Origin of the sequence: Natrinema pellirubrum DSM 15624 (genome assembly GCF_000230735.2) — an archaeon.
Lineage (GTDB): Archaea > Halobacteriota > Halobacteria > Halobacteriales > Natrialbaceae > Natrinema > Natrinema pellirubrum.
In genome coordinates this window covers 2,355,297-2,467,206 of sequence record NC_019962.1, presented here as the reverse complement: position 1 = coordinate 2,467,206, position 111,910 = coordinate 2,355,297, and the positions used below count along the sequence as shown (strand labels likewise).

107 protein-coding genes, 1 tRNA gene and 1 pseudogene (1 of these 109 running past the window's edge) are annotated in these 111,910 nt (G+C 66.0%); 43 read left to right on the top strand and 66 right to left on the bottom strand.

All coding sequences use genetic code 11. From position 1 onward, the window contains the following. Positions 1 to 617, bottom strand: partial view of a ribonuclease H-like domain-containing protein gene (locus tag NATPE_RS11885; RefSeq protein ID WP_006181716.1) — the 5' portion only. Its footprint begins 136 nt before the window's first position; the window shows 617 of its 753 coding nt (coding positions 1-617); it begins with the start codon at positions 615 to 617; its stop codon lies beyond the left edge, outside the window. Positions 618 to 906: 289 nt separating this feature from the next. Here NATPE_RS11885 and NATPE_RS11880 point away from each other — a divergent pair, with 289 nt between their 5' ends. Next, positions 907 to 1,671 carry a DUF7547 family protein gene (locus tag NATPE_RS11880; protein WP_006181715.1) on the top strand — a complete coding sequence of 255 codons (765 nt, stop codon included), beginning with the start codon at positions 907 to 909 and terminating at the stop codon, positions 1,669 to 1,671. A 296-nt stretch (positions 1,672 to 1,967) separates the two neighbouring features. Here the strand turns inward: NATPE_RS11880 and NATPE_RS11875 are convergent, their stop codons facing one another. Both NATPE_RS11875 and NATPE_RS11870 read right to left on the bottom strand, forming a co-directional pair. Further along, positions 1,968 to 2,327, bottom strand: coding sequence for a hypothetical protein (locus NATPE_RS11875; protein ID WP_006181714.1), 360 nt, complete (start codon positions 2,325 to 2,327; stop codon positions 1,968 to 1,970). Further along, positions 2,324 to 3,484 carry a thiolase family protein gene (locus NATPE_RS11870; protein WP_006181713.1) on the bottom strand — a complete coding sequence of 387 codons (1,161 nt, stop codon included), beginning with the start codon at positions 3,482 to 3,484 and terminating at the stop codon, positions 2,324 to 2,326. The genes NATPE_RS11875 and NATPE_RS11870 overlap by 4 nt, the downstream gene beginning before the upstream one ends. 203 nt (positions 3,485 to 3,687) lie before the next feature. Here NATPE_RS11870 and NATPE_RS11865 point away from each other — a divergent pair, with 203 nt between their 5' ends. Further along, a complete protein-coding gene (locus NATPE_RS11865; protein ID WP_006181712.1) occupies positions 3,688 to 5,115 on the top strand; it encodes an MEDS domain-containing protein in 1,428 nt (475 codons plus the stop codon). On the opposite strand, the gene hflX is transcribed toward NATPE_RS11865, so the two are convergent. Continuing rightward, on the bottom strand, positions 5,112 to 6,413 hold the full coding sequence (gene hflX / locus NATPE_RS11860; protein ID WP_015299077.1) for a GTPase HflX: 1,302 nt from the start codon (positions 6,411 to 6,413) through the stop codon (positions 5,112 to 5,114). The genes NATPE_RS11865 and hflX overlap by 4 nt on opposite strands. 366 nt (positions 6,414 to 6,779) lie before the next feature. Here hflX and NATPE_RS11855 point away from each other — a divergent pair, with 366 nt between their 5' ends. Continuing rightward, the gene (locus NATPE_RS11855; RefSeq protein WP_049804906.1) at positions 6,780 to 7,082 is read left to right on the top strand and encodes an FUN14 domain-containing protein; all 303 of its coding nucleotides are present in this window, start codon (positions 6,780 to 6,782) and stop codon (positions 7,080 to 7,082) included. A gap of 34 nt (positions 7,083 to 7,116) precedes the next feature. On the opposite strand, the gene NATPE_RS11850 is transcribed toward NATPE_RS11855, so the two are convergent. From NATPE_RS11850 to tbsP, 6 genes are all read right to left on the bottom strand, one after another. Next, positions 7,117 to 7,842: a ribosome assembly factor SBDS gene (locus NATPE_RS11850; RefSeq protein WP_006181709.1), complete on the bottom strand. Its 726-nt coding sequence runs from the start codon at positions 7,840 to 7,842 to the stop codon at positions 7,117 to 7,119. 172 nt (positions 7,843 to 8,014) lie between these two features. Beyond that, the gene (gene psmA / locus NATPE_RS11845) at positions 8,015 to 8,779 is read right to left on the bottom strand and encodes an archaeal proteasome endopeptidase complex subunit alpha (protein WP_006181708.1); all 765 of its coding nucleotides are present in this window, start codon (positions 8,777 to 8,779) and stop codon (positions 8,015 to 8,017) included. Positions 8,780 to 8,783: 4 nt separating this feature from the next. Then, on the bottom strand, positions 8,784 to 9,269 hold the full coding sequence (locus NATPE_RS11840) for an Rpp14/Pop5 family protein (RefSeq protein ID WP_006181707.1): 486 nt from the start codon (positions 9,267 to 9,269) through the stop codon (positions 8,784 to 8,786). Beyond that, positions 9,266 to 9,904 carry a class I SAM-dependent methyltransferase gene (locus NATPE_RS11835; protein ID WP_006181706.1) on the bottom strand — a complete coding sequence of 213 codons (639 nt, stop codon included), beginning with the start codon at positions 9,902 to 9,904 and terminating at the stop codon, positions 9,266 to 9,268. Before NATPE_RS11835 ends, NATPE_RS11840 begins: the two co-directional genes overlap by 4 nt. Further along, complete coding sequence (locus tag NATPE_RS11830; protein ID WP_006181705.1) at positions 9,888 to 10,592, bottom strand: RNase P subunit p30 family protein; 705 nt, start codon at positions 10,590 to 10,592, stop codon at positions 9,888 to 9,890. The genes NATPE_RS11835 and NATPE_RS11830 overlap by 17 nt, the downstream gene beginning before the upstream one ends. Positions 10,593 to 11,035: 443 nt before the next feature. Then, positions 11,036 to 11,854, bottom strand: a complete 819-nt coding sequence (gene tbsP, locus NATPE_RS11825) for a transcriptional regulator TbsP (protein WP_006181704.1) — start codon at positions 11,852 to 11,854, stop codon at positions 11,036 to 11,038. Positions 11,855 to 12,125: 271 nt separating this feature from the next. On the opposite strand from tbsP, the gene NATPE_RS22710 reads away from it, so the two are divergent. Beyond that, positions 12,126 to 12,269, top strand: a complete 144-nt coding sequence (locus NATPE_RS22710) for a hypothetical protein (protein ID WP_172637291.1) — start codon at positions 12,126 to 12,128, stop codon at positions 12,267 to 12,269. A gap of 84 nt (positions 12,270 to 12,353) precedes the next feature. Here NATPE_RS22710 and NATPE_RS11820 read toward each other — a convergent pair whose 3' ends face one another. Further along, positions 12,354 to 14,492, bottom strand: a complete 2,139-nt coding sequence (locus NATPE_RS11820; protein ID WP_006181702.1) for a hypothetical protein — start codon at positions 14,490 to 14,492, stop codon at positions 12,354 to 12,356. Positions 14,493 to 14,655: 163 nt separating this feature from the next. Between NATPE_RS11820 and glyA the strand changes: the two genes are divergently transcribed. The 3 genes from glyA to NATPE_RS11805 all read left to right on the top strand — a co-directional run bounded on the left by glyA (position 14,656) and on the right by NATPE_RS11805 (position 17,903). After that, positions 14,656 to 15,903 carry a serine hydroxymethyltransferase gene (glyA, locus tag NATPE_RS11815; protein WP_006181701.1) on the top strand — a complete coding sequence of 416 codons (1,248 nt, stop codon included), beginning with the start codon at positions 14,656 to 14,658 and terminating at the stop codon, positions 15,901 to 15,903. Between the two features lie 198 nt (positions 15,904 to 16,101). Then, on the top strand, positions 16,102 to 16,914 hold the full coding sequence (locus NATPE_RS11810; protein WP_006181700.1) for an alpha/beta fold hydrolase: 813 nt from the start codon (positions 16,102 to 16,104) through the stop codon (positions 16,912 to 16,914). Positions 16,915 to 17,009: 95 nt separating this feature from the next. Then, positions 17,010 to 17,903: a bifunctional methylenetetrahydrofolate dehydrogenase/methenyltetrahydrofolate cyclohydrolase gene (locus NATPE_RS11805; protein WP_006181699.1), complete on the top strand. Its 894-nt coding sequence runs from the start codon at positions 17,010 to 17,012 to the stop codon at positions 17,901 to 17,903. Positions 17,904 to 17,970: 67 nt separating this feature from the next. On the opposite strand, the gene NATPE_RS11800 is transcribed toward NATPE_RS11805, so the two are convergent. From NATPE_RS11800 to NATPE_RS11790, 3 genes are all read right to left on the bottom strand, one after another. Beyond that, a complete protein-coding gene (locus NATPE_RS11800) occupies positions 17,971 to 18,336 on the bottom strand; it encodes a PqqD family protein (RefSeq protein WP_006648876.1) in 366 nt (121 codons plus the stop codon). Between the two features lie 34 nt (positions 18,337 to 18,370). Next, a complete protein-coding gene (locus NATPE_RS11795; RefSeq protein WP_015299076.1) occupies positions 18,371 to 20,353 on the bottom strand; it encodes an OPT family oligopeptide transporter in 1,983 nt (660 codons plus the stop codon). Positions 20,354 to 20,701: 348 nt separating this feature from the next. Further along, on the bottom strand, positions 20,702 to 21,412 hold the full coding sequence (locus NATPE_RS11790; protein WP_006181696.1) for a DUF7117 family protein: 711 nt from the start codon (positions 21,410 to 21,412) through the stop codon (positions 20,702 to 20,704). 249 nt (positions 21,413 to 21,661) lie between these two features. Here NATPE_RS11790 and NATPE_RS11785 point away from each other — a divergent pair, with 249 nt between their 5' ends. The 6 genes from NATPE_RS11785 to NATPE_RS11765 all read left to right on the top strand — a co-directional run bounded on the left by NATPE_RS11785 (position 21,662) and on the right by NATPE_RS11765 (position 25,677). Then, the gene (locus tag NATPE_RS11785; RefSeq protein WP_006181695.1) at positions 21,662 to 22,324 is read left to right on the top strand and encodes a hypothetical protein; all 663 of its coding nucleotides are present in this window, start codon (positions 21,662 to 21,664) and stop codon (positions 22,322 to 22,324) included. A gap of 88 nt (positions 22,325 to 22,412) precedes the next feature. Beyond that, the gene (locus NATPE_RS22705; RefSeq protein WP_006181694.1) at positions 22,413 to 22,559 is read left to right on the top strand and encodes a hypothetical protein; all 147 of its coding nucleotides are present in this window, start codon (positions 22,413 to 22,415) and stop codon (positions 22,557 to 22,559) included. A gap of 474 nt (positions 22,560 to 23,033) precedes the next feature. Further along, positions 23,034 to 23,309 (top strand): PadR family transcriptional regulator, encoded by a 276-nt coding sequence (locus tag NATPE_RS11780; RefSeq protein ID WP_006181693.1) that lies wholly within the window; start codon positions 23,034 to 23,036, stop codon positions 23,307 to 23,309. A 119-nt stretch (positions 23,310 to 23,428) separates the two neighbouring features. Further along, positions 23,429 to 24,727, top strand: a complete 1,299-nt coding sequence (locus NATPE_RS11775; protein WP_006181692.1) for an MgtC/SapB family protein — start codon at positions 23,429 to 23,431, stop codon at positions 24,725 to 24,727. A 273-nt stretch (positions 24,728 to 25,000) separates the two neighbouring features. Continuing rightward, a complete protein-coding gene (locus NATPE_RS11770) occupies positions 25,001 to 25,249 on the top strand; it encodes an AbrB/MazE/SpoVT family DNA-binding domain-containing protein (RefSeq protein ID WP_006181691.1) in 249 nt (82 codons plus the stop codon). Then, positions 25,249 to 25,677: a type II toxin-antitoxin system VapC family toxin gene (locus NATPE_RS11765; RefSeq protein ID WP_006181690.1), complete on the top strand. Its 429-nt coding sequence runs from the start codon at positions 25,249 to 25,251 to the stop codon at positions 25,675 to 25,677. The genes NATPE_RS11770 and NATPE_RS11765 overlap by 1 nt, the downstream gene beginning before the upstream one ends. A gap of 28 nt (positions 25,678 to 25,705) precedes the next feature. On the opposite strand, the gene purD is transcribed toward NATPE_RS11765, so the two are convergent. Beyond that, a complete protein-coding gene (purD, locus tag NATPE_RS11760) occupies positions 25,706 to 27,055 on the bottom strand; it encodes a phosphoribosylamine--glycine ligase (RefSeq protein WP_006181689.1) in 1,350 nt (449 codons plus the stop codon). A 139-nt stretch (positions 27,056 to 27,194) separates the two neighbouring features. Here purD and NATPE_RS11755 point away from each other — a divergent pair, with 139 nt between their 5' ends. The 7 genes from NATPE_RS11755 to NATPE_RS11725 all read left to right on the top strand — a co-directional run bounded on the left by NATPE_RS11755 (position 27,195) and on the right by NATPE_RS11725 (position 37,439). After that, positions 27,195 to 28,022 (top strand): hypothetical protein, encoded by an 828-nt coding sequence (locus NATPE_RS11755; protein ID WP_015299075.1) that lies wholly within the window; start codon positions 27,195 to 27,197, stop codon positions 28,020 to 28,022. 181 nt (positions 28,023 to 28,203) lie between these two features. Continuing rightward, entirely contained in the window at positions 28,204 to 29,220 is a 1,017-nt protein-coding gene (gene thyA, locus NATPE_RS11750; RefSeq protein ID WP_006181687.1) for a thymidylate synthase, read from the top strand. After that, on the top strand, positions 29,217 to 29,771 hold the full coding sequence (locus tag NATPE_RS11745; RefSeq protein WP_015299074.1) for a dihydrofolate reductase: 555 nt from the start codon (positions 29,217 to 29,219) through the stop codon (positions 29,769 to 29,771). Before thyA ends, NATPE_RS11745 begins: the two co-directional genes overlap by 4 nt. Before the next feature lie 655 nt (positions 29,772 to 30,426). Further along, positions 30,427 to 31,002, top strand: a complete 576-nt coding sequence (locus NATPE_RS11740) for a twin-arginine translocation signal domain-containing protein (RefSeq protein WP_244880094.1) — start codon at positions 30,427 to 30,429, stop codon at positions 31,000 to 31,002. 447 nt (positions 31,003 to 31,449) lie between these two features. After that, positions 31,450 to 34,212: an aconitate hydratase AcnA gene (gene acnA / locus NATPE_RS11735; protein ID WP_006181685.1), complete on the top strand. Its 2,763-nt coding sequence runs from the start codon at positions 31,450 to 31,452 to the stop codon at positions 34,210 to 34,212. Positions 34,213 to 34,399: 187 nt separating this feature from the next. After that, positions 34,400 to 35,026: a CHRD domain-containing protein gene (locus NATPE_RS11730; protein ID WP_006181684.1), complete on the top strand. Its 627-nt coding sequence runs from the start codon at positions 34,400 to 34,402 to the stop codon at positions 35,024 to 35,026. Positions 35,027 to 35,243: 217 nt separating this feature from the next. Next, a complete protein-coding gene (locus tag NATPE_RS11725) occupies positions 35,244 to 37,439 on the top strand; it encodes a thioredoxin domain-containing protein (RefSeq protein ID WP_006181683.1) in 2,196 nt (731 codons plus the stop codon). A 27-nt stretch (positions 37,440 to 37,466) separates the two neighbouring features. Here the strand turns inward: NATPE_RS11725 and NATPE_RS11720 are convergent, their stop codons facing one another. From NATPE_RS11720 to NATPE_RS11710, 3 genes are all read right to left on the bottom strand, one after another. Further along, complete coding sequence (locus NATPE_RS11720) at positions 37,467 to 38,801, bottom strand: metallophosphoesterase (RefSeq protein ID WP_006181682.1); 1,335 nt, start codon at positions 38,799 to 38,801, stop codon at positions 37,467 to 37,469. Between the two features lie 130 nt (positions 38,802 to 38,931). Further along, positions 38,932 to 39,306, bottom strand: coding sequence for a TlpA family protein disulfide reductase (locus NATPE_RS11715; protein WP_006181681.1), 375 nt, complete (start codon positions 39,304 to 39,306; stop codon positions 38,932 to 38,934). A 417-nt stretch (positions 39,307 to 39,723) separates the two neighbouring features. Further along, complete coding sequence (locus NATPE_RS11710; protein ID WP_006181680.1) at positions 39,724 to 41,244, bottom strand: aldehyde dehydrogenase family protein; 1,521 nt, start codon at positions 41,242 to 41,244, stop codon at positions 39,724 to 39,726. Between the two features lie 567 nt (positions 41,245 to 41,811). Here NATPE_RS11710 and NATPE_RS11705 point away from each other — a divergent pair. The 6 genes from NATPE_RS11705 to NATPE_RS11680 all read left to right on the top strand — a co-directional run bounded on the left by NATPE_RS11705 (position 41,812) and on the right by NATPE_RS11680 (position 48,464). After that, positions 41,812 to 42,954, top strand: a complete 1,143-nt coding sequence (locus tag NATPE_RS11705; RefSeq protein ID WP_241432757.1) for a Na+/H+ antiporter NhaC family protein — start codon at positions 41,812 to 41,814, stop codon at positions 42,952 to 42,954. Between the two features lie 20 nt (positions 42,955 to 42,974). Continuing rightward, positions 42,975 to 44,141, top strand: coding sequence for an ISH3-like element ISH27-2 family transposase (locus NATPE_RS11700; protein WP_012289254.1), 1,167 nt, complete (start codon positions 42,975 to 42,977; stop codon positions 44,139 to 44,141). Between the two features lie 180 nt (positions 44,142 to 44,321). Then, on the top strand, positions 44,322 to 44,930 hold the full coding sequence (locus NATPE_RS11695; protein ID WP_006181678.1) for a Na+/H+ antiporter NhaC-like protein: 609 nt from the start codon (positions 44,322 to 44,324) through the stop codon (positions 44,928 to 44,930). Positions 44,931 to 45,075: 145 nt separating this feature from the next. Further along, positions 45,076 to 46,461, top strand: a complete 1,386-nt coding sequence (locus NATPE_RS11690) for an aspartate aminotransferase family protein (RefSeq protein ID WP_006181677.1) — start codon at positions 45,076 to 45,078, stop codon at positions 46,459 to 46,461. Positions 46,462 to 46,545: 84 nt separating this feature from the next. Then, positions 46,546 to 47,526: a PLP-dependent cysteine synthase family protein gene (locus NATPE_RS11685; RefSeq protein ID WP_006181676.1), complete on the top strand. Its 981-nt coding sequence runs from the start codon at positions 46,546 to 46,548 to the stop codon at positions 47,524 to 47,526. Between the two features lie 131 nt (positions 47,527 to 47,657). After that, positions 47,658 to 48,464: a hypothetical protein gene (locus NATPE_RS11680; protein WP_015299073.1), complete on the top strand. Its 807-nt coding sequence runs from the start codon at positions 47,658 to 47,660 to the stop codon at positions 48,462 to 48,464. A gap of 24 nt (positions 48,465 to 48,488) precedes the next feature. Here the strand turns inward: NATPE_RS11680 and NATPE_RS11675 are convergent, their stop codons facing one another. The 6 genes from NATPE_RS11675 to cyaB all read right to left on the bottom strand — a co-directional run bounded on the left by NATPE_RS11675 (position 48,489) and on the right by cyaB (position 54,706). Then, entirely contained in the window at positions 48,489 to 49,079 is a 591-nt protein-coding gene (locus tag NATPE_RS11675) for a DUF5804 family protein (RefSeq protein WP_006181674.1), read from the bottom strand. Between the two features lie 172 nt (positions 49,080 to 49,251). Beyond that, positions 49,252 to 50,430 carry a tRNA sulfurtransferase gene (locus NATPE_RS11670; RefSeq protein WP_006181673.1) on the bottom strand — a complete coding sequence of 393 codons (1,179 nt, stop codon included), beginning with the start codon at positions 50,428 to 50,430 and terminating at the stop codon, positions 49,252 to 49,254. 83 nt (positions 50,431 to 50,513) lie between these two features. Then, on the bottom strand, positions 50,514 to 51,767 hold the full coding sequence (locus NATPE_RS11665) for an MFS transporter (RefSeq protein ID WP_015299072.1): 1,254 nt from the start codon (positions 51,765 to 51,767) through the stop codon (positions 50,514 to 50,516). Positions 51,768 to 51,889: 122 nt separating this feature from the next. Beyond that, positions 51,890 to 52,759: a hypothetical protein gene (locus NATPE_RS11660; RefSeq protein WP_006181671.1), complete on the bottom strand. Its 870-nt coding sequence runs from the start codon at positions 52,757 to 52,759 to the stop codon at positions 51,890 to 51,892. Between the two features lie 96 nt (positions 52,760 to 52,855). Beyond that, positions 52,856 to 54,061: a methionine adenosyltransferase gene (locus NATPE_RS11655; protein WP_006181670.1), complete on the bottom strand. Its 1,206-nt coding sequence runs from the start codon at positions 54,059 to 54,061 to the stop codon at positions 52,856 to 52,858. A gap of 102 nt (positions 54,062 to 54,163) precedes the next feature. Continuing rightward, positions 54,164 to 54,706, bottom strand: a complete 543-nt coding sequence (cyaB, locus tag NATPE_RS11650) for a class IV adenylate cyclase (protein WP_006181669.1) — start codon at positions 54,704 to 54,706, stop codon at positions 54,164 to 54,166. Positions 54,707 to 54,794: 88 nt separating this feature from the next. Between cyaB and NATPE_RS11645 the strand changes: the two genes are divergently transcribed. Then, on the top strand, positions 54,795 to 55,739 hold the full coding sequence (locus tag NATPE_RS11645) for an FKBP-type peptidyl-prolyl cis-trans isomerase (protein WP_006181668.1): 945 nt from the start codon (positions 54,795 to 54,797) through the stop codon (positions 55,737 to 55,739). 175 nt (positions 55,740 to 55,914) lie between these two features. Here the strand turns inward: NATPE_RS11645 and NATPE_RS11640 are convergent, their stop codons facing one another. After that, positions 55,915 to 56,541, bottom strand: coding sequence for an RAD55 family ATPase (locus NATPE_RS11640; RefSeq protein ID WP_006181667.1), 627 nt, complete (start codon positions 56,539 to 56,541; stop codon positions 55,915 to 55,917). 153 nt (positions 56,542 to 56,694) lie between these two features. Here NATPE_RS11640 and pyrB point away from each other — a divergent pair, with 153 nt between their 5' ends. The 4 genes from pyrB to NATPE_RS11620 all read left to right on the top strand — a co-directional run bounded on the left by pyrB (position 56,695) and on the right by NATPE_RS11620 (position 60,776). After that, positions 56,695 to 57,639 (top strand): aspartate carbamoyltransferase, encoded by a 945-nt coding sequence (pyrB, locus tag NATPE_RS11635; protein WP_006181666.1) that lies wholly within the window; start codon positions 56,695 to 56,697, stop codon positions 57,637 to 57,639. Further along, positions 57,632 to 58,120 (top strand): aspartate carbamoyltransferase regulatory subunit, encoded by a 489-nt coding sequence (gene pyrI, locus NATPE_RS11630; RefSeq protein ID WP_006181665.1) that lies wholly within the window; start codon positions 57,632 to 57,634, stop codon positions 58,118 to 58,120. The genes pyrB and pyrI overlap by 8 nt, the downstream gene beginning before the upstream one ends. 245 nt (positions 58,121 to 58,365) lie before the next feature. Beyond that, positions 58,366 to 59,208, top strand: coding sequence for a hypothetical protein (locus NATPE_RS11625; RefSeq protein WP_006181663.1), 843 nt, complete (start codon positions 58,366 to 58,368; stop codon positions 59,206 to 59,208). 356 nt (positions 59,209 to 59,564) lie between these two features. Continuing rightward, positions 59,565 to 60,776: a hypothetical protein gene (locus NATPE_RS11620; RefSeq protein WP_241432755.1), complete on the top strand. Its 1,212-nt coding sequence runs from the start codon at positions 59,565 to 59,567 to the stop codon at positions 60,774 to 60,776. 179 nt (positions 60,777 to 60,955) lie between these two features. Here NATPE_RS11620 and NATPE_RS11615 read toward each other — a convergent pair whose 3' ends face one another. The 19 genes and pseudogenes from NATPE_RS11615 to NATPE_RS21455 all read right to left on the bottom strand — a co-directional run bounded on the left by NATPE_RS11615 (position 60,956) and on the right by NATPE_RS21455 (position 82,821). After that, on the bottom strand, positions 60,956 to 61,516 hold the full coding sequence (locus tag NATPE_RS11615; RefSeq protein ID WP_006181661.1) for a hypothetical protein: 561 nt from the start codon (positions 61,514 to 61,516) through the stop codon (positions 60,956 to 60,958). Between the two features lie 103 nt (positions 61,517 to 61,619). After that, positions 61,620 to 62,381 carry an enoyl-CoA hydratase/isomerase family protein gene (locus NATPE_RS11610; RefSeq protein ID WP_006181660.1) on the bottom strand — a complete coding sequence of 254 codons (762 nt, stop codon included), beginning with the start codon at positions 62,379 to 62,381 and terminating at the stop codon, positions 61,620 to 61,622. A 181-nt stretch (positions 62,382 to 62,562) separates the two neighbouring features. After that, positions 62,563 to 63,231 carry a helix-turn-helix domain-containing protein gene (locus NATPE_RS11605; RefSeq protein ID WP_006181659.1) on the bottom strand — a complete coding sequence of 223 codons (669 nt, stop codon included), beginning with the start codon at positions 63,229 to 63,231 and terminating at the stop codon, positions 62,563 to 62,565. Positions 63,232 to 63,365: 134 nt separating this feature from the next. Beyond that, positions 63,366 to 64,268 (bottom strand): ABC transporter permease, encoded by a 903-nt coding sequence (locus tag NATPE_RS11600; protein ID WP_172637296.1) that lies wholly within the window; start codon positions 64,266 to 64,268, stop codon positions 63,366 to 63,368. A 26-nt stretch (positions 64,269 to 64,294) separates the two neighbouring features. Further along, positions 64,295 to 65,245, bottom strand: coding sequence for an extracellular solute-binding protein (locus tag NATPE_RS11595; RefSeq protein ID WP_006181657.1), 951 nt, complete (start codon positions 65,243 to 65,245; stop codon positions 64,295 to 64,297). A gap of 162 nt (positions 65,246 to 65,407) precedes the next feature. Beyond that, on the bottom strand, positions 65,408 to 65,959 hold the full coding sequence (gene mobB, locus NATPE_RS11590; RefSeq protein ID WP_006181656.1) for a molybdopterin-guanine dinucleotide biosynthesis protein B: 552 nt from the start codon (positions 65,957 to 65,959) through the stop codon (positions 65,408 to 65,410). A 66-nt stretch (positions 65,960 to 66,025) separates the two neighbouring features. Next, a complete protein-coding gene (locus NATPE_RS11585; protein ID WP_006181655.1) occupies positions 66,026 to 67,300 on the bottom strand; it encodes a P-loop NTPase in 1,275 nt (424 codons plus the stop codon). Between the two features lies 1 nt (position 67,301). Further along, complete coding sequence (locus tag NATPE_RS11580) at positions 67,302 to 67,946, bottom strand: hypothetical protein (RefSeq protein ID WP_006181654.1); 645 nt, start codon at positions 67,944 to 67,946, stop codon at positions 67,302 to 67,304. After that, entirely contained in the window at positions 67,943 to 68,827 is an 885-nt protein-coding gene (locus NATPE_RS11575) for a HEAT repeat domain-containing protein (protein ID WP_006181653.1), read from the bottom strand. The genes NATPE_RS11580 and NATPE_RS11575 overlap by 4 nt, the downstream gene beginning before the upstream one ends. Next, positions 68,824 to 69,855: an ethylbenzene dehydrogenase-related protein gene (locus NATPE_RS11570; protein WP_006181652.1), complete on the bottom strand. Its 1,032-nt coding sequence runs from the start codon at positions 69,853 to 69,855 to the stop codon at positions 68,824 to 68,826. Before NATPE_RS11570 ends, NATPE_RS11575 begins: the two co-directional genes overlap by 4 nt. Continuing rightward, entirely contained in the window at positions 69,852 to 70,553 is a 702-nt protein-coding gene (locus NATPE_RS11565) for a TorD/DmsD family molecular chaperone (protein ID WP_006181651.1), read from the bottom strand. The genes NATPE_RS11570 and NATPE_RS11565 overlap by 4 nt, the downstream gene beginning before the upstream one ends. Before the next feature lie 4 nt (positions 70,554 to 70,557). Continuing rightward, positions 70,558 to 71,739 carry a 4Fe-4S dicluster domain-containing protein gene (locus NATPE_RS11560; RefSeq protein ID WP_006181650.1) on the bottom strand — a complete coding sequence of 394 codons (1,182 nt, stop codon included), beginning with the start codon at positions 71,737 to 71,739 and terminating at the stop codon, positions 70,558 to 70,560. Continuing rightward, positions 71,739 to 74,899: pseudogene (locus tag NATPE_RS23290) on the bottom strand (molybdopterin-containing oxidoreductase family protein). Before NATPE_RS23290 ends, NATPE_RS11560 begins: the two are co-directional and overlap by 1 nt. A gap of 228 nt (positions 74,900 to 75,127) precedes the next feature. Then, positions 75,128 to 76,429, bottom strand: a complete 1,302-nt coding sequence (gene hemA, locus NATPE_RS11550) for a glutamyl-tRNA reductase (protein ID WP_006181647.1) — start codon at positions 76,427 to 76,429, stop codon at positions 75,128 to 75,130. A 4-nt stretch (positions 76,430 to 76,433) separates the two neighbouring features. Continuing rightward, entirely contained in the window at positions 76,434 to 77,654 is a 1,221-nt protein-coding gene (locus tag NATPE_RS11545) for a radical SAM/SPASM domain-containing protein (protein WP_006181646.1), read from the bottom strand. After that, positions 77,651 to 78,790, bottom strand: a complete 1,140-nt coding sequence (locus tag NATPE_RS11540; RefSeq protein WP_006181645.1) for a YncE family protein — start codon at positions 78,788 to 78,790, stop codon at positions 77,651 to 77,653. Before NATPE_RS11540 ends, NATPE_RS11545 begins: the two co-directional genes overlap by 4 nt. Then, positions 78,787 to 79,929, bottom strand: a complete 1,143-nt coding sequence (locus NATPE_RS11535) for a hypothetical protein (RefSeq protein ID WP_006181644.1) — start codon at positions 79,927 to 79,929, stop codon at positions 78,787 to 78,789. The genes NATPE_RS11540 and NATPE_RS11535 overlap by 4 nt, the downstream gene beginning before the upstream one ends. Positions 79,930 to 79,955: 26 nt before the next feature. Continuing rightward, the gene (locus NATPE_RS11530) at positions 79,956 to 81,770 is read right to left on the bottom strand and encodes a cytochrome D1 domain-containing protein (RefSeq protein WP_006181643.1); all 1,815 of its coding nucleotides are present in this window, start codon (positions 81,768 to 81,770) and stop codon (positions 79,956 to 79,958) included. A 50-nt stretch (positions 81,771 to 81,820) separates the two neighbouring features. After that, positions 81,821 to 82,821 (bottom strand): IS630 family transposase gene (locus NATPE_RS21455; RefSeq protein WP_086009782.1). Its coding sequence is split into 2 segments (ribosomal slippage): positions 81,821 to 82,332 and positions 82,332 to 82,821, totalling 1,002 coding nucleotides; the frame shifts between segments, so codons are not numbered across the junction. Positions 82,822 to 83,078: 257 nt separating this feature from the next. Between NATPE_RS21455 and NATPE_RS11515 the strand changes: the two genes are divergently transcribed. Then, entirely contained in the window at positions 83,079 to 83,504 is a 426-nt protein-coding gene (locus NATPE_RS11515) for a hypothetical protein (RefSeq protein ID WP_172637290.1), read from the top strand. A 12-nt stretch (positions 83,505 to 83,516) separates the two neighbouring features. Here NATPE_RS11515 and NATPE_RS11510 read toward each other — a convergent pair whose 3' ends face one another. Then, the gene (locus NATPE_RS11510; protein WP_006181641.1) at positions 83,517 to 84,182 is read right to left on the bottom strand and encodes an MBL fold metallo-hydrolase; all 666 of its coding nucleotides are present in this window, start codon (positions 84,180 to 84,182) and stop codon (positions 83,517 to 83,519) included. Between the two features lie 102 nt (positions 84,183 to 84,284). Between NATPE_RS11510 and NATPE_RS11505 the strand changes: the two genes are divergently transcribed. Then, positions 84,285 to 84,773 (top strand): DUF411 domain-containing protein, encoded by a 489-nt coding sequence (locus NATPE_RS11505; protein WP_015299070.1) that lies wholly within the window; start codon positions 84,285 to 84,287, stop codon positions 84,771 to 84,773. Between the two features lie 172 nt (positions 84,774 to 84,945). On the opposite strand, the gene NATPE_RS11500 is transcribed toward NATPE_RS11505, so the two are convergent. Next, positions 84,946 to 85,019: transfer RNA gene (locus NATPE_RS11500), tRNA-Lys, on the bottom strand. Between the two features lie 158 nt (positions 85,020 to 85,177). On the opposite strand from NATPE_RS11500, the gene NATPE_RS11495 reads away from it, so the two are divergent. Continuing rightward, positions 85,178 to 86,632, top strand: a complete 1,455-nt coding sequence (locus tag NATPE_RS11495; protein ID WP_015299069.1) for a DHH family phosphoesterase — start codon at positions 85,178 to 85,180, stop codon at positions 86,630 to 86,632. A gap of 21 nt (positions 86,633 to 86,653) precedes the next feature. On the opposite strand, the gene NATPE_RS11490 is transcribed toward NATPE_RS11495, so the two are convergent. From NATPE_RS11490 to NATPE_RS11470, 5 genes are all read right to left on the bottom strand, one after another. Further along, positions 86,654 to 86,947, bottom strand: a complete 294-nt coding sequence (locus tag NATPE_RS11490; protein WP_006181638.1) for a PRC-barrel domain-containing protein — start codon at positions 86,945 to 86,947, stop codon at positions 86,654 to 86,656. Positions 86,948 to 87,036: 89 nt separating this feature from the next. Beyond that, positions 87,037 to 87,807 (bottom strand): enoyl-CoA hydratase/isomerase family protein, encoded by a 771-nt coding sequence (locus tag NATPE_RS11485; RefSeq protein ID WP_006181637.1) that lies wholly within the window; start codon positions 87,805 to 87,807, stop codon positions 87,037 to 87,039. An 86-nt stretch (positions 87,808 to 87,893) separates the two neighbouring features. Further along, positions 87,894 to 89,039 (bottom strand): phosphotransacetylase family protein, encoded by a 1,146-nt coding sequence (locus NATPE_RS11480; protein WP_006181636.1) that lies wholly within the window; start codon positions 89,037 to 89,039, stop codon positions 87,894 to 87,896. Further along, positions 89,036 to 91,147 (bottom strand): acetate--CoA ligase family protein, encoded by a 2,112-nt coding sequence (locus NATPE_RS11475; protein ID WP_006181635.1) that lies wholly within the window; start codon positions 91,145 to 91,147, stop codon positions 89,036 to 89,038. Before NATPE_RS11475 ends, NATPE_RS11480 begins: the two co-directional genes overlap by 4 nt. A 92-nt stretch (positions 91,148 to 91,239) precedes the next feature. After that, on the bottom strand, positions 91,240 to 91,632 hold the full coding sequence (locus tag NATPE_RS11470; RefSeq protein WP_015299068.1) for a hypothetical protein: 393 nt from the start codon (positions 91,630 to 91,632) through the stop codon (positions 91,240 to 91,242). A gap of 188 nt (positions 91,633 to 91,820) precedes the next feature. Here NATPE_RS11470 and NATPE_RS11465 point away from each other — a divergent pair, with 188 nt between their 5' ends. Beyond that, positions 91,821 to 92,267: a hypothetical protein gene (locus NATPE_RS11465; RefSeq protein ID WP_015299067.1), complete on the top strand. Its 447-nt coding sequence runs from the start codon at positions 91,821 to 91,823 to the stop codon at positions 92,265 to 92,267. Between the two features lie 5 nt (positions 92,268 to 92,272). Here NATPE_RS11465 and NATPE_RS11460 read toward each other — a convergent pair whose 3' ends face one another. The 6 genes from NATPE_RS11460 to NATPE_RS11435 all read right to left on the bottom strand — a co-directional run bounded on the left by NATPE_RS11460 (position 92,273) and on the right by NATPE_RS11435 (position 98,293). Continuing rightward, positions 92,273 to 93,292: a metal ABC transporter permease gene (locus NATPE_RS11460; protein ID WP_006181632.1), complete on the bottom strand. Its 1,020-nt coding sequence runs from the start codon at positions 93,290 to 93,292 to the stop codon at positions 92,273 to 92,275. Between the two features lie 2 nt (positions 93,293 to 93,294). Beyond that, complete coding sequence (locus tag NATPE_RS11455) at positions 93,295 to 94,032, bottom strand: metal ABC transporter ATP-binding protein (RefSeq protein WP_006181631.1); 738 nt, start codon at positions 94,030 to 94,032, stop codon at positions 93,295 to 93,297. Further along, the gene (locus NATPE_RS11450) at positions 94,029 to 95,057 is read right to left on the bottom strand and encodes a metal ABC transporter substrate-binding protein (protein ID WP_006181630.1); all 1,029 of its coding nucleotides are present in this window, start codon (positions 95,055 to 95,057) and stop codon (positions 94,029 to 94,031) included. Before NATPE_RS11450 ends, NATPE_RS11455 begins: the two co-directional genes overlap by 4 nt. Positions 95,058 to 95,310: 253 nt before the next feature. Then, on the bottom strand, positions 95,311 to 95,733 hold the full coding sequence (locus tag NATPE_RS11445; RefSeq protein ID WP_006181629.1) for a hypothetical protein: 423 nt from the start codon (positions 95,731 to 95,733) through the stop codon (positions 95,311 to 95,313). A 373-nt stretch (positions 95,734 to 96,106) separates the two neighbouring features. Next, positions 96,107 to 97,273, bottom strand: coding sequence for a YhjD/YihY/BrkB family envelope integrity protein (locus NATPE_RS11440; RefSeq protein ID WP_006181628.1), 1,167 nt, complete (start codon positions 97,271 to 97,273; stop codon positions 96,107 to 96,109). A gap of 60 nt (positions 97,274 to 97,333) precedes the next feature. After that, entirely contained in the window at positions 97,334 to 98,293 is a 960-nt protein-coding gene (locus NATPE_RS11435; RefSeq protein WP_006181627.1) for a carbohydrate kinase family protein, read from the bottom strand. 121 nt (positions 98,294 to 98,414) lie between these two features. Here NATPE_RS11435 and NATPE_RS11430 point away from each other — a divergent pair, with 121 nt between their 5' ends. Continuing rightward, positions 98,415 to 99,545: a hypothetical protein gene (locus tag NATPE_RS11430; protein ID WP_006181626.1), complete on the top strand. Its 1,131-nt coding sequence runs from the start codon at positions 98,415 to 98,417 to the stop codon at positions 99,543 to 99,545. Between the two features lie 58 nt (positions 99,546 to 99,603). Here NATPE_RS11430 and NATPE_RS11425 read toward each other — a convergent pair whose 3' ends face one another. After that, positions 99,604 to 101,073: an aldehyde dehydrogenase family protein gene (locus tag NATPE_RS11425; RefSeq protein ID WP_015299066.1), complete on the bottom strand. Its 1,470-nt coding sequence runs from the start codon at positions 101,071 to 101,073 to the stop codon at positions 99,604 to 99,606. Positions 101,074 to 101,277: 204 nt separating this feature from the next. Between NATPE_RS11425 and dpsA the strand changes: the two genes are divergently transcribed. Further along, entirely contained in the window at positions 101,278 to 101,823 is a 546-nt protein-coding gene (gene dpsA / locus NATPE_RS11420; RefSeq protein WP_006181623.1) for a DNA starvation/stationary phase protection protein DpsA, read from the top strand. A 130-nt stretch (positions 101,824 to 101,953) separates the two neighbouring features. Here the strand turns inward: dpsA and NATPE_RS22700 are convergent, their stop codons facing one another. Then, on the bottom strand, positions 101,954 to 102,121 hold the full coding sequence (locus NATPE_RS22700) for a hypothetical protein (RefSeq protein WP_006181622.1): 168 nt from the start codon (positions 102,119 to 102,121) through the stop codon (positions 101,954 to 101,956). 197 nt (positions 102,122 to 102,318) lie between these two features. On the opposite strand from NATPE_RS22700, the gene NATPE_RS11415 reads away from it, so the two are divergent. The 3 genes from NATPE_RS11415 (at position 102,319) to NATPE_RS11405 (ending at position 103,814) form a co-directional block, all read left to right on the top strand. Continuing rightward, a complete protein-coding gene (locus tag NATPE_RS11415; RefSeq protein ID WP_006181621.1) occupies positions 102,319 to 102,642 on the top strand; it encodes a hypothetical protein in 324 nt (107 codons plus the stop codon). Between the two features lie 59 nt (positions 102,643 to 102,701). After that, positions 102,702 to 103,217: a macro domain-containing protein gene (locus NATPE_RS11410; protein ID WP_006181620.1), complete on the top strand. Its 516-nt coding sequence runs from the start codon at positions 102,702 to 102,704 to the stop codon at positions 103,215 to 103,217. A gap of 174 nt (positions 103,218 to 103,391) precedes the next feature. Continuing rightward, entirely contained in the window at positions 103,392 to 103,814 is a 423-nt protein-coding gene (locus NATPE_RS11405; protein ID WP_006181619.1) for a universal stress protein, read from the top strand. Positions 103,815 to 103,916: 102 nt separating this feature from the next. Here NATPE_RS11405 and purM read toward each other — a convergent pair whose 3' ends face one another. The 3 genes from purM to NATPE_RS11390 form a co-directional block, all read right to left on the bottom strand. After that, positions 103,917 to 104,909 carry a phosphoribosylformylglycinamidine cyclo-ligase gene (gene purM / locus NATPE_RS11400; protein WP_006181618.1) on the bottom strand — a complete coding sequence of 331 codons (993 nt, stop codon included), beginning with the start codon at positions 104,907 to 104,909 and terminating at the stop codon, positions 103,917 to 103,919. A 62-nt stretch (positions 104,910 to 104,971) separates the two neighbouring features. Beyond that, positions 104,972 to 105,601: a zinc metalloprotease gene (locus NATPE_RS11395; RefSeq protein ID WP_006181617.1), complete on the bottom strand. Its 630-nt coding sequence runs from the start codon at positions 105,599 to 105,601 to the stop codon at positions 104,972 to 104,974. Further along, positions 105,598 to 107,367 (bottom strand): TraB/GumN family protein, encoded by a 1,770-nt coding sequence (locus tag NATPE_RS11390; protein WP_006181616.1) that lies wholly within the window; start codon positions 107,365 to 107,367, stop codon positions 105,598 to 105,600. The genes NATPE_RS11395 and NATPE_RS11390 overlap by 4 nt, the downstream gene beginning before the upstream one ends. A gap of 157 nt (positions 107,368 to 107,524) precedes the next feature. Here NATPE_RS11390 and NATPE_RS11385 point away from each other — a divergent pair, with 157 nt between their 5' ends. Next, positions 107,525 to 107,974, top strand: coding sequence for an acyl-CoA thioesterase (locus NATPE_RS11385; protein ID WP_006181615.1), 450 nt, complete (start codon positions 107,525 to 107,527; stop codon positions 107,972 to 107,974). A 134-nt stretch (positions 107,975 to 108,108) separates the two neighbouring features. On the opposite strand, the gene NATPE_RS11380 is transcribed toward NATPE_RS11385, so the two are convergent. From NATPE_RS11380 to NATPE_RS11365, 4 genes are all read right to left on the bottom strand, one after another. Beyond that, entirely contained in the window at positions 108,109 to 108,336 is a 228-nt protein-coding gene (locus NATPE_RS11380; protein WP_015299065.1) for a hypothetical protein, read from the bottom strand. Between the two features lie 126 nt (positions 108,337 to 108,462). After that, the gene (locus NATPE_RS11375; RefSeq protein WP_006181613.1) at positions 108,463 to 109,248 is read right to left on the bottom strand and encodes an HAD-IIA family hydrolase; all 786 of its coding nucleotides are present in this window, start codon (positions 109,246 to 109,248) and stop codon (positions 108,463 to 108,465) included. 126 nt (positions 109,249 to 109,374) lie between these two features. Then, on the bottom strand, positions 109,375 to 109,779 hold the full coding sequence (locus tag NATPE_RS11370) for an SHOCT domain-containing protein (RefSeq protein ID WP_006181612.1): 405 nt from the start codon (positions 109,777 to 109,779) through the stop codon (positions 109,375 to 109,377). A 93-nt stretch (positions 109,780 to 109,872) separates the two neighbouring features. Then, on the bottom strand, positions 109,873 to 110,811 hold the full coding sequence (locus tag NATPE_RS11365) for a hypothetical protein (protein ID WP_006181611.1): 939 nt from the start codon (positions 110,809 to 110,811) through the stop codon (positions 109,873 to 109,875). 131 nt (positions 110,812 to 110,942) lie between these two features. Here NATPE_RS11365 and NATPE_RS11360 point away from each other — a divergent pair, with 131 nt between their 5' ends. Together NATPE_RS11360 and NATPE_RS11355 are read left to right on the top strand one after the other, a co-directional pair. Continuing rightward, positions 110,943 to 111,371 carry a hypothetical protein gene (locus tag NATPE_RS11360; protein WP_006181610.1) on the top strand — a complete coding sequence of 143 codons (429 nt, stop codon included), beginning with the start codon at positions 110,943 to 110,945 and terminating at the stop codon, positions 111,369 to 111,371. 48 nt (positions 111,372 to 111,419) lie between these two features. Then, entirely contained in the window at positions 111,420 to 111,887 is a 468-nt protein-coding gene (locus tag NATPE_RS11355; protein ID WP_006181609.1) for a hypothetical protein, read from the top strand. Positions 111,888 to 111,910 lie beyond the last annotated feature (23 nt).

Below are 111,910 nucleotides of genomic sequence, written 5' to 3'. Positions count from 1 at the left end.
TCGTACTCGTGCCAGAGACGGACGGCATCGCGGCCGCTCAGCTCCGGCATGTCCCGGTCGATACCGATCTCGCGTTCGATCGCCTTCAGCCCGCCGTCCAACCCCAGCTTCTTGCAGGGGTACATGAGATCGACGTGGGGGACATCGACCGAGACGTCGAAACACGTCTCGAGGAAGGGAACGTCGAACCGCTGGCCGTTGAACGTAACCAGCAGGGCCGAGTCGTCGAGTTCTCGCTCGAGGCGGGCGGCCGTGAGATCGCGGTCCTTGACGAAGGTCTTCGTCTCGCCGCCCCGGTGGAGGCTGACCGTCGTCACGTCCTCGCAGGACGCGTCGAGGCCGGTCGTCTCGATGTCCAGAAAGCAGGTCTCGTCGCTGACGTTCTCGTAACAGCGCCAGCGGCTCGCGGCCGGCAGCGCTTCGGCGAACGGCGAGACGTCGCCCCGCTCGAGGTGGGCCCGGCCCTCCTCGATGAACGTCTCGATCCGTGCCGCGAGCGTCGAGCCGACGACGCTGCCGTCGAACTCGTCCCAGTGGGTCACACCGTTCTCCCAGAGCCGGCGCTCGGTGGTCTCTCCGACGCCGTGAACGGGAATGAAGCTGTTCTCGATTCGCACACCGGGTAGAGGGGGCAGGGTAGCTAAAAACGCTTGGATCGTCGATGGCGTCGTCGCGCCATCACACCGGTGGTCGTTCTCGTCCCGTCGCGGTTCGCGTTAGCTGCTGTTGGCTAAAGAGACAGTCCGTTCGACGACGCTCCCCATCGAGCGCGCCCGCGCCCCCGTCGATGCGTCCGAGCCGAAACCGACGCGAGCAGCACGCGGTGGCGTTCCGGTGCCAACAAGCGGGTTCACTCGAGCGGTGGGCGACCGCCCGACTTTTCGTGTTGGCGGCCGTAGGTATCGTATGGCCGACCATGAGGACGAACTCGTCGATGCCGTTCGCGAACTGACGCGGACGATCGACGCGCTCCGAGCGGAACTGGGTGAATCGGGTCCGCGCCGGCCGCGGCTTCGGCCGCCGACGCCGCGGGAGCTGTTGCGCGTGACCGACGAGGTCGCGCTCCCCGCGGCGCTGACCGTCCTCGAGACCAGCGTCCGCGCGCTCGAGGCGTTCCAGCGCGGGCTGCAGGTCGTCCGCACTGAGCGGGCGGTCCGGGATCGGACCGAGACGGCCGCCGACTCGACCGGCGAGCAGGCGGAGCGGCTCCGACAGACGACGCTGTCCAGTCTCGATACCGTTCTCTCGGAACTCCAGCGGGCCGCCTCGTCGGGGCAGTTGCCCGCTGACGACGAGGCTCGTGACCTCCTCGCGGAGGCACGCGAACTCCGCGACGACGTGGACAGCCGACTCCGGGCGGCCGCGGAATCGGGAGCGAAAGCGGCCGATCGGGACCGGTCGGATGGCATGGACGGCGTCACGATCGACATCGAGGACGGGCCGGTTCGCGACGATGGATCGAGCGAGGCCGACGCCGACCCGGACCCCGCCGTCGACGTCGACGCCGAACTCGAGACGCTGCGGGACCAGTACGGCGAGGGCGACTCGAGCGACGGTGATTCGGACGCATCGGACGGGGCTGACGGCTCCTCGAGCGACGGCGGGGACGACGGTTCGAGCGGGGGCGAAAACGCCGACGGAACGGCCGACGGCTCGAGCGACGAGAACTGAACAGGGAACTGCGGGAGATGAACAGGGAACTGCGGGGGAACGAGAGTAAGGCCTTCTGCGATCGTGGCAACAGGGAGTTGCCACACCCTCCCCAACCGACTCACTCACGCTGTTCGTTCGTCCGAAGGAAGACGCTTCGCGTCTTCCAGGCCTTCGTTCACTCCGTTCACGAAGACCTCGCGCAATGTCGTCGACGCCCTCACTTCGTTCGGGCAGTCGACAGCGCGCGCCACTGCATTCCGGATGCTCGAGATAGCATCCGCGTTCCGAAGAACGAGATCGCGCTACTGGCGGCGTTAGACCGGGTCGAACCGGTAGCCGTCCCAGTCCTGGCTCTCGGGCTCGCGGATCCCTGCGCCGGGTTCGCGGAGTTCGCCGACGTGGACCGGCCGGACCTCGTCGCCGGTCTCGAGGTCGTCGGTCGTCGCCTGACCGATCGCTCGGACCGTCTCGCCATCTACCTCGAACTCGACGATCGCGAGCGTGTTGGGTTCGCGGACGCCCGGCGGCGTCGCGGTACTGGTCGTCCAGGTCACGACCTCGGCGGTGTACTCGCTGAGGTCGATCGTTTCGACCGGCTCCGAGCCGCCCGGTCCGCGCGGGTGGCCGGGGTAGGTGATCGAGCCGTCGTCGTAGCGGGTCGCGTCCATCGTCATTGTGCTGCCTCCATGATCGTGGTGATGACGCAGTTGCCGAAGCCGCCGACGTTACAGCACAGCCCCACGTCCGCGTCGACCTGTCGGGGGCCGGCCTCGCCGACGACCTGTTCGTAGATTTCGACGCCCTGTGCCACGCCGCTGGCTCCGAGCGGATGGCCCTTCGATTTGAGCCCGCCGGAGGTGTTGATCGGGAGATCTCCGGTGGCGCGCTCGGTGTCCCCCGCTTCCACGCGTTTCCAGGCCTCGCCCTGCTCGGCGAAGCCGAGTCCCTCCATCTGGAGGAACTCGAGGATGGTGAACATGTCGTGGAGTTCAGCCACGTCGATGTCCTCCGGTCCGCGACCGCTCATCTCGTAGGCACCCTTGCCGCTCTCGACGACCCCGCCCATGACGGTGGGGTCCTCGCGTTCGTGGACGACGTGAGTGTCCGTCGCGCCGTCGATTCCCGTGATGAGGGCGTAGTTGTCGGTGTACTCCTTGGCGACGGATTCGGGACAGAGCATCAGTGCCGCCGAGCCGTCCGTGATCGGACAGAAATCGTACAGCCGCAGCGGGTCGGCGACGATCGGCGACTCCAGCGCCGTCTCCTCGTCAATCTCTTTCTGAAACTGGGCGTTCGGGTTGTCAACGCCGTTCTTGTGGTTCTTGACGGCGACCTTCGCGAGGCTCTCGCGGGGCGCGTCGAACCGCTCTAAGTAGTGTCGCGCCGTCAGCCCCGCGAAGGATGGCAGCGTGACACCGTGTTTGTACTCCGCGGGATGGGTCAGCGACGCGATAACGTCGGTGGCCTCCCCCGTCGTCTTGTGGGTCATCTTCTCGCCGCCGACGAGCAGGGTCATGTCGCTGGCCCCGCTGGCGACCGACTGCCAGGCCGCGTAGATCCCCGCGCCGCCGCTCGAGCTGGTCTGATCCACTCGTTGCGTGTACGCCGGCATCGCGTCGAGGTCGTGGGCCAAGGCGTTGGGCACGCCGGTCTGGCCTTCGAACTCGCCGCTTGCCATGTTCGAGACGTACAGGTGTTCGACGTCGTCGGCGTCGACACCCGCGTCCTCGAGACACTCGATTCCGGCCTCTGCGAGGAGGTCCTGGATCCACTTTCCCTCGCGTTGCCCGAACTGGGTCATCGAGGCGCCGATGATTGCAACCGGTTCCATATCCTACTGGACTCGAGTCAATGATTTATAAGTGAGGGTCGTCTCTGTCTGACAGTCACTCGCACACCGCGTCCCCCGACGGGAGCCGCGTTCGGTCGCGATACGATGATCGCGTTCGGCCGATTGTCGGCCGAGAACGGACGCTACACAGCCGGTTCCGGCCGAAGAGCCTTTATCCCGTGGGTTCTAGTCTCCGTGATAATATGTGTCCCGTGAATCGATCGGACGACTCCGAACCCCTGCGGCGAGACGACGACGGCGGGAGCGGCGCCGGGATTCGCGCGGAGTTCGCCCGACGGGACCTCGATCGCCACCTCGCGCTCTTTTACGACTCGCGGACGGCCCAACTCGAGATCGCGGCCGCGTTTCTCGCCGACGCGCTCCACAGGGACCGGAAGTGTCTCTATCTGACGGAGGCGACCGGCCCGGCACAGATTCGGGCCGCGCTCGAGGCGACCGATGTCGACGTTTCGGCGCGGCTCGATGCGGGCGACCTCGAGATCCGCGACGCGACGACGGTCTATCTCGATAGCGGCTTCGATCCGGACCGGATGATCGAGACGCTCGAGGCGTCGTGTGACGCCAGTCTCGAGGATGGCTACGAGGGGTTCAGCGTCGCCGGCGAGAACACGTGGTGTTTCCACACCGACGAGACGTTCGACCACGTCCTCGAGTTCGAGGCCGACTTCGACGCGGCGTGTCCTGACATGCCGGTCACCGCGCTCTGTCAGTACGACTTGGACCAGTTCGGCGAGCGATCGATCGCCAAGGCGCTGTGGACCCACAAGCAGGTCGTCTATCGGTACACGATCTGTGAGAACCCCTACTATGTGCCGCCCGCCGAGTACCGTCGCTCCTCCGACCCCCGCCTCAACGCCCGACTCATGCTGGAACAACTCTACGACCTCGCACGGAGCAGGCGGCGGATCGAACGTCGCGAACAGCGACTCGCGGTCGTCAACCGCGTCCTCAGACACAACATCCGGAACGACCTCAATGCGATCCTCGGGAACCTCTCGCTGGTCGCCGACACCGACTCCCTCGACGCCGAGAGTCGCGATCGCCTCGAGATCGCTCGACAGTACGCCCACGACATCGTCGAGACCGCCGAGAAGGCCCGGACCGTCCAGCAGACGGTCGCCGACCGCTCGATCGAGTCGCTGTCTCTCCGCTCGGTCGTCGACGACGCCGTTCGCCGGGTCGAATCGAGCTATCCCGCGGCGACAATCGAACGAACCGGCGACGACGCCCGGACGATACTCGCCGACACCGCCCTCGAGGAAGCGCTCGTCGAACTACTCACGAACGGAATCATCCACCAGTCCGGCGAGGAGCCGACGGTAACGCTGGCCGCCTCGACGCGACCAACCGAGGTCGTCCTGACCGTCGAGAATCCCGGCGAACCGATCCCGGAGAGCGACCAGCGGGCGCTCCGACAGGGCGTCGAGACGCCGCTGGAACACGGCAGCGGACTCGGGCTCTGGCTCGTCAAGTGGATCGTCGACCGGTCCGGCGGCCGGCTCCTGTTTCCAGAGAGCGGCGGCTCGACGTGTCGGATCGCGATCGAACTTCGGACCGCGTCCGGGACGGGGACCAGACCCCCCGATGGCGACGACCGGTCGGCCGATTAGGCGGACTCGGCCGCGGTCGTCCGCAACTCGCTCGCGCGCGAACGCGCCTGCGAGATCACCGCGGGACGGGCCTCGAAGGAGACGACGACGTCCTCGTCGCCGTAGGTGACGTCGTCGACGCGGGCGTTGTCGTGGAGCCACGAGACGACACTCATCGTGTCGTCGGTCATCGGCAACAGCAATCGCTCGGCCTCCCAGTCGGGCAGCTCACGCTCGATGCGCTCGAGCAGGCCGTCGACGTTCAGCCCCTCCTTGGCGCTGACGGTGACCGGGTTCGGCGCGAGCGAGGACAGTGCCTCGCGCTTCTCGGCGAGTTCCGCGTCGTCGACCTGGTCGATCTTGTTCAACACGGTCACGATCGGGGCCTCGTTGCGCTCGTAGAGGGTGTCGTGGGAGGTGACGAGCTTCTCGTGGATCTCGTCGATCGGTTCGCTGACGTCGACGACGAGCAAGACGAGATCCGCCCGGTAGACCGAATCGAGCGTCGACTTGAACGACTCGACCAGCCAGTGGGGCAGGTCGCTGATGAAGCCGACGGTGTCGGTCACCAGCACGTCACGCCGATCGATGTCGGCGCGTCGGGTGGTCGTCCCCAGCGTCGTGAACAGCTTGTCCTGTGACTCGGCGGTCGGATCCAGATCCCGGTGGAGGTCCTCGTTTTCCTCGACCTCGAGGTCGGTCGCGAGTTGCCGCAGCAGGGTCGACTTGCCGGCGTTGGTGTAGCCCGCGAGCGCGACCAGATCGAATCCCGAATCGCGCCGGCGTTCCCGACGCTGCTGTTCGGTCTGTTCGATCCGCTCTAACTCGTCTTTGATCCGGCTGATCTGGGCCTTGATGTCCTGCTCGCGGCTCTCGTCGTACTCGCCAAGCCCCATGAACCCGGGGTGTTCCTCGCGCTTGGCGAGGCTGGTCTTGGCTTCGGCCCGGGGGAGTTCGTACCGCAGTTCGGCCAGTTCGACCTGGAGTTGTGCTTTCCGAGTCTGGGCGCGTTGCCCGAAGATCTCGAGGATCAGGGTAAAGCGGTCGATGACCTCGACCCCCTCCGGCAGGAGCTGCCCGAGGTTGTACGTCTGGTAGGGGCCCAGCCGGTTGTCGAAGATTACCGTCGTCGCGTCGGTCTCTTCGACCAGCGCCGCGAGTTCCTCGGCTTTCCCCTCGCCGATCTGGAGCGCCGGATCGGCCCGGCGAGACTGGGTGACCTCACCGACGACGGTATACCCCGCCGCGCGGGCCAGGTCTCGGATTTCGCTCGTATCGGGCGTTCCCGAGTCGACGCGTTTGGCGATGATCGTGTTCATGCGGGTAGCTGTGTGGTCCCCGGGCGCGGCCGTGATCGGTCGCGATCGCTCGAGCAGCGCGGCTTGTCGGCCCCGACGGTCGCCGTCGAGAAACGACTGACTCGAGAGCGGTGTGGACACCGCCGCGTGGTCCCGGCAACGCTAACGATGCCGGCCGAACACCTCCGTTGCGTGGCGCGGGCGGACGTGACACATACTCGCCCGTACGCGACCGATCGTCTTGAATCCCGTGCCCGGGGCCGTCCCGAGATCGCCCGCTCGGCGGACCCAGTCCCGCCACGAACCGGCCTGGCCCGGCCCGAAAGCCGGTTCCGACGCCCTCGCTGATCGAAACAGTCATGCGAGCCGACTCGAATGGACGCCCACATGCTAGATCTCGATCCGACGACGCTGGGCCTCGAGTTCGGGGCCAGCGCGCTCGTCGGGGGCCTCATCGGCTACGCCGCCAAGAAGATCGCAAAGCTGCTCGCGATCATCGTCGGCGTCGAACTGATGGCCTTTCGCTTTCTCGAGTCCGAAGGGATCGTCACCGTCGACTACAACCGCCTCACCGCCGGATTGCTCTCGTCCGGCGACCGCACGGGGAGTTGGCTCGAGTCGGCCGTCTCGACGCTGTCGATCGGCGTCGGCTTCACCAGCGGCTTTCTGATCGGCTACAAGCGAGGGTAGTGCCACGGCGGGAACCCGACCGTCTCTCGCCCGCTCAGCGGGTCTTCAGATCGCCCTTGTCCTTGACGATCTCCGTTTCGGCCTCGCCGCTGGTGTGTTCGTTGACCAAGTCGTAGAACTCGTTTTGCATGCCGGCCGGGAACGTCAGGACCCCGATCCACGAGCCGTCGGACTGCCACTCCTCACGTTCTAAGTCGCCGAACTGGCGGATCTTGGCCTGTGCGCTGCCGGCGTAGTCGGCCGGGACGTTGACGGCGACGGTGACCTCCTCGAACCGGATCGGGATCACCGGCCGCAGGGCGTCCAGGGCGTCGTCGACCTGTTGTTCGACCGGTTCCATCGGATCGACGGTGACGCCGGCCTCTTCGAGGGCGTTCTCGATCCGTTCGGGCGGATGGGGCGCGTTGTCCATCTGCGGGTTGACCGCGTTGCGCGTGATGGTATCGATCAACTGCCGGCGTTTCTGTTCTTGCATCTCGCGGCGCTGATCGGCCGTGATCTGGATCTCCCCCTCCTTGATGACCTCGGGGATGATCTCGAGGGGCTCCGTGGTGTCGAAGACCTTCTCGAGGTCGGCCTCCGCGGGTCGGTCGCCGCGGGAGGCGTCCTCGAAGACGTCCTCGGCGGCGATCACGTCCTCGAGTTCGCCGTCGAACTCGTCGCGTTTGATCTCCAGTGCCGCGTCCGGGTCGACTAACACTTCGAAGCGCGCCCCGTGGGACTCGAGTCGCGCCGTCACTGCCTCGTCGAGCGAAATCATATCACACGGTTCCGCCGCCAGTGAAAAGAGTGTTTCCCGATAGGCGCCCCGAATCCGGCCACGATTCGGCGCGGCACCGATCCGTTCGGCAGTGCCCGCGCTCTGTCGCGTCGCTCGTGAGAGGCCGATCGGCACGCGGAAAACGCGTCGAAAACGGACCGCGGCGGGTCGGTTACTCGTCGTCCTCGGCCGGTTCGTCCTCGCCGGTATCGAGGAGGTCGTTCTCCTCGAGGTGGTCGGCGATCCGGTCCTGATCGAACTGCTCGAAGGTCTCGGTCTCGACGTCGACGGTCGCCAGCCCGACCTCGCTGGGCAGCAGGGAGCCGTCGTTGACCGACGCGAGCGCGTCCAGGGCGAGCTGGATACCGCCATCGAGATCGGCGTCCTCGTCGTAGTTCTCCTCGAGGTAGGACTGGAGGTCGCCCCGATCGGCACCGACGGCCAGGGCCTTCCATTCGTAGGGGGTCCCCGAGGGGTCGGTCTCGAACAGGCGCGGCTCGCCGTTCTGGATGCCGCCGACGATCAGCGCGACGCCGAACGGGCGAGCGCCACCGACCTGGGTGTACTGCTGGATGTGGTCGGTAACTTCCTTGGTCAGCGTCTCGACGCCGATCGGCTGGCCGTACCGAAGCTGGTTGACCTGCGTCTGGCGGCGCGCGAAGTCGATCAGCTGGCGAGCGTCGGCGACGTGGCCCGCGCTGGCGATGCCGATGTGGTCGTCGGCCTTGTGGATCTTCTCGACGCTCGAGTCCTCGAGCAGCGGGGAGGGGACTCGTTTGTCGACCGCCAGGACGACGCCGTCGTTCGTTCGAACGCCGATGCTTGCCGTGCCTCGCTTGACCGCCTCGCGAGCGTACTCGACTTGGTAGAGTCGGCCGTCGGGCGAGAAGATCGTGATGCCGCGGTCGTACGCCTGCTGTTGGGCTTGTCCCTGCATAGTATCACGCTAAATCGTAGTCGAGGTCTGTCGCGCCCACGAACGCCTCATCGAGTCGAACGTCCCCCACGCTGTCCCGGCGGACGGCGACTCGCTCTTCGTTCCCGAACACGACGTTTCTCTCCTCCGAATCTTGCCCGCGTCGCCGTAAATAGTTTTCTTCAGCGGCACGGATCGTGCCACTGATACCGCGGACGGCGACGCCGACGGGCGCGCCGTCCACCTCGTCGAGACAGGCCAGCGCGGCCCGAGCGGGGTCGGTCTCGCCCCGGCGGACCTTGACGATCGCCTCCCCCCGTCCGTCGGCGAATGCGTAGCGGACGACCGAGAGGTCGGCGTCGGCACTGCCCGGATCGCCCAGCAGGTTCTGGCCCGCGTACCATAGCTCGCGCTGGAACGACCGGCGGCCGATCCGTTCGTCGGGCCAGGTCTCGAGTTCGACCGCGAGGTACCGCCACCGCGGCCGGAGGTGTTTCGGCAGGTGTTTCATGGCTCCTCGGTCGCCGCGTCGACGCCCGCCGTCGGGCTCCGCTCGGCGACCAGGACGCCGACCTGATCGTGGACGCGCTCGACCGCAGTCAGCGAGAAGCCGGCGTCGGTGAAGGCATCGGCGAGGACGCCGACCGTCGCGGGGTCGTCGACCTCGGGCGAGTAGAAGGGCTCGTCGGGGTCGGGTTCGCCGAAGAACATCACGTCCCCGAGGACGAACCGCCGGGGCTCTAAGTCGGCGATAACCGCGATCGCCTCCCGCTTCTCCTCGTCCGAGAGGTGATGCAGGGCGAAGTTCGAGGTGACGATATCGACCGGGCCGTCGTAGTCGGGCTCTCGAAAGGTTCCGTGGCCGAAGGAGACGTTCTCGAGTCCGGCGTCGGCGGCCTTCTCGCGGGCCTCCTCGAGCATTCCGTCGCTGATGTCGCGGCCGACCACGCGATCGGCGTCGGGGGCGACCGCGAGCGCGATCGCACCGGTGCCGGTCGCGAGATCAAGGACGACCTCGTCGGCCGCGGGCGCGGCATGTTCGACGACGAGGTTCGCACAGGCGTGGTACTCCTCCGATTTCGAGTCGTCGTACTCGCCGGCCTTCTCGTCGAACCGGGCGGCGTGTTCCTCAAGCGTCCTCTTCATACCTGCCCCGTTCGACCCCCGGCTCAATGAACGACTCGGAGTGGACGTGGCGGTTTCGCTCGGCCAGCCGACCCCACTCGGCGAGGCCGTCTTCGACGAACTCGCTCGAGAAGCCGAGTTGCTCGCCCAGGGCTTGCAGTTCGCGAGGGGCTCGTAGCTCCAAGTGCGAGGTCGGCTCGGCGCTGACGACGTAAGGCGCGTCGTAGTGGGCGACGATCTCCCGGAGCTTTCGCAGTGACTGGAGGATCCGAACGCGGTGGCCGCCGCTCTCCCGGAGGGCTCCCGAGAGATCGAACTCGAGACGGACGCCGTTCTCGACGGCGGCTTTGACCAGTACGTGGTTGATATCGCCGTCGCCGCGCATCGGATGTGAGAGGACGTCGACTTTCGGCTGTTCGACGGCGAAGCGATTCAGTCGGTTCGTCCCGCCGTGAACGGCGACGATCGTTTCCGACGAACGATAATTCCCGACCGCGCCGCTTGCGCCCTGCGGGTCGTCGGCTTTGATCTCGACGCCCTCGACGACGTCGATCCCGTACTCCTCGCGGATCTCTTCGGGGTCGTAGTCGGCTCGAGCGTCGCTGTGATTGCGCACGACCACGCCCTCGTAGCCGTAGTCGGCCGCCCGTTTGGCGACCCGGGCGACCGTACTCTCTCCGTCGGGGTGGGCGCGGACGGCCTCGTACATACCCGACTCGTCGCACGGCGGCGACTTGGGGTTTGCGTCATGAAACCGACCGGAGAATCGAATGCAGTGGCCGGGAGCGCGCCCGAACGAACGTGAGGGCGCGGGACTCGGGGAAGGGCAGGCTGCTACCCGATACCGACCGCGAGCGAGTGAAACGAGCGAGCGGGCCGACGACTGATGTGAGCGAGGACTGGAAGGACGAGCGAACGGAAGGAGGAGTGCTTTTAATCGAATTTTTGCCGAGGGCGCGGCTTCGCCGCGCCCGTGGTTCGAAAGGCGCTCCGCGCCTTTCGTCATCAAGCGAAACCTTCGGTTTCGCGGACCTCGCGAATTCTGGCGAGACGTACGTCTCGCTGACCTCGCGGGAGCGAAGCTCCCGCTTAGCTCCGATTCGCTCAGTCACGAGAGAGCTTCGCTCTCTCGAACGACAGCGCAAAACTTCGCTAGTTGAGTATGGACTGTGCGACCGTCGCAAGCTGGCCGTTGTCGGCCTCGCTGAGCCGTTCGTCGCCGATCTTCAGACGGAGTCGCGGTCGGCCGACGTCGATCGGGACCTTCTCGGTGTCGATCAGGCCCATGTCCTCGAGCTTGGTCTTCGTCCGGGAGAAGGTCGCCTTGGAGGCGATCCCGACGTCCTCGCCCCACTTGCTGATGTCGTACAGCAGCGCTTCGTTCTTGGCCGCCACGAGCAGGGAGATGGTGACCTCGTCGAGGCCATCGCCGTCGCCGCGGGCGGTCTCGAGCGAGTCCAAGATCGCGGTGAAGTCGGCCTCGGCCTCGGGGCTGATCTCGTCGGCGAGGGTCTCGCGAACGTCCGTGATCGGCGGCGTCCGGAGGTTGAAGTCGCTGGCGTCGGCCCAGCGGTCGGCGTAGGTGTCGTAGGTGTCGTCAACGAAACTTTCGTCGTCGGTGACGAGCCCGCCGACGCGGTCGCCGGCGTGGACGATGGCGACGACCCGATCCTCGCTGACGAGCAGGGAGTTTTCGGGCGTCTCCTCGAGCGTCCGCAGGACGAGTGCCCCCTCGCTGATGAGGTCCGCGGCGTTCGAGGCGACGATGAAGTCGTCCATGACGTCTTTCAGTGTGCGTTCGTCGGCCAGCATGTGTACCGACGGCAGGTCGTCGTCGAAAGCGGTCGCGACGGAGACGAACTCCTCGATGGCGTCCCGCGAGGGGTTGACCATGTAGACGTCCCCGGTCACATCCCCGAGGACGGATTCGAGGATATCGTCAATCTGGTGGTTAAGTAAATTCGAGGTCATGCCTATACAGAAGTAATCGATAGCTCGGTACTTAATTTTGGTGGCCGTTTGCACAGCAGAACAGTTGGCTGCGCGCCTGAACCGGTAATTTTTGTCCCATATCCCGTTAGTTCGCCGACGAAATACGGATGGTCGTTGTCGACTTCCGGGTGGAACTGGGGGCAGGGGCAGCGGTGGTTGCGATGCCGACCCGATGGGCGCCGCGTCTTATTATGGGGAAGGTATCTATCGGCAATAATTATATACACGTCTCGATGTATTACAGTATCGTATGGCAGTTCCACGCAATCGACTGTGGCGGGTCGTTCACGAGCTGGCCGAACGGGTTCGAACCACGGCGGGAACCGTTCGTGGCCGATCGCCGCCGGCGATGGCCCTCGAAGCAAAGCGCGTGAGTACGTACGGCGGACCCTGATACGGGTTGCTGTCCGGATGTCCCGGTGGGACCGCAGGGCGGGTCGCGGTCCCACCGGCAGTGACGGACAGGAGACCGTCTGGGTCAGCGATCGAAGCGGGGCCACAGTTCCGTCGACCAGTAGATGTCCCCGTCGTAGATCACCGACGCCTCCGTTTCTTTGAGCATCGTCACCAGTTCCGACGCCGTGAGCGTGAAACTCGACTCGTTCCCACAGAGGTAGGCGTAGTCGTTGGTTTCGGTGTGAGGGAAGTAGTAAGAGCCGGTCGCCCGAGTCGAGTAACAGTCGACGGTCAGCAGGTACTCCTTCTCGCTTGCGTCCTCGAGTTCCTCGAGGGTCGCGGTCGTCGGGAGCCGCTGTTCGCCCTGGACCAGCGAGTGGGTACCGTCGCCGACGACGGCGTAGTCCTTGCCCATCATGATGCGTCGCCGAGCCAGTCTCATCGCGCGCTCGATGCTGAACCCGTGGACCAGGAGTTTGGCGAACGTCGAGCCGACCTTGACGGCGTGATCGTTGAGGACCTTGGTGAACGTAACCGCGCCGGCGACGCTGCCTTTCTCGATCAGCGACCGGCCCTCGTAGTAGGAGCCACAGGCGTTGAGAAAGAACGTCTGGGCGTTACAGCGATCGAGGCTCGAGGCCGAAAGCGTCCCGTCGGGACAGCACAGGCCGCCGGTCTCGCAGTGACCGATGTAGTGGACGAAGTCGTGGTCGTCCTCGAAGACACGGGCGAGTTCGGCCGTCCCGAGCGACTCCGCGACGGTGACGTCCATCGACAACTCCTCGGAACGCCGGCGGTAGATCGCCGCGACGTCGTCGTGTTCGCCGGCCATCTCCGGGTCGTTGAGGACGACACAGATCGAGGTCGCGTCGCTGGCCCGCTCGAGGAACTCGAGGCGGTTGTGGTAGGCCTCGGAGGCGGACTTGAAGACGTCGATCGGGACGCCGTCGGCGAGCCAGCCGTGCGTGCGACCGCTCCGGAGGTCGGGTTTGACGATATCGACCGATGCCACTTGCCCGCCGCTGGCCCTGCCGTCGGCCGTCGAGACCGGGCGTGCCGACACGGGATCGTCGCCCCGATAGAAGTCCTCGAGCGAGCGCTCGACGAGTTCCTGGCCCTCGAGTTCGGAGGTCCGGGGCGTATAGACCATGCTCAGCCGGTCGAGCAGGAACGGCAGGGTCTCGACGCTATCGTATTCGGGTGCGACATACGTCGAGAGATGCCAGTCGGGGAGGCGATGCTTGATCGCCGCGTAGGGCACGTCGAGATACGCGGCGAGACGCTCCCGCGGATCAGCGTCGTACAGGCGCTCGGCGTCGAGTTCGAGGGCCTCGAGCAGGCTACGTTCCGCGAGGGCCGTCCCGTAGGGACCGACGTTGCGAACGAGGCAATCGAGGAAGAAGGTCTTCCGGAGCAGCCGCTCGACGTCGCGCTCGAGGTCGGGCATCGCGGCGAGTTCGACGTCGATCCCCCGATCGGGAATGCGGAGCCGCGGTCGGTCGAGGGCCACGCCGGTGTGGGTCCCGCGGACTTCGTCGGTCGTCCGAACGGTCGCCTGCAGGTAGTACGCCAGCGGTGCAGTGACATACAGCGACTCATAGTCGGGTGGGACGACTAGCTCGATCCCGTGATCGGGGGTTGCGACCCGGAGACAGTCGGGAATCCTGAGCTCGGTCCCGCGTTCGATCAGCGAGGGATGACCGCGGAGCGTGGGATAGCTTCGGTCCGGGCCGTCGGTCTTGTGCGAGCCGGCCATGTGGGTGATGGCCTCCGCGATCGCCGACGGAGAATCGGGGACGGTGATCGTCCCGGCGGGGAACTCGTGCCGGCACCGGACCCCGAGGATGACCCGGGTCCGCTCGGGGAAGGAGACGACGATCTCTTCGTAATCGTCGGTCTTCGCGATCGTCGCGGCTCCCGAGAACCGCAGGTAGGACTTGATCTCCGTATCGATATCGACGATGTACTCGTCGGGGGATAACGGGAGGGGCTCGCCGCTGGGGTCGAGTTCGTGGCCGTCCTCGACGCCAACCGAGAACGCGTAGACGACCGCGTGCGGGAACCGGAGTTCGTCAGTCGTCACGACGATGGTGTCGTCGACCGGGCGCGGGATGTCTTTCCCGGAGCCGTCGACGACGAGTTCGTCACCGGTGACCGTCAGCTCGGCGTTGTCCGCGTCGGTGACGTGGAGGGTGTCGCCGTCTACCGCCCACTCAATCATTCGGTTGGCTGAATGTCACTCCGACAAGTTAGTTGTATCGGGGCGTGATATCGTCACAAACCCGGCCGGTCGAAGGGCAGGGGCCGGTCGCCGGCAGCCGGTATTGCGGCGCGTATTACCGAGGAAAGGTACACTTATGCGGCCGCCAGTCCCCACTTCGAACATGGACCACGACAAGGTACGGGACGTCGATCCCGCCGTCGCCGACGCGCTCGAGGGCGAGGTCGATCGCCAGCGCGAGACGCTCCAGATGATCGCCAGCGAGAACCACGCCAGCGAGGCCGTCATCGACGCGCAGGGCAGCGCCCTGACCAACAAGTACGCCGAGGGCTACCCCGGCGAGCGCTACTACGGCGGCTGTGAGTACGCCGACGAGGTCGAGGAACTCGCAATCGAGCGTGCGACGGAACTGTTCGGTGCTGACCACGTCAACGTACAGCCCCACGCGGGCACGCAGGCCAATCAGGCGGTGTACTTCGCGATGCTCGAGCCCGGCGACAAGATCCTGTCGCTGGATCTCAACCACGGCGGTCACCTCAGCCACGGTCACCCGGCGAATTTCACGGGCCAGCTCTACGAGGTCGAACAGTACGAGGTCGACGCGGAGACGGGCTATATCGACTACGACGCCCTCGCGGACCACGCCGCCGAGTTCGACCCGGACATCATCGTCTCGGGCTACTCCGCGTACCCGCGCGAGATCGACTTCGAACGCATCCAGGCGGCCGCCGACGACGTCGGCGCCTATCACCTCGCGGACATCGCCCACATCACCGGGCTCGTCGCCGCGGGCGTCCACCCCTCGCCGGTCGGCATCGCCGACTTCGTCACCGGCTCGACCCACAAGACCATCCGCGCCGGTCGCGGCGGCATCGTCATGTGCGACGAGGAGTACGCCGACGACATCGACGCGGCCGTCTTCCCCGGCGGTCAGGGCGGCCCGCTGATGCACAACGTCGCCGGCAAAGCCGTCGGCTTCAAGGAGGCGCTCCAGCCCGAATTCACCGAGTACGCCGAGCAGACGGTCGCGAACGCGAAGGCGCTCGGTGAGAGCCTCTCCGAGAACGGCTTCTCGCTGGTCTCGGAGGGGACCGACAACCACCTCGTCCTCGTCGACCTGCGCGAGAGCCATCCCGACACCTCCGGCGGCGACGCCGAGGAGGCCTTAGAGGAGGCCGGCATCGTCCTCAACGGGAACACCGTCCCTGGCGAGACGCGCTCGCCGTTTAACCCCAGTGGGATCCGCGCCGGCACGCCGGCGCTGACCACGCGTGGCTTCGACGAGGACGACTGCCGGAAAGTCGGTGATCTGATCGCCCGCGTCATCGACGCTCCCGAAGACGAAGCCGTCATCGAGGACGTCCGCGCCGAGGTTGCGGCCCTCTGTGACGCCAACCCGCTCTACGAGTAGTCGCCGACAGTCTCACCTCAGCCGATCCGACTGCGATCCCCACCCTCCCGTTTTTCGGCGCGTTCGTCCTGCAGGCTCGCGGCTGTCGAAATCCGCGACCGCGTTGTATTCGACCTCACGTCGCCGCGTGCCGTCCGTTTCGAGCAGGATCGCGTCGGACCGAATACCTTTTGTCACTTACTAATGTGGGTTGGTAGCATGAGTGACGAAACGGCGACGGCGATGTACCGAACCAGAACCGACGCGGTGACCACCGACGTCGGCGAGGGTCGGCCGGTCGTCTTCGCGCACGGGACGTTGATGGACCGGACGATGTTCGCGCCCCAGCTCGAGGCGCTGCGAGACGAGTACCGGGCGGTCGCCTACGACCTCCGGGCCCGGACCGACCGGTACGCGCCGGGATACGACCTCTGGGACTTGGCCGACGACTGCGACGCACTGCTCGACGGGATCGGCGAGGACAGCGCCGTCATCGCCGGCATGTCGATGGGCGGGTTCATGGGACTGCGCTTTGCCCTCGAGTATCCCGAGCGGGTCGACGGGCTGATCCTGATCGATTCGATGGCGATACCCCATCCCGAGGACGAGCGGGCGGAGTACGAAGCCCTCGTCGACCCCTACGAGGACACCCTCGAACCGATGCCCCGAGAGATCGCGGAGGGCTCGACCGCCGAACTGTTCGGCGAGACGACCCACGAGGAAAACCCCGCCCTCGTCGAGACGTGGGTGGACCGCTGGGCCACCTATCCCGGCCGAGCAGTCCACTACGAACTCAACTCGTGGCTCGGCCGCGAGGACGTGACGGATCGGCTCTCGGCAATCGACGTGCCGGTCCTGATCGTCCACGGCGAGGAAGACCCCTCGATCGCACCCGCACAGGCCGAGCCGATGCTCGAGGAACTGCCCGACGCCGAGATGGAACTGATCCCGGAGGCTGGCCACACCTCGAACCTCGAGGGACCCGACGAGACGAACGAGGCGATTCGGACGTTCCTCGACGAGCGGTTCTGAGGAGTATTCACGGACGTGTATATTCGGGGAGTTTCTAGACTCGTTCTGGGCACGGATCCGGGGATTAATGAGCCTCGCGGCCGCCCACTCGAGTAATGACCGAGATCATCGACGGCAACGCCGTGGCGAGCGAGATCCGAGACGAGTTGACCGAGTCGATCGAGCGACTCGCCGATGCGGGCGCGCGGCCGGGGCTGGCGACCGTTCTCATGGGCGACGACCCCGCGAGCCAGACCTACGTGAACATGAAACAGCGCGACTGCGAGGAGGTCGGAATCGAGAGCCACCACGTCGACGTCGACGGCGACGCCCCGCCCGAGGAGCTGTTCGACACCATCGCCGACCTCAACGAGAACGACGACGTCCACGGCTACATCGTCCAAGCCCCCGTCCCGGACCACGTCGACTACCGCAACGTGATCCGCCGGGTCGATCCCGCGAAGGACGTCGACGGCTTCCACCCCGAGAACGTCGGCCGACTGGTCGCCGGCGACGCCCGGTTCCGTCCTTGTACCCCCCACGGCGTGCAGAAATTACTCGAGTCGGCCGGGGTCGACACCGAGGGCAAGGACGTGACGATCGTCGGCCGCTCGGACATCGTCGGCAAACCACTGGCGAACCTGCTGATCCAGAAGGCCGAGGACGGCAACGCGACGGTGACGGTCTGTCACTCCCGCACGGACGACCTCGCCGAAAAGACCCGTAGCGCGGATATCGTCGTCGCGGCCGCCGGCGTCCCCGAACTCGTCGACGGGTCGATGCTCTCCGAGGACACGGTCGTCATCGACGTCGGCGTCAACCGGGTCGACGCTGACAACGACAAGGGATACGAACTCGTCGGCGATGTCGAGTTCGAGAGCGCCAAGGCAAAAGCCAGCGCGATTACCCCTGTCCCCGGCGGCGTCGGGCCGATGACCCGCGCCATGCTGCTGTACAACACTGTCAAAGCCGCCGGCCTGCAGGAAGACGTCGACGTCGACCTTCCCTGAACGCGGTCCGGGTCGACTCGCTGACAATCTTTTCTCCCGGTCGACGATCCCGTCGAGCCGGCGTGACTCACTCCCCGGGCGCTCCGCTCGCTTCGAACCGGACGAGGCCTCGTTCCTCGAGTTGCATGAGGAAGTGCGCGAGCGTCTCGTCGACGGGAGCGACACGGTCGGCGTCGTGGGACGCCGCGACTCGTTCGGCGATCTCCGCAACGGTGTGGTCGCCGTCGCAGTGTCGCCACACGGTCGTCCCGACGGGATCTAGCTCGAGTTCCCGCTCCCGATCGGTCCCGAGGAGATCGAACAGGAACCGATCGAGCCGGTTGTGTGGCCGCTTCGTCCAGTGGATCGTGACCCGTGGCTCGCCATCGACGGTCGTTACCTCCCAGTCGTCGGCGTCGCGTCTCGGAACCGCGGTCGGGCCGTGTTCGGTCATGTGGCGGCGTTCTCGGTCGTCGTGTCGGGCTCGATCACTGGTCGGTCGCCTCGGTGTCGGGTGCGTTCCAGAGGACGCTCGCGGTGAAGAGCCCGACGAGCGCGACGAGCGCGACGACGCCGAGGATCGACTGCGTCCCGGCCTCGAGGCCGAGCGGGAACGGTGCGCCGTCGGCGTTTCCGGTCCCGGTGATATAGAGCGCGCCGATGACGATCCCCATGATCGCCTCGCCGGTGATCAGCCCGGCCGCGACGATCCGACCTCTCGAGGTCGCGTGGTCGGCGAGCGTGCCGTCCTCGTCGTCGCGACGGGCGACGTAGCGGTCGATCCCGGCACGGAGCAGGCCGCCGAGGAAGATCGGCGTCGCGAGCGTGATCGGGAGGTAGATCCCGACGGCGAAGGGCAGGACGGGGACGTCCATCAGGATCAGGACGATCGCGAAGACGGCACCGATGAGGATCATCCCCCACTGGGCGGTGCCCGTGAGGACGCCCTCGGAGATCAGCGCCATCATCCCGGCCTGGGGCGCGGGAATGGTCTCGCTCCCGATCCCGTAGGCCTGATCGAAGAAAGACAGGACCCACCCGGCGAACAGCGCCGAGACGGCGATACCGATCACCTGTGCGAGCTGTTGGTTCCGGGGCGTCGCCCCGAGGAGGTAGCCGGTCTTGAGGTCCTGTGATGTGTCGCCCGCGACCGCCGCGGCGATGGCCACGACCGACGCGGTCACCAGCACGACGACGGGGTCGGTGACGCCGGTCGAGCGCAGTGCCAGCGCGGCGATCAGGATCGTCGCGACGGCCATCCCCGAGACGGGGTTCGAGGAACTCCCGACGACTCCGACGAGATAGGCCGAGACGGCGACGAAGAGGAACGCGGCGATCACCGCGATGAACCCGCCCAGCAGGCCGACCTGGACCTGTGGGACCGCGACCAGTGCGAGCGCGATCAGGATCGCGCCGCCCACGACGATCTTCATCGGCAGGTCCCGCTGGGTTCGTTTGCGGTCCGCGGTCGCATCCGAGCCGGAGTCACGGACCTCCGCCGCGGCGGTGCCAAGCGCGTCGGCGATCGTCCCCCGCATCGAGACGACCGCGTAGAACCCGCCGACGATCATCGCCCCCGCGCCGACGTAGCGGATGTACTCGTCCCAGACCTCGTTCGCCTGCACCATCAGTGCCGCGTCGGCGGCCGACTCCGGGACGAACCCACCCGTGATCAAAAGCGGGATCAGCATCATCCAGGCGATCAGTCCGCCACCGAAGACGTAGCCGGCGATCCGGGGTCCGATGATGTAGCCGACACCGATCAGGGCGGGCGTGAAGTCCCCGCCGATGGCGAACCCGTCGGTTTCGCCCGCGGAGAACGCCGTCTGGATCGTCGTCCGGAAGGCGGCCATCCCGTTGGCCAGCCACATGTAGACGAAGCCCACGAGGAACCCGACGGAGATGAGCTTCACGCCCTCGTCGCCGCGCGAGCCGGCCTCGAGGACGTCGGCACACGCGGTCCCCTCCGGATAGGGGAGTTCCTCGTGTTTGTCGACGATGAGATACCGACGCATCGGGATCATAAAGAGGACCCCGAGCAAGCCGCCGAGTATCGCCACGACCGCGGTGTTGACGATGTTGATCGGCTGATCGAGGAACGTGACACCGGCGATCGTGAAGATGACGCCGGCCGCCAGCGCCTCGCCCGCGGAGGTCATCGTCTGGACGATGTTGTTCTCGAGGATCGTCCCGCCGACGCCGATCCGGCGGAGCCCGTAGAACACGCCCATACTGATGACTGCCGCCGGGATGGAGGCGCTGATCGTCATCCCCGAGCGCATCCCGAGGTACATGTTCGCGGTCAACATCACCACGTTGAGCGCGAGCCCGATCAGGACTGCCTTGATCGTGAGTTCAGCGACACTCCGTCCGGCGGGGACGTACGGCGACGGTCCGTCGCCCGTCGTCTGCTCGCTGCCGATACGACTGCCGTTCGACTCCGTCTGCTCCTCTGGTGATCCGTGTGACATAGTCGATTGCAGCGAACGGCCGCGACCGTTCGTTCCGTGTCGCTCGAGCGTCGTCTCGGGCGACGAAAGTCGGCTCGTCCAGCGGGGAGGTCGACAGACCGAGCGCGTTCCGAGCCGATCTCGGAGGGTCGGTTCCTGACCGGCCGCCGGTTCGAACCGGCGGCCGACACCGGGAGAGCGAGTTCGGGTGGGGCCGTCGCTGCGTTCGTCTGGCAATAATTGGGGGGTCCTATAAGAATGAAAAGATTCGGACCGACGGTTGTTGCCGGCCGCCATTCGCTTCGGTCTCCGACGCGGTCGGCGGCGGTGCCCGAATGCGGTCGGCGACCCGATCGGTTTCGGCCCGCGTCACTCGAGGGCGTCCAGTCGCTCCTGGGCCTGTGAGAAGGCGAACTCGTCGCCGCGGAGCCCGTTTGCCAGGTCGCGCGTCGCTTCGACGAGGCGTTCGGCGGTTCGGGGCTCGACGTCGCCATCGAGCATCCGGATCCGCTTGACGTGTTCGCCAAGCGTCTCAAGGGCCTGCCGTTCGCTGGCGGTCAGGTCGCGGTCCTCGGCCCAAGTGCGAACGTCGCGTCGGTACTCCCGGACGGCGTCGGCGTAGGCGAGCCCGCGGGCCGCCCGCAGCGTCGGCGGGACGTCTTCGACGGGCGGCCGCTCGCCCTGATCGGCGTCCCGGAGCAGGGCAAGGAAGTACAGTTCCTCGCGGTCCTCGAGGCGGATCTCTCGGCCGACGATGTCGGCGACGTGGAGTAACTCGGCCGCGGCGAGGTAGGTGTCATCGAGGTCCCGGAGGGTACCGGCGTTGACGAACCCGCGGCGACGGACGTACTCGCGACAGCGTTCGCCGGCCCGCTCCGCGAGGTCGTCAGTGTCGGCCTCGTCGATGGCGTTTCGAACCGGCGTCAGGTCGAACGACACGCGCAAGTCGGTGTGTTCGGTCCGCTCGTCGACGCCGACGCTCCGGAGGCTCCCGCAGGCCGGACAGCCGACGCTGCCCGTCTCGTAGTACGACCAGCGGGTCCCACACTCCTTGCACTCGCGCTCGCCCCGGATCTTCATACGCCGTGGTAGGGTCGGGACCGCAAAAGGCCCACCGGACCCGACTCGTGCGGTCCCGCTCGAGCCACCGCCGTCGGTTCGGTGCTGTCGGGCGGGCGGTGTGGCTGCCCCGCGTTCGTTTCGCCCCAACGGATCGTTGCGTTCCGAAATCGATGACAGTCATCGATCCTCGGGTGTCGTTCAATAGGTCATTAACGGATAGCACGTGCAGGCCACACTCAGACCAACGGGACCGTCCAACGAACGAATATGTCCCATCGGCGACTGACCCGACGAACGTTCGTAACCGCAAGCGGAACGGCAGCCATCCTCACGCTGGCCGGCTGTGCAAACAGCGGCCCCGGCGGCGACGACAACGAATCCGACGGCGAGACGAACGATACCGACGACGAGACGGGCACTGACGACGACGAAACCTATACCCTGACGGTCTTGGTCGAGGGCGACGACGGCCCGGTCGAAGGCGCGACTGTCACCCTCGAGCAGGCCGGTATGGGCGATATGGACGACGAGGCCAGTGGAACGGAGAACGGGTCGGACAACGAGACGGACGATGCGATGGGCAACGAGTCGGACAACGAAACCGACGCCGGTGGCATGGAAAACGAGTCCGATAACGAGACCGAGGACGGCGGAACGGGCAACGAGACGGCCACGGACGGCGAAGGCACGGTGTTTCCGATGGAGGACGAGACCGACGGTGACGGCGAGGTCGAGTTCGAGGACCTCGAGGACGGCGAGTACACCGTCTCCGCCGAGAACGAGGGCGACGAAACCGAGGACGACGTCGAGATCGACGGCGACGGCGCGGACGTCACGCTCGCGTTCGGCGACGCCGACACCGAAGACGACGGAACCGGAAACGAGACCGAAAGTAGCGACGAGAACGCCACCGAAAGCGACGACGCCTAAGCGAACCGCACCCTCCGGTCGAGCGATCGACGCCAGTGTGAGTCGAGTACGTGCCGGCTTTTTCCCCTTTCGGTCGATAGAGACTGGTATGCGAGACGAAGAAGAAATCCGCGAGCAGTACGAGTTCCTCACAGAACACCTCGAGAGCGACGAAATGCGCCACGACGGCGTCGAGGAGATGTTCACTTACTACAAGCGCGCGATCGGCTGGGTCCTCGAGGAAGAACACATCTGATCGCGGCCGGGCGTGGCTTCTCGGTCGACGCCGCCGAGCCGTGTCGTTACATTTAAGTAGACACAACGGAATCTTCCACGTGACGCTTCGCTTGGAGGGCCGAAGCGTCAGCGGGGACCAATTCAGGGCGGCAAGCGATCGCGTGACATTTTTCCGTCACGCGATCTGCTTTCCTGTTTCGAGACGATTGTTCTAGTCCTGACGCTTCGATTCGGCCACTACTGACCAGTCTCTCGTCTGTCGAAAAACGACTGCTCGGGCACCGCTCTCGCCAATATAATTGTACGGAAACATAATAGCTGTACTGTAAACATGAACCACTCATTATGTGTGGTCTGCCGGACGATGCGTCACCGGAGTTATGGATCCCTTTCGCTCGAAACGACTCCGTTCACTGGTAATACGACTCTTTCGCTCGAAACAACCCGATAGCCTTATTAAAATTCGACAGTAAATGCGATTGGTACTTCCCCAATGTACGACCTGACAGGATTTCAGCGTGACCTGCTCTACGTCATCGCTGGCGAGGAGGAGCCACACGGACTAGCCATCAAAGAGGAACTCGAGCAGTACTACGAAAAGGAGATCCATCACGGCCGCCTGTACCCGAACCTCGATACCCTCGTCGACAAGGGACTCGTCGAGAAGGGCCGGCGCGACCGCCGAACGAACTTCTATACGCTCACACGGCGCGGCCGCCGGGAACTCGAGGCACGCCGTGACTGGGAGTCCCAGTACGTCGACCTGTAGCGCGCTCTCGATCCGGTTCGGCGTCGCACCATCCAGTCGGTCACCGCGCATCGAACCGCCACCGAGCCGCCGTCGACGCCGGCGGGCCGCTTATATGCAACCACGGTGAACGGTCGGGAGTGAACGAGGTCCCGTTGCAACTCGCCAACGCACCCCTCGAGGAGACCGTCGTCCGGCTCGCGCTGGCCGGCGCGCTGGGGATGTTCCTCGGGCTCGAGCGGGAGTGGTCACAGAAGGCCGCCGGCATCCGGACGTTTTCCCTGATCAGTCTGCTCGGGGCAGTCTTTACCGTGCTGGTCCGCGAGGGCGACATCGGCGATGGCCTGCTCCTGCTGGGCGGATTGCTGGTGATCGTCCAGGGGGTCTTGCTGGCCGTCCAGGGCCTCATGGAAGGCGAGCCGGCCGAGACCGGCCTCTCGCTGACGACCTCGGTATCGATGCTCGTCGCCTACGGCGTCGGCGTGTTAGTCGCGGCCGGCTTCATCCTCGAGGGGGTCACTGTCGCGGTCCTCTCGTCGCTGTTGCTGGTGTTAAAGCGGGAACTCCACGAGTTCGCGTGGGGACTTTCCCGCGAGGAGATGCGCTCGACGACCGAGTTCGCCATCCTCGCGTTCGTCATCTATCCGCTCCTCCCGGCGACCTACGAGCCCGAAGTCGCCGGCATCACCATCCCGCTCGAGCCACAGGTCATCTGGCTAATGGTCGTCGCCGTCGCGGGGATCGGCATCGCCAACTACGCGATCGTCTCGACCTACGGCGGTCGCGGGATCGCGATCACGGGCTTTTTCGGCGGGCTGGCCTCCTCGACGGCCGTCGTCGGGACGATGCTCGATCACGTCGACCAACGCCCCGAGGCGGCCTCCTACGCCGTCGCCGCGATCCTACTCGCCAACGCCGCGATGGCCGCCCGCAACCTCGCGATCGCGGTCGGCTTTACCGCCGGCGGCGAGGCCGGGATCCTCCTCGAGGCGATCGTTCCGCTCGGGGCCGTCATCGTCCTCGCGTTCGCCGTCGCGGCCGCGACCGCCGACTGGAGCGAGTCCGGACCGATGGAACTCGAGAGCCCCTTCTCGCTGAAAAACGCTCTCGGGTTCGGTGCGGTCTTTCTCGTCGTCCTCGTCTTCGGATCGCTGGCCGAGACGTGGTTCGGGACGCTTGGCTTCTACGCGACGGCCGTCGCCAGCGGCTTCGTCTCGAGCGCCGGCGCAACCACTTCGGCGGTCGTCCTCTACCGGGGCGGCCAGCTCGGGCCCGCCGAGGCGACGATCGCCATCCTGCTCGCGACCGTCTCGAGCATCGTCGTCAAGGCCCTGTTGGCCGCGACGTCGACGAACGACGGCTTTCGCAACCGGGTCGCGGCCTACAGCACCGTCTTGCTCGTCGGCGGTGCGCTCGCGTCCGTACTGCTCGTCGTCTGAACTGAGACCGAGCATCGGCGGATCGACGTGAAACGGTCCTCGAACGGCGTTCCGACGCGGGCTGTTGAGCTGGGCTACGAGACGCTGCGACTGCTGCCGCCGCTGGACGTGACGAGCGGGAGATCGAGCTGGGGATGGCGCTGTTGCTCGAGGCGATCGATGAGGCCGCGTCCTGAAGCCCGGGACGGAATCGGTCACGTTTCTGGAAGCCGCACTCGATCACCTGAAAATTAGGAGGCAAATTATTTCCTAACTGACCGCGTAGAGTCGGGTATGTCACACCGGGTCGAGGACGAAACGACGATAAACGACAGCTATTCCGTCACGGTTCCGGCAGCGGTCCGACGCGAACTCGATATCGAAGCCGGGGACAAAATCCGCTGGCGCGTCACCGAAGACGGAACCCTCTCCGTCGAAGTTGTAACGCAACGGTACGGTGCGTTTTCCGAACTCGACCCCGTTGATATCGGTGAGGAAACCGATGCGGTCGACGATCACGACCTCATCCCCGGAGACTCCTAATGGCCCGAGTCGTCGTCGATGCGAACGTTCTCATCGCCGCTCGGTTATCGCGGGATCAAAACCACGACCGTGCGGTTGCCATCTCGAGAGCGGTCGATCACGGAACCCTCCCGACTGCATACGTGTTGAGCGACGTCCTCGAGGAAGTCATCAACTACCTCCAACGAAAGGGGTCACATGACGTTGCTGTACGGACACTCGACGCGATCATCGAAAGCAGTGGGTTCGAAATCGTCCATACGCCGAAACGCGATATCGATGCCGGACGATCGCTGTTCCGAAAGTACGAATCGCTCTCGCTGACGGATGCAGTCATCGCGGCGTCGATGGGCCGCCGCGAACTCGAGTTCCTCTACTCGTTCGACGACGGGTTCGATGCGGTCGACGGGATCACTCGTATCACGACGGCAACGAATCCGTTCGAGTAGTCTCTCTCCGTCCAGACAGGGACGATCGCTACTCGCCGCGAAGCTCGTCCATGTGATCGATTCGCTTCTGGACGAGGTCCGCCTTCCCGATGTCGTGGCGGATCCGCAGTCCCTCCTCGCCAGCGACGGCGAGCGCGTCCTCGACGATCTCCTCGGCCGCGGCGATCGAGTCGGCGGCCCCGACGACGGCGAACGACCGCGAGGTGGTCGTGTAGATGCCGTCGTCGCGTTCGTCCACGCTCGCGTAGTAGAGCAAGGCGTCGCCCGCGCTCTCTCGCGGCTCATCGCCGCTCGAGTTTTCCGTGGCGTGGACCGACCGCGCCACGCTCTCCTCATCGACCTGTACTTTCGCGCCGGCCTCAGGATCGGTCGGATAGCCGTCCGGCACGGCGTACTTACAGACCGTCGCCTGCTCGGCAAAGTCGAGCGCAGGCGGGGCCTCGCCGTCCCGCGCTGCGGTGAGGACCTCGAGGAAGTCCGTCTCGAGGACGGGCAGGGTGTTCATCGCCTCGGGGTCGCCAAAGCGGGCGTTGAACTCGACGACGCGGGGGCCGGTCTCGGTCAGCATGAACTGGCCGTAGAGGATGCCGCGGTAGTCCTCGAGGGCGTCGACGGTGGCCGCGATGATCTCGACGGCGTCGGTGTAGTCCTCGGGGGTCATGAACGGCAGCTCCGGCGTCGCGTCGGCGTAGCTGCCCATCCCACCGGTGTTTGGCCCTTCGTCGCCCTCGTAGGCGCGTTTGTGGTCCTGCACCGCGGGCGCGGTCCGGAACTCGCCGTTGGCGACGAACGCCTGGATCGTGAACTCCTCGCCGATCAGCCGCTCCTCTAAGACGATCCGATCGTAGTCGGACTCGCGGATGTACTCCTTGCCCTCCTCGGCGGAGACCTGATCGCCGATGACTTTGACGCCCTTGCCGCCGGTCAGCCCGGCGGGTTTGATCGCCAGGTCGCCGTCGTACTCGTCGATGTAGTCACACGCCGCGTCCATGTCGTCGAAGGTCTCGAAGTCGGGACAGCCCGGAATGTCGTTTTCCGCCATGAACCGCCGCTGGAAGGCCTTGTCCGTCTCGATCCGGGCGTCGGCCTCCTTCGGTCCGAACGGGTAGACCCCCGCTGCCTCGAGCGCGTCCGCGACGCCGGCCTCGAGGGGTGCTTCCGGACCGATAACGGCGATGGTCGCATCGATCTCCTCGGCGTAGTCGACGACGGCCTCGGGATCGGTTGTCTCGAGCGTCTCGAACCCGGCCGCGATCCGGGCGATGCCGGGGTTCTTGTTGCCGGCACAGGCGTAGAGGTCGGCCTCGCTGTCCTCGAGCGCGCGGGCGATGGCGTGTTCGCGGCCGCCGCCCCCGATCAGCAGCACGTTCTCTCGCATGGTCGATAGCGGAACGCACGAACCTGTAAGCCTTGCTCTTTCTTCGAGCCGAAAGTATACACGATCATGGCTACGCGACCGATCGCGTCCCGCTCGAATCGATAGAAAATATATGCCGCTTGGTTGTGATATTCCGTTCATGAACCGCCGCCCGTTCCTGCAGACCCTCGCCACTAGTGGTGTCCTCCTCTCAGCCGGCTGTACCGAGTCGCTTCCGCTCACCCGGTCGGGGTTGGAGACCGACGACGTGTTCGAAGAGTACTGGTACGAAGAGACGGATCTCCTCGTCCAGTTCCGCGATGACGTCGACGTAGAGCGGGCGATCCTCGTCGATTCCACGACCGACGAGGAATTCGATCGCGTTGAGGGACCGGTCGGAACCGTTCGCTTCCCCGTGATCTTCCCGAATCGGCTCGAGACGGTCTCCTCCAGTTATCCGGGACTTCGCGTCCGAGCCGAGACGCCGGACGGGACGGCGCACCTCTCCGTCTGGGAAGTGATCCACGGCGTGATGAGAGCCGTCGAACCGCTCCCGGACGGTCGCGCCAGGTTCACGCTCGAGAACCAGGGCGATGCGCCGCTTCTCGCGCGCTTCGTCGCGATCTACGGCGACGTTCCGAACCCGACGGTCGATCCACAGGCCGACTCGTTCGACCCGTCGACGTTCGATCCGGGGCCGGGCGTCATCGGTATCGAGGAGAATCGGCCGCTCTCACCGTCGAGAACCGATCTCGTCGTCCCGCCGGGCGAGACTAAACCGTTCGAAACGACCTACGCGCCGTTCGCGTTCCCCGACGGTGTCGACGCGGCCGACTGTGCCGGGGACGAGCGAACCGGCAAAATCGCCGTCGTTCCCGGTTCCGGCGGCAGCATGGCCTACGACTTCACGTACCGCCTCGAAGGCGAGCCAGCCACCCTCGAGGGACGAGCGGCGGCCTGTCCCGACTCCGTCGTCGACTCGAACTGACGCACACGCGGCTTCAGGTCCTGAAGCTGCGGAGTTTACCTTACGGCATCCGAAACGGTACGACACCACCGTCCGGGCCGACGGGATGACGAAATCGACGAGACCGTCATCGATCCTGTTCCCGGCCTGATGGTTTCCGGATGGTGGTTATTATAGTCGTCCGGTCGCTACGGTACGGGCAATGCAACAGTATCTCGAGTTGGTCGACACGGTCCTCTCGGAGGGCACTCACAAGCCCAACCGGACCGGCGTCGACACGATCTCGTCGTTCAGCGAACACTACGAGGTCGACCTGCAGGAAGGGTATCCCCTGCTCACGACCAAGGAGATGGACGGCTACCGCTGGAACTCGATGCTGCATGAAGTCTGCTGGTATCTCTCCGGCGAGGAACACATCCGCGACCTCCGCGAGGAGACCAAGATCTGGGACGCCTGGGCCGACGACGAAGGCCGTCTCGATACCGCCTACGGCCGCTTCTGGCGGCGGTTTCCCGTGCCCGAGGACGACGCCCGTCTCGAGGGCGAATCCTGGCCCGACGCGGCCCACCAGTGGGTCACCGAGGAGGCGGACGGTCGTCGGACCTTCGATCAGCTCCAGTACGTGATCGACACGCTCTCGGACTCGCCGAACTCCCGGCGGCTGGTGGTCAACGCCTGGCATCCCGCCAACGCAGCCGTCTCGACGCTGCCGCCCTGTCACTATAGCTTCGTCTTCAACGTGCAGGGCGACCGGCTGAACTGCCATCTCACGCAGCGCTCCGGCGACACCGCGCTCGGCATCCCCTTCAACATCGCGGCCTACGCGCTCCTGACGAAAGTGATCGCCCAGCAGACCGGCTTCGAACCCGGCACCTTCGCCCACACCGTCGTCGACACCCACGTCTACTGCGGCCGCGGCGACCGGGGCGACTGGTACGCCGATAACCTCGAGCCCCTCCAGTCGCGGCTGGCCGACGTCGACGAGCGGGCGGACTACCTCGAGATCAAGGAGTGGCTCGAGTCCGAAGCCCCTGCCGAGGCCGAGGGTGACGAACGCCTCGATCACGTGCCGGGCCTGCTCGAGCAGCTATCGCGCGAACCGCTCGAGCGCCCGACGCTCGCAGTCGCCGACGTCTCGATCGACGAACTGGGCTACGAGGACGTCGAGCTTCGGGAGTACGAGTCCCACGACGGCATCGAGTTCTCGGTGGCCGAATGAGCGAGGACCGCGACGTGACCGAGGCGGCGGCCGCCCTCGAGCCCGCCCGCGAACTCGTCGGCATCGTCGCCGTCGCCGAGAACGGCGTTATCGGCAGGGACGGCGATATGCCGTGGCACGTTCCCGCGGACCTGCAGCACTTCAAGGAGACCACGATGGGCCACCCGGTCATCATGGGTCGGGTGACCTACGAGGGGATCCTCGAGACGCTCGGCGAACCGCTGCCCGGCCGGACGACGGTCGTCCTGACGAGCCGGGACCTCGAGACGCCCGAGGGAGCCGTGGTCGCCCACGATCTCGAGTCGGCCCTCGAGCGGGCGGAGACGGCCGCGCGCGAGCGCCACGACGACGCAGACCGGATCTTCGTCGCGGGCGGCGCGACCGTCTACGAACAGTTCCTGCCCGCGCTCGACCGGCTGATCGTGACCGAGATCCACGACGACCCCGAGGGCGACACCTCCTTTCCGGAGTGGGACCGGTCCGAGTGGGACGTCGTCTCCCGCGACGATCGGGACGGGTTCGCCTTCCTCGAGTACGTCCGTCGGGACTGAGACGGCCGAAACCGGTTCGAAGCGTCGTTTTTCCCCCGACTCGGACGCGTAATACGTCGTTTGAGTCGGGGTCGGCGGGTGAGAGCGATCGCGGCGGTAGCGGCTGGGACCGGCGTGTGAACGCGATGGCCCGTCTCGTTTCCGCGTTCGGTGGCCGCGCTGGACTGCAGCCAGTACGATCGGCCGTCGATACCGACAGCTGTTGTGTTAGTTCGTTCCTATGACAGGTACGGCTCGTGAGGATTCTTGTGCGGTGCGCTCTCGAGTGACCGTTCAAGACAAGCATCTGTTTCCCCGGATGACTCGTCCCGAGTTGTCCCCCGCATCGGGATCACGGCGAGTGACGACGCTCCGGCACCGAATCGCCGGCGGTCGATAGAAGCGGGCTGCGTTCGACGCGCCCAGTTTCGCCGTCCGATCGGTCGGTTTTAACGAATGCGAACAGCGCGTGGGACACTCAGTGCCGCCCGAAAAACGATCATTGTTGATAGGTCGGCCCACGTCGGCTGAGAGCGACGATATCACGCTCTCGAAGGGCTCTCGAGGACATTTACCCGTCGAAACCCCTCGTAGACGGTGAAACGATAGCCCCGACTTATGCGAAAATTCGGCCAAGGACTGTCTACCCCGAACAAGGGAACCCAACGTGAGAGACATGACAGAAGAAACTGACAGTGGATTATTCGGCGATTCGCGGCGATCGTTCATGAAAAAGAGTGCGCTCACGGCGGGCGCAGTAGCGCTCGGGACTGCGGGCGCGGGGACTGCGACCGCTCAAGACGACGGCGGGAGCGGAAGCGTGGTCGTGTTCGGCGATGACTACGAACCCGGCGTCGACTTCACCGTCGCGTCGGCGCTGAACGACGGCACGAAAGACGAACTGTTCCAGGAGATCGGTGCCGAAGACGAGTTCGACACGCCCGACGACTGGGACGTCTACCTCATCAACTACGACGTCGGCGGCTCCGCGCCGTCGCTGGGCTTCCTGATGACCGAAGACGTCGACCTCAGTGCCGGCGATAGCGAGACGATGGGTGCGGACGGACAGTTCCGCAACGCGGAACTGGACATGGTCGAGGCCACCCCAGGCGAAACCGGCGGTGACGGTGGCGACGGCGGTGACGGTGGCGACGGCGACGATGGTGGCGATGGCGGCGACGGCGGCGAACCCGCGGCGGACGAAGAAGACGACGGGATGGGCGGCGGCAACGAGACCGACGGCGGCAACTAACCCGCTCGGTTTTCGATTTACCCCTTTTGTTCACAGTCGGTGACGGTTCCGGCCGTCGCTCTCGACGCGGAGTTCCGTAGACGAGATCCCAAGCCGATGCCGAGTCCACGTTCGGTCGAACGCCCGGTCTTGGACGATAGAGCGGCCGGCGATCGCCATCGTTTCGAAGAAACGGCCCGTTTCACACCGGGATTCGACGAGTCGGTGAGACGACTCTGCGGGAGCCGATTCGCGTACGTGTCAACGCGACAGGTGTACACAGCCGATTCGGAACTGTCGTGGCGGACTCCGATTCGATCCGTGCCCCGACCGATCCGTCCCGGCGACTCGCGACTCCCGTTGCCACCGTCCGGCAGTGGTCAACCGGCACACCGACAAATAACGGGTCCAGGCCGACATACTTGCGGTTCTCGACGGATTCAAATCACGGGGGCCCCAATTCCGGTCATGGCAACTGACGATTTCTCGGACGCGATCCGGGAGTTCGAACACGACGGCGAGACGTACAAGATGGCCGATCTCACGGTCCTCGAGGAGCGGGGCCTCTGTGACCTCGAGAAACTGCCGGTGAGCATCCGGATCCTGCTCGAGTCGGTGTTGCGTAACGCCGACGGGGAGACGATCGATGACGACGCCGTCCGGGCGGCGGCCTCGTGGGAACCCGACGTCCCGGACGCCGAGGTGCCGTTTACCGTCTCGCGGGTCGTCCTGCAGGACCTGACCGGCGTGCCGGCGGTCGTCGACCTCGCGGCGCTGCGCTCCGCGGCCGATCGCAAGGGCGTCGACCCGACGGTCGTCGAACCCGAAGTCCCCTGTGACCTCGTGATCGACCACAGCGTCCAGGTCGACCACTTCGGCAGCGACGACGCATACGAGAAGAACGTCGAAATCGAGTACGAACGTAACGAGGAGCGATACCGCGCGATCAAGTGGGCCGAACAGGCGTTCGACGAGTTCAACGTCGTCCCGCCGGGAACCGGGATCGTCCACCAGGTCAACCTGGAACACCTCGGCCGCGTCGTCCACGAGCGCGAAGTCGACGGCGAGCAGTGGCTCGTGCCCGACACGCTCGTCGGCACCGACAGCCACACCCCGATGATCGGCGGTATCGGATCCGTCGGCTGGGGTGTCGGCGGTATCGAGGCCGAGGCCGCGCTGCTCGGCCAGCCGATCAACATGAGCCTGCCGGAAGTCGTCGGCGTCCGTCTGTCGGGCGATCTCCCCGACGGTGCGACGGCGACGGACCTCGTGTTGCACATTACCGAGCGGCTCCGTGAGGTCGGCGTCGTCGACAAGTTCGTCGAATTCTACGGTCCCGGCGTCTCGGAACTCTCCGTGGCGGACCGGGCAACCATCTCGAACATGGCGCCCGAACAGGGCTCGACCATCAGCATGTTCCCCGTCGACGAAAAGACCCTCGAGTACCTCGAACTCACTGGTCGCGACGAGGACCATATCGAACTCGTCCGCGAGTACCTCGAGGCACAGGGGCTGTTCGGCGAACAGGAACCGGAGTACACGGAGACCGTCGACTTCGACCTCGGCGACGTCGAACCCAGCCTCGCGGGCCACAAGAAGCCCCACGACCGAATCCCGATGGGCGACCTCGATGACCACTTCCCGGCCCTGCTCGAGGAGGAGGGCGTCATCGGTCCCGGCGGCGAGCCGGCGATCGGCGACGGCAGCGGCGCGAGCGCGGCGGACGCGACCGACGCTGGACCGGGACTCCCGCTCGACGAGAAAGTACCCGTCGAACTCGAGGACGGCACCGAGATCGAGATCGGTCACGGCGACGTCCTCGTCAGCGCGATCACGTCCTGTACGAACACATCGAACCCGTCCGTAATGGTCGGTGCCGGCTTGCTGGCCCGTAACGCGGCCGAACGGGGACTCGCGGTGCCCGACTACGTCAAGACGAGCCTCGCGCCCGGAAGCCGCGTCGTCACGGAGTACCTCGAGCGAGCGGAGCTACTCGACGATCTGGAGGAACTGGGCTATCACGTCGTCGGCTACGGCTGTACGACCTGTATCGGGAACTCCGGGCCGCTCCCGGAGCCGATCGAGAACGCCATCGACGAACACGATCTCTGGACGACGAGCGTCCTCTCCGGCAATCGGAACTTCGAGGCCCGCATCCACCCGAAAATCAAGGCCAACTATCTCGCCAGCCCGCCGCTGGTCGTCGCCTACGGCCTCGCGGGACGGATGGATATCGACCTCGAGAACGAGCCGATCGGCACCGACGACGACGGCGAGGCGGTCTACCTCGAGGACATCTGGCCCGACACCGAGGAGATCCGCGACACGATCCACGACAGCGTCTCGCCGGAGATGTTCGAGGAGAAGTACGCCAGCGTCTACGAGGGCGACGAGCGCTGGGAGGCACTCGACGCACCGACCGGCGCGGTCTACGACTGGGACCCCGAATCGACGTACATCCGCGAGCCGCCGTTCTTCCAGGACTTCCCGCTCGAGAAACCCGGCGTCGACAACGTCGAGGACGCCCGCGCACTGTTGACGCTCGGTGACACCGTCACGACCGACCACATCAGCCCCGCCGGACCGTTCGGCGAGGACCTGCCAGCCGGCCAGTGGCTCAAAGAGCGCGGCGTCGAGCCCTACGAGTTCAACACCTACGGCTCGCGCCGTGGCAACCACGAGGTCATGATGCGTGGCACCTTCGCGAACGTCCGCATCAAAAACGAACTGCTGGACGGCAAGGAGGGTGGCTACACCATCCACCACCCGACCGGCGAGGAGACCACCGTCTTCGAAGCATCCGAGCGCTACCGCGAGGAAGACACGCCGCTGATCGTCATGGCCGGCGAAGAACTCGGGACCGGCTCGAGCCGTGACTGGGCCGCGAAAGGGACCGACCTGCTCGGGATCCGCGCGACCATCGGCAAGAGCTACGAGCGGATCTACCGTGACAACCTCATCGGCATGGGCGTCTTGCCCCTGCAGTTCCAGGACGGCGAGGGCTGGGAGGAACTCGGCCTCGAGGGCGACGAGTACTTCGAAATCGAGGGCTTAGAGGACGGTCTCGAGCCCAACGCTGAGCTGACCGTGACCGCCGAAGCCGACGACGGCACCGTCACCGAGTTCGAGGTCACCGCACAGGTCGACACGCCGATGGCTGTCGAGTACGTCGAGAACGGTGGCGTTCTTCACCTCGTACTCCGACGACTGCTGCAGGAAAAGACGCAGTAGCGACCTCGAGACCGACGGATTCGGTTTTCAGTTTGCCGTTCGGTCACCGCAGTTGCCCGTCTGGCCGCAGGCGGCGATAAACGGGCGATTGCAGCGCGGAGACCGTCGGATTACTGTCGGACGTATCGCGTTGGTGTGTGAGAACTATGGTGTCCCACGTCGTTCGTTGCCGGGAGGTGCCAACGCGATGCACGAACCCGATTCCACTCGACGGACAGCGCTGAAAGGACTCGCCCTTCTCGGTGCCGGTACGACCGGTATCGGCGTCGCAGCGGCCGAGGACCACCGTAACGGCGACGGGAACCACGGTGACGACCCCGGAGACGGCCAGCGGTCTTCCCCTTCCGGCCTCTTCGTCGCAACTCTCGAGCCCCGAGAGGGTGTCGAGACGGACGCACGGGGAACGGCGTTGGTTCAGGAACGGCAGGACGGGCTGAAGTTCGTTCTCCAGGTCTCGAACCTCGAGAACGCGTTTATGGGCCACGTTCACGAGGACGAGACCCTCGGCCCGATCGCCGTCTGGCTGTACGATTTCCTGACGCAAGACGAACGCCTCGAGGAGGGCCGTTTCTCCGGGATCTTGGACGCCGGGACGATCACCGACGAGGCTGTCGCGGAGGGACGCGTGCCGGAGGCCGAATCGGAGACCGTCGACGATCTGCTCGGCAAGCTCGAGGCCGGCGAGGCGTACGTGAACGTTCATACGGAAGCGTACCCCAGCGGCGAAATCGCCGGGGCCCTCGTCCCGTTCGATCCGTCGGACATGATGCGTCGCGGTGGTTTCGACGACGGTTCCGAATCGGACGATCCCTAATGCGAATCCGACACGTCCAGCGCGGGGCCGCGAACGGAGGCAGCGGCACCGTCTCGGAGCCAGTCGGTATCGGGTTCCGAACTGGCGGTGTTTACGCGCGCGAGTCGTAACTCAGTGGGCGAATCGTTTCAGTGGCTCCGATAGCGATGCCATCCGCTAGTCGCCGACGAGCGGCGGGCACGCCGGCCTTTTACAGCGGCCGGCCGTAGGGCGAGCCATGACCGACCCGACACGGCGCAACCGGCTCGACGAGGAGGAAAGCCCCTACCTGCGCCAGCACGCGGACAACCCCGTCAACTGGCAGCCGTGGGACGAGCAGGCCCTCGCGGCCGCGAAAGAGCGCGACGTGCCCATCTTCCTCTCGATCGGCTACTCGGCGTGTCACTGGTGTCACGTCATGGAAGAGGAGAGCTTCGCCGACGAGGCCGTCGCCGAGATACTCAACGAGAACTTCGTCCCGATCAAGGTCGACCGCGAGGAGCGCCCGGACGTCGACAGCATCTACATGACCGTCTGTCAGCTCGTCCGCGGACAGGGCGGCTGGCCGCTCTCGGCGTGGCTCACCCCCGAGGGCAAGCCCTTCTTCATCGGGACCTACTTCCCGCGGGATGGCGAGCGGGGTCAGCCCGGCTTTCCGGACCTCTGTCAGCGGATCAGCGACTCCTGGGAAAGCGAGGAGGACCGCGAGGAGATGCAACACCGCGCCCAGCAGTGGACCGACGCCGCCAAAGACCGCCTCGAGGAGACGCCGGATTCCGCGGGGGTCGACGCCGGCGTCGCTGCGGAGCCACCCTCGAGCGACGTTCTCGAGACGGCCGCCGACGCCGTCCTCCGGAGTGCGGATCGCCAGTACGGCGGGTTCGGCACCGGGCAGAAGTTCCCCCAGCCCTCGCGGCTGCGTGTCCTCGCGCGGACGTACGACCGCACCGGCCGCGAGGAGTACCGCGAGGTACTCGAGGAGACGCTGGACGCGATGGCCGCCGGCGGACTCGCCGACCACGTCGGCGGCGGCTTTCATCGCTACTGCGTCGACCGGGACTGGACGGTCCCCCACTTCGAGAAGATGCTCTACGACAACGCGGAGATCCCACGGGCCTTCCTCGCGGGCTACCAGCTTACCGGCGAGGACCGCTATGCCGAGACCGTCGCGGACACGCTGGCGTTCGTCGATCGGGAGCTGACCCACGACGAGGGCGGCTTCTTCAGCACCCTCGACGCCCAGAGCGAGGATCCCGAAACGGGCGAGCGCGAGGAGGGCGCGTTCTACGTCTGGACCCCCGAGGAGGTCCACGACGTCATTGCGGACGAGACCGACGCCTCGCTGTTCTGTGCCCGGTACGACATCACGGAATCGGGCAACTTCGAGGGGCAGAACCAGCCCAACCGTATCGCCCGGGTGTCTGAGCTGGCCTCGCAGTTCGACCTCGCGGAGAGCGAGGTCTTGAAGCGACTCGACTCGGCCCGGAAGCGGCTGTTCGAGGCCCGCGAGGAGCGGCCCCGGCCGGACCGCGACGAGAAAATACTGGCGGGCTGGAACGGGCTGATGATCTCGACCTACGCCGAGGCGGCGCTGGTACTCGGCGAGGACGAGTACGCCGAAACCGCGGTCGACGCCCTCGAGTTCGTCCGGGATCGACTCTGGGATACAGAGAGCCAGCGCCTCTCGCGGCGCTACAAAGCTGGTGACGTCAAGGTCGACGGCTACCTCGAGGACTACGCCTTCCTCGCGCGGGGCGCACTCGATTGCTATCAGGCCACCGGCGACGTCGACCACCTCGCCTTCGCGCTCGAGTTGGCCCGGGTCATCGAGGCCGAGTTCTGGGACGCCGACCGCGGGACGCTCTATTTCACGCCCGAGAGCGGCGAGTCGCTCGTGACGCGACCGCAGGAACTGGGCGACCAGTCGACGCCCTCGTCGACCGGCGTGGCGGTCGAAACGCTGCTTGCCCTCGATGAGTTCGCTGACGACGATTTCAGCGAAATCGCCGCGACCGTCCTCGAGACGCACGCGAACGAACTCGAGGCAAACGCGCTCGAACACGCGACGCTTTGCATCGGGGCCGACCGGTTCGAAGCCGGCGCGCTCGAGGTGACCGTCGCGGCCGACGAGTTGCCGACCGAGTGGCGCGAGGCGTTCGCCTCGCGGTACTTCCCCGATCGGCTGTTCGCGTTGCGACCGCCGACCGAGGCGGGCCTCGAGACGTGGCTCGAGACGCTAGGGCTCGCGGACGCGCCTCCGATCTGGGCCGGCCGCGAGGCCCGCGACGGCGAGCCGACGCTGTACGTTTGTCGCGATCGGACCTGCTCGCCGCCGACCCACGACGTGGACGAGGCGCTCGAGTGGCTGGGAGAGCATGCGGCGGTCGAAGGCTCGGGAGCGGGGACGCTCGCGGAGGACGAAAGCCCGTTTTGATCGGCCGAGCGGGAGGCGTTCGCCCGCTCAGTCGTCCGACTCGAACGTCGGATCGCGGTCCGCATCGGCGACGACCGCTCGATCGGGGAGGGTCGGCGTCGGGGCTCGGCCCAGCGTGAGCAGGCGTTCGGTGCGGGTGATCTCCGAGGCGCCCGGATCGTCCTTCTCTATCTCCTCGAATTCGACGGCCACGCCGTTGGCTTCGGCGGCGATCCGCACGGCACACAGCTGATAGGACGGGTAGAACACCGGCGGGAGGACCCCCGCGACGACGTCGCGGCGGTGGAGGCGCTTCAGCCACGTGCCGGTGTTGACGAGCAACCGGCCCTCGACATCGTTCAGCAGCGGGCGATGGGTGTGGCCGTAACAGAAAACCGCCGTCTCAGGACGTTCGGCGAACACCTCGCGGGCGGCGGCCGCGTACGGCTCGTCGGGGTCGACGGTGAGGTCCGCCTCGAACACGCCGAACCGGTCGACCGTCCGCTCGACATCGCGGAGGATGAAATAGAGCGGAACGCCCGCAAGCACCAGGACACCGGCGATCGCCGCGTTAGCGACGAGGAGGAAGTGGACCGCCTCCCCGACGAGGCCCAGCCGGGTGAGTATCGCGTCCGCCGTCTCGACGGGCATCGTCCAGATGCCGGCGACGTCCAGTCCGGCGAGTACCGCGAGCAGGACGCTGATATTGAACAACAACAGGACCGGGATCACGGCGTACCGAAGGAGTGGATTCATCTCCCGATAGAAGTACTTGGAGAGGAGCCAGCTGGGGACCCGTTCGGTCGGCGTCACCGCCTGCACGTCTTTCAACCAGTTGAACCGCCCCCGTTCGGACAGGCGGCCGGCCCTGCTCGTCACGTTGGTGTTGTAGTAGTAGCCGAGCGGCCGCTCGGACGGATTACCGAAGTCCTCGAACCGATTGTTGGGATCGCGCTGGTGGCCGTGTTCGAAATAGATCGTCCGGTCGCCGACCGACCGGGTGAGCGATTCGGCCCGGACGAGGTCGACGTTGTATTCGGCCAGTCGCTCGCCGTACTCGTCGTACGCCGCGAGTTCGTTGTCGTGGTTGCCCGGCAACAGCGTGATCGGCACCGAATCGCCCGTCTCGCGTAACTGTTCGAACAGTTCGGGATACCGCTCAGTCAGGATATCGAACTTCGCCGGTCCGTCGACTTCGGTGAACTCCCACAGCCCGAACGCATCGCCGTTGATGACGAGTTCCGCGTCCTCGTCGGTCGTCGCGAGCCGCTCGAGGAAGGCGAGCAACTCGTCGAGGAAGTCGACCTCTCCCAGTTGTTCGTCGCCGCCGATGTGGAGATCGCTGATCACGTAGTGGACCGAATCGTCGCCGTCGGCTGCCATAGCGTTTCAGTCCGACGGCGGAACGGATAGTGCTGGGGCCTTCCTGGCGACGAGACGCGCCGCTGGTGGCAGTGTCCACGCGCCAGCGCAGACAGCAACCGAACGGCAAAACAGAGACGGTCGGGATCGCTTATGCCAGTTCCCGCTCGAGCTGGTCGGCCAGCCAGACTGCCGGCGGCACGTCTTCTTCCTCGACGAACCGGACGATCTCCTCGCCGTCGTCGGTCTCGACGACGATCGTCGGGATGTACTCGATGTCGTACGCCTCGACGCCCGGTCCCTGCTTGTCCTCATCGACGTTGACCTCCTCGATACGGTCATCGGGGACCTCGGCTGCCTCGAGTGCTGCACCGAAATCGGGCAACAGAGCGCGACAGTCCTTACACCAGTCCCCGCCCCAGACGGTGTACACGAGTTCGTCGTTGTGCGCTGCGAGCGTCTCGACCGCCTCCTCGTAGGACGCCGCGTCCCACGTGGGGTTCGGCCGCATGGTCTCGAGACTCATACGCACGACTTGTCGGTCGGTGGGCTTAACGGCGGTGTTTCCGACGGGAGACTCGCTCGAGGATCCGTTCCCACTGTTCGGCTCTATTGGAAGTACAGTTATTGGACAACTCCCGGCTCGAACGAAGCACGGTGTGTGTTGGACGATTGCTTCGACAGGGAGCCCAGCGCGCGTATTTTCAGGTGTCGACTGTCGGCTCCCGCATCCCGTGGCGGCCTCGCCTTGGTGACGTTGCCGGGACTGTCCCTGAACGAACGCCGATCGGGGGTGTACAACTCGAATCCACGCTTCGCCATCCGGCCGTTGGCTCGCTTTCTGGCCACACGAAAGCAACCGATATCCCCGCAATCGACTCCCTGTTCGAATAGCGGTAGCTGCTCCGTGAAAAGACGGAATCGTGGCTGTCGGGCGCAGTCGCTATAGCTCGGGCTCGTCGAGTCGCATGTTGACCGTTTTCGTCTGCGTATAGTGATCGAGCGTTTCTTCAGCGCATTCACGGCCGATTCCAGAGCGTTTGTACCCGCCGAACGGAACACCGAGGTCGTCGCCGGGGTATTTGTTAACTGCGATCAGTCCAGCTTCGATATCCGAAGCAGCCTGATGGGCGAGGGATGCGTTTTCGGTGATCACGTATCCCGCGAGCCCGTACTCGATATCGTTAGCCATCTCGATCGCTTCGTCGTAGTCGGAGAACGTGAGGAGACACTCGACTGGGCCGAAGATCTCCTCCTGTGCAATTCTCATATCGTTACTGACGTCGTCGAAGATCGTCGGCTCGATGAACCATCCGTCCTCGAGGTCCGGATCGTCTGGAGCGCTCCCCCCAGTCAGTACGGTTGCGCCTTCCTCTGTCCCGAGTTCGATATAGTCCGTGACCTTCTCGTACTGGCCCTGATGTGCCAGGGGGCCCATCATGGTCCCCTCTTCGAGGGGATCGCCAACGGTGTAGTCGGCTGCGTGGTCGAGGAACGCCTCCGTGAACTCCTCCTTAATGTCCTCGTGGAGGAGGATACGCGACGCGGCGTCACACGCCTGCCCAGTGTTGTAGAAGATGCCGTCCGCGGCCGCTTCGGCAGCGGTTTCGACATCTGCATCGGGGAACACGATCATAGGGCTCTTCCCACCGAGCTCAAGCGTCACCGGTGTGATGTTGGCCGCGGCTGCCTTCATAATCGTCTCTCCGGTCAGATCCTCGCCAGTGAACGCGAGCTTGCGAACGTCTTCGTGTTCCGTCAGTGGAGCGCCGGCCTCTTCGCCGTATCCGGGAACGACGTTCAAAACGCCGTCAGGGAGAATGCCCTCGGACAGTTGAGCAGCGTATAGAGCAGTCAGCGGTGTGAGTTCTGCGGGTTTTATCACGACGGTGTTCCCGGTCGCTAGCGCGGGGCCGACTTTCCACGATAGAAGATAGAGGGGGAAGTTCCACGGCGTGATCTGTCCACAAACTCCGTAGGGTTCGCGTTGTGTATACACCAGGGAATCCCCGTCAACGGGGATCTGCTTTCCGCCGTGTGACCGTGCGATATCCGCATAATACGAGAGGAAAGCGACCGCACCGTCGATCTCTTCTTTTGCGTATTCGAGTGGTTTCCCCGTGTCGAGGCTCTCGAGAAGACCGAGTGTGTCACGGTGTGCCGAAAGTTCATCGGCCCACTCGTTTAGCAACGCGGACCGCTCGGTGACTCCGAGATCGCTCCATTCTCCCTTGAAAGAGGATTGTGCAGCGTCGACGGCAGTCTCGATATCCTCGCTGGTACATCGTGGGACTTCTGCGATCGTTTCGTCGATCACTGGGTCCGTCGTCCGGAAGGTCTCCCCGGTGCTTGCCGATCGCGTTTCGCCGTCAATCCAAGCGCCGAAGGTGATCTCCGCAGTTGCTTCGTCGATCGCGCGGCGGTGTCGCTGCCGGATCTCTCCGTGGGATTCCTCGTTATCCATACACGGTGTGATTGCTTCCAATCTTATTAAACGTTGTTCATAATTCTCCTATTAAGTTGACTCTGGGTCGATAATGAGGGAGAAATAGAAATCGATAGCAGCGGTACTGTGTCGGAAATCTCCCGCCGATGTGGTGCGGGCATGAGGAACGTCGGGCACTGTCCGTTCGAGAAGTGAGTGGCCCACCGCGAGAAACACGGTTTCCCCGTAGTCGGGTTTCTCGTCGGCCGATCCGGTTCTCGGACTGCTTGCCCTCGAGTCGATCCGGACGACCCAACGATATCGACCGAACCGCGTCGAACGGGGTCCCCCACCGTCAAATTCGGAGCGGACGGTTCCGGGGTGACGAGCGGACGAGTACTCGAGAGGACGATCGAACGGATGGTGTAGTACTACGATCACCGTCGGCTCCATCGGCGCTTGACGGACGAAGCAAGTCGTGGCGGGACGGTTCCCGACTGTCCCGATGTTGTATGCTGTTCAAATAGAATCATATCTGTAGAATTTAGACCACATATTGTGCGCTAGTAGTAAACTATATAGTGTGAAACCCTCATATGTTGGACCATGTCAGCCACGACATACGGTGCATGGTCTCTGTTGCCACTGATACTCGCGATCGGTGTCGCCATCAAAACTCGGAAAGCGATTATCGGGCTGTTTTTAGGTGTCTGGTCCGGAGGCGCGATTTATCGCTACTTCGATGGGGTTGATCTCGCCGCAAGTCTCTTTAACGGGGTCGGGCTCCCGTCCTACGAACCGCTCAATATTGTCGTTGGTATCATTATCGCTGGATTCTGGGGTTCGATCGATGCGCTTCAGTGGATCTCGGAGTCAGTCGGTGAAAGCGTGTTCAACATGCAGATCATCCTCTTAGTTCTGTTCTTAGGTTCCGCTATTGCGATGATCTGGAAGTTGGGTGGGACACTCGCCGCCGCAGAGAAGGTCACTGAGTACGTCGATAGCAAACGAAAAGCCGGGCTGGCAGCGTGGCTAATGGGCATCGGGTTATTTTTCGACGATTACGCCAACGCGGCGATCGTTGGGACGACGATGAAAGACATCTCGGACGAGCTTAATATGTCTCGCGAAAAGCTGTCCTATATCGTCGACTCTACGGCCGCACCGGTTTCGACTCTTGCATTATCTTCGTGGGTCGCCTTCCAGATGTCAATGATCAACACTGGCTACGAAGCAACGGATATTCCGGCCAGTGAAGTCCCGTCTTCTTTCTTAATATTTATCAAATCCATCCCGTTCAACATGTATTCTATCTTGGCGATCGTCATGGTTGGGATTATCGTGGTCACCCAGCGCGACTTCGGTGCGATGCTGTCTGCGGAACATCGTGCCCGTGAAACCGGGAAGGTCAACGGGGAAAAGGCACAGCCGATGCAGGACATAAAAGGGGAACTGGGAGATCCTATCGAGGGAGCGCCGAGAATGCTCCGGACGTTTTTCGTTCCCGTCCTCGTTCTTCTGGGTGTCGTCACGGTCGGTGCAATCATAACGGGATACGAACCCGGACGAACACTGCGAGAGATACTGATCAACGCGAACTACATTTTCACCATCGTCGTTGGTTCGTTCGCGATGGTCGGGTCGACGTGGTACTACGCATACTTCTACGACTATATGTCAGTCGGTGAGAGCGTGGACACCTCCGTGAAAGGATTTAAGATTCAGTACATCACAAAGCCGCTTAGTTAGAACGTCTGCTTGCTGAAGGTGTGTCTACGACCCAGCAAGCAGACAGTGAGATTCACGAGGACCAGCTCCTTAACTTCCTCGTCAACTGCCTTGACGAGGAAGTTTCTCTCAACCTCGCCAACAACGCTGAAATCGGTGCAGAGGACATCTACGAGGTCCTCGTCGGCGCGACCGCCGACGGGACCTCGATCTCGACGCTGTGCAACTCCAGTGAAGACTCCCCATCGGCGAACACGATTCTCTATCATCTACGGACGAAGTTCGAGCCGGAACGGCTCGAACGCGTCGCTAACACGCTTCTTCGCCGAGACATCGTCGAACTGCTCCCCGAGCAGGTGGAGGTCTGCGCAGACCTCCACCTGCGGCCCTACTACGGTGATGAAGACGACACGGAGAACCTCTATCACTCGGAAGCCAAGCGTGGAACCACCGCATTCCACGCCTACGCCACACTCTACGCGCGTGTGAAGAACAAACGCTACACGCTGGCGGTGCGCCGTCTCGAAGACGGCGACACCGCCAGCAGCGTCCTCGCTGAGTTCCTCGGTGTCCTCGACGGCCTTGACACCGACGTCAAGGCCGTCTATCTTGATCGCGGATTCTACGACAGCAAGTGTCTCACGCTGTTACAGACGCACAACTACGCCTACGTTGTCCCGATCATCCGGTGGGGTGAAGCGATTCAGCAGGAACTCTCGGAAGGGTGGAGTCGCGTCATCCAACACGATCTGACGGGGAAACTCGACGGTCACAGCTGGACCGTCGAGTTTCCCGTCTACATCGACTGTACGTACCTGAACGGACGGTACGACGAGCACGGCGTGGCGCGTCACGGCTACGCCGCTGACGCGCCGTTCATCGAGAATCCACGCGACGCTCGATACCACTACTCGAAACGGTTCGGTATCGAGTCGAGCTATCGGTTGTCTGAGCAAGCGATAGCGACGACAACGACGCGAGACTCCACGGTGAGACTGCTGTACGTCGTGGTGAGTCTGCTGTTGCAGAACACGTGGCGGTATCTGCACTACGAATACGTGGCGACGCCGCGCCGAGGCGGGCGTCGCCTCTGGTGGTGGCCGTACAAGGAGTTCGTGAATATGGTTCGACGGGCAGCGTGGACGGCCCTCGCGGTGCGTCGGGCCGTCCCCGCGAACCGGCCACCAGACGACCGGTTCCACCGGTAGTCACCCACCGAGTACGGCGTCTCCGCAAGTGGCAACGCTGTCGCGTCGGCGGCTGAGCGCCGCCGACAGCGACAGCTCCGCCTTCGATCAGCGTTGCTCAACCGTGATCGACGACTCACCACAACAGAACAGATGGCTCAAGTCGGATTAGCCGGCGATGCTTTGTGAGGTACTGAGATTATGCTGACGCCGCTGACGATCCTCGTGTTGGCGTGGACTATTGGCTCTGTCGTCGAACAGCTGGGAACTGGCGAATACGTTGCAACGTACGCGACGATGGTATTGACGCCTGAAACGCTCCCCATCGTTGTTCTGCTGATTGGATCGTTCATGGCGTTTACGATGGGCGACTCTTGGGCCGTTATGGCGGTTCTGACTCCCATCGCAGTTCCGCTCGCCTGGGAGCTTACCGCCAGTCACACGATGGTCGCTGTCGTCGTCGGCGCAACGTTCTCAGGAGCCATCTTCGGAGATCACTCTTCGCCAGTTGCTCCAACGACGGTACTCGCGGCGACGTTCACCGGAGCGGACCTGATAGACCACGTCCGAACACAGGTTTACTACGCGCTCACTGTCGTCGCAGTTTCCACGGTCTTACTCCTGACGTGGGGGTACGGTTCCCCCATTTGGGGACGCTCGATCTGGGCAGCCGTCGCACTACTTCTCGTTGGGAGCGTCCTCCTGACCGGTATCGTTTATTTCCTTTCGGGATGGGACGCGAGGCGAAAGAACATCTCGGCTACCGTCACGAATCACGAAACGCATAGCGTGGAGGCCGGTGATGACTGACCCATCTCAGAGATCTAATTAGTCGGCCCTCGATCCGTCCGGCCGTAGCCGACCCCTTGTTTGAACGGAGTGCAACTATAATCCTATTACTCGTTCAATATCCTATATAAGAAAGTTTTATTACATTTGGGTCCAGATAACGCGTATGGACCTGGACAACCCCGACCACAAAGAACTGTACCGTGAACGCACACAGGGTAACAAGGAGTTTTTCGAACGTGCGAAGAAAGTGACGCCGCTCGGTGTCGAATCCAACGTGCGACATTTCGATCCGTATCCGATCTACGTGAATCGCGCGGAAGGATCGTACGTTTACGACGTCGACGGGAACGAATACCTCGACTTCTTGATGGCTCTCGGTCCCAAAATCTTGGGTCACAATCACCCTGCTGTTACTGAAGCAGTGAAAGAACAAGCAGAGAGGGCTGATCTAACCGCCACTCCACAGGTCATCAGTATCGAACTGATGGAAAAAATCGTCGATTGGGTTCCCAGTATCGAGAAGGTCCGTTTGACAAACAGCGGTTCGGAAGCGACCATGCACGCTCTCCGCGTAGCTCGATCGTATACTGGCAACGACAAGATCGCCAAACCGGAAGGTGGCTACGGCGGTGCACACGATTATCTTCTCCAGAGCGTCCTCGCTGACGAAGACGCATTGGGAGACGAAAAACGGCCGAATACGGTGTCATACGGGTCGGGAATTCCAGACCAAATCAGCGATCTCACTGTCGCGTTCCCCTTCAACGATAAGGAAGCGACGGAGGAAATCCTCCGAGAACACGCCGATGACTTAGCCGCAGTCATCATCGAGCCGGTTATGTTTTCAGCTGGCTGTCTGAAACCGCAGGACGGCTACCACGAATTCCTCCGTGACCTGACGGACGAGTTGGACATCGTCCTGATTTGGGACGAAGTCATGACCGGCTTCCGTCTCGCTCCGGGTGGCGCCCAAGAGCGGTTCGGGATCGAACCGGACATGACGACGTTCGCGAAAGCGGTCGGCGGGGGATATCAGATGGCCGGATTCGGCGGAACGGCCGACATCATGAACGAGATTATCCCACCGGACGAATCCAACGCACAAGAGAGTTGGCAGACGACGGCGTTCCACGGTGGAACGTACAACGGCCACCCCGTCTCGGCAGCCGCCTCGCTAAAGACCCTCGAGGTCCTCGAGGAGGAGGACGTCTACGCCGACATCGATCGAAAAGGGGAACTGCTCTTCGATGGGTTACAGGACGTCATCGACGACGTCGGCATTCCGGCCCACGTCGAGTACATCGGTTCGGCGGGTCAGGTCCTCATGATGGATGACGACCTGGACGGGTTCCGCGATCTGTTCGGCGCAAACGGCGACCAGTTCAACGACTGGTTCGTCGAGGCCGCTGCTCGCGGCGTTCTCTTCGGCATTCCGCCGCAAGGCGAGCGGTTCTTTACTGCGTATAGCCACACCGAGGACGAAATCGAACGCGCCCTCGAGGTAGCCGAGGATGCGTTCAAGGCGGTCGACCACGAGTACGACCAATAACGCTGTCGGTCCCCGCCTCTAGTAGCCGGCACGTCCTGCCTCTGTCCAGCACGGGTTTACGTCTCGAAACCATATTGTGGGTCAATGAAAGGGAGTATCCTAGACACGATCGGCTCGCCGCTGGTCCAGGTCGACTCGCCGGAGGGCGCGACGGTCGCGGCCAAGATCGAATCGTTCAATCCCGGCGGCTCGGCCAAGGACCGGCCGGCCCGCGAGATGGTACGGGCCGCCGAACGCGACGGGCTGATCGAACCCGGCGACTGGCTCGTCGAACCCACGAGCGGCAATACGGGGATCGGCCTCGCGCTCGTCGCGGCTGCCCGCGACTACGACCTGACGATCGTCATGCCGTCGGACAAATCGAAGGAACGCCAACAGGTCATGGCGGCCTACGGGGCCGACCTCGAGTTGGTCGACGGCAACATGGAAGATGCCCGCGCCCGCGCGGAGGAACTCGAGGCCGAGGGTGCGGTCCAGCTCGGCCAGTTCGAGAACCCCGCGAACCCCGAGGCCCACTACAAGACGACCGGGCCGGAGATCATCGAACAGGTCGGCGACCGCGAGATCGACGCCTTCGTCGCCGGCGTCGGCACCGGCGGCACCATCTCGGGGATCGGCCGACGGCTCCGCGAGGAGTATCCCGAGATGGAGATCGTCGCCGTCGAACCCGAACGAAACGCCGTCCTCTCGACCGGCGAATCCGGCAACGACGAGTTCCAGGGGATGGGGCCGGGCTTCGTCAGCGACAACCTCGATCTCGACCTGCTCGATCGCGTCGAGACGGTGGCGCTCGAGGACGCCGAGGCGGAGTGTCGCCGCCTCGCGCGCGAAGAGGGAATCCTCGTGGGCCAATCGAGCGGCGCGACCAGTCTCGTCTCCCAGCGGGTCGCCCGCGAGATCGCCGATCCCGCCCTCGAGTGTCCGGAGGTCCCGACGGCGTTCGACGAGGGCACGCAACCGGCCTCGCCCGAGACCGACGGCGGACAGGTCGACGACTGCCCGCTCGTCGTCACGGTCTTCTGGGACAGCGGCGAGCGCTATCTCTCGACCGGCCTCTTCGATTGACCGGCTCGAGCAGCGCGATTTCGCCCGGCTCGTCGTGTCTTCGTCGACCCGTTCCCCGAATCGATCTGGTAAAAATAACTCTTTGACCTAGCCGAACCGCCTTTAGGGTCCCCTTCGTACGGTCAGGTACAATGACACGCCCCTCCAGGCGGACGCTACTGAGTAGCACTGCAGGATTGCTCGCGCTCTCGGCCGGCTGTATTGCCGACGGGACCGACGACTCGCCCGACGACAACGACGAGAGTGACGATCCCAGCGAAGACGACCCCGGATCGGACGACGGAGGCGAGGACCTCCCCGAGGAGGTGGCCGGCTACGAGACACAAAACTACCAGTTCTCCACGGATACGGAGACGGAGACGTCATCTGTCGACCTCGTCCGGGACGCCGACGACGCGACCGAGTGGCTCGAGACGCGTACGCTCTCCGACACCGACCCCCTCACCGGCTTCGTCGACGACACCGACTTCGAGACGTCGGTCCTGGTCTCGCTCGAGTCCGAGGCACCGAACCCCTGTTACGAGTTGGTCCTCGAGTCGATCGATGTCCAACCGATCGAGGACGACGAGACCGACGAGGGGAACGAAACCGACGACGGGAGCGAGACCGACGGCGACGACGAACCCAGTAGCAGCAGTACCGGCGGCGACGGCGAGACCGATAGCGATGGGACGGACGGAAGCGCCGACAAGGAACTCGTCCTCGAGGCAGGTGTACGGGACACGGCGGACGAGAACGAGGCCTGTACCCCGGTGATCACGACCGTCGGCCGGCTCGTTCGGGTGACCTTCGAATCGGAGCCGCTGACGGCGCTTTCCGCGACGGTCGTCGATCACGAGGGCAACACCAGCGGTGCCTTGATGCGCAGCGACAGCGCCAGCGCGTCGGAGAGTACGAGCGTCGAGTCGGACGACGGAACGGCCGAGGACGGCTCGTAACCGCTCGAGCGAACGACGGCCCCGCTACGGCGTATATTCCGTCTCGGTCAGGCGAACGACCAGCGTCTCCGCGACGTCCCGGAGATCGTACTCCGGAAGATCGCCGTCCGTTCGCCGGACGTACAGCGGCTCGACGAGCCGATAGGTCGGTCCCCCGCCGGCTCCGCTCGAGGCTGCAGTGGCTTCGTTTTCTCCACCCTCGCTCGCGGTCGTGGACTCGTCGTCCCCGCTCGGGGCCGCCGTATCAGGTGTGTCGACCTCGTCGTCGACGGCGGGGGCGACTCGCTCGAGGCCGTAGATCTTGCAGAACTCGCCGGTCTCGTCGGCGTCGACCTCGCCGTTCCGGAGTTGCGTCGCGAGCGCTCGCGAGAGCCACTCGTCGTCGCTGATGCTCGGTTCCTGGACGAACGCCTCGTCGACGAACCGCGTGCAGTACCAGTTCAGGTCGTTCAGCAGCGAGACGGCGGCCCCGACGCTGACCGTCCGCAGGGCCAGCGAGTTCTCGAACGGCCGCTCCAAGTCGTAGGTCGCGAGCGCCTCGCGGGCCGTCTCCCGCGAGAGGAGTTCGTACTGGAGGTCGCTCCCGGCCTCGCCGATGAGACAGACGCGGGTCACTGGTTCGTGGTGTGTCCGACGGCGTAATGGGGGTTTCGGCTTCTCTGTGATGAGGATCGACTGGATCCGCTGGCGGAGACAGCACGACTACGAAAGCCCCTTTCAGACCCACCCAAGCGGTGGTTGGTCGGGCGGGCAGGAACGGCGTGAAAACGAGCGGTTCGAAGACGGCTCAGGGTTCGACCAGTTCGGCCCGTTTCGCGGCTTCTTCGGCGCGCTCGAGCAGGTCGTCCGGCTCGTGCTCGAGCAGGGGCTTCAGGCGGGCGTTAGTCTCGACCTGATCGGGAGTGACGCGGTTGCAGCCGGCGTCGATCGTCGAGTCGCTGAAGGTGCCGATCTCGCGGGCGCGGGCGACGATGTCCTGCTTGTCCCAGGTTAGGAGCGGCCGGTGGATCGGGAGCCGGGTCGCGCGGCTGGTGACCCCGAGGTTGCGGACGGTCTGGCTGGACTTCTGGCCGGCGGCCTCCCCGGTGACGATGCCGTCGGCGTTGACGCGTTCGGCCAGCGTCTCGGCGGCCCGGTAGAAAAAGCGCCGCAGGGAAAGCATCCGGCCCTGTTCCATCTGCCGGACGAGTAGGTCGACCGTCTCGCCGCCAGGGATCCGGTAGACCTGCATGTCGAAGTTCGGCGCGTAGTCCGAGAGGAGTCGGACCGTCTCCATCGCGCGGGCCTCGTGGTCGATCCCGCCGTAGTCACCGAGGTCGACGTAGGCCGGCACGATCGGGCTGCCGCGACGCATCATCTCGTAGGCCGCGACCGGCGAGTCGATGCCGCCGCTGACCAGGGCGATGACCGGCTCCTGGGAACCCAGCGGGAGCCCACCCGGCCCCTCGCGCTGCTCGAGGTAGTGGAAGGCCGCGTCTTCGCGGACCTCGACGCCGAAGGTCAGGTCGGGATCGTCGAGATCGACGTCGGGCTCGAACTCGTCCTCGACGGCCGCCCAGATGGCGTTGCCCGCCTCGCGGGCGAGGTCCTCGCTGTCGTAGGGCAGGCTCTTGTCCGCTCGGCGGGCCTCGACGGCGAACGTCCCGCCGTCGTAGTGTTCGCGGGCCGTCTCCTCGAGGGCCTCGAGGATCCGCGCTTTCTCCGTGCTGGTGGTCAGGGCGGGGCTGGCGGAGACGACGCCGAAGGTGTCGGTCGCGGCGTCGGTGGCGGCCTCGACGGCGTCGGCGTCGGTGTGGATCAGCGGCCGGCTCCACCGGCGCTCGACCTCGCCGGGAATCGACCGTGCGGACAGGAGGGCCTCGAGGTTTTCGGCGAGGAGGTCCTCCATGTACCGCTTGACGGTGTTGCTCTTGGTGTTGACGTCCCCGTGACGGACGAGGACGGTGTCGGCTCCCGGGGGGTGCATGGACTGTGATAGATGATCGGAGCTATAAGGGGGTTGCGAGGTACGTCTCGGCCTCGAGCGATCCCGACGAGTCGCGGACGCTCTCAGACGATCGATTCCTCGACCGTCGGGCTCAGGCTGCCGGTGTAGGTATAGATCCCGACCACGAGGGTCGCCCCGGCCAGCAGCGGGATCGTCGCGCTGAGCGCGTACAGCACGTCGAAGCCGATCGCCTCGGCGAAGGGCAGCGAGAGCAGCGGGCCGACCGCGCCGCCGACGTCGCCGAAGACGTTGTTGGTCCCCATCGCCCGTCCCATCCGGTCCTCGGGCGTGAGGTCGGCCAAGAGTGCGGTCAGCGGGCCGCCGACGCCACCCTGTCCCGCACCGATCAGGGCGCAGGCCCCGACGACGATCGAGAGCGACGGCGCGAGCGTCAGGACGGCGAACCCGAGACAGCTCGTCACGAGGAAAACGAGCAACACCGGAACGCGAGCCCCGACGGTGTCGCTGATCTTTCCGCCGAGAATGGTAAAGAGCGCGCCCGACAGCGCCGAGACGGCCATCAGCAGCCCGGAGGTCCCCTGCTCGCCGTACTCGAGGCCGACGCCGGCGAACTCGAGGGTAAGGACCGTCGACTCCGCGTCGAGGTACAACACGAGCGTCGAGAAGAGGACGCCGAAGTACGCGAAGTAGAGTCCGAAGTTGACCAGGCCGACGGTCAGCGCGGGGAGGGTGGTCTCGAGGTCCCACGGCTTGATCGAGGTATCAGGACTGTCGACGTGGGTCTCGGGGACGATGAAGTAGGCGATGATACTCGCCAGCCCGGCGAAGCAGGCAGCGAGGACGAAGGCCGTCGCGTTGCTGTAGACCTCGCTGACGATCCCGCCCAGTACCATGCCCGCGGGGAAGCCGAACGTGATCCCGGCGCGGACGATCCCCATGCTCTCGCCCCGCGATCCGGCGTCGCTGACGTCGGCGGTGATGGTGTAGGCCGTCGCGAACACGAGGGCGCTGCCGACCCCCCAGCAGACCCGCGCGAGGACGAACCAGAACTCGGGCACCGACGACGTGATCGCGACGACGTAGCCCGCGGTCGCGGCCCCTTCGATCGCCAGCCCCGCGACGAACGGTTTCCGGGTCCCGATCCGGTCGACGAGCGCGCCGGCCGGCCCGTTGGCGACCAGCCGCGTCCAGCGGTTCGCCGAGAGGATGACGCCGACCATAAACGCCGAGATCCCGAGTACCTCGCCGAGGTTCGGCAGGATCGGGAAGACGACCCCGCCGCCGAAACCGACGAAGAAGGTACTCGCGACGACGGCGTAGACCACGCGATTCGAACCGCTTGAGGGGAGGTTCACGGATGATCGTTCTCGAGGGATGCCGATTCGTAACGTGCTATCAGTGTTACACACTGTCGTCGCCAAAGGATCTGTCGAACCCGGCGATCACCCGACGTGGCGGCCCTCGGCCGGTACCGGGGTCATCCCTGCTCGCTCTCGGACTCGGCGATTACGTACGAATACTCGAGACGTTCCCGCAGCCTCCCCAGGGCGTCGGTAGCCGCGCGCATCGTGTCTCGGTCGGGGAACGCGATTCGGGTCGGGGGAGCCACCGATTCGGGATCGAGCAGGTACCGCAGAATCCGGCGTGGCCACGTATCCCCGGCCGACGGAGCCCACCGGAGGACGAGTTCCTCGCGGTTCGGGACGGGACGAACACGTTGGAGTCGATCTAGTTCGAACGCCGACCAGCGGTCTCGATCGGTGTCTCCCTCACGCCGGCGCAGTACGTCCCACGACAGTTCGTACCGGTCGCCGTTCGATCGCCACGTAACGAGTCCGTCGATCGGAACGACGGTCGAGCGAGGAACCGATTCGAGTGCGTCGGTGACGGCCTGCAGTAGCGCGTCACAGCCGTCCGCGTGCAGTTCCCGAATATGGGCGTGATGGGGAACCGACCGATAATACCACGTGGTGTCGGTACGGACGACGAACTCCTCGAGGGAGAACACGCGATCGACCCACGCGTCGGTATCGTCCCGATCGACGGCCAGCACCGACCGGACGACATCGGCGTCGTCGGGGAGCGTCGCCCGATACTCCGTCCCGGAACCCGTGAGAACCCGATCGGGTCCGCGGACGCGCTCCAGTCGTCCGTCGGGGTCCAATCGGGAAGCCGCCCCGTCCTCGAGACGCAGATGGACTGCGGTTCCCAAGGAGGTCACGGCGTCGACGACACGGTTCTCGACGGTGATCCAGCCGGTCTCGTCGTCGTCGGCGACGCCGGACGGTTGCCGCGTGATGACCCGGTGGGTTGCCGCGCGCTCGTCGAACGGCTTGCGGAGGGCCATTACCGGACGGCACGCGATCCGTGGACAAAACGTCACCCATCCGACGTGGCGCTATCGGTTTCGGGACTGGGCCGCAGTTCGGATCGAGACGCGCGCTCAGAACGTCGAGAGTTCGCCCTCGATCACGCTGCGCGTGATCCCGGTGACGTCGGCGAGTTCCGCGTCGACGATGGCCGCGACGTCGTCCTCGACGTCCGCGACCGAGACGCCGTCGTCGGTAACGACCTGAACGTCGGCGACGTGGGGCTGGTCGATCGGCCGGCCGATCTGGGAGAGCAGTCGCACGCGCAGGTCGCGGATGCCGTCGACCTCGCCGACGACCTCCTCGGCGATCGCCGTCGAGAGCAGGTTGTAGATCTTCCCGATGTGATTGACCGGGTTCTTGCCGCTGGTCGCTTCCATCGACATCGAGCGGTTCGGCGTGATGAGTCCGTTGGCGCGGTTGCCGCGACCGACGGAGCCGTCGTCGCCCTGTTCGGCGGAGGTGCCCGTCACCGTGAGATAGATCGACCCCTCGTCGTAGTCGTCGGCCGTGTTGACGTGGACGTCGACCGCGCGATCGGTGTGGTCGCGTGCGACGCCGTCGACGAACTCGCGAACCGACTCGACTGCCTCGACGTACTCGTCGAGATCGGCGACGTACTCGTCGACCATCGCGGCCGCGACGGTGACGTCGATCTCGTCGCCCTCGCGTTTGCCCATGATCTTCACGTCCGGCCCGAGTTCGGGGTGTTCGTCGGCGTACTCGCCGTTCAGCCGTCGCTCGGCCTCGAGGACGATCTGCTCCGTCTCGGTCAGCGGCGCGTGGCCGACACCGAAGCTGGTGTCGTTTGCCATCGGGACGCTGACTTCGTCCTCGCCGAAGACCTCCTGCAGATCGCCGCTGCCCTCGCCGAGCTTGACGTCGACGACGACGTCCTCGCCGACGGTCAGTTGCGGGATGTTTGCCTCGAGGTACTCCCGCGCCGCTCGCAGCGCGATCGTCTCGGCGGGAATCGTCTGGCCCTCGTAGTGTTTGGTCGCGCGGCCGACGATCAGTAGATAGATCGGGTCGACGACCTCGCCGCCGCCGAAGGCGGGCGCGGCCTCGCCCGCGACGAGCTGGGTCTCGTCGGTGTTGAAGTGCAGTACTTCGCCGACGCGGTCCAGATACTCGCGGGCAAGCGCCCCGGCGACGCTCTCGGCGATGCCATCACAGATGGAGTCGGGGTGACCGATTCCCTTTCGTTCGACGATTTCGACCTCCTGATCCTCGACCGCCTGCCGGTCGATGGATTCGATACGGATGTTCCGCTCGCTCATTGGCGGTTCTTGACGGACCGCGTTCGTATAACTTGCGGAAACAGATACGGGCCGTAAAATGCCTGTAGGTTATGGATTCGCCGGCGTCGCTTTCGTACTCTCTCAGGACTCGAGCAACAGGCCGAGATACGACGTTCGGAGCTGCTCGTCGGGATCCAGCCCCAGCCGCTCGAGGACGTCGTAGGCCCCCTCACGGGCGGACTCGAGTTCCGCTTCGGACTCGAGTTCGGTCTCGACCTCGACGTAGTCGCCGACGTCGGCGACCGAATCGAGGGTGACGGTATACCCCTCGAGCGAGAACCGCTCGCGCTCTTTCCGGACCGTCGCGGCGGGCTCGAAGCCGAGGTTCGTCAGGATCGCGTCGACCTTCTCGCCGTCCGCGACGGCGGTCTCGACCTCCTCGCGGGTCTTGGACTCGTCGTCGACGAGCGGCCCCTTGTAGGTGATGCGGGTCTCCGCCTCGCCGTCTTCGGGTCGCTCCGACCGGATCCGCAACGCCTCGTCGGTCTCGACGAACGCCCGATGGGGCGCGTCGTAGTAGGTATCGACCTGCACGACCGCACCCTCGGGCGTCGCCTCGAGGGCCACGAGCCGCTCACGGACGGCCGCGAGGTCGGCGGGGACCTTTACTTCGACCTCGTACATGCTCGAGTCGACGCAGGGGGATCGTAAGAATCGGTCGCTCTCGCCCGAAAACGTCGTACTTAAATGTGGACGGGCGGACGTACAACGTATGACTGAGGAACAAGAAGCCGAGCCAGACGAGCAGGCCGATGACGTCGACGAAGAAGTAGCCGACGGACTCCAAGAGGGCGACTTCGTCGAACTCGAGTACACCGCCTACACTGTCGAGGACGACCAGTTGGTCGACACGACCGACCCCGAGGTCGCCGAGGAAGAGGGCGTTGACGAGCAGGGCCAGGAGTTCAAGCCCCGAACGATCGTCGTCGGCGAGGGCCACATCTTCGAGGCCGTCGAGGACGACATCGTCGGCTCCGAGCCCGGCGACGCCGGCACCGTGACCGTCCCCGCCGAGGACGCCTTCGGCGAATACGACCCCGACGACGTCCAGACGGTCAGCGCCGAGAAGATCGACGAGGACGACCGCTACCCCGGCGCGAACGTGCAGATCGAGGGCCAGCAGGGCTACATCAGCACGATCATCGGCGGCCGCGCCCGCGTCGACTTCAACCACCCGCTGGCCGGCGAGGACGTCGAGTACGAGTACACGATCGTCGAGGAAGTCGACGACCGCGAACAGCAGGCCGCCGGTCTCTTCGAGATGTACCTCGGGATGGAGCCCGAACTCTGGATCGAGACCGACGAGGTCGAAGAAGAGGTCCCCGTCGAACCCGACGAGGACGACGAGGACGCTGAGCCCGAATTCGAGACCGAAACGGTCGAGAAGGAGACGCTCTACCTCGAGGCCACGCCCCAGATGACCATGAACCAGCAGTGGATGATGGGCAAACAGCAGATCGGGCAGGACATCATCGAGAAGGTCGGCGTCGACCGCGTCATCGTCCAGGAAGTCATCGACGGCATGGGTGGCATGGGCATGGGCGGTATGATGGGCGGCATGGGCGGTATGGGCGGCGGCGACATCGAGGAGGCCCTCGAGGACGCCGACGTCGACGCCGACGAGATCGTCGACGAACTCGAAGGCGCAGAAGAGTAAACCGACGCGGACCCGGCCGCTCACCGGTCGTTACCGACGGACAACGAGCATGTACGGATCGACTTTTTTGCGTGCGTAACCGCCGAAGAGAGGGCGGAGTGTCGGATCGACGAGCGAAGCCGAGGTACAGGACGATGCCCCGCAGGAGGGGTAGGAATCGGCCGGGCAGCCGGACTCAGGCGATATCGCGGCTCGTGTCGATCGCCACTTCCTCGGTGAGTTCGAGCTTGATCGCGTCGGTCGGCTGGCTCCCGCCGCGGAACTTCGGGATCGTGAGGTGGTTCTCGAGTTCGGTCCCCGAGATCTCGGTCCGCAGGTCGAAGACGGCGTCGGCGGCGTGGTAGGTCCGGGATCGGTTCGGGGGCTCGTCCTCCCCTTTCAGACAGTGGAGGACGGCGATGCTGCCCGTCTCCAGCATGTGCGACTTGAGTTCGTTGAGGAAGGCGATGTACTCGTCGGTGTCACAGCGCTCGAGGACGTCCATCGTATCGATGATGAGGTTCGCGCCGTCGGGCAAGGCGCCGATGAGTCGGGTCGCCTCCTCGAGGGTGTCCTCACCGGTGACGTGCCTGACCGTCGGGCTGCCGACCGAGGAAGGCGAGGTCTCGATGGCGTGACGGACGGCGTCGTCGTCGCGCTCAGTGGTGAGATACAGCGTGCCGCGGGCGGCCGTGAGTTCGTAGAGGAGGAGTTCGGACTGGCTGGCCGGCTCGGCGGTGTACGCGACGATACACCCCGGGGGGAGCCCACCGTCGAGTTTCCGGTCAAGGACGTCGATCCCAGTGTCTAGCCGGCCGACCATACAGTTGTGACCAATTGCTGTAGTATCTGTATAACACTTTTCCTTAGGTTACTGACTCGAAAACAACCGTCGACGCGGGCGTCTCCCGACCGGTTCGGGGGCCCGTCGTCGAATGGAGAGATTCAAGGGGCACGCCACAGCCTACACGAACGAATGCGCCACGATCACCTCATCACGAGCAAACAACTCTCGCGGGGAGACATCGAGACGGTACTCGACCGCGCGGCCGAGATCGACGCCGACCCGTCGGCGGTCGCCGATCGCCACGCGAACACGCTGCTCGGATTGCTCTTTTTCGAGCCGAGTACGCGGACGAAGATGAGCTTCGAGACTGCGATGAAACGGCTCGGCGGCGACGTCGTCGACATGGGTTCGGTCGAATCCTCGAGCGTGAAGAAAGGGGAGACGCTGGCCGACACCGTCCGTGTCATCGAGGGCTATACCGACGCCTTGGTCCTGCGCCATCCCAAGCAGGGGGCGGCGACGATGGCCAGCGAGTTCGTCGACGTCCCGCTGCTGAACGCGGGCGACGGCGCGGGTCATCACCCGACCCAGACGATGCTCGATCTCTACACCATCCGGGAAAACGCCGGCCTGGACGACCTGACGATCGGCATCATGGGCGATCTCAAATACGGCCGGACCGTCCACTCGTTGGCCCACGCGCTGACGAACTTCGAGACCCAGCAACACTTCATCAGTCCGGAGAGTCTGCAGTTGCCCCGCGAGGTCGTCTACGACCTCCACCAGCGACAGGACGGGACGGGGATCAAGGAACACGAGTCGCTCGAGGGGGTCTTGCCCTCGCTGGACGTCCTCTACGTGACCCGGATCCAGCGCGAGCGGTTCCCCGACGAGAACGAGTACCAGAAGGTCGCCGGCGAGTACCAGATCGACGCCGAGACCCTCGAGGCCGCAAGCGACGACCTGACCGTGATGCATCCGCTGCCGCGGGTCGACGAGATCGCCCCGGAGATCGACGATACCGACTACGCGGCCTACTTCGACCAGGCACACAACGGGGTCCCGGTCCGAATGGCGCTGTTGGACCTGTTGTTGAGCGACGACCGTGGGATTCGAGGTGAGACCGATGAGTAACGATCACGACCACCACGACGGTAACGACGACCACGAACTGCGGGTCAGCAAGATCCGTGACGGGACCGTCATCGATCACGTCCGCGGCGGACAGGCACTGAACGTCCTCGCGATACTCGGCATCGACGGGACCAACGGCGAGGAGGTCTCGGTCGGGATGAACGTTCCCTCCAACCGGTTCGCACGCAAGGACATCGTCAAGGTCGAGGGTCGCGAACTCAGTCAGGACGAGGTCGACGTCCTCTCGCTGATCGCGCCCGACGCGACGATCAACATCGTCCGCGACTACGACGTCGTCGAGAAACACCGCGTCGAACGCCCCGACGTCGTCGAAGGTGTCCTCTCGTGTCCCAACGCCGGCTGTATTACGACCGGCGACGAGCCCGTCACCTCACGGTTTACCGTCCTCGAGGACGGCGTCCGCTGTTCGTACTGCGAGACGATCGTCCGCGAGGAGATCGCCTCGCTGATCGAGACGTAACCGCCGCCCGCTCGGCGTCGGATTTTCACGTCCGGATCACTATCCAGAATACCTAAGTATTCGCCGGGCGTATTCTCCCCCGTACATGTCACGTACCGTCAAAGTCGTACTCGCCCTGTTCGTCATCGCCGTCCTCTACAAGGTCGCCTTCGGCGGCTCCTCGGAGGTCGAAGTCGACTACGAACCGACCGAAGAATAGCGCTCGATTCCGAACGGCTTACGGGTGCGGGGCCGGACACTGAGGTATGTACGGCGTCGTCACCCGTAACGCCGAGGAAGTACGGTGGCCGGAGTTCGACCGCGGCTTCTACGAAGTCAAGGACGTGACCGGCCGGTCCGCCGAACCGATCGAAGACGGGGTGAACATGGTCTCGTGTTTCGGCGACAACGCCGCCGCCGACGCCGACCCGTCGCTGGTCCCCGTCGACGACATGGGCCGCCCCGCCGACCGCGAACGGTCCTATTTCGACTGGGCGTATATCTGTCCCTCCCGTAAGGACTACCGGCAGGGCCTGTTCGAGGTCATCGACGACTGCGTCGCCGAAAACGAAGACGTCCGCCTCGACGACATCGGCTTTCCCCGCGCGGAATACTGCCGGTGTGGCGTCTGCGAGCAGGCCTTCGCCGAAAGCGAGTACGACGACCGCATGGACTGGCGGGCCAGCGTCATCACGGAGTTCGTCGCCGAAGCCGCCGACCGCATCCCCGGGACCGTCTACATGACGCTGTATCCCGATCCCTATCCCGGCCACCTCTACGAGCGCGCCGGCATCGACCTCGAGGCCGTCGCCGAACACGTCGACGAGTTCGTCGTCCCGCTGTACGATACCGCCTACGGGACGACCTACTGGCTCGAGACGATCGCGAAGGGGTTCGAGAGCGCCCTCGAGACGCCCTTTAATATCGAGTTGTACGCGGTAAACATTGACGTCGAGAACCTGATTCACGCCCTCGAGGTCGCCGAGGAGTACGCCGAGGGAGTCTTCTTCGGCTACGACGCGAGCAAGGGCCGCGCCGCGTTGCGCCGGATGCAGGCCGACGAACGTGAGGGCGTGACCCACGGCGAACCCGGCGATCCGGACGCGTAACCAGCGATTCCGCTCGAGTCCGAGGGGGCGACGATGCTCGGCTCGCCACTCCTAACGAACGATTACGCGTTTGTACAGCACCGTTGGACGCTATTACGCCATACTAGTCGCGTTTCTCGGCCGTTCTCGATTACGTCGCCAGTCACCCGAGTTTCGGAGTTACGAACGATTGGGGTCGGGCTTCGGATCGGAACTGACGCCGCCCTTTATTTGCGTCTCGGTCGCGCTCTCCCGTGACCGAGGAGCGACGACGGTAACCGCGTCCTCAGGTGCATACGATGAGAGACCATCAGAGCCAGCAATCCACCGATACGGAGCGGATGGCGGAGTCGACAATCGAACGGAGTCAACAGACCATGGAGCGGTTGATCGACCTCCAGCGGAACATGGCGGAGATGACACTGAGTGCCCTCGAGTGGGGTGAAAGCGCCCAGCGACAGGGGATGGAGATGACCCAGTCGATGTTCGAGAGCGCGCCGGGGCCGCAGTTCACCGCCTCGATGATGGAGCGCTATCTCGAGGGGATGGAGGCGATCGTGCCGGAGATGGAAGACGCGATGGAAGCGGGGACCCGGGCAGTTACCCATCCCGGAACCCCCGGTGCCGCCGGCACGGGGTACTCGAGCGGGCAGGCGTATCAGGGCCAGCAGGGAGGCGGGGAACGCGGCGGGACGATGGAGCGACGCCAGCGGCCGACCAACCAGTCGATAGGCGAGCAGCCACAGCCGAGTCAGCAGTCGATGGGCGGACGCCAGCCGACCGGCCAGTACCGGTCGATGGGAAGCAACCGACCGCCGACCGACCGCCAGCCCACCGGCGGGCAACGGTCGCCCCAACAGCCCATGAGCGGCCAGCAACGCTCGTTCCAGTCGATGGCCGGACAGCAATCGAACCAACAGCAACGCAGCCGACAGGCCCCGAGCGGTCGCTCCCAGTCACAGTGGCCCCAGCAGTCCGCCCGACCCGGCGAGGCAGATCCCGAGACCGGGGAATGGGTCACGCCACAGGAATACGGCGACGAATCGACGGGGACGGCCGAGTACCAGCAGCGGCCGCTGTCGGCCGCGCCGAATCCGTCGCCGTCGGAGGGCTCTCGAGTGACTGAGGGGCGGCCACAGGGGGACGAAACCGGGGCCCCACAGGAGTCCCAGCGGGGTCCGTCGTCGACCGGGATCGAACGGGGCCAACAGGGAAGGCGACCAGGACAGCCGCGAGAACCGCAGCGACGACCGACGGCCGACTCACAGCGGGGACACGGCCAGTCCGGCGAGTCGATGGGGGGCGGCGATCGATCACACGCCGCTCGAGCGGACGACCGACCGACGGAGGGGGGACAGTCGGTGCCGGGACCGGGACGGACCGAGCAGGGTCGGATTCGGGAGCAGTACGCACGACGGGCCGACACCGATCGGGGCGAGCGTGAGCAGGGCGGTATCGATCGCGGCGAGGGGACCGAATCGGATCGGTCGTCGGAGCGACACGGGATGGCGGACACGGACGTGCCACCCGACCAGCCCCGGCCGCCGACCGAGCGGGCGGCTACCGACGAGCCGCCGGAAGAGGAGTGAGTTCCCCGCCGGCGTGAGAACTCGCGGCTCGTGGCTCGCGAAACGGCCGCGGGCACCCGGCAGTGGTGAGTCATACTCGAGAGCGACGCTGTCGAACGACGGACAAGCAAACGCTCGTCGTCGGTTACCGTCCGAGAGACGGCCGGCTCCGTGGGCGGGCGGAACGCGGACCGCCGATATTAGCGGGTGCTGCTGGTGCGGTCGTCATCGTCGTCGCCGATCAGCCCGTCGTCATCGTCGTCCATGAGCGGGTCGTCCTCGTCACGGCGGACCGCCCCTTCGTCGTCGGCCCCGCTGATGTCGTCCTCGTCCCGATCGATGCCGCGGTCGCTCTCCGTCCCGGAACCACCGGTTCTCGAGTGGGGTTCGGTTTCGCCTGTCCCGGTGTCCGTGTCGGAGCCGGTCAGCTCCGTGTCGGTATCGCCCGTTCCGGTATCCGTCATCCCGACGTCGGGGTCCGTGTCGGTGGTGCCGCCCGTCCCGGCCGAGCGACCGCTCGAGCGGTCGCCCTCGAGGTGGATCGCGTCGTCGGTAACGTGACCGACCGCGGCTTCCTGCAGCGGGTAGGTATCCTCGCCGCTGTCGGTCCAGCCGAGCGCCGCCTTGATCGAGTCCGTGATGCCGGGATCGGGTTCGACGTGGGCCGTGCCGTGGTCGACGTCGACGACCATGCCGACCTCGTCGCCCGCGTCGTTGACGACGTCTTTGCCGATGTCGTCGTCGGTAAACTGTGGGGACATTGCGGTTCGGTTGACGGTCGATTCGGGCAAGGCCGTGGTGCTTGCGGGTGCTTGCGGTCGGTTCGAGCGCGTGAACGGACCGCCGTCACCGCCTTCGAGCGAGTTAGAACTCCGGCTCCCTGTCCTCGAGGAGGGCGGCGACGCCCTCCTCGTGGGCCTCGGACGTCCGGGCCTGGGCCTGCAGTAGGTTCTCGTAGTCAAGCGCCTCGTCCCAGGAGCGCCCGAGGTTCTCGTGCATGGCCTGTTTCATCAGTCCGATCGTCTCCGTCGGACCGGCCGCGAGCGCGTCGACGGTGTCGGCGACGCGAGCATCCAGTTCGTCGGCGGGCACAGTCTCGTTGACCAGTTCGAGGTCGGCCGCTCGCTCGGCGTCGAAGAACTCGCCGGTGAAGGCCAGTTCCTTGGCCGCCCGCAGGCCGACGATGTGGGGCAGCATGACCGTGCCACCGGTGTCGGGGACGAGCCCGACTCTGACGAACGCACAGGAGAAGGTCGCGTCCTCGGCCGCGTAGGCGATGTCGGAGACGGCGACGAGCGACAGCCCCGCGCCGATTGCGTCGCCGTTTACCTTCGCGACGATCGGCACTCGACACTCGAGCATCGCCTCGACGGCGCGGCCGAAGCTCGCGGTGACTTCCTCGTAGGCGTCCTGTGAGGTGTCGGGCGTCTCCGCCAGCATCTCGAGGTCGCCACCGGCGCTGAACGCATCGCCCGCGCCCGTGAGGACGATCGCGTCGTACTCCGCGGGGGTCGCGTCCTCGATCGCGTCGGCCAGTTCGACGGCCGCCTCTCCGGTGATCGCGTTGAGCGCGTCCGGTCGGTCGAACGTGAGTCGCAACACGCCGTCATCGTCAGTGATTCGCATGCGCCACACATGGGCCCCCCGGATAGTAACTGTGGGCGGTTCGCGGTCGTGCGACGTCGCTCGAGGCGCGCGGAATCGGCTGGCGTGCGCTCGGGGGTCGTCACTCGAACGGCGATCTCGCTACTGCTGGCGGTTGAAAACATCGAGTCGACCGTCGCGGGACGACGCGGCCGGAGCGAAGTCAGTTCGAGGGAATCGGCGGCGCAGCGGTGTCTTCCTCGGTCACGTTGAGTTCGGCGGTGACGAGCGCACGATAGGCCCGACGCAGCCGTTCGGACAGCGCCTGGTGGGAGATACCGAGTTCTTCGGAGAGTTCCTGCATCGATACCTCGCGGGGAATCTCGAAGTAGCCGTGGTCGATGGCCGCGACCAACGTTTCGTACTGGCGTGCCGTCAGGCCACACTGGGAGTGGCTCTCCTCCGCGAGATCGAACAGGCGAACGATCGTCGGCGTCACGTCGTTGTCGTCGAGTCGGTCGTAGAGCGAACTCACGCTCTCGCGGTCGACGACGCGGATGCTGAGCAGCCACGTGCCGTCCGAGGCCGAGGCGCTCAGGACGGTGCCGCCCTCCTCGAGGACGATCTCGAAGGGGTCGACCGTATCCGGCTCGAACTCGATGTCGTAGAGCCAGCGGTCCTCGTCGCTGCTGATCTGGGAGTACGTGCCGATCGCGTCGACCTCGTCGAGCGCCGCTTCGATCTCGGACTGCGAGGGCCCCGCCAGCCAGAGGCCGTGGCCGCTCGAGGCGATCACCCGCTCCATCTCGCAGGTCAGGGAGGGGACGGCCTCGAACAGTTGACCAGTGCCGGTGCCGTCGGCCGGGATCTCGATGTCTGCGATGGATGTCATGAGTCTCGTTTCTCCGTACAGCGACGACGGCCATAACCCCACTTCCAAAGCACTTAGAAACGGCTACAGCGACTTTCACGCGATCTGATCTGTTTTTCGTTCGGACTCGGCGGGAGCGCCACGGTCGCCGTCGATCAGCCTCGACGAGGGGTGCCGACCAGCAACTGAACGGCGACGACGACGATCACGGCGATCGCGAGCAAGGCGAGCGCGATCGGGACGATGGCGTCGACCCCGCGAGCGATGAAGGCGACGCGGATCCGGGTCGGCATCGTCCGCGGCGTGTACGCGACCATCATCGTCGCGCCGAACTCGCCGATCGCCCGGACGAACGTCAGGACGATCCCCGCGGCGATGGCGTTGCGGGCAAGCGGCAGCGAGACGAGCCGTACCGTCCGCAGTCTGCCGTAGCCCATCGTCCGCGAGGCTTCCTCGAGGCGGGGGTCGACCCCGTCGAAGCCGGCGCGGGCGGTGACGACCAGAAACGGCGCGGCGACGAACGTCTGGGCGAGGACGACGCCGGCGGCGCTACCGGTCAGTGGCACTCCGATCGCCGCCGCCGCGGCGCCGATCGGCGTGTAGCGGCCGACGACGGTCAACAGCATGACGCCGCCGACGATCGGGGGGACGACCAGCGGCAACAGGACCAGCGCTTCGACCAGTCGCTTCCCGCGGAACGAGGCCCGCGAGAGGACGTAGGCCAGCGGCACGCCGAAAACGGTTGCGACGGCCGTCGAGACCGGTGCCGTCAGCAGCGACGTCGCGATCGCATCACGGACGGCGGGATCGGTGAGCCCGGCGACGACGTCGACTCGCCGGCTCCGGAACAGAAAGGCCGCGAAGGGGACGACGAAGTACGCGAGCAACACTGTCCCGAGCAACGCGGGGACGGCCAGACCGCCGGAAGTCCACGGTCGATCGACGCCGAACCAGCCGCGGCCATCGCTCGAGTCGGGTCGACGCTCGGAATCGGCGTCCGACGCGCGCTCGGGCCCGCGGTCCGAGGTGTCCTCGTGACCGCGATCGGGTCCCGACACCTGTTCGGGTTCGCGGTTCGGGGGGATCACGGCGCGATCCCCTCCGGTGGATCGCCGTGAAACCGAGGGATGGCATCATCCACCCGCAGGCCGTGGTCGGCCAGCAGACCCTCGTTTTCGAGCAGGAAGGAGACGAACGCCCGTCCGGCGTCCGGATCGTCGGCGTCGGCCGGGACCGTCGCGTTGTAGACGACGGGCGACCCCATGACGGTGTGGCCGCGTTCGGTGGTGTAACTCGCCTGCGCGTACCGGTCGGCGTCCGCGCGGTTCCCGAAGTTGTAGGCGTCTGCCAGCCGCCGGACGGCCACGTCGCGCTCGGTCGCCATGTTGCTGTAGGCGACGACACAGGCCCGGGCGCCGTTCTCGAGCCCGGCGAGCAGTCGGGGCTCGTCGGCGACGTGGGCGACGCGGTCGGCCATCGCCGCCCGGAACCCCTCGAGGCCGTGTTCACGCTCGGCGAGTTCGAACAGGAGCAGCGCCCGGTAGCCCAGCGGGTCGATGTCGGGGTCACTGATCGCAATCTCGCCGTCGTCGGCATCGGCGAAGACGTCGTACCACGGCTCGCCGGCCGCGAGGCGCTCGCCCAGCGCGGTCTCCGGGGCGTACGCGATGACGACTTCGTTGGCCGCAAACGTCACGTCCCAGTCGGCATGATCGGGGTAGAGTCGGTCCCGGAGGAGGGCGGCGTCGGCCCCGATCACGACGTCGGGGTACTTCGTCCCGTCGGCGACCAGCCGTACCACGGCGTTGGTCCCGTAGTACTCGCCCGCGTAGCCGAACTCGGCGTCGGACTCGAAGGTCGGTCCGACCCCGTTCTCGAACGCGCTGGCCAGACTGCCGGCGGCGAGGACGCGGACCTCGTCGGTGGCACCGAGACAGCCCGCCGTCCCGACCAGCCCCGCCGTCAGGCCGCCGGCCGTAGCGAGGAGCGCCCGACGGCTCGTCGGGTCCGTCCCGTTGCCGTCGTGACTGCGCATGCGTTCCCTTCGAACGGCCGTACAAAGAAAACTGGTTTCCATTCCTATTCCGTGGGAAAGCAATTGAATGTGGTTACGCGATGCCGGCGGGGCGGACGGCGACTACGAACCCGCCGGCGCTGATCGCCCCATCGAGTCGGCGAGCCGACCGGCCGTCCTCAGTCAGTCCGCCGACTCGTCCGTTCGTCCGCCGTCCGCCGGTACTGCGAGCCCCTCGAGCGAACGGATCGCCGCGAGGAGGTCGTCGACCGGGTCGTCGCCGCGGCCGATGACGGTCCCGCCGACTGCTTCCGGGTCCCGGTCCCCGACGAGGATCGTTGGCAGCGGCGCGTCGGCGAAGCCCTCCACGATCACGGTGTCGTAGCCTCGGTCGGCGAGGCGCTCGAGCGTGTGCGAGAGCGCCCGCAGTTCGGGGTCGTCGGTCTCGAGCAGCGGTTCGTCGACGGTCGGCTCGGGCGGGTTCCGCTTCCCGCGGGTCGAGACCTCGAAGGTGAGTTCTGGCGTCACGCCGACGACGGTTTCGGCACCGGCGCTCCGGTGGCGGTGGGTGTCGGTTCCCGGGGTATCGATCTCGATGTCGTGGTGGATCGACTTGACCGTCGCGACGCGGCCGTCAGCGGCCAGCCGCGGGACCAACCGCTCGACGAGCGACGTCTTCCCCGCGTCGCTCGGGCCCGCCAGACAGACGACTCGCAGTCTCGAGTCCTGACTCATACGAGTTCGTTTCGGACGATGGTACAAGCCCCGTTCGGACCGCCGCCGAAGCGACACCAGACTCGGCTACCGGGCGACGGCCATCACCCACTCGTCGGGTGCCTGCCTGCGGACCTGATACTCCGCGAAGGCGTCGCCGGGCGCGCCCTCCCGGTCGACCGCCGAGACGAGTTCGTTGGCAAGCGGCGACGGGTCGTGGTCGTTGATCAGGTAGAACGTCTCGCCCGGCTCGGTCGCGCGGAACTCCTCGGTGGCCTGCTCGTGGCGGATCCGCTTTGGCAGTCCGCGCAGGTCCAGCGCGTGGTCGGGCACAGAGAGGTCCCCGACCGCCTCGAGTCGCTCGTCGACGGCCGCGGCCAACTCGCAGGCCTCTGGTGGCACGTCGTCGTCGAACTCGCGGACCCGCTCGTCGAAGGGGAAGTCACACAGCACGGGCTGGTCGAGTGCCGCCTCGACGTCGGCCTCGGGGAAGAGGTCGTGTTCGCGGCCACACTCGCAGCTGAACCCGCGCATGTTGACGACCGTGCCCAGCAGCGGGACGCCGTTCTCCTCGAACAGCGTGGCGCTGCGGGACGTGTCGCCGACGCTCGTCGGATGTGGCGTACTCACAAGCACTGCGCCGTCGATCGGCAGCGACTGCAGCGCCGTCAGGACGATGTCGCCGGTCCCCGGCGGCAGGTCGACGACTAGCGTATCCAGCTCACCCCACGCGGTGTCTTCGAACAGTTCGCTGACGGCTTCGTGGGCCATCGCGCCCCGCCAGGCCAGCGGCTCGTCGTTGGCGATCAGGCCGACGCTCATCGCGGTGAGGTCACCGGCCTCGATCGGCTCGGCGTCGCCGTCCGCGTTGGCCGACACCGGCCCCTCGAGGTCCAGCAGTTCCGGGACGTTCGGCCCGTAAAGGTCGGCGTCGAAGATGCCGACGTCGCGGTCAGGATCGGCGGCCAGTGCCCGGGCGAGCTGGGTCGAGACCGTCGTCTTGCCGACGCCGCCTTTGGCGCTGGCGACGGCGATTACGGTGTCGACGCCGGCCGCGCCGTCGATGTCGTCGTCTGCCGCGCCAGTCGGCTCGCCCTCGACCGTCGCCCGCTCGACGCCGGGCGTCGACAGCGCCCGCCGGCGCATTGCCTCGGTCACGTCCTCGGCCGTCGGCTCGTCGAACCCCGCGAGATCGGCGGCGATCCGGACGGCCCCGCCCTCGGCCGAGACGTCGGTCACCAGCCCGGACTCGAGGACGTCGGTCCCCAGATCGGGGTCGTCGACGGCGCGCAGTCCCTCGCGGACGCGGGCCGCGAGGTCGTCGGTCGGTACCTCGTCGGGAACGATATCGTCTTTTGCCATATTACCAGGCCTCGAACTCTTCTGCGTCGTCGTCGGGGTCGCGCTCGTTCATCAGGGTCCCGCCGTAGGGGCGGAAATCGAGGTTGTACGCGTTCGCGACGTCGTCCAACGCGTCCTCGCGCTCGGCGATCGCCGCCGTATCGAACTCGAAGGTCTCGACGGCGTCGACCAACTCGTCGTCGCTCACTCGGCCCTCCGCGTAGCCCGCCGCGATGCCGTCCCGGACGACGTCGGCGTTGCGACGGAGCCGCTTTGCGTCGTCGAACTGCTCGCGCAGGTCGTCGTCGAGGCCACCCCGATCCAGCGGGATCTCCTCGAGCAGCGCGGTCGCTTTCCGATCGAACTGATCGGCCATCTTCAACAGCTCGATCACCTGTTTCCGCGTCTCGAGTCGGTTCCAGGCGTCGCGGGCCTCGTCGGCGACGACGGCCTCGATCGCTTCCGTCCACTCGGTCGAGCGCTCGACGTCCTCGAACGCCTGCGCGACGAACGCGCCGACGTGATCGTCGGGGATCGTCACGCCGAGTGACTCCTCGAGGCCGGCGGCGCTGCCATCGGTCGTACAGCCGTCGTCGCCGGCCGACTCCGTGTCGGTGGTCGCATGCGGTTCCTCGCCCGTGGGTGTGCTGTCGAGTTCGTAGGTCATCGTCGATCACGCTGTCCCTGTGTCAGGCCGTCGATCGAGCCGGCCGGTCCCCGAGCCGGGCCGGGGCCCTGCTGCTCCCGTCGGGAGCCCGGCCCGCCGCCGGGCGCGGCGCCCTCCTCGAGTCCGGCGTCGATCTGGTCGGGGTCGACGCCGCGGGCCGTCGCGAGCGCCCGCTTTGCCGACCGGCGCACGTCGTCGCTGCGGTCGTTCAGTCCGTGGCGCTCGAGGACTGCCTCGGCGCGGTCGGTGCCAAGATCCCCGAGGCTGGTCGCGGCCTTGGCGCGGACGAACGCCTCCGGATCGCGGGCCAGGACGGCCGCGAGGATCCGGACCGCGTCTTCGACCTCGTCGGCGTACTCCCGGAGGTAGTCGGCCGCGTACTCCCGAACGCCGGAGTGGGGATCGTTCTTGATCCGTTCGATCAACAGCTCCTGGGAGGCCGCCCCGGTCTTCGAGAGGGCGATGACGGCGTTGCGCCGCACCCAGCCGCTGTCGTCCTCGAGGGCCGTCCGGAGCGGCTCTTCGTTGCCCGGTTCGGCCCGCGACTGCGCCACGACGGCCTCGGAACGGACCCACTCGGCGTCGTCGGAAAGCGCCGCCCGGATCGCCTCGTGGGCCGGCTCGGCGTCGCCCGAACTGGCGGCGAGTCCGAGGGCTTCGACGGCGAACTGCCGCACGTCCTCGGAGCCGTCACCGGTCGCCCGCTCGGCCAGCGCTCCGACGGTCGCCGGTGCCAGTCCGCCGTCAGCGGCTAGATCGACCAGCCCGAGCGCCCCGCGTCGGCGATCGCGTTCCCGGTCGGACTCGAGCCGGTTTCGAAGCGTTGCCTCGTCGTCGTCGGGTGCCCGGCCGCGGGCACTTCGGTTCGCGTAGTCGGTCATTGCCTGAGCCTCCAGTAGCTGACGAGCCACGCGGCGACCGTCGCGAGCAGCGTCACGGCGGGCCAGTTAGTCGCGGAACTGGCAAGCCAGCCGGCCGTCTCGGTCACGCTGGCCACCGCACCGCCGTCGCTCGCGTCGGTGTCGCCGTCGTCGCTCTCGTCGTCGGCCGCACTGAGCGTGCCGTCGTCGGTATCCAGCGTCAGGTACTGGTACGACAGCGACTTCTGGCCGTTCGCCTCATCCGCGCTGCCGTTCCAGACGGCGTAGGTGAGATACATCTGTTCGCTGTCCTCGAACTCGGCGTCGTACTCACCGCTGGCGTCGTGTTCGCGCTGGAACACGACCGCCCAGCCGTCGTCGGTCCGCTCGCCGTTGGCCGAGACGGGCTGGGTCTCCGCGTGGGTCAGCGAGCCGTACCCGGTCGCGTAGTAGTTCTGCCCGTATCGGGTGTAGCTCGCCTGCGAGAGCGGGTTCCCGGCCGCCTGTCCCGGCTTCGTCCGGTCGTCCGGATGCGGGTACGAGTACATGTCACCGCCCGGATCGGAGTCCGAGAACTGCCAGCTCGAGCGCCAGTACCAGATGTTGACCGGGTCGCCGTTCGCGCCCATGACGATCGGCGGCTCGCTCCCGCTGCGGAGCATGACCGCCGCGGCGTCGCTGTAGGCGTTGGGCTCGTTGATCTCGGTGTCCTCGGTCGGGTCCTCCCACTCCAGACGGAAGGCGACGTGCGTGTCGTTCGTGACGGCCTGGACGTCAACTTCGTCGATGCTCCCGCCGCCGTAGGGGGTCGCCATCTGCTGGGCGTCGAGCGACAGCGTCTCGGTGTCAGCATCGCCCCACGCGTCGGCGTCGGGCTCCGCGGGCACCGACTCCACCGAGTCCATCGGCTGCGGGCCGATCGTTAGGACTGCGACGACCGCGACCTGAACGACCAGCACGAGACACAACACGACCGCGGCCAGCTTCGTCGCGCCCCGTGCAGCGTCGTGTTCGATCGAGATCGGCCCGATCTCGGTGCGGTCGCTCACGGAGCCTCACCTCCGCTCGCCGCCTCCGCCGAGACGGTCGGCTCGGGATGTTGCCCGTTGTCGTAGGTCACCAGCTCCTCGACGAGGTTCGCCGCGGCGACGTAGGCGTCCTCGTCGGTCGCCTGCCGCAGGTCATGTGCCAGCGCCGGGACGAACTCGACGAGGTGATCGGCAAGCACCGTCGCCTCGGCCTTCGCGACCCGCTCGGCCGCGACCGGCTCGTCCGACTCGAGCGCCACCGCTCGCTGGCCGGCCAGGACCTGCGCCAACTCGAGTTCGGCGGCGACGTGGTCCTGTCGCTCGGCGAAGTCGTCGCTGGGTTCGAGGCCGAACTCCTCTAGCAGCCCGACGACGGTCGCGATCCGGCGCTGCTCGCTGCTGATCTCGTCGCGGGTCGTGTAGTGGGCCTCGTAGGGGATCACCGCGTAGGTGCCGTCGTCGCTTGGCAGGCCGAACAGGTTGTTGTAGGCCACCTGCAGGTCCTCGAGGCCCGTTTCCTCGAGTGCCTCGAGCAGTGCGGTCGCCTCCTCGGTGACGCCGACGGTCTCGGCGGCGCGTTCGATCCCCTCGCGGGCCGCGGGATCGAGTAGTTCGCTGACTGTCTCCTCGCTCGGATAGGTAAACGCCGCGGCAGCGCCACAGTAGAGGGTGGCCCGCGCGGCGTGGTACTCGGAATCGGGTATGTCGTTCGGTGTCATTGGTCTAAGGCTGATTGGTCCACATCTCGCCCTCACGGACCTCCATCTCCTCCTCGAAGGGGATGTCGACGACCTTGTTCCCCTTGCGGTCCCACCCCTTCACGCGGTGTTCTTTGACGGTGTAGGTCTCGATGAGGCGGGTGGTCGCGCCGAACAGTTGGAGGATGCCGAGGGTGTGGTGGCTCGGGTTGCGGACCCGATCCTGAACGATCTTGACCGACTCTTCGAAGGTGCTGCCGGGCCACTCGTTTTGCTTGTCCTCGGTGTTGGGCGTGAACATCTGGGTGAGGAACTCCGGCGGCACGTGGTAGGGCGGCATGTAGAACACCTGCGGCCGGGTCCCGAACTGCGGGTACAGCGGGAGCGCGATCTTCTCGTCGCTCTTCGCGAGGTAGTTGACCGGGCTCCGGCCGGCCGCCGCCGACGTGTTTCCGCCTGGGTGGCCGGCGTCGGGACCACGATTTATGTTGCCGTGCAGGCGCGTCTTCCCGATACACGAGGAGACACAGCGGGGGACGTTGCCCTCCTCGATGCGGGGGAAGCAGCCGACCGGCTTCTCCGAGACCCCCGTCTCGGGGTTGTACATCGGCTTGTGGTACGGACAGGACTTCACGCACTTGCGGTAGCCCCGACACCGCTCCTGGTCGAGCAGGACGATGCCGTCCTCCTCGCGCTTGTAGATCGCCTTGCGCGGACACGCGGCCAGACAGGCGGGGTTCTTGCAGTGGTTACAGAGCCGCGGCAGGTAGAACTGCCACATGTCGTGGTACTCCTCTTCCTCGAGGTCGCTCTCGACGACGTCGCCGGTGGGGTACTCGCCGTGGACCTGGTCGTCGCCCAGCGCGGGGTACTCCCATTCTTCCTTCTGGGCGATGTAGCCCTTGGCCGTCTCGCCGTCCTCGGCGGCCTCGAAGATGGTCTCGTTCTCGCCGAGATCGTCGAGCAGGCGCATGTCCCAGCCCATCGGGTAGCCGCCGTAGGGCTCGGTCTCGACGTTCATCCACCACATGTACTCCTCGCCCTCGCCGCTCGTCCAGGTGGACTTGCAGGCAAAGGAGCAGGTGTTGCAGTTGATACACCGGTTGATGTTGATGATCATCCCCCAGTGCCAGTCGCGTTCCTCTTCGCGGTGTTCGTAGGGGTAGCTGTGCTCGCGGCCGAGTTGTGGGTTGTAGGTCTCCGGCATCAGCTGTCACCTCCCTGCAGCGATCCGCTCACGTAGTCCTGGAACAGTTCGTCCTTCCGTGCGTCGCCGGGCCACCAGTCCGCCTCCTCGTATTTCTCGACTTCCACGAGGTCGTCGCGGTTCGTTCCCGTCGGTGCCCAGACGGTCTCCTCGTAGCCGTGCTCGAGTTCGGCCCCCTGCCAGACGATGTCGTCCTCGACGTGTTCGGAGATGTTCGGATCGCCGAAGACGGACTTGTGGACGAGGTCGTCGGTCTCCTGGGCCGGGTCGAGCCAGATGTTCGTCGTGACGTTGTATCCCTTGACGCCGTCGCCTTGCTCCTCGTCGTCGGGGAAGTGCTGGGGCCACCAGCCGTGCCAGATCGTCAGCTGGCCCATGTCGCCGGCCGAGCGGGGGCGCTGGCGCTCGCTGACCATCACGCGCACGACGAGGTCGCCGCGCTTGCCGGTGATCCGGACGTAGTCGCCGTTCTCGACGTCGATGTCCGCGGCGTCCTCGGGGTGCATCTCGACGAACGCCTCGCCAAGCGGCGGGGTTTCCTCGGTCTCGCCCTCGCCCTGCGGGAACGAGAAGTCGTCGACCAGCCGCTCGGTCCCCTCGGGATCGGCGTTGGTCGAGCCGAAGTCACGCGAGGACCAGATCAGGTTCCAGTCGGTCATCCCCCACGAGGAGTGGGTCCGGTACTTCGGGTGAGGCGTGTTGTAGTAGAACTGGTACTCCTCGTCGTGATACAGCGGGTTCTCCTCGTCTTTTGCCTCGTCCCACTTCTTGTTCACCCCGTAGGGCGTCCCCTCGGGGCTCTCGATGTGGTCGAGGTCGGCCCGTCCCAGCTCGAGGAACCGGTCTTCCTCCTTGTGGAACTCCATCCGGCCGGTCTTGGTGTAGAACGGCCGGTCCTCGTTGATCTGGGAGTAGAAGGGGATCCGCGGATACGTCTTCAGCTGGAGGCGTTCGGGACCGTCCTCGATGTCCTCGACGTCGATGTCGCGGGTCGTCATCCCCGCGTCCAGCGTCTCCTGGATGTAGTCGCGGACGTCCTTGTCGTCGTCGAGGAACTTGTCGAAGTAGGCCCGATAGGAGTCGACGTTGCGCTCCTCCGGCGGGATCTTCTCGTCAAGTTTCTCGGCAACCATCGCGACGGCCTCGCCGTCCTGCTTCGTGTCGTACAGCGGATCCATGACCCCGTGGTCCATGTGGATGAACGGGTTCTCCGGCCCGACGGTGATGTCCGGGTAATCGCACTCGAGCCAGGAGGGGACCGGGAGGACGATGTCCGCGTGGCGCGCGGAGTAGGTCATGTGCATGTCCGAGACGATCGAGAGCTCGTTGCTCGTGTCCGGATGTTTGACGAAGTTCTCGATGACGTGCTCCTGATGTTTGGTCTGGTTCAGGAGGTTGCAGTTCATCGTCCACAGGACCGTCGGCTTCGACATCGTGTACGACTCGGCGTTGGTCGGCATCACCGGCTCCTCGGCGTCGCCCTGTGGAACCAGGTCGAGTTCGCGGTCGAAGTCCCCGCGGATCTCGTGGGCGTCGAGTTGCTCGCCACCGAAGAACGCGAACGCGTAGCCGGGATACATCCCGTGGGCGGCGTTGCCGTCGGGGTTGACGTAGGAGGGGTAGCCGTCCAGCAGTTCGATCTTGTACTGGCCGGAGTAGTTGTAGTAGCCGGCCCCGCGCTCGCCGATGTTGCCCAGCATCGACTGGATGAAAAAGATCGTCCGCTGGAGCGAGTCGTTGGAGTGGAACCAGTGGTTGATCCCCTCGCCGGTGAACCACTGGGCCTTCTCGGCGTCGGCGAACTCGCGGGCCGTCTTCCGGAGCCCGTCAGCCGGGATCGTCGTGATCTCCTCGACCGTCTCCGGATCGTAGTTCTCGAGGATGTTCGACTTCTGGCGGACGAAGTCGGTGTGGACGCCGACCGACTCGCCGTTTGCCAGCTCGAGTTCGGTGTCGACCTCGAGCTGCGGGGTCGCGGGCGTCTCCTCGCCGACTTCCTCGCGGGTGACGGGGACGGGATCGCCGTTCTCGTCGAGGGCGACGAAGTCGCCCCAGTCGTTTTCCTCGTGGCGCTGCTCGCTGTCCTCGGCGGGCGGTTCGTGATCGGGGAAGACCTCGTGGGCGCGGAGGTACTTCCCGTCGTCCTGCCGGATCAACAGCGGCAGGGTCGTGAACTTCCGCATGAACTCCTCGTCGTAGCGTTCCTCGTCGATGATGACGTGGGCCACGCCCAGGGCAAAGGCGGGGTCGCTACCCGGACGGACGGGGAGCCAGCGGTCGCACTTCTGGACCGTCGGCGAGTAGTCGGGGTAGACGCCGACCATCTTGCCGCCGCGCTCGCGGGTCTCCTGGAGGAAGTGATTGTCCGCGAGCTTGTTGTGGATCAGGTCTTCCCCTGCATGATCGTGTAGTCGGCGGCCCGCCAGGCCGACGCGTCGGCGTCGCTGGTCTGATAGCCCGTCGTGATGACGTGACCCGGCGGCAGATCGGCGTACCAGTCGTACTCCGTCCACTCGCAGCCGCCGAAGATCGAGGCCAGCCGTCGGCCGGCCCCGTGGCGGGTGATCAGTCCGTCCGATTTGATCGCGTTGAAAATGTGGAAGCGCTTTTCGTCCTCGAGGCTCGCCATCTTCTCGGCGATCAGGTCGATCGCTTCGTCCCAGGAGACGCGCTCGAACTCGTCCTCGCCGCGGCCCTCGGGGTTGGGGTCGTCGGGACTCCACCCCTTGCGGACCATGGGGTACTTGATCCGGCTGGGCTCGAACGTCCGGCGGTGGAGCGTCAGCCCCTTCATGCAGCCACGCGGGTTCCAGTGGCGGGTGACCCCCGCCTCCTCGTAGCCGCCGGGGCCGCCCGGACCGGGGCTGCCCTCCTCCTCGTGATAGATCTGTTCGGCCCTGATCGGGACCCCGTTTTTCATGTAGAAGTTCAGGGCACACGACTGCGTACAGTTGGGGTGGCAGACGGTCCAATCGACCGAATCGTACTCGTAGATGTCGTGGTAGACCTCCTCCCAGTCACGGTTGGGGTAGGCCTTGAGCGGGTTGTCGACCTGTGTGATGGAGTCGACGGATTGGGTCGCTCCCCACGCGGAGCCGAGCAGGGCACCGACCGTCCCCGTCCCGGCAGCCGCCAGGAAATCGCGACGCGAGAGACTCATCGTCGACCACCTCGTGTGGCGGAGCGTTTCGATAGCATACACGCCGACGTTGCTACTCGATTCTTTAACCCGGAACGGCTGTTCCCACGCGTTGGGGACGCTACCGCCAGAATCCCGCTAATGAGGGGTTTTCAAGTGAGGGTGAAAGTACACGGTAGCCGTTCCGACGACCGCCCGCGGTAACCGGCGGCCGCGAACCGACGCTAGCGCGGGCACCAGCGACCGCAGTCACTCCGACCCCTCGCAGTCGAGGTCGAACAGCTGATGGGTGGCCTCGATAACCGCGTCGTCGCCGTCCCGGGCGGCCGCCCGGAGGCGCTCGGTCGGCGTACCAAGCAACGATCCGGTCAGTGCGCTCGCGAAGTCCTCGAGGACCGCCTCGGCGTCGGCCCCGCTCGCGAGCCGGTCACGGGCCCGCTCGAGTTCGCTCTCGCGGACCGCGGCCGCCGTCCGGTGGAGTTCGCGAAGCGTGTCTTCGGCACGGTTCTCGCGTTCCCGATCGACGAAGGCCGCGACCGCGTCAGTGATCGCGTCCTCGACCGCCGGCACCGCCGCCCGCCGACCCGCGACGGCGGCCTCGATCCGACGCTGGATCGCGTCGAGGGCCACGACCTGCACGGCCGATCGGCGGACGGGTTTGGCGACGTCCGGCGGGGTCGCCAGATCCACGACCGGCGTCCCGGGGTCGACCCCCTCCCCCTGTATCGTCTCGAGCGTTACCACCGGGTTCGGTGCGCCCGTCGCCGTTACGATCGCGTCGGCGTCGGCGAGCGCGGCTTCGAGGGCCTCGAGCGGCCAGTACCGACCATCCTCGGTCGGGAGTTGGGGCGCGGCCGAGCGGTTGACGGCGTCGACGCGGCAGTCCCAGCGGTGGCCGGCGGCGCTGGCCACTTCGGTCGCCATCTCGCCGGCACCGACGACGACGAGCCGATCCGGGACCCCGCCCGCGTCGGCGATGGCCTCGCAGGTCGCGCTCCCGTAGCCGACCGTCCCCTCGTCGATGTCGGTCTCGTCGCGACAGCGCCGCCCCACCGAGACGGCCGCGTCCGCGGCCCGGGTCACCACGCCGCCGGCGAGGTCCGCCTCGAGCGCCGCGTCGAACGTCCGTCGGAGCTGGCCGAGAACGTGTGCCTCGCCGATGACAGCGCTCTCGAGGCCGCAGGCAACGCGAAACAGGTGTTCGGCGACTGCGAGTTCGGTCTCGGTCCGCGCGCCGTCGGGATCGCCCAGTGCCTCGCGTGCGGCATCGAGCCCTGCGTCCCGGTCGGCGGGCGTCCGCGTGCTGAGATACGCCTCGACGCGGTTGCACGTCGAGAGGACGACCGCCTCGGTGACGCGGTCGTGGGCCGCGATCCGCCGGGCGGCAGCGAGGGGATCGTCCGGAGCGACCGCGCCCAGTTCCCCGGTCGAGCGGCTCTCGTGGTCGATCCGGTAACACGCGAGTCGGCGGACGCTCTTCGGTACCGCCGCGACAGGCGACGGCTCGGGCTCGGTCCGCGCATCCGGGGGCACTGAATCGGGGGCGTGCATGGGCCTACTCGAGCGCTGCGGTCGCGTCGACCGGTGGCGCGTGATCGGTCGGCAGTTCGTCGGTGCTGTACTCGGCCTCGGTGAGGTAACACCGGGGATCCTCGGCCCAGAGGTCGTCGTGGACCGCCGCGGCGCGGGCTCGGGAGTTCCCGCCACAGACCTCCTTCCAGGGACAGCGGCCGCATTTCCCCTTCAGGTGGTCGGTCGGTTCGGCCAGTTCGTCCCAAAGGTCGCTGTCGGCGAGGATCTCGTCGAGGCGGCGCTCGCGGACGTTCCCGAGCGTGTACTGCGAGAGGAACATGCTCGGGTGGACGTCGCCGCGGTGGTCGACGTTGACGACCTTGGGGCCGGCGTCGCCGTTCTTGACCACTCGACCGGGGCCGTCGTCGAACAGGAGTTTTCGAGCCCGATCGGCGTGGGCCGGCATGTCCTCCCGAATCCGGTGGTAGAGATAGACCGCGTCGGCGTAGTTGCCGGCGGTCAGGATCTGCATGTCGGGATGGGTGTCGGCGAGGGCTTTGGTGCGCTCGTAGAGGGCGTCGACGACCTCCCGCGTGCGCTCGAACGATAAGTCCGCGTCGGTGATATCACCGCCGCGCCCGGAGTAGATCAGGTGAAAGACGTTCACCCGGTCGATCCCCTCCTCGACGGCGAGGTCGATCACGTCGGGGACGTCGTCGACAGTCCCCTCGGTCATCGTACACCGAATGCCCGTCCCCATCCCGGCGTCGCGGGCGTTGCGAAGCCCGTTCCGGGCCCGCTCGAACGCGCCGTCGACGCCGCGGAACTCGTCGTTGGTCGCCCCGACGCCGTCAAGCGAGACGCCGACGTACTGCATCCCCGCGTCGGCGACCGCCTGTGCGCGCTCCTCGGTGAGGAAGGTCCCGTTGCTCGAGGCGATCGGCCGAATCCCCTGCTCGGACGCGTAGCGGGTCAGTTCGGCGATATCGTCCCGGAAGAACGGCTCGCCGCCGCTAAACACGAGTACCGGGACGTTCACCGCGGCCAGCGAGTCGATGAACGATTTAGCCTCGGCCGTCGACAGTTCCTCGCTGTCGCGCTCGTCGCAGGCCCCGAAGTAGCAGTGCTTGCACTGTAGGTTACAGGCGGGGGTCGTGTTCCAGACGACCAGCGGAACGAGCGCGTCGCTCGCGTGGCGCTTCTCGTATCGGATCTGTTCCGGTCGGTTGTCGAGTCCTCTGATGAGTCGCGTGAGATCGATCATTGGTCCACCTCCGGGCGGAAGATGCCGCTCGGTTTCGCGCCGAGTCCGTCGATTCGGCGGCCGACGGTGACGTCCGTCGGGCGGTCGTCGGCCAGCGGCCGCGTGTCGAGTACTGCGAGATCGGTCCGTTCCATGTTCCCGACGTAACACTCCTCGCCGTCGGGCCCGAAGACGACGTGGAGCGGTTCGCCACCGACTTCCACGCGGTCGGCGACGGTGAGGTCGGTCAGGTCCAGTATCGTCACGAACGGCTCCTCGTAGGAGTCGACGACGGCGTAGCGACCGTCCGACGTCGTCGCGGCGAAGCCGGTCGTCGTCCCGACCTCGAGCAGCCGTTCGGTCGGCGAGTCGTCGCCGGCCGCGACCGCCTCGAGGTCGACGACGGCGATGCGGTCGTCCTCGCGGGCCGGAAACAGGCCGTATCGGTAGTCGGGGCCGTCGGCGACCGCGAACCCGTGGGGGTTCGTCCCCGTCTCGGCGGTACAGCGAACCCGCTCGGCGGCCGCGTCGACGAACGAGGCCGACGATCCGCCGGCGTGGTTGGCGACCACCAGCCCCTCCGCGAGGACGTACAGGTCGTGTGGCTCCGCCCCGACCGGGATCTCGGCCGCCAGTTCGAGGCCGGAGTCGGCACCGAGGACGGCGATCTCGTGTTCCGTCTTCTGGCCCACGTAGAGCCGATCGTCCGGGCCGATTCGCATCCCGGAACTCCGTGAGAGCGGGCGCGTTCCCGCGCGCTCGAGCCGACCGTCCTCGCCGATCGCGAACGCGAGGACGCCCGGATCAGACGACGCGGGCAGGTCGACTGCGGTCCCGACGAACAGCGCGTCGCCGGCCGGCCCGAGCGCGCTCCCGACGGGCATCGTCCCGAGCTGCTCGACGCGCTGGACGGTCTCGAGCGCCTCGAGATCGACCACCTCGAGGTGGGCGCTGGCGATGTACAACAGGTACGCGACCGGCTCGTCCGGGTGAAACAGCGCCGTGTGCGGGTATCGGCCCTCGCCGAGGTCCGCGACGACCTCGCCCGCGGCGAGATCGACCGCGCTGAAGTGGCTGCTGGCGGCGTTTTTGACGATCGTCGGTGCGCCGGACGAGTGGTCGTTCGCGGCGGTGACGGTGTCAGTATCCGGTGTCATGAGTATCTCCCTCTATCGGTACGAAAACAGCCCGCAGGGGCCGCCCCGTCGGGCACGTCGATGGTCGCCGCGATCGGGTCGGGGTCGCCGGCTCGAACGCCGTCGACGTCGACGACGGTCACGGTGTCGGCGTCGACGCTGGGGACGTAACAGACCCGGCCGTCCGCGCTGAACCGCGGGTGACGCGGCGTCGATCCGGTCTCGACGCGCGCGACGACGTCCAGGCTCGCGGGGTCGAGGAACGCGACGCGGTCGTCGTCGTACGCGTCGACGGCGAGCAAGGACCCATCGGGGGTAACGTCGGGAAAGGCCGTGGGCGTCCCCAGCGAGACGCGATCCGTGGCTGTCGCATCGGTCTCGCCGCGGCGGACCGACTCGAGGTCGACGACCGTGAGGCCGTCGTCCTCCGTGTCTCCGATGACCCACCGATCACGTCCCGGGACGGCGGTCCCGCCCCTCGGGTTCGGGGCCGGGACCGTCCCGAGGACCGTCGCCTCGAGCGTGTCGACGACGGTCACGCTGTCCCCATCGGCGTTGTTCACGCCCAGCAATCCCCGGGTCGGTTCGTGGGCCAGGTCCTGTGGCCCGGCACCGACCGCGAACCGATCCAGGACGTCGAACGGGGGCGTTGCGCCGATCCGGAGCAATTCGTCGTCGTCTCGCAGCGCGACCCACACGTCGTTGCCGGCGTCGACGGCGAGCCCGGCCGCCTTCCCGATCGGGAGTTCGGCGACCGGTTCGATCCGCTCGCCGGCCGTCCGAAAGACGGCCAGTCCCGGGCGGTCGTCGTCCGGGAGGCCGCCGTAGGTACTGACGAACAGGTACCGTCCCGTCCGGCTCAGCACCGCTCCCACGGGCGCAGTCCCGACCTCGTCGACGCGATCCACGACGGACAGCGTCCAGCAATCGAGGATCTCGAGCGCGTTCGACCCCATGTAGGGGACGTACGCCCAGCGGCCGCCGGGACGGACGGCCAGCGCGTGTGGCTGGCGGCCGTCGCCGATCCGGCCGAGCGGCTCGTGGGTGGCCGCGTCGATCACCGTCAGCCCCTCCCCGCGGAGGTGCTTGACGAGTGCGAGCGGTCCCGCCGGTCGTCGGTCCGTCCGCGTTCGCGGGGTCGCGTTACTGGTATCGGACATGTGCCTGTGGGAACGGTCGATCGCGGTCAGTGCCCCTCCGCGCGGACGCCGAGGAACTTGCCGGTCGGTGCCAGCAGGTCCTCGATCTGGGTCAGCATCTCGCCCGTGTTCGGATCGAACACGAGGATCGATTCGTTCTCGCCCTGCCAGACGCTAATGTAGACCTTCTCGCCGTCGCGGCTGAACTCGGGGTGGATCGCGGCCGCGGCGCCCCACTGGCTACAGTCGATCTCCTGATCGACCTCGAGGGTCTCGGGATCGATGGTGTAGACGTAGGCGTCGTCCTCGGTGTCGGTGAGGATGACGTCGGCCCAGACGTAGTCGCTGTTCTCGTGTTTCCGGATGAACAGCCCCGAGCCCCTGACGTCAATCATCTTCTCGGCCTCCCAGGTTTCGGTGTTCCAGACGCCGACGCTCGGCGCGCCGGCGTGGGTGGTAAAGGCGAGGTCTTCGTCGGGGTACAGCGCGCCCGGTCCGGGGTGTGGCACCCCGTCCATCGGAATCGCGGCGACGTGGCGCCGCTCGTGGGTGTCGATGATGTCCATCTGGTTGTCCGTCTGCGAGGCGATCATGAAGTAGCGGCCGTCCTCCGTGAAGAAGCCGTCGTGGAGGGTGCGGCCGCACTCGATGGTCGCGACGACCGGGAAGTCGTCCTGCGTGTAGTCGATGAGCCACACCTCGCCGCCCTCTTTCAGTCCCGCGAGGAAGAGTCCCTCCTCGGGGACGTCGTACAGCGAGCAGACGCGGCTCCCCAGGCTCTCGCCGTCCGGGTTGACGGTGTGGGTCGGGATCCGCTTGATCGGCTCCATCGTCTCGGCGTCGCAGATGACCAGATGGTTCGGGTTGTAGAACCCGCCGATCACATAGTCCCCGTCCCGGGAGACGGCGATGTCACGGGCGTCCGTCCCGGCGTCGGCGACGGCGACCCGCTCGAAGTCGAACAGGTCGATCTTGTACATCTCGCCCTGTCGGGACTGGGTGTAGACGTACGCGCCCTCGCGCGTTTGCTCCGGCAGGTCGGGATGGAAGTCGTGGACGTGAATCGCCTTCCCGACGTTCTCGACCCGCTCCATGAACTCGTCGTTGACCGTGTCGATCATCGCGACCGAGGCGTTGTTGCGCTCGGTGACGACCATGATATCGCGCAGGTCGAGGTCGTGGCTCGGCTCTTGAGCCAGTTCGCTCTCCTCTTTGAGGACCTCGTGGCGCTCCTTCAGCGTCTCCATGTCGGTGAAGTCAACCTTGTCGACGGACTCGCCCTCCGGAACGACGTACAGTTGGCCGTTCATCTGGGCGTGCCCGTCGCCGCAGTAGACGTTACACTCGAACTGGAACGTCCCCTCCTCGTCGGTGACGAACGTGACCGAATCGATGACGTCGTCGTTCGTGTTCTCGGGGAGTTCGACGGGCCCGACATCGTACGGGTCCTCGAGGTAGAACGTGTGCATCGCGAAGTCCTCGTTCTCCTCGAAGGTCGACTGCGTGAACTCGATCGTGAGTTCCGTGTTCGGCGGGACCCGAATCTCCTGGGGGTCGAACTCGTATTGCTTGGCGGCCAACTGGACGGTTTCGCTCCGCTCGGCCGACGGCGCCTCCTCGTCGTTTTCGTCGTCGTCCTCGTCGTCATCGTCGCCGGCACAGCCCGCCAGCGCAGCCGACGCAGCGACGACGCCGCTGGTCTTGATGAACGTCCGGCGGCCCGGACTGGGCAACCCCATTTCGAAACTGAGGTCGTCATCGAACTCCAGGGTCTCCGCGATCTCCCTCGAAGCGCTCAAGTGGCGCTTGATTCGTTCCTCGTGTTCCGCAACCGACTCCGCCGGTGACTCGGATCGTGACATACTGGGCACCTCTCCGGTCGAACGTCTGGAACCCACACCTATAGTAGGCGTTAGAAATAATTGCTCACTTTTGGAACAGAGAGTTGGTCGAGAGCGGTGTCGATCGCCGTTGTTAACTCGTTGAGTGAGTCGAAGAATCGGTTGCTGAGTGCCTGTTGTAGCTGTCGCCAGCATTCTTCGACCGGGTTGAGCTCCGGCGAATACGCTGGCAGCGTCACGAAGGCGAGGTCGTCACGGGCCGCCAGGTCCGTGACGGCCGACGCCTGGAAGTACGGCGCACCATCCAGCACCACGAGCAAGTCATCCTCGAACTCTTCACATAATGCTAAGATGAAATGTTTCGCGTGGTCGGCGGTGACGTACTCTTCGAACCGGGAGAAGAAGCGATCACCGTCCTCGGTGATCGCGCCCAACAGACACGTCCAGTCGCGCTGTCCGGAGAGGTCGACGCTTGGGCGCGTGCCGCGCGGAAACCACGCGGCACGCGGCTCGACCTGGACGGATTTCTTGGTCTGATCGATACAGACTACGGTGGCGTCCATCTCCCGCCGCTTTTTTTGAACTCCTCGTGAAATTCTTCTTGCTCGTCTTCATCGGCTTCAGCGGCTGAACGGCGGGGTTTCTGATAGCTGAGCCCCGCTTCTTTCAGCAACCGCCGGCAACTCGGATAGGAGTACTCGACGCCGTAGGTTTCTTCGAGAAACTGCTGGACGAGCGCCGGCGTCCACGCCGGCGCGTCGTAGCCGACCTCGGTCGGTGGCTCGTGCACAGTCTGCTCGAACTCTTCTTGCTGTCTATCCGAGAGCTTTCGCTTTCTCCCGGTTCGCTTAGCATCAACCACAGCTTGCTCGAGCGGTTCGTCCGTATCCAGTCGCATCAGCCAGCTGTAGATGGTTCGACGGCCGGTACCGTACCACTCGGCAAGCTCAGTTTGCGTAACGCCGTTTTTGTACGCAATCGCAGCTAACAGCCGCTGTGTCGGTTTGTTCCCCTCGACGTTGTCGAGCGCGTCTTGGAGGTCTTCGACGGGGATCTCGTCGAGGTGATCCATTGCCTACGCGTACACACTCTGGGCTGAAAATTCTAACGACTACTATATAACCCGGCAGCAACGTTTCGAGTTCGTGAGAGGTCACGGGAAGATGTTCGTAGCGGGTTTTTTCAGTCGTGAACGCATGTCGAACCCCCGGCAAACATCTGCTCCTTACGGCCTCTAAACCCAATTTTGATCGGTAGCGTTCGATTTCGGTTCCCAGCCCGTAGGATTCGTCGGTACAGCCATTTATAAGGTAATAGATAGTTGAGACCATGACGTCTGACAGTTCCGGGTCGAAACCCCGCGGCGATCGAATGACCACCGACTTCTTCGAAGACGTCCTGACCGAGTACCTCGAGGACGGCCGTATCGAGTCGGGCGTCGTCAGGCTCCGGCTGGACGACGGGCGAACCCGCCGGTTCGTCGTCGGCGACGACACCGAATCGATGCACGCCTACGAGTACGTCCGACGGGAACTCGCGGAGGCACAGCGCCTGATCGAGGGCAACGACGATCGGTTCGACCAGCCCGTCGAGTTCTCGGTGCCGGTCCGCGACGAGGACCGACTCCTCGCCGAACTCGAGGACGAGGGTGCCGTCACCACCTGGATCAAACCGGACGGGTTCGGCCTCCTGCTCGAGCATCTCCGGGCGATGGCCGACGAACCTGAGCCGGAGCCGTCCGACGCGACCGAGTGAAACGACGGCCGATCAGAACAGTTCGACCCGGATCCCGTCGGCCTCGAGGTCGTCGGCGAAGGCCTCGGCATCGGTCTCGATCGGGTCGAACGTGTCGTAGTGTTCGGGCAGGACCAACTCGGGCTCGACGCTCCGGGCGAAGGCGGCGGCCTCGTGGCGATCCATCGTGAAATGCCCGCCGATCGGCGGGACGAACACGTCGGCCGTAACCGACTCGTGATGGGGCAGGAAGTCCGTGTCCGAGGGGAAAAACACCGTCGCCCCCTCGAGGGCAAGCACCACCCCGATCACCTCCCCATCTGCGTGGAACGGCTCCCCGTCCTCGTCGACGTGGTCGCCCGCGGGGTCGTTGTACGCCGGCACCGTCCGCACGTCGATCCCGTCGACGGTCGCCTCGCCCTCGGAGGGCAGGTCGATGACGTCGAACGCGAGGGCACTAGTGTCGATCGCCTCGTAGGCCGCGACGGTCACGTCCGGCCCCGCGACGGCCTCGATCGCGGCCGCATCGTAGTGGTCCATGTCGTCGTGTGTGACAAAGACCACGTCGCCGTCCGCGGGTTCGCCCGCGAGGATCTCGCCCCACGGATCGACGTAGATCACGGTCCCGTCGTCGGTTTCGATGCGGACGCTCGCGTGGCCCAGTCGCTCGAAGTCGAGCCCCTCGTAGGTGACGGTCATCGTGGCTCGAGGGTACGGTGCGGACCGTCTTATAGACCGGTTCCCACCAGTCTGGAACGACCACCACGGAAACGAACCCGCGGCGCGACGGTCCGAGTACCCGTGACTCACACGTCGAGACGGACGCTGCTGACGGCCGGTGCGAGTACGATCGGGCTCGCCCTCGCGGGGTGTCTCACCGACAGCGCCGGTGAACGGACGCCGGACGAACCGATTCCGGCCACCACCGCGACGATGTACAAGGGCCCGAACTGTCGCTGCTGTGATTCGTACGGAGAGCATCTCGACGCGTCCCTCGAGACCGACCTCGAGACCGTCGTCGCGGACGATCTCACGGCGGTGAAAGACGACCGCGGGATCGACGCCGACCTTCGGAGCTGTCACACGGTGGAACTGGACGGCTACCTCGTCGAGGGCCACGTCCCGGCCGCGACCGTCGCCACGCTGCTCGAGGACGAACCCGAGATCGCCGGGATCGCGTTGCCAGGAATGCCGTCGGGGTCACCGGGAATGGGCGGCGAGAAACGCGGCACGTGGCAGGTGTACGAACTCCGTTCCGGCGACGAGCCGGCCGTCTACGCGGAGTTGTGATTCCCGCTCGATCGGCGTCCACGGATTCGGATCGCTGTCGCCGGGCGCGATTATGAACTACGCCGAGACGTTCCAGTTCGCTCGCTGCGCTCGCTCACGGGCTGCGACTCGTCTCGTTCAAATCGCGCCGGTTCCGATGCTCGTCGCTCGCGGTTTTGCTCGCAGCGAGAAGCGGGCCGGGCGCGATTTGAACACGCGACCGTCTGATTAAGAGTCAGACGCTCTGCCGGACTGAGCTACCGGCCCTGTACCTCCGAATTTCCGTCGGTCCTTCAAATACGTTTCCCTTGGTCGGTGCTGTGGCAGTGATCCACGAGCGTACGTCCCTCGAGTCGTGCAGGTCGGCTCTCAGGACGTACCACTCTTCGGGAGGGTTAAGTGCGGTGGGTCCGACCACTCGGGCAATGAGTACGGGGGTTACGATTTCGTCCATCTCCGATTACGCTATCTTGGGTTGCGGGAGCGTGGGATACGCCGTGGCGGAGGAACTCGTCGAACAGGGCAAGGACGTGCGGATCATCGACCGCGACGAGAGCCGCGTCGAGTCGCTGCGCGATCAGGACTTAGACGCCCGGCGGGCCGACATCCGCGAGCCCGAGGCCGCGGAACTGGTGGCCGATCGAGACGTGGTCCTCATTCTGGCCTCCGACGTCGAATCGAACAAACGCGCCGTCGAACACATCCGCGCGGCCGACGACAGTCAGTTCGTCGTCGCACGCGCGAGCGACCCCGTCTCCGGCGACGAACTCTCCGAACTCGGGGCCGACATCGTCATCAACCCCTCCTCGGTGATCGCCGAATCCGCCCTGCGGGCACTGGAATCGGGCGAACTCGAGTACAACGCGGGCAAGCTGGCGGATCTCGTCGAGGAGACGGCGACGCGGCTGGCGATCGTCACGCAGGACAGCCCCGATCCGGACTCGATCGCGTCGGCGGCAGCCCTGCAGGCGATCGCCAACCATCTCGGCGTCGAGTCCGACATCATCTATCTGGGCGACGTGGGCCACCAGGAGAACCGCGCGTTCGTCAACCTGCTGGGGATCGATCTGGTCCAGTGGGACGAGATCGAGGACCAATCGGTCTACGACACCGTCGCTCTGGTCGATCACGGCACCGCGGGCGAGATGGAACTGCCCGTCGACATCGTCATCGACCACAACGAGTCCGAATCCGAGTCCGAACCCGAGTTCGTCGACATTCGGCCGAACATGTCCTCGACGTCGACGATCATGACGAAGTACATCCAGGAGTTCGACATGAACGTCTCCGAGGAGGTCGCCACCGCCTTGCTCTACGGCATCCGCGCGGAGACCCTGGATTTCAAACGCGACACCACCCCTGCCGACCTGACCGCCGCGGCCTATCTCTACCCCTTCGCGAACCACGACACCCTAGAGCAGGTCGAATCGCCGTCGATGTCGCCCGAAACCTTAGACGTCCTCGCGGAGGCGATCACCAACCGCGACGTCCAGGGGAGTCACCTCATCTCCAACGCCGGCATCGTCCGCGATCGCGAGGCGCTGACCCAGGCCGCCAGCCACCTGCTGAACCTCGAGGGCGTGACCACGACCGCGGTCTTCGGGATCGCCGACGAGACGATCTTCCTCGCCGGTCGCTCGAAGGACATCCGCATCAACATCGGAAAGGTACTCGAGGACGCCTACGGCGAGATGGGCGAGACCGCGGGCCACTCGACGCAAGCCAGCGCGGAGATCCCGCTTGGCATCTTCACGGGGATCGAGATCTCGGAGGACACGCGGGATACCCTGCTCGAGCTGACCGAAGAAGCAGTCAAACGGACGCTGTTCGATGCGATGGGCGTCGAGGGCGGCGGGAGCGAAGGCTCGAACGGGAGCTAAGCGCCGCGAAACGGAATCCGATCAGGCCAGCAGTTCGTCTTCTTCTTCGTCCGGTTCGCGAACCCGTTCGACGACGTCGTTGATCAGGATGATGTCGCCGACCGAGCGGACCCAGCGATAGGGGACGATGATGCCCTGTCCGGTACGGGCTTCCTCGGCGAACAGTTCGCTGTTCAGGTTCGCGAGCGCGAGGCCGGAGACGGCCTCGCCGTCGATGTTCAGTCGGAGATCCTCGACTTCGCCCACGAAGACGCCGTTGTTCGAGTAGACCTCGCGGCCGACGAGGGAGGTGATCTCTTGGGGTGTGTCGTCCATGTCAGGGTGCATGCGTGGCGGACTCTTAATTCTTGGTCAGACGTGACAGTCACCGCAGCGAACCCGACGGCGACGACTCGAGTCCGCCGTCACTCGTAGTCGGGTTCCCGGCCCTCGCGGAAGGCGGCGACCGATTCGGCGAAGTCCGGATGGCGCACGCACTGTTCGTCGAGAGCGTGCCGATACGCCCGTCCGCGGGCGATCTCGTCGGCCCGGTGTCGCACCATCGCCCGCTTCGTCTGGGCAACCGCGTTCGGACTCCGCCGGGCGATCCGACTGGCCACGTCGCGGACCGCGTCGTCGAGGCGGTCGGGGGCGACGACGCGACTGAACAGGTCAGTGTCGGCGACCGCTTCGGCCTCGAGGACGCCGCCGGTGAAACACAGTTCCTGGGCGAGCCCCTCGCCGAGTTCCAGACAGAGGCGCTCGAACGGCGGGACGACTCCCATCCTGATCTCGGCCGGACAGAGCGTCGCGTCGGTCGCGGCGATCCTGAGATCACAGGCCATCGCGAGTTCGTAGCCGCCGCCGTAGGCCGGGCCGTTTACCCGTCCGATAATCGGGACGGACACAGCCTCCATGCGGGCGTACAGCGCCGAGAAGGAGTCGAGATAGTCGATCACGGCATCGGGGTCGTCGGCTCGAGCGGCGAAGACGTCGACATCGGCCCCTGCCGAGAACGTCCCGCCCGTGCCGGTAACGACGATCGATCGAACGGCGTCGTCCGCCGCGGTCGCCTCGATGTGGTCTCCGAGATCAGCGATAACGGCCGGCGACATCGCGTTGCCAGTGTCGGGTCGGTCGATCGCGACGGTCGCGTACTGCTCCGCCTTATCGTGAGAAACGATAACGTCAGTCATTCGTACGGAGGCCACTTCAGCCAGCGACAAAAGCGAATCGCCGAGCGGTCGCGACCAGTGACCGGAAACGGCTCGGTTCCCCGGCGCTACTCGAGAATCGAGTCGACGTCGGCGTGGTCCGACAGCAGCCGCTGCATGCGGTCGACGGTGTCTGCGGTGTGGGTCCGGCCGCTCCGGACGACGTCTTCCGCGCGCTCGACGGTGGTCAGCGTGTCCGTCCGGACCGACAGGATCGGGACGCCCTTCTCCCGGGCTTTCCCGGTGATCGCGCTCGAGGGTCGGTGACCGCCGGTGAGGATGAGACAGCGGACGCCGGGAGCCTCGAGCGCCGCGGTGTGGATCTCGGCACGATCGCCGCCGGTGATGACGGCGGCGTCTCTCGTCCGGCGGAAGTGTCGCAGGGCGCTGTCGGCCCCCATCGCGCCGACGGTAAAGCGCTCGACGTAGCTCTCGGCCCCGTCCGCGACGAGGGTCTCGGCTCCGAGTTCGTCGGCCAGGTCCGCGACGGTCACGCCCGACAGCTCCCGCTCGCTCGGGAGGACGCCGTGGATCGGAATTCCCCGTCCCTCGAGGAACGGGACGACGTCCGTCTCGAGCCCGTCGTAGGCCGCATCGGAGACGCTGTTGAAGACGACGCCGGCGAGGCGGTCGCCGAACCGGTCGGCGGCGGCGATGATATCGTCGACGTCCGCGGGGATCTCGTAGGGGGCGACCAGCAGGACGCGGGCGTCGAGCAACGCCGCCACGTCGGGGTCCGCGAGGTCGACGATGCCGCCGACGTCGTAGCGGCCGCCGCCCTCGACGAACATGCGGTCGCGGTCGGCCGCAAGCGTCTCGAACGCCTCTTGGACCCGCTCGCGGAGTTCGTCGGGGTCCTCGCGGCCGCGGATCGCCTGCTCGATGAACGTCGGCGAGTAGACGACCGGCTCGAGGTCGTGGAGTTCGGCCTCCAGCTCGAGCAGGTCGCGGGCGAGCAGCGGGTCCTCGTCTAAGGTCTTCCCGACGTTGCTCTGGAGGCGGGTCCCCTTGGGTTTCATGTAGCCGACGCTGTCGCCCTCGTCGGCCGCTGCGAGGCGGGCCAGTGCCAGCGTGATCGCCGTCTTGCCGGCGCTTTCCTCGAGCGAACTGACGAGCAGCGTGTCGGGGTCGCCGCGAACGGCGGTAGTCGCGTCGTCGGTGTCGGTGGTCGTCTCGCTGTCAGCGGTCGTGGGATCGGAATCTGGATCGGTCATGGGTCTGTCGTGTCGAGATCGTCCGGATCGACCGTGAGCCGCAGGTCGATCGCCTGTACGCCATCGGGGCCCGCCACGAGCGGGTTGATGTCGAGTTCGAGGATCGACGGGAAGTCGGTCACCAGCTGTGAAAGCCGCTGGATCGTCTCGACGACGCCGTCGATATCGGCCGGCTCGCGGCCGCGTGCGCCGCGCAACAGCGGCGCGGCCTGGATCTCGTCGACCATCTCGCGGGCCTCGGCCTCGCCGAACGGGGCGACCCGAACCGACGTGTCCTCGAGGATCTCGACGAAGATACCGCCGAGCCCGAACAGGACGAGGGGACCGAACTGCGGGTCACGGTTCATCCCGACGATCGTCTCGGTCGACGCCTCGAGATCGAGCATCTCCTGGATCTGGACGCCGACGATCGTCGCGTCGGGCTGGTAGTTTCGCGCCCGTGCGACCACGTCCTCGTAGGTGTTGGCGACGTCCGCGTCGCTGACGCCGACTCTGACGCCGCCGATATCGGATTTGTGGGAGATGTCGGGGCTGACGATCTTCATGACGACGTCGCCCTCGATCGACTCGGCGACCTCGCGGGCGCGGTCCGGATCGTCGACGATCTCGCTCCGCGGCGTCGGGATCCCGTAGGCCTCGAGCAACTCCATCGACTCGACGCCGAGGCGGTTGTCGTCACGGCGTTTCGTCCGGGCGAGGATCTCGCGGGCGCGCTCGCGGTCGACGTCGAACGTCGCCGGCTCGTCGGCCGTCCGCTCGCGGATATCCCGGAATCGCGCGAGCGCGTCGAGTCCCGAGACCGCCCGCGAAGGATCGAAGTAGTTCGGGATCCCCGACTCGCGCAGCGTCGCCTCGGCGTCGCGGGCCCGCTTGCCGCCCATCAGGCACGTGACGACCGGCGTGTCGTGGGTCTCGAGTTTCTCGATGACCGTCTCGGCCAGGTCGTCGTAGGAGAGAACGGCGGTCGGCGCGGCGACGACGACCGCACTGCCGACGTTGGGGTCCTCGAGGGCGATCTCCAAGGCCTCGCCGAACCGCTCGACGTCGGCGTCGCCGATCGCGTCGATCGGGTTGTAGACGTTGGCCTCGTCGGGCATCGCCGCGGCGAGTCGATCGATCGTCTCGTCGGCAAAGCTGGCCATCTCGAGCGTCGAGTCGCCGACGGCGTCGGTCGTGAGGACGCCGGGGCCGCCGGCGTTGGTGACGACCGCGACGCCGTCTGACTCGGGTTCGGGCAGGCCGGCCAGCGCCCGCGCGGAGTCGAATAGTTCTTGGACCGAGCGAGCCCGGAGGACGCCGGCCTGCTCGAGGCCGGCCTCGTAGGCCCGTTCGCTGCCGGCGATCGCGCCGGTGTGTGAGGAGGCCGCCTGCGCGCCGGCATCGGTGCGGCCGGACTTGACGAGGACGATCGGGGTGTCGGCAGTGACCTCGCGGGCGGCCTCGAGAAAGCCCTGCCCGTCGTCGATGTCCTCTAGGTAGCCGATGATGACGTCGGTGTTCGGATCCGACCCCCACTCGCGGACGAAGTCCGTCTCGTCGAGAACGGTCTTGTTGCCCAGCGAGACGACGTCTCGAAAGCCGATCCCCTGTTCGTTGGCCCAGTCCAGCACGGCGGTGATGAACGCTCCGGACTGACTCATAAAGGAGATCGAGCCCTCCTGGGCGTCTTCGGGGCCGAAAGTGGCGTTCATCCCGTTTTCGGTGGCCATGATACCGAGGCTGTTCGGGCCGACGACGTTGAGGTCGTGTTCGGCGGCGATCTCGCGCAGTCGCCGTTCGCGTTCGGCACCCTCGCCGCCCGTCTCCGAGAAGCCGGCCGTGATGACGACGACGTTCTCGGTGCCGGCGTCGGCCACGTCCCGAATCGCCTCGATGACGATATCGGGCGGTACTACGACCACCGCCAGATCGATCGGCGGCGCGCTCGTCGCGTCCTCGTAACACTCGAGCCCGAGAACCGTCTCGCGCGAAGGGTTGATCGGAACGACCTCGCCGTCGAACCCGTCTCGCAGGTTCTCGAGGATCGCCCGGCCAACCGCGCCCTCGCGGTCGGTCGCGCCGACCACGGCGACGGTCTCGGGATCGAAGAGTGCGGATAACCGTCCCATCGGTCGATGGTTGTCCGGGTAGCGTGTTAAGCATATGGCGTGTTCCCGCCATCCGGTACCGGGCGTCGGAACGCCGCGCTCAAGGGAGATCCTCACTCGGGGCGGCCGGAACTGACGGCCCGATCGTCGCGGGACGACCGTCCGACCGCGGCGACCGTTGCCCCGAGCCAGTACCACAGCACCAGCCCGCCGTACAGCAGGAAATGGACCGGACTATCTGCCGTGATGACCGACTCGAGCAACGCCATGCCGACCGCGTAGGCGAGTACACTGCCGGCGACGAGGTCGGCGAGTGGGACCGCCAGACGGAGGGTGGCGACCGCGCCGCCGACTGCGGCGAGTAACGCGACGAGCGCGAGAGTCAGCGGCTCACCCAGTACGTCCGCGACTCGAGTCCAGTAGACGTACCCGGGCGGCCAGAGAACGTAGCCGACGGCGAACGCGAGGACCGCGCTCGTGAGGACGCCGGTCGATCGACTGCGCATACGAACGCCTCGGCGCAGGACGACGTAATTACCGGGGTCGAAGCCGACTCGAGTCCCGGTGACGGACCGTGTTCGGGCCGGTCTCCCGAGTCGGAATCGATGCCGTGTCTCGAGCGGGCGATACATCGAGACCGGCCGGGTCGGTACAGTTATCAGTTCGACATGTCAACTGAACTCCTGTCCCTCCGATGTATCAGCCACGTTCCCGACCGATCGCCACCGTCACCGCATTGCTGGCCGTCCTCAGTTTCGTGACCGCGGTACTGTACGTCGAAACGATCCCGGAAAACCCGCCCGGTGACGGGTTCGCGGCGGGCCTCACTGGACTCTTCGTGCTATTATGTGTCGCCGTCGGAGTCGTCACGCTCGCGGAAGCGGGACTGTTGTTCCTCGTCGACCGCGTCCGGGAACCGGCGGAACGGTCGCGACAGTTGCTCACGACCGGGGCCGTCATCGGGAGCCTCTCGGTCGTCGTGCTAGTTGTCCCCATGCTGATCGCGCACGTGTTCGACGTCTTCGTTCCCGGATACGGGCTCGGGATCGGACTCGCGCTCGTTCCGATCGGCATCCTCTGTTCCGGCGTCGGTGCGCTCGTACAGCTCGTCGACGAGGGACGCGCAAAATCCGGTTCGTGAACGGCTCAGTGCGTCGAGATCGCGGCCGTCGAGCGACTCGAGGCGAAGATTGCGAGCAGGTAGCAAGCGATCGCGACGACGACGATCGAGCCGCCGGTGGGCAGCCCCTGTGAGATCGAGAGGGCAAAGCCGCCGACGACCGCGATCTGTCCGACGAGGATCGACAGGGTCAGCGTCTCGCGGAAGCTGTGGGCGACCTGCGTCGCGGTCGCGACGGGGACGACCAACATTGCGGCGACGAGGATCACGCCGAGGATCTGCATCGCGCCGACGACGACGACGGCCGTCATCACGATCAGTAGGGTGTTGTACCAGGTGACGTTGAGTCGCGCGACGCGGGCGGCCTGTTCGTCGAAAGTGATGAAAAGCAGTTGTTTGTAGGTCGCGACGGTAACGAGGACGACGACGACGCTGATGACGGCCATCAGGCGCGCCCCTGAGGGGGTGACGACCGAGATGTTCCCGAAGAGATAGCCCTCGACGTTGAACCCGGTCATTCCGCGGCCGTAGCTGATGATGAGCGTGCCGACGGCGAAGCTCCCGGTCAGCATGATCGCGATCGGGACGTCGCCGTAGGTGTCGGTCCGCTCGGCCAGCCACTGGACGCCAAGCGCCCCGAGGATGCCGACGACCAGTGCGACGAGCATCAGCGAGCCGCTCCAGCCGGTCATCGAACTCACCACGAGCCCGACGGCAACGCCGGCGAACGCAGTATGTGCCAGCGTCTCGCCGATCAGGGCCATCTCGCGGTGGACGAGATAGGTCCCGACAAGCGGCGCGACGACGCCGATCAGGATCCCCGTCGCGATCGAGCGCCACATGAAGGGATGGTAGAAGACGTTCGTCCCCAGGTAGTGATCGAGCCACCAGCCCGCGATCCGGGCCTGCTCGTAGATCACGTCCACGACCGGATACGAACGGAGCGCATCGATCGCCAGTAGGCCGACCATCGCCACCGCCAGAATCGCGGTCAGGCCGATCCCGACACGCTCGAGCCGTCGGCGAAGGGAAGAGCGAGTCGACATCGTCAGTGGTGGTGGTGGACGACCTGGCCGCTCGCGCCGTAGGCCTCGGTCAACGCGTCGCTTTCGACGAACGATTCCGTGTCACCGTGGTGGTAGAGGTCGGTGTTGATACAGGCGATCCGACTCGCCCGGTCGGTGACCACGCCGATGTCGTGTTCGATCAGGATGATCGTGATCCCGTCGGCGTTGAGCGACTCGAGCAGCTGGTAGAAGGCGTCGCGGGACTCGGCGTCGACGCCGACGGTGGGCTCGTCAAGCGCCAGCAGGTCGGCCTCGGAGGCCAGCGCCCGCGCGATGTAGGCCCGCTGGCGCTGGCCGCCCGAGAGCGCGTTGATCTGTCGGTCCGCGAGGTCGGTGATGCCGACCGTCTCGAGGGCGTCGTCGACGGCCGCGTGGTCCGTGTTGGTCAGTCGGCCGTGGCCCGCGTGGGCGAACCGGCCCATGGTGACGACCTCGCGGACGGTGACCGGCATCGAGCCGCCGCCGCTGGTCGCCTGTTGGGAGACGTAGCCGATCCGCTCGCCGTCCTCGAACGACGACACCGGCTCGCCGAACAGCTCGATCGAGCCGCTGTCGGGGCTGCGCAGCCCGAGCATGAGCTGCAGCAGGGTCGTCTTGCCCGAGCCGTTCGGGCCGATCAGTCCTAGGAAATCGCCCTCCGCGACGGTCAGCGAGACGTCGCGGACGGCCGGCTGCTCGCCGTAGGCGAAGGTCACGTTCTCGAGGTCGACGACGGTCACTGTGCGTCTACTACCTCTCTGAGCGCGGGGAGGTTTATTTCTTCCATTTGCTCGCGGTACCCCCACCCCTCGTCTTCCCACGCCGAGAGGGTTCCCGAGAGGTGACTCAATGGCATCGCGTCGGTCGCCGTGCTGTCCCGAAGCAGCGTCTCGACGAGTTGTGGGTACTCGCCGGTGGGCGCTTCGAACGGATCGTAAAGGATCGTCTCGATCCCCTCGTCGTCGATAAGCGAGATCGTCTCGGAGATCTCTCCCGACGACGGGGTCTCCTGGGGCGAGACGCCGACGGGCGTGTGCAGTTCGAACCCGTATCGATCCTGCAGATAGGTAAAGGAGTCGTGGCCGGCGAAGACGGCGGTCCGACGATCGGCCGACCCGAAGAGATCCTGCAGTCGCTCGTCCAGCGACTCGAGGTCGTCGACGTACGCCGCGGCGTTTTCCTCGTAGGTGTCGGCGTTGTCCGGATCGGCGTCGGCCAGCCCGGTCGCGATCGTGTCGACGATCTCCCCCGCGATGACGGGATCGAGCCAGACGTGGGGGTCGTAGTCGGTCTCGTCGTGATCGTGGCCCTCGTGGTCGTCGCTTTCGGTCTCGTCGTGATCGTTCCCGTCGTGACCCCCGGTGTCGACCTCGTGGTCCCACCTGAGGAGTCGGTCTTCCAGTCCCTCGAGGCCGTCGATCACGGCGACGGTGTCGTAGTCGGACTCGAGGGTCGCCGCGAGGTCCTGCGCCCACGAGAACTCGGGCGTATCGAGGTAGACGAAGGCCCCGGTGTCGGCGACGTTCCGGGTGAGGTCCCCGCTCGGTTGCCAGCCGTGGCCGGCCTCGCCCGTTCCGACCGGGTTCTCGAAGTCGATCGCGTCGCCGCTGACCTGTTCGGCCCAGTCCCAGAGCGTGAAGAAGGCGGCGTAGCCGGCGTCGATCTGGGCGCTCGCTGGATCGATATCGTCGAGACAGCCGGCAATCGCCCCCGTCGTGACCGCGCCGGTTCCCGCTTTCACCAGCGCGCGTCGTGTCAGCTTCATACCCGAACGTCGGTCCGTCGGGGTATAAGAGTTATTATCTCACTGGCCCAAGTTATTAACAAGCGTCGTCGATGACGGCGTCTGTTAACAAATCGTGGTGGAATAGCGATCTGAGTTACTAGCGTCGAGTCGCGGACGGTGCGAACCGAGGGCGGTGAGCGTCGCGTCGGTCATACGGTCGGCTGTCCGTCATTTCCGGTGCCACCGCAAGCCGTGTCGCGGTCGCACCGGTACATCGTTACAGCGAACCGTCTCACTCGATCGAGACGGCGAGTTCGACCCCGTCGCGGCGGCGGTAGGCGGGCGGGTGGCCCGGTTCGGAATCGCGAACGACCTCGAAGGCGTCGAAGCGGATCACCAGTCGGCCGGGATCGATGGTCGCCCGGAGGACGGGGCCGCGGCTCGTCACGACGACGTAGGGCGGTCCCGCGACGGGACGGGCCCGCAGTTCGTGGCCAGTCGCATCGACGGCACCGGCGAGAACGCCGGGCAGGGACTCGAGGATGCCGGTCTCCTCGAGCGCCCGGTGGAGCCCGTCGGCGACGGCGTCGGCGTCGGTGGTGCGGGCGGTATCCCAGGGCTCGGCGACCGCGTCGGCACAGGCGTCGATCCCGCTGACGATCGACGCGTGGTCGCGCTGGACGTAGCGGCGAGCGGCCCGGACTGGATGGGACACGGGTTGCGGTGGGGCGGGGAGCCACTAATGCGTCTCGACTCCGTTTTCGAATCTCGGATACGACTGGTTGAGTGGTGTTTTGGACCAGGAACGTCGGAAACGGTGTCCTGCTATCGTGGCAGCGGGGAGCAGCCACGACCTCCCCAACCGATTCACTCACTCGCTACACTCGTTCGCTCATCCCTCGCACGGTGTCGTCGGTCGCCCTCGCTGGGCTCACGGTTCCCTCCGGCCACCGTTCGCGTTTCGAGGCCTCACTCCGTTCGGCCTCGCTAGCGCTCCGGTCGACCGACAGCGCGCGCCACCGCAGATGGATTGGTCAGTCCGGACCGAGACGGCGGTCACTTCCGAACTGTGGCCCCAGCCGTCGGCCCTATTTGCCCCGGTCCTCGAGGACGCCGATGTTCAGCGTCCGGACTCGCGCCAGCACGCCGCGCAGCCGTCGCCGCCACGACGAGCCCCGGCTGGCCGCGAGGTCGCGCCGAAGGCGTTCGTTCTCCTCGGTGAGGTCGCGGTTTTCGGTCTCGAGAGCCTCGATCCGCGCCTCGAGGTCGTCGACGCGGTCCTCCAGCCGGTAGCGGCGGCTGCGCTGGGCCTTTCGGTCGTTCCGGAGTTGGTCTCGTTCCCGCCGTAGCTCGGTCAATCGCGCCTCGAGACGCTCGCGTTCGCGTCGGCCGTCGTCGACGAACGGCTCCCGCTCGGCGTCCTCAGGGATGCCCTCGCGGGATTCGGCCTCGCTCTCGTCGGGGGCAATCTCGAGGTGGCCCGAGTGAATCGCGTTGACGACGGCCCCGACCAGCAGGATCAGCCCGCCGAAGTACAGCCACGTGAGCAAGAGCAGGATCGCGCCGATCGGGCCGGCCGAGTCGGAACTGCTCGAGACGGCGACGTAGACCTGAAAGAGCGACTGGAGGAGCGCCCAGCCGACCGCGGCGACGACGACGCCCGGCAGCACCTGCCGGACGGAGAGGTCGGCGTCGGGAAAGCGGTAGTACATCGGCAGGAACGCGAGCGTCAGCCCGACGACGAGCAACAGCGGGTACAACAGCCCGAGGAAGGGTATCGTCGGGAAGAACGCAAAGACGATGGTCGTCAGCGCCGCGGCGACCAGCGCGATCCCGATCGCGCCGAAGACGACGGCCCCGTCCTGGAGCTGATCGACCAGCGAGTTCTCGTCGGTCGTCGCGTAGATCTCCGAGAAGGCGGTGTCCAACCCGCGGAAGATCTTCAGCGACCCCCACAGGAGCGCGACGATCCCGATTATCGAGGTCCCGACGCTGCCGGTGTCGCCCTCGATCCCCTGCTCGAGTACCACCTGTCCGCTCTCGGGGAGAAAGCCCTCGGTGATCGACGACACCTGCTGGGCCAGCGCCTCGTCGCCGACGAACGCGACGAGGAAGAACACGAGGACGAGCAACGGGAGCAGCGAGATGAAGGCCTGATACGCGATACCGGCGGCCATGAACGTCACGTTCTTGTCGCTGATCCCCGTCACGACCGACTTCGCGAACGGGACCGCACCGCGGACGTTGCTACCCATACTCGTTATCCGACGCAATCCCGGATACCACTCCGGCTTGCAACCACACGGCACCGGCGCTCACTCCGCCTCGAGCAGCGCGGCGACCTCGGCGCGGGTCGGCAGCGCCGTCATCCCACCGGCAGCGGTAGTCGCCCGCGCTCCGACCGCGTTCGCGACGGTTATCGCGGCCTCGAGGTCGTCGCCGTCTCGCAGGGCGGCGATCGCGCCGGCGACGAAGGCGTCACCCGCACCCGTGGTATCGACGGTCTCGACCGCAAAGCCCGGATGTTCGACCGCCGCCTCGCCCCAGGGCGCGTCCGCGCTCGCGACGGCGACAGCCCCCGCCGCGCCCCGGGTGACGACCGCCGTGTGGACTGGCCCCCGCTCGACCGCCGCCCGGGCGAGCGCCGTCGGGGAGTCGCCGTCGTATCCCAGCGCTGCCAGCTCCGGCCCCGTCGCGAGACAGATGTCGACGTGAGCAAGCGCCTCGCCGACCACGGTCGCGAACGTCTCTTCGTCGGGCCACAGTTCGGACCGCAGGTTCGGATCGAACGAGACGGTGCAGTCGGCGGCCGCGGCCCGCTCGAGCAGGTCGAGCGTCGCCTCACGCGCGGAACCGCTCGAAAGGGTCACGCCCCCAGCGTGGACCCACTCCCAGTCCGACAGGGTCGCGTCGTCGATCCGGCCGGGCTCGAGCCGCGTGTCCGCGGTCCCGTCCCGGTAGAACGTGAACTCGCGCTCGCCACCCTCGTCGTGGGTGACGAACGCGAGCGTCGTCTTCGCCGCGGGATCGCGCTCGACGAACCGGTCGGGAATCTCGTGGTCGGCCAGCGTCCGCTCGAGATACCGACCGAACGGGTCCGCCCCGACGCGGGTCCAGAACAGCGGCGGCTCCCCGAGGCGGGCGAGCGCGACGGCGACGTTTGCGGGCGCACCGCCGGGGCGGCGTTCGAAGCCGGCGACGTCCTCGAGCGGCCCCGACCGCTCCGGAACCCAGTCGATCAGCGTTTCGCCGGCCACGAGGATGTCACGGGACATGGCCGACTCTCCACCACCGGTACCGGTAACTCCTTCGGCGTCCCCGTTTGGCCCGATTGCGCTCGAGGCAGGGCGATCGAACAGCTATATATGCCGGAACTTTCAACAGGATACAATCAGTATGAAACACACTCACCGACGGGAACTACTCGTGACGACGGGAACGGGGATTGCGGCGCTCGGTGCCGGCTGTCTCGGCATGGACGACGATGACGAGGGAACGGACGACGACGCCGACTCACCGACCGAGGCCCGCGACTCGTCCGCGTCGACACCGCTCGAGCGGTGGATTCCCGCCGGGGGGACCGATCCGCTCCTCTTTCACTACCGCGATCTCACCGCGCTCGAGACCTACGAGGACGCCCTGCAGGCGTCCGTCATCGAGAGCGTCCCGACGCTGCCGGACGGCGACAGCGCCGGGATCGTCGAGGACGCCGCCGACGGGACGGACGCGGTCGACGCCGTCCTCCGGTTCGGTTCGAAGGGCGTCGTCGGTAACGTGGTCGTCAGCGGCTCGTTCGACCCCGACGCGCTCGAGACGGACGGTGACGCCTCGGTCGGCGCGTTCGAGACTCTCGAGCGCGACGGGGTTTCGGTAGCTGTCACCGAGGAGACGCTCGTCGTGAGCCCGGACGACGGCGCGGATCTCGAGTCGATCCTCGCGGCCGGCGTCGAGGGAACCGATCGGCGGGTCGAGGCGAGCGAGAACGTCGCCTCGTTGGTCGAGCGCATCGCCGACGCGACGTTCTGCTGGGGCCAGTACGCGGAGACCGAAGGGACCGGAAGAGCCTTTTCCTGGACAATCGGGTCCGACACGACGACCTACCAAGAGGTTGGCGTCTATGCGGACGCCGAGGCGGCCGACGGTTTCGAGAGCAGACTGGCGAACGAGGGCGACGTGAGGGCCGAGGTCGACGACAACGTCGCTGTGGCTACGGGGAGTTTCCCGACCGAGGAGTACAGCTACCTAGATCTGTTCGCCGAACAGGGGAGCAGCCCACCGGAGACCCCGCAAGCGGGCGTCGCGTTCGATGCCGACTACGCCGACCGGACGGTGACTGTGACCTATGCGTCGAAGGAACGGGCGGAGCGACTCGAGCTCAGCGACGACCATGGCAACAGCGGTGAAATGACTGCGGCCGGCGAGACGACGGCGTTCGAGTACGAGTCGGGAGCGTCGGGCGAACTGACTGTCGTCGGCGTCTGGGACGGGGAGAAGGTCGTCATCGGGACGTACTCATACTCCTTTTGAGGGCAAAGCGGCCGGAACCGACGCGGTTTGACGGGAGTCGATAACGAGATCGCCCGCCTCAGAGGACGATGCTCTTCTCGCGCATCATCGCGTGGATGGAGGCGTCCAGTCCCTCGCGGCCGATTCCCGAGTCCTTGTTGCCGCCGAAGGGGATGTCCCCCAACCCGTGGCTCGGCGCGCCGTTGATCCGGACCGCGCCGGCGTCGATGCGCTCGGCCATCCGCATCGCGCGCTTGTAGTCACTGGTGAAGACCGCGGCATCGAGCGCGAGGTCGGAGCCGTTCGCGATCTCGAGGGCCTCAGTCTCGTCCTCGAAGGTCGTGATCGCGGCGATGGGACCGAACTGCTCCTCATCGACGATGCGGGCGTCGTGGGGTACGTTCGCCAGCAGCGTCGGCTCGAAGAACTGGTCGGCGAGTTCGTCCGGGACGCCCTCGGGGGCGCGACGGCTGCCCCCGCGGACGATCTCCGCGCCCTTCTCGATGGCGTCCTCGACGAGTTCCGCGACCCAGTCAGCTTGGTCCTCGCTGATGAGCGGCCCGACGGCGGTGTCCTCGTCGAAGAGGTCGCCGGCCTGCCAGGCGTCCATCTGGCCGTCGATCAGGTCGACGAGGTCGTCGTGGACCGACTCGTGGGCCAGGACACGGGAGATCGCCGAGCAGCGCTGGCCGGCGTACTTGAACGAGCCCTTGGCGCAGTCGCCCGCCACGTCGGTCAGGTCGGCGTCGTCGAAGACGACGGCCGGGGCGTTGCCGCCCAGTTCCATGTGGAGGTTGACCATCCCGCTCTCGCGGGCGACGTGTTTGCCCGCGCCCGAGGAGCCGGTCATCGCGATCGCGTTGATGCGGTCGTCACCGGCAAGCAGGTCGCCGATTTCGCTTGCTTCCCCCGGGACGAAGTTGAACGCGCCGTCCGGAATGCCGTCGACGTCGGCGATGACGTCGGCGAGGATCGCGGCCGAGACCGGCGTCTTGCTCGCGGGCTTGAGCAGGACGCTGTTGCCGGCCGCGATCGCGGGCGCGACCTGCAAGGCCGTCGTCGCCAGTGGATAGTTGTAGGGGGTGATACACAGCACCGTACCGATCGGCTCGTGTTTGACGATCGCCTGCCAGCCCTCGTGGCCCGCCGTCGAGCCCTCGCGGTACTCGCCCTTGCTGACGATGGTGCGTGCCTCCTCGGCCGCGCGGTCGAACCGCTCGGCCGCCTGTCCGACCTCCCCGCGGGCCGACGAGATCGGCTTGCCCGCCTCGCGGACGATCACTTCCGCGAGTTCCTCCTCGCGCTCGCGGAGCCGGTCGGCGATCGTCTCGCACCACTCGGCGCGCTCGACGACGGTCGTCTCCCGCATGCGCGGTTTGATCTCGTGGGCGGCCTCGAGTGCGGTGCGTACGTGGTCCGACCCCGCGGCAGCTACCTGTGCGAAGGCCCCGCCGTCGGCGAGATCCGAGACCGACAGCGCGTTCTCGGTTTCGATCCACTCGCCATCGACGTAGAGCCGCTCCCGCCGCTGTGCGATTCCGGTTGCCATACGCGTCCCTTCGCCCTCCCCACTGAAAATGTTTACTCAGGCTCGAAAAAATAGAGTTTCACTTGACGGTGTCGTTCGACGATACGTTTCGTAGCTACTGAGGGAACCGTAGTGCCCTAATCAAAAACAGATCTTTAGGTATACCAAAGAAATGTTTTCTCAAGGGAAGTCTTTAAGTGGAACGCGTCCGTACTTGGGAGTGGGATGAGTACCCAAAAGACCGTTCGCCAGTCGGCCGACACCGTCGAGGAGAACGAGCTTCGTCTCGAGCAGGAGAAGGCCGAACAGATCGTCGACGCACTGAACACGGAACTGGCCAACGCCTACGTCCTCTACCACCAGCTCAAAAAGCACCACTGGACCGTCGAAGGCGCGGAGTTCCTCCCGCTCCACGAGTTCCTCGAGGAGGCCTACGAACACGTCGAGGAGGGTGCGGACATCATCGCCGAGCGCGCGCAGGCGCTTGGCGGCGTCCCCGTCTCCGGGCCGGCAAACCAGGAGGAGCGCGCCACCGTCGAGTTCGAGGGCGAGGACGTCTACGACGTCCGCACGATGTTCGAGAACGACCTCGAGATGTACGGCGACATCATCGAGTCGATGCGCGATAGCATCGAACTCGCGGAGAACCTCGGCGACCACGCCACCGCCGAGATCCTCCGGGAGATCCTCGTCGACCTCGAGGAGGACGGCCACCACTTCGAACACTACCTCGAAGACGATACGCTGGTCCTCGAGGAAGCGACGCACTGACGACGGCTCCGACGCGTCGACGGCTCTCGGACCGGGAGCCGCGTTTTTTCAACGACGCTCTCACGCGAGCAGGAGTCCACCGACTGCCAGTGGCTACTCGATCAGGAGTCGATACCGGGTGTCGACGACCTCACCGCTCGAGGTCGACGGTCAGATCGGTCGCGATCCAGCCGTCACTGTTGTCGCGTTCGGTAAAGACGGTCTTTCCGGGGCGGGTCTCGTGGCTCGTCACGACCGCCGCCGGTTCCTCTTGGTCCTCGTCGAGTTCGGGCTCCTCCCTGCGGGCGGGTACGTCCATCACGAGGAGTTAGGTGAGCCTAAATCTAAAAAGGTTTTGGTCGGCCTAAGATCTCGGGAGCGGGGCAAGCGGCTCCTCGGTCTCGAAGCGATCGAGAATTCGACGCTGTGGCGGCCTATCGTAGCGTTTCTGGACGACCACAGTACCGTCACGCGAATATAGTGTCCTTTTTCATGCTCGAGTGAAACGTTGTTCTCATGAGCTTACACGGGGATCGATCACAGGGGGCACGGGACCGGCGCGGTCGCGAACTGATCGCTCACCTGTTCGATGTTGATACCGGCCGCATCGAGTCGTTGAGTTGGTCGCTCGGCAACCGCGTCACCGTCGAGGCCGACGCGGAGCGGCTCTTCGCGCTCGATCACCGCCGATCCGCACGAACGGTAACGGCGTTCTCGGTCACGGACTACACCTGCGTCGTCCGACTGCGCTCACCGGTCGGCCGCGAGAAGTTCTACGGGGTCGCGGACGCCGACCTCCCGACCGAGCCGGCGGGCCCGGAGTGGGGCCGGACCGACTGAGTCGAGCCCACCCCACACCCACGCTCAGTTTCATTGCGCTCGATCCGGAACGCCCGAATATGGAGTACGAGGTCGTTCAGGGCGACATCGCCGCACAGGCAGCCGACGCCGTGGTCAACGCCGCGGGGACGAGCCTCCGGATGGGATCGGGCGTCGCCGGCGCGCTCCGACGCGGTGCGGGCGAGGAGATCAACGAGGCGGCCATGGCGAAGGGGCCGGTCGACCTCGGTGCCGTCGCGGTTACCGACGCCTACGACCTCGATGCCGACTACGTTATCCACGCCGCGGCAATGCCCCACTACGGAGACGGGCAGGCGACCGCCGAGAGCATTCGAGACGCGACCTACAACAGCCTCGAGACGGCCGACGAACTGGGGTGTCGATCGCTCGTGATCCCGGCGCTTGGCTGTGGCGTCGCCGGCTTCGACCTCGCAGACGGAGCCGCGATCATCGGTACGGCACTCGAGCGCTACGACCCCGACTTGCTCGCGGATGTCCGGTTCATCGCCTACAGCGACGAGGAGTACGAGACGGTTCGTGCGGCGACGGCCACGGGGAGCGACGCGGACCGGTGACAGGAACACTCGGCCGACGGGGTTTCCGATCGCCGGGGAGTCCCGCTCGGACGGACTGCCACGCAGTGAACGACGGCTGTCGGGGGTAGGAACGTCGAGGATGGTTTCGACGTACTGAGAACGGCTGCTAGTTTTACCACCGCTGCCGTCGAACCATAAGATGAGTGATAGCTGATGTACGATACGATCCTCATTCCGACCGACGGAAGCGAACAGGCGAACCGCGGGGTCGAGCAGGGGTTGAGCCTCGCCGAGAACTACGGCGCGGACGTCGTGCTGCTCTACGTCGTCGACGAACGCCGGCACGGACGGACGCCGGCGCTGGGAAGTACCGAGGTCGAACACGCGAAAGTCGAGGACGAGGCCATCGAAATGCTCGAGGAGATCGTGGACCGGGCCCGCGGTCGGGGACTCGACGTCGACCGCGAGTGCCACCGGGGACTCCCCTGGGAGGAGATCACGTCACTCGCGGAACAGCGTGACACCGATCTGATCGTGATGGGGCGACGCGGGGCGACTGACGACCGACGAACGCCGCTCGGAAGCGTCGCCGACCGGGTGATGCGACACACCGACATCCCCGTTCAGGCGGTCTGACCGTCACGGCCGTCCGTCGGTCCCCTGATTTCGTGTCGTCCGCGCCGCGTCTTCCCGCCCATCCGGAGACACCGCCGCGCTTTTCGAACGGTCCGCCCGGGTTCAGGACAGCGAGCAGCCGCGGATCTCGACGCCGTCGCCGTCCCCAACGTGGCCGATGACCCGTCCGTCGGTCTCGGCGACGAGATCGGCGGCCCGGTCTTCAGGAACCGCGACGACGAAGCCGGTGCCCATGTTGAACGTACGGTGCATCTCCCCGTCGGAGACGTTGCCCTCGTCCTGCACGAACTCGAAGATCGGCTGGGCCGGCAGCGGATCGTCGACGACGTACTCGAACTCGCCCATCCGCAGCAGGTTCGTCCAGCCGCCGCCGGTGACGTGAGCCGCCGCCCGGACCCCGCACTCGCGCATCGGCTCGAGCAGATCGGTGTAGATCCGGGTCGGCCGCAGCAGTTCCTCGCCGATCGTCTTCTCGGGGTCCAGTGGGAACGCGTCGGTGTACTCGTGGTCGCGGGTGACGGCCTCGCGAGCCAGCGTCAACCCGTTCGAATGGATGCCGTTCGAGGGGAACCCGACGAGCGCGTCGCCGGCCGCGGCCTCCCCGGCGAAGATCTCGTCTTTGGCCGCGAGGCCGGCACAGGTGCCTGCCAGATCGAACCCCTTGACGACCTCCGGCATGACTGCCGTCTCGCCGCCGAGCATCGTGAGATCCGCCTGCTCGAGCCCCACCGCGAGCCCCTCGCCGATCCCGTTGGTCAGGTCCTCGTCGGGTTCGTCGATCGCCAGGTAGTCGACGAACGCGACGGGCTCGACGCCCGCGGCCACGAGGTCGTTGACGTTCATCGCGATGCAGTCGATACCGATCGTCGAGAAGTCCTCGACGGCTTCGGCGACTAACAGCTTGGTCCCGACGCCGTCGGTCGCCAGCGCCAGATACCGGTCGCCGATGTCGATCATCCCGGCGTACTCGGTCCGTAGGCCGCTCCCGAAGGCCTCGAGCAAGGCCGCGGTCGCGTCCTCGCTGGCCTCGATATCGACGCCCGTCTCCGCGTAGGTGAGCCCCTCGTCATCCGCGTCGTCGGCTGAGTCGGTCATGTCTCAACGACCTCCCGGGGCGAGCAAAAGATCACCGGTCCGCTCGAGCGAGCCGTCGGCGATCAGAACAACCCGACGTAGAAGATGATGATCGCCGCCAGCAACACGCTGGGAACGAACACCAGCGCGAAGACGCCTTTGTGCCACTCGAGGACGGACTTCCCGTCGAGCGGGCCGAAGGGGATCATGTTGAACGCGGCGAGAACGATGTTGATCCCGACGCCCATCTGACCGATCGTCCCGAGGTAGGTCGGGAAGACCATCAGCGGGAGAAAGAGTAGCGCAAGCAGGAGGTTCGTCACCGGTCCCGCGAGCGAAATCAGGCCGTTCTCCCGCTGGGTGATCCGGCCCCGATGGTAGACGGCCCCGGGCGCGGCAAAGAGGAAGCCGACGAGCGCGCCCATAAGCGCCAGGAACAGCATCTGATAGTCGGCCCGGAACTCGGCGACCTGCCCGAACTCGATCGCGACGACCTTGTGGGCGATCTCGTGGAGCAGAAAGGCGACGCCGACCGTCACGAGGCTCAACACAACCATCGTGAGGAAGAAGCCGACCGCCTCGCCCCGATGAACGGGCGCGAAGATCAGGGCGAAGGCGACGCTGAGGGTGACCCACGCGATCGCGAGATCCCGCTGCTCCCGATCGCTGAAGGTGAGTTCTTGCTCGGAACCGGCCCGCGTTCGGTGGCTCATAGCAGCCCCCGGAGCAGCTCGAGGCTGTTCTCCGCCCCCTGTATCAGCTGCCCCATGAGTGCGTCGACGCCGCCGATTTCGGGCGCCAGCCACGGCAACACGACGAACGGGAACAGGAAGGTCGCGATCATGCTCCCGACGTTCGTCAGCGCGACGATCATGATCAGCCGGAACAGCGGCACGTCGAACATCGCTGCCATGGCTTCGTCGACCGGCCGCTCGGTGTCGTCGACGATCTCGTTTAGCGTCTGGATGTCCCGGACGTTGACCGGCCGGTGTTTGAGTTCGACGTAGCCGGCGAACCAGCCCGGCGCGAGCAGGGGATTGATGCTCGTCAGCCACGCGACCGCGCCGCCGACACCCGCGCTGGTCCAGCGTGCGCCGGCCAGCCGCGCCAGCGTAAAGGCGAAGATCCCGTTAAAGAGGAACCAGGCGGCGAACACCTTCAGCAGGAAGACGTTCCTGACGCCGGCCATGATAAGCAGGAAGAAGAACGCGAGGAAGCCGACCATGACGAGATAGCCGAGGACCTTCAGCGGGGAGAACCGGCGACTCGAGGCGGTCCCCGAGATCGACTCCCGCGAGGGGATGCCCGCGGGGTTCGCGAGGTGGCGTTCGATGCCGGCTCTGTGGCCGGCCCCGACGACCGCGAGGACGTCGTACCCCTGCTCGCGAAGGTCGTTGAGATGCGATGCGATGTAGGCGTCGCGCTCGTCGATCAGGGCGTTCGCGCCGCTGGGGCTGAACTGCCGGAACTCCTCCATCATGGCGGCGACCACGTCGCCGTCGGTCATCTCCTCGATATCGATCTCGTCGATCTCCTCGACGTCAGCACCGGCCGCGTCGAGGAAGAGGCCGACGACCGCCCCGATCGTGACCCCGACGCCCAGCCCTGCCAGCATTCCGGCGCTCCCGCGAACCGCGTAGATGCCGGCGCTCTCGACACTTGCCGTCGAGAAGGGGCCGACGAACGTGTCGGTCGCGACCAGCCCGAGACAGGCGACGACGCCGAGGGCGATCCCCCCAAGGACTCGTATCGAGAACCCCGAGAGGAGCCCGCCGGTGTACTCTTCGGCCGACTCGAGCGGCGGGATGACGAGCAGGCCGCCGACGGCACCGATCAGTGCGCCGATAGCGGCACCACCGGCGTACTGCAGCGTCGCGGCGTCGGTGATCCCGAGCAGCAAGACGTCACCGACCCCGAGCAGCGGGGCGATAAACGCGGCGACCAGAAAGCCCACGAGCAACCCGCCGATCGCGCCGAAGGTAAGGCCGAGGGTTCGGGGATCGGTGATACCCAATGCCAGCCCACCGACCATCTTCAGTTTCTCCGTAAACGAGAGTCGGCTCCAGAACCGCTGAATCGTTACCTGAATGTCGCGGTCGACCAGGGCGACGCCGCTGCCGTGTTCCTCGGCGGCCTCGATCGCGGCACGCATGTCCGCTCCGGGCTCGATGTCGAACTGGTCGCCCAGCCGCGACTGGACGTACGACAGCATCCAGTAGGCCAGAAACTGGAAGACGGTGTTGCCCGAGAGCAGGTCTTCGGCCTCGATGTCGTCGGGCGTGCCGCCCTGCATCTGGTTGTACCGGCCCTCGTCGAGTTCGACCGCGACCACGTCCGGTCGCTCGCGCTCGATGGTGTCCCGTACCTCGTCGACGCTCGCCTGCGAGACGTGTGCCGTCCCGAGAACCTGGACGGAGCCACGCTCGCGGTCGGGTGGCTCGGGCGGCTCCGGCACGTCGGCCTCGCCTGCATCGCTCATTACTCGCCCCAACTCGGCGGCGACTTTTACCAGTATCGGACCACGAACCCCTGTAAAATATCTACGATGAGCGCTCCGGAACCGGCGACACGCCGCTCGAGTCGTCCGCGGTCCGCCGAAAGTAAGACTGATTGTCGCCGTGGGAAAACGTCCGCCGATGACGGACCTCATGGAGACGGTAATCGAGAACCGGGAGATGGTCCAGCCGAACCACGCCAACATGTTGGATGTCGCTCACGGCGGCAACGTCATGAAGTGGATGGACGAAGTCGGCGCGATGTCGGCGATGCGGTTTGCCGGCGAGATGTGTGTCACCGCCCGCGTCAACCAGATGAACTTCGAACGACCGATCCCGGTCGGCGATACCGCCTACATCACCGCCTACGTCTACGACGCCGGCACCTCGAGCGTCAAGGTCCGGCTGGTCGCCGAGCGCGAGAACCTCCAGACCCGCAAGCGCGAACGGACTACCGAGTCGTACTTCGTCTACGTCGCGATCGACGACGACAACACGCCGACGACCGTCCCCGAGCTGACCGTCAGTACCGAGGAAGGCGAACAGCTCCGACAGGAAGCGCTGGCGGACGATCTGGGCCGGGCGGATTGAGCCGGGCGGCGGAACCAGTTCCGGTCTCGGTTCTCCACACTCTCGTCTATCACGCGGTGACAACGCCGTTCGCTATCCAGTGCGAACGAAAAACGGGTCCGTGGGTCCCCGAAACGAGGACCGTCCCGGTCGCGTTACTCCTCGCTGCCGTCGGTCGACCGCGGGTCGAGTTCGCCGAGGTCCCCGAGGGTTCCCTCGAGCGTACCGCGGGTGTCGGCGACGGTCGCGCCGACGAGCCCGCCGATCGCACCGCCCGTACTCGCGGCGTTGCGGCTGAACAGTCCGCCGATCGCTGCACCGACGGCCGCCCCGATGGCCGCGTATCGAGCGCGCAACAACACTGCTGTGATTCGTTCTCTCATGTGTCGTACATGGATACAGTCACGGATAAATATACCTCCCGAGGTGTCGCAGACGGCTCGCCGGAAGTCACTCCCGCGCAACCGCGACCGCCCTGCGGTTGGACCGGCAACTTGGGACGGATCGTCTCAGAGAAGCGTGTCGACGGCGGCCAGCGACTCGAGGACGTGGTCGGGTTCGGCGTCGGCCCCGACATCGGCGAGGTCCGCCCGATCGGTGACGCCAGTGAGGACGAGCGCGGTCTCCATCCCCGCTCGATTCCCCAGCGCGATGTCGGTATCGAGCCGGTCGCCGACGACCAGCGTGTTCCGGGGGTCGGCCGCGAGCCGGTCCATCGCGGCCGTGGCCGCGACCGACGAGGGCTTCCCGAGGATCGCGTCGGGCTCCCGGCCGGCGACGGCCTCCATCGCGGCGATCATCGCGCCCGAGCCTGGGATCTCGCCGTCGTCGATCGGAACCGTCGCGTCAGGATCGGTGCCGTAGAACGGCACGTCTCCCTCGAGCGCCTGCAGGGCAGACCAGAGCGTGCCATACGAGAAGGTATCGTCGAACGAACCCAACACGACCTCGGCCTCGTCGGGCTCGGTCGTCAACTCGACGGCCGCGTCCTCGAGAATCGACTCGAGCCGGTCACTGCCGACGAGATAGACGCGCTGGTCGGGATGAGTCGCGGCGAGGTACTCGGCAGACACCGTCGCGGAGGTGAGGACGGTCTCGGGATCGACATCGATCCCGTGGGGCGCAAGCGTTTCGCGGTAGTGAGCGCTTCCCCGCGTCGGGTTGTTCGAGAAGAGCAGTCGCGAACAGCCCGCGGCCTCGAGCGCGCGTAAGCCGTCGGTCGCGCCGGGGAGCAACTCCTCGCCTCGGACGATCGTCCCGTCGACGTCGAGGATCGCCGCCTCGTAGTCGGTCATCGGCCGTCCCTAGGACCGGCCGGCGATTGAGTGTTGGGATGGCACAGACGGACTGTCGGAAGTCAGTCCCGATGTGACCGCGACCGTCCTGCGGTCACACCGGGGAACCCGTTACGACAGTCCGTCTCACCGCTCGCGCTCGAGTGAAAGGTTCGCCGTCTCGACGTCGGCATCGGCAGCCCGTTCGTCGGCCTCGAGCAGTCGGTCCAGTTTCGCCTCGAACTCGGCGTCGGAGAGTTCGCCGGCGGCGTATCGTTCCTGTAAGGTCGTCACGGGGTCTGTTTCAGCGGCGGCCGCATCGGACTCGGCGGCCGAAGCGGACGATTCGGTGGCGGCTTGCTCGTCGCCCCCGCCCTCGGCGAGATACCACAGGAGCAGTCCCCCGAGGACGATCACGGCAGTAGCCAGAATGGCGTAGATCGGTCCAGCCAACAGCAGTAAAGCGATGATGAGGACGTCGGCCAGGACGAACTTCATGGCGAACAGTTCGACCAGGGAGTAGTCCCGGCCGCCGGCGGTTCCGCTGGCCATACGCGCTAGTTGTGTGCCGGCTGAAATAACTGTGCGGGACTGCGACCGCGGGTCGGCCGCGCCCGGCGGAACGGACCGCCCGATCGTCCTCGATCAGCTCTCCCGGACCTGATCGAAGAGTCCGTCGCTGGTGTCGTATCCCTCGCCGTTTTCGACGTAGTGGAGGACGGTCGAGTACCCGTTGTCGTCCCAGGCGCTCGAGGCGGCGTCGCGGGCCTCGGCGAAGTTCCAGGGCGGGCCGTCGTGGAGGACGGGATCTTTGTGAGCCTGGCCGGCGACCGCGAAGTTCTCCTCCTCGTACTGGGGCAGGTCGTACGCGCGGACGTGGTACTGGGTCGTCGGCGTCGACAGCCCCTTGACGATGTGTTCGTCCTGTTTCGTGACGTAGGGCAGGGAGGCGTCCTCGTCCATGATGACGTATCTGTCACCGGGGCTGCCGGCGTACAGCGACGTCCAGCCCCACGACTCCATCTGCGAGTTGATTGACGCGGCGTCGCGATCGAGGTCGCGGTTCCAGCCGACGTTGATCGGACCTGTCGCCTCGCCCAGGTCATCCTCCTGTGGGTTATCGACGTCGGAGTTGTAGACGTACAGCGGCCCGGTGTAGTCCGGGATCGAGGCCGTACCGACCGCCGCGTCCGCGCTTCCCGCGTCCCGCTGTTTTGTCTCGAGTCGATCGAACTCCCGGAAGCGACCGATCACCGCCGTGTCGCGGTAGTTCAGGGTGAACGCGCGATCGGGGTCGGTGTACTCGTCGGGGACGGCCCGTCGGTGGATCGTTCCCTCGTCGTAGACCAGCGTCGCTTTCCCGTAGTAGTCCCGAAGTTCGGGACTGACGAACCGCTGTTCGTGTTCGAAGAAGTCGCCGTCCGGTCGGTACTTGTGGATGCGGCGACCGGAGACGGTCACCGGTCCCGCGTCGTCGTCGCTCGCGGCGCTTCCCACGCCGGCGAGCCCGGCGAGCAGACCGCTGCTCGCGATCGATGCGAGGAACCCGCGTCGTCCGAATCGTGCCGGATCTGTCTCGTCCATGATCCGGATCGTCTTCCGTCGCAGAAAGTAACGAAATTTTATAATAGTGGCCCGTATCGAACCGAGTGGGAGCGTCTCTCACATAGCGTTATTGAGCAACGCCTATCATCCCGGTAGCCGTCGTTACGTCCGTGACTCCGGTCGTTCCCACGGTACTGCTCGGCTCGAGTCAGGGCCACGTCTTCGCGCTCCGCTGGGGCCTGCTGGCTCTCGCCGGCGGAACGATCGCCGGCGGCCTGCGACTCGCGTACGCGACCGGTGCCGTCGGCGCGAACGGGTATCACGCGCTGTCGGCGGTGGCGCTGTATGTGGTTCCCGCGCTCGGGTTCCTCGTCGCGGCGGGGACGGGATACGCCAAAGGGGCCCTCACACGGGGGATGCTGTTCGGTCTTGCCGCTCCCGTCGGGGCGGTGCTGACCCTGCTCGTGGCGGCGGCCGTCGGCACCTCTCAGTTCGATTCGGATTCCCGGACGTGGTTCATCGGAGCCGTGGTCGTCGGGCTCGCCGTCGGATTGCTCGGCTGGGGTTCCGGTCGACTGCTCGACATCCTCTGGGGGTAGCCGGCCGCGGTGGGAATTCTTATCCGGGGACCCGACCTACGGCCGGGTATGACACTCGAGGTCGAGCCCCCCGAGCCGCCGGAACTGGAGTTCGTCGACCCCAACGAGTACGAGGACGCGACCATCAGCGCCGACGGCGAGGAGATCGACTACCGTCGCGAGGAGCTACAGGCGTTCCTCGAGGAGGGAGCTTGGACGGAGGCGTTCGACGAGTGGCGCGCCGACACCGATCTCGAGGACCGGGAGTACGGGATCGCGCGGGACCTCGATCTCTTCGCTGGCTTTGACTTCTTCTGGGACGATTTCGCCGACCGTGTGGGGTATCACGCACCCGGCATTCCCGAGGACTGGCAGGCCCGGGAGTATCACCCCGAACTCGACACCTGGGGGACCGTCTCCTCGATCAACGCCGAACTCACCGAGTTCGGCCAGATCGTCTCGGTCACGCTCAAAGAGGAGTACGTCGACTGGGAAGCCGAGTACGAACCGCCCGAGGACCTGCCGGACTTCGACTGAGTCCAGCGGGCACCGACCGACGC

Bases quoted from the DNA above. Each gene is read 5' to 3' on its own strand.
- NATPE_RS11880 (WP_006181715.1), top strand. From the start codon at position 907: ATGGCCGACCATGAGGACGAACTCGTCGATGCCGTTCGCGAACTGACG.
- NATPE_RS11875 (WP_006181714.1), bottom strand. From the start codon at position 2,327: ATGACGATGGACGCGACCCGCTACGACGACGGCTCGATCACCTACCCC.
- NATPE_RS11870 (WP_006181713.1), bottom strand. From the start codon at position 3,484: ATGGAACCGGTTGCAATCATCGGCGCCTCGATGACCCAGTTCGGGCAA.
- NATPE_RS11865 (WP_006181712.1), top strand. From the start codon at position 3,688: ATGTGTCCCGTGAATCGATCGGACGACTCCGAACCCCTGCGGCGAGAC.
- hflX (WP_015299077.1), bottom strand. From the start codon at position 6,413: ATGAACACGATCATCGCCAAACGCGTCGACTCGGGAACGCCCGATACG.
- NATPE_RS11855 (WP_049804906.1), top strand. From the start codon at position 6,780: ATGCTAGATCTCGATCCGACGACGCTGGGCCTCGAGTTCGGGGCCAGC.
- NATPE_RS11850 (WP_006181709.1), bottom strand. From the start codon at position 7,842: ATGATTTCGCTCGACGAGGCAGTGACGGCGCGACTCGAGTCCCACGGG.
- psmA (WP_006181708.1), bottom strand. From the start codon at position 8,779: ATGCAGGGACAAGCCCAACAGCAGGCGTACGACCGCGGCATCACGATC.
- NATPE_RS11840 (WP_006181707.1), bottom strand. From the start codon at position 9,269: ATGAAACACCTGCCGAAACACCTCCGGCCGCGGTGGCGGTACCTCGCG.
- NATPE_RS11835 (WP_006181706.1), bottom strand. From the start codon at position 9,904: ATGAAGAGGACGCTTGAGGAACACGCCGCCCGGTTCGACGAGAAGGCC.
- NATPE_RS11830 (WP_006181705.1), bottom strand. From the start codon at position 10,592: ATGTACGAGGCCGTCCGCGCCCACCCCGACGGAGAGAGTACGGTCGCC.
- tbsP (WP_006181704.1), bottom strand. From the start codon at position 11,854: ATGACCTCGAATTTACTTAACCACCAGATTGACGATATCCTCGAATCC.
- NATPE_RS22710 (WP_172637291.1), top strand. From the start codon at position 12,126: ATGGCAGTTCCACGCAATCGACTGTGGCGGGTCGTTCACGAGCTGGCC.
- NATPE_RS11820 (WP_006181702.1), bottom strand. From the start codon at position 14,492: ATGATTGAGTGGGCGGTAGACGGCGACACCCTCCACGTCACCGACGCG.
- glyA (WP_006181701.1), top strand. From the start codon at position 14,656: ATGGACCACGACAAGGTACGGGACGTCGATCCCGCCGTCGCCGACGCG.
- NATPE_RS11810 (WP_006181700.1), top strand. From the start codon at position 16,102: ATGAGTGACGAAACGGCGACGGCGATGTACCGAACCAGAACCGACGCG.
- NATPE_RS11805 (WP_006181699.1), top strand. From the start codon at position 17,010: ATGACCGAGATCATCGACGGCAACGCCGTGGCGAGCGAGATCCGAGAC.
- NATPE_RS11800 (WP_006648876.1), bottom strand. From the start codon at position 18,336: ATGACCGAACACGGCCCGACCGCGGTTCCGAGACGCGACGCCGACGAC.
- NATPE_RS11795 (WP_015299076.1), bottom strand. From the start codon at position 20,353: ATGTCACACGGATCACCAGAGGAGCAGACGGAGTCGAACGGCAGTCGT.
- NATPE_RS11790 (WP_006181696.1), bottom strand. From the start codon at position 21,412: ATGAAGATCCGGGGCGAGCGCGAGTGCAAGGAGTGTGGGACCCGCTGG.
- NATPE_RS11785 (WP_006181695.1), top strand. From the start codon at position 21,662: ATGTCCCATCGGCGACTGACCCGACGAACGTTCGTAACCGCAAGCGGA.
- NATPE_RS22705 (WP_006181694.1), top strand. From the start codon at position 22,413: ATGCGAGACGAAGAAGAAATCCGCGAGCAGTACGAGTTCCTCACAGAA.
- NATPE_RS11780 (WP_006181693.1), top strand. From the start codon at position 23,034: ATGTACGACCTGACAGGATTTCAGCGTGACCTGCTCTACGTCATCGCT.
- NATPE_RS11770 (WP_006181691.1), top strand. From the start codon at position 25,001: ATGTCACACCGGGTCGAGGACGAAACGACGATAAACGACAGCTATTCC.
- NATPE_RS11765 (WP_006181690.1), top strand. From the start codon at position 25,249: ATGGCCCGAGTCGTCGTCGATGCGAACGTTCTCATCGCCGCTCGGTTA.
- purD (WP_006181689.1), bottom strand. From the start codon at position 27,055: ATGCGAGAGAACGTGCTGCTGATCGGGGGCGGCGGCCGCGAACACGCC.
- NATPE_RS11755 (WP_015299075.1), top strand. From the start codon at position 27,195: ATGAACCGCCGCCCGTTCCTGCAGACCCTCGCCACTAGTGGTGTCCTC.
- thyA (WP_006181687.1), top strand. From the start codon at position 28,204: ATGCAACAGTATCTCGAGTTGGTCGACACGGTCCTCTCGGAGGGCACT.
- NATPE_RS11745 (WP_015299074.1), top strand. From the start codon at position 29,217: ATGAGCGAGGACCGCGACGTGACCGAGGCGGCGGCCGCCCTCGAGCCC.
- NATPE_RS11740 (WP_244880094.1), top strand. From the start codon at position 30,427: ATGACAGAAGAAACTGACAGTGGATTATTCGGCGATTCGCGGCGATCG.
- acnA (WP_006181685.1), top strand. From the start codon at position 31,450: ATGGCAACTGACGATTTCTCGGACGCGATCCGGGAGTTCGAACACGAC.
- NATPE_RS11730 (WP_006181684.1), top strand. From the start codon at position 34,400: ATGCACGAACCCGATTCCACTCGACGGACAGCGCTGAAAGGACTCGCC.
- NATPE_RS11725 (WP_006181683.1), top strand. From the start codon at position 35,244: ATGACCGACCCGACACGGCGCAACCGGCTCGACGAGGAGGAAAGCCCC.
- NATPE_RS11720 (WP_006181682.1), bottom strand. From the start codon at position 38,801: ATGGCAGCCGACGGCGACGATTCGGTCCACTACGTGATCAGCGATCTC.
- NATPE_RS11715 (WP_006181681.1), bottom strand. From the start codon at position 39,306: ATGAGTCTCGAGACCATGCGGCCGAACCCCACGTGGGACGCGGCGTCC.
- NATPE_RS11710 (WP_006181680.1), bottom strand. From the start codon at position 41,244: ATGGATAACGAGGAATCCCACGGAGAGATCCGGCAGCGACACCGCCGC.
- NATPE_RS11705 (WP_241432757.1), top strand. From the start codon at position 41,812: ATGTCAGCCACGACATACGGTGCATGGTCTCTGTTGCCACTGATACTC.
- NATPE_RS11695 (WP_006181678.1), top strand. From the start codon at position 44,322: ATGCTGACGCCGCTGACGATCCTCGTGTTGGCGTGGACTATTGGCTCT.
- NATPE_RS11690 (WP_006181677.1), top strand. From the start codon at position 45,076: ATGGACCTGGACAACCCCGACCACAAAGAACTGTACCGTGAACGCACA.
- NATPE_RS11685 (WP_006181676.1), top strand. From the start codon at position 46,546: ATGAAAGGGAGTATCCTAGACACGATCGGCTCGCCGCTGGTCCAGGTC.
- NATPE_RS11680 (WP_015299073.1), top strand. From the start codon at position 47,658: ATGACACGCCCCTCCAGGCGGACGCTACTGAGTAGCACTGCAGGATTG.
- NATPE_RS11670 (WP_006181673.1), bottom strand. From the start codon at position 50,430: ATGCACCCCCCGGGAGCCGACACCGTCCTCGTCCGTCACGGGGACGTC.
- NATPE_RS11660 (WP_006181671.1), bottom strand. From the start codon at position 52,759: ATGGCCCTCCGCAAGCCGTTCGACGAGCGCGCGGCAACCCACCGGGTC.
- NATPE_RS11655 (WP_006181670.1), bottom strand. From the start codon at position 54,061: ATGAGCGAGCGGAACATCCGTATCGAATCCATCGACCGGCAGGCGGTC.
- cyaB (WP_006181669.1), bottom strand. From the start codon at position 54,706: ATGTACGAGGTCGAAGTAAAGGTCCCCGCCGACCTCGCGGCCGTCCGT.
- NATPE_RS11645 (WP_006181668.1), top strand. From the start codon at position 54,795: ATGACTGAGGAACAAGAAGCCGAGCCAGACGAGCAGGCCGATGACGTC.
- NATPE_RS11640 (WP_006181667.1), bottom strand. From the start codon at position 56,541: ATGGTCGGCCGGCTAGACACTGGGATCGACGTCCTTGACCGGAAACTC.
- pyrB (WP_006181666.1), top strand. From the start codon at position 56,695: ATGCGCCACGATCACCTCATCACGAGCAAACAACTCTCGCGGGGAGAC.
- pyrI (WP_006181665.1), top strand. From the start codon at position 57,632: ATGAGTAACGATCACGACCACCACGACGGTAACGACGACCACGAACTG.
- NATPE_RS11625 (WP_006181663.1), top strand. From the start codon at position 58,366: ATGTACGGCGTCGTCACCCGTAACGCCGAGGAAGTACGGTGGCCGGAG.
- NATPE_RS11620 (WP_241432755.1), top strand. From the start codon at position 59,565: ATGGAGCGGTTGATCGACCTCCAGCGGAACATGGCGGAGATGACACTG.
- NATPE_RS11615 (WP_006181661.1), bottom strand. From the start codon at position 61,516: ATGTCCCCACAGTTTACCGACGACGACATCGGCAAAGACGTCGTCAAC.
- NATPE_RS11610 (WP_006181660.1), bottom strand. From the start codon at position 62,381: ATGCGAATCACTGACGATGACGGCGTGTTGCGACTCACGTTCGACCGA.
- NATPE_RS11605 (WP_006181659.1), bottom strand. From the start codon at position 63,231: ATGACATCCATCGCAGACATCGAGATCCCGGCCGACGGCACCGGCACT.
- NATPE_RS11595 (WP_006181657.1), bottom strand. From the start codon at position 65,245: ATGCGCAGTCACGACGGCAACGGGACGGACCCGACGAGCCGTCGGGCG.
- mobB (WP_006181656.1), bottom strand. From the start codon at position 65,959: ATGAGTCAGGACTCGAGACTGCGAGTCGTCTGTCTGGCGGGCCCGAGC.
- NATPE_RS11585 (WP_006181655.1), bottom strand. From the start codon at position 67,300: ATGGCAAAAGACGATATCGTTCCCGACGAGGTACCGACCGACGACCTC.
- NATPE_RS11580 (WP_006181654.1), bottom strand. From the start codon at position 67,946: ATGACCTACGAACTCGACAGCACACCCACGGGCGAGGAACCGCATGCG.
- NATPE_RS11575 (WP_006181653.1), bottom strand. From the start codon at position 68,827: ATGACCGACTACGCGAACCGAAGTGCCCGCGGCCGGGCACCCGACGAC.
- NATPE_RS11565 (WP_006181651.1), bottom strand. From the start codon at position 70,553: ATGACACCGAACGACATACCCGATTCCGAGTACCACGCCGCGCGGGCC.
- NATPE_RS11560 (WP_006181650.1), bottom strand. From the start codon at position 71,739: ATGCCGGAGACCTACAACCCACAACTCGGCCGCGAGCACAGCTACCCC.
- hemA (WP_006181647.1), bottom strand. From the start codon at position 76,429: ATGCACGCCCCCGATTCAGTGCCCCCGGATGCGCGGACCGAGCCCGAG.
- NATPE_RS11545 (WP_006181646.1), bottom strand. From the start codon at position 77,654: ATGATCGATCTCACGCGACTCATCAGAGGACTCGACAACCGACCGGAA.
- NATPE_RS11540 (WP_006181645.1), bottom strand. From the start codon at position 78,790: ATGACACCGGATACTGACACCGTCACCGCCGCGAACGACCACTCGTCC.
- NATPE_RS11535 (WP_006181644.1), bottom strand. From the start codon at position 79,929: ATGTCCGATACCAGTAACGCGACCCCGCGAACGCGGACGGACCGACGA.
- NATPE_RS11530 (WP_006181643.1), bottom strand. From the start codon at position 81,770: ATGTCACGATCCGAGTCACCGGCGGAGTCGGTTGCGGAACACGAGGAA.
- NATPE_RS11515 (WP_172637290.1), top strand. From the start codon at position 83,079: ATGACGTCTGACAGTTCCGGGTCGAAACCCCGCGGCGATCGAATGACC.
- NATPE_RS11510 (WP_006181641.1), bottom strand. From the start codon at position 84,182: ATGACCGTCACCTACGAGGGGCTCGACTTCGAGCGACTGGGCCACGCG.
- NATPE_RS11495 (WP_015299069.1), top strand. From the start codon at position 85,178: ATGAGTACGGGGGTTACGATTTCGTCCATCTCCGATTACGCTATCTTG.
- NATPE_RS11490 (WP_006181638.1), bottom strand. From the start codon at position 86,947: ATGGACGACACACCCCAAGAGATCACCTCCCTCGTCGGCCGCGAGGTC.
- NATPE_RS11485 (WP_006181637.1), bottom strand. From the start codon at position 87,807: ATGACTGACGTTATCGTTTCTCACGATAAGGCGGAGCAGTACGCGACC.
- NATPE_RS11480 (WP_006181636.1), bottom strand. From the start codon at position 89,039: ATGACCGATCCAGATTCCGATCCCACGACCGCTGACAGCGAGACGACC.
- NATPE_RS11475 (WP_006181635.1), bottom strand. From the start codon at position 91,147: ATGGGACGGTTATCCGCACTCTTCGATCCCGAGACCGTCGCCGTGGTC.
- NATPE_RS11470 (WP_015299068.1), bottom strand. From the start codon at position 91,632: ATGCGCAGTCGATCGACCGGCGTCCTCACGAGCGCGGTCCTCGCGTTC.
- NATPE_RS11465 (WP_015299067.1), top strand. From the start codon at position 91,821: ATGTATCAGCCACGTTCCCGACCGATCGCCACCGTCACCGCATTGCTG.
- NATPE_RS11460 (WP_006181632.1), bottom strand. From the start codon at position 93,292: ATGTCGACTCGCTCTTCCCTTCGCCGACGGCTCGAGCGTGTCGGGATC.
- NATPE_RS11450 (WP_006181630.1), bottom strand. From the start codon at position 95,057: ATGAAGCTGACACGACGCGCGCTGGTGAAAGCGGGAACCGGCGCGGTC.
- NATPE_RS11440 (WP_006181628.1), bottom strand. From the start codon at position 97,273: ATGGGTAGCAACGTCCGCGGTGCGGTCCCGTTCGCGAAGTCGGTCGTG.
- NATPE_RS11435 (WP_006181627.1), bottom strand. From the start codon at position 98,293: ATGTCCCGTGACATCCTCGTGGCCGGCGAAACGCTGATCGACTGGGTT.
- NATPE_RS11430 (WP_006181626.1), top strand. From the start codon at position 98,415: ATGAAACACACTCACCGACGGGAACTACTCGTGACGACGGGAACGGGG.
- NATPE_RS11425 (WP_015299066.1), bottom strand. From the start codon at position 101,073: ATGGCAACCGGAATCGCACAGCGGCGGGAGCGGCTCTACGTCGATGGC.
- dpsA (WP_006181623.1), top strand. From the start codon at position 101,278: ATGAGTACCCAAAAGACCGTTCGCCAGTCGGCCGACACCGTCGAGGAG.
- NATPE_RS22700 (WP_006181622.1), bottom strand. From the start codon at position 102,121: ATGGACGTACCCGCCCGCAGGGAGGAGCCCGAACTCGACGAGGACCAA.
- NATPE_RS11415 (WP_006181621.1), top strand. From the start codon at position 102,319: ATGAGCTTACACGGGGATCGATCACAGGGGGCACGGGACCGGCGCGGT.
- NATPE_RS11410 (WP_006181620.1), top strand. From the start codon at position 102,702: ATGGAGTACGAGGTCGTTCAGGGCGACATCGCCGCACAGGCAGCCGAC.
- NATPE_RS11405 (WP_006181619.1), top strand. From the start codon at position 103,392: ATGTACGATACGATCCTCATTCCGACCGACGGAAGCGAACAGGCGAAC.
- purM (WP_006181618.1), bottom strand. From the start codon at position 104,909: ATGACCGACTCAGCCGACGACGCGGATGACGAGGGGCTCACCTACGCG.
- NATPE_RS11395 (WP_006181617.1), bottom strand. From the start codon at position 105,601: ATGAGCCACCGAACGCGGGCCGGTTCCGAGCAAGAACTCACCTTCAGC.
- NATPE_RS11390 (WP_006181616.1), bottom strand. From the start codon at position 107,367: ATGAGCGATGCAGGCGAGGCCGACGTGCCGGAGCCGCCCGAGCCACCC.
- NATPE_RS11385 (WP_006181615.1), top strand. From the start codon at position 107,525: ATGACGGACCTCATGGAGACGGTAATCGAGAACCGGGAGATGGTCCAG.
- NATPE_RS11380 (WP_015299065.1), bottom strand. From the start codon at position 108,336: ATGAGAGAACGAATCACAGCAGTGTTGTTGCGCGCTCGATACGCGGCC.
- NATPE_RS11375 (WP_006181613.1), bottom strand. From the start codon at position 109,248: ATGACCGACTACGAGGCGGCGATCCTCGACGTCGACGGGACGATCGTC.
- NATPE_RS11370 (WP_006181612.1), bottom strand. From the start codon at position 109,779: ATGGCCAGCGGAACCGCCGGCGGCCGGGACTACTCCCTGGTCGAACTG.
- NATPE_RS11365 (WP_006181611.1), bottom strand. From the start codon at position 110,811: ATGGACGAGACAGATCCGGCACGATTCGGACGACGCGGGTTCCTCGCA.
- NATPE_RS11355 (WP_006181609.1), top strand. From the start codon at position 111,420: ATGACACTCGAGGTCGAGCCCCCCGAGCCGCCGGAACTGGAGTTCGTC.